The following is a 99,235-nucleotide window of genomic DNA, read 5'->3' on the forward strand; positions in this document are numbered from 1 at the left end:
GCTGGCGAAGCCTGCGTTCGGCTGCGCAGCAGTCGTGAGATCAGACAATGGGGTGTTACAGGAAAACCGCGTGCTCAGGTTTTACGACTGCTGCGCAGCCGAACGCAGGCTTCGCCAGCTGCTACACATGCTCTACAGATCAGCTTTGAATTTCCAGTGTGACGAGCGCCGCGAGGCGACTTAGTATGGCGTTTTTCAACCTTTGACGAAGGCACGTCCCCATGACGATCGAGATCCGCCCGGCGACCCCCAGCGATGCTCCGCAAATCCTCGGGTTCATCACTGAACTGGCCGACTACGAACGTGCCCGCCACGAAGTCATCGCCAGCGTCGCCGACATCGAGCGCAGCCTGTTCAGCGAAGGGGCCACCGCTCACGGCCTGATCTGCCTGCGCGACGGCCTGCCGATCGGCTTCGCGGTGTTCTTCTTCAGCTATTCCACGTGGCTTGGCAGCAACTGCCTGTACCTCGAAGACCTCTACATCACCCCCGAACAGCGCGGCGGCGGCGCGGGCAAAACCTTGCTGCGCCACCTGGCGAAAATCGCCTGCGCCAATGATTGCGGACGGTTTGAGTGGAGCGTGCTGGACTGGAACAAACCGGCGATCGAGTTTTATAAATCGCTGGGTGCGCAGCCGCAGGAGGAGTGGGTGCGGTATCGGATGGATGGGAAGGTATTGCGCGAGTTTGCCGAGGGCCATTGATCGTCAGCCTTGTCGGTTAAAAGGTCGCAGCCATGAGCTGCGATTTTTTTTTGCATGCATCCCAATATATGGGAGTGATATTTATATATTGAGATTATCCCACTTCCGGGTTTATAGTCCCGCTCACTCACTGCCAATAAACAAAACAGGTGAAGCGATGCTGGCGCAATTGATCGCGCTCGATTGGGGGACAACCTCATTACGTGCTTACAAACTCGCCGACGGTGGCCAGGTGCTCGAACAGCGTGCGCTGTCGTCGGGGATCATGCAGTTGCCCAACACGCCGCGAGTGATTGCCGGTCAGGTGTGCGCTGACGGTTTTGAACTGGCTTTCGATGAGGCCTGCGGTGACTGGCTCGATGCGCAGCCGGATTTGCCGGTGATTGCCTGTGGCATGGTCGGCAGCGCCCAGGGTTGGCTTGAAGCGGCTTATCGCGATACACCGGCGAACGTCGCCACTCTCGGAACTTCCCTACAAACAGTACGCAGTCTTCGCGGTGTCGATGTGCACATCGTGCCGGGTGTGATTCAGCGGTCGCGATTGCCGAACGTGATGCGCGGCGAAGAAACCCAGGTGCTGGGTGTTCTGCAAACCCTGTCGAGCGAGGCGGGCAACGATCTGTTGATCGGCCTGCCGGGCAGTCATTCGAAATGGGTGGAAGTGGCCGATGGCTGCATCGTGCATTTCGATACCTTCATGACCGGCGAAATCTTCGCCGTGCTCAGCGAACACAGCATTCTGGGGCGCACCCAGCAGCAAGGCGCGTCCTTAGATGGCCAGGCTTTTGATCGTGGGGTGCAAGTGGCGTTGTCGGCGGACGGCGAGATCGGCCCGCTGTCGACGGTGTTCAGTGCCCGCAGCCTCGGACTGACCGGCGAACTGAGCGCCACGGCCCAGGCGGATTATTTGTCGGGCTTGTTGATCGGTCATGAGCTGGCGGCGCTGGCGACGGCCCAGCGGCGTCGACGCAACAGCGTGCACCTGCCTTCGATCGTCCTCATCGGTAATGCCCAACTCTGTGCCCGCTACAGCCGGGCCCTCGACGCCTGCGGATTTGGCCGGGTGACGCTGGCCGAACAAGCCACCGAACGCGGATTGTGGCAACTGGCACTCGCCGCCGCACTGATCACTTCCAACCCATCCCGTTAAACCTGACTGGAGGTCTGACATGCTCAAACACGCCTTGGCGCAAAACGGCCTGATCGCGATCCTGCGCGGCCTGCGCCCCGAAGAAGCGGCGGCCATCGGCGAAGTCCTGTACGCCGCCGGATTTCGCGTCATCGAAGTGCCGCTCAATTCCCCTGAACCGTACGAAAGCATCCGCATCCTGCGCAGTACCTTGCCCGCCGATTGCCTGATCGGCGCGGGAACGGTGCTGACACCGGAGCAGGTCGAGCTGGTGAAAGCCGCTGGCGGCCAAGTGATCGTCATGCCGCACAGCGATCCGAAAGTGCTGCGCGCAGCGAAAGCGGCGGGGTTGTTTCTGTCGCCGGGTGTGGCGACACCGACCGAGGCGTTCGCCGCACTGGCCGAAGGCGCCGACGTGCTGAAGATGTTTCCCGCCGAGCAGATGGGGCCGGCCGTCGTCAAAGCCTGGCTCGCCGTATTGCCGGCCGGGACCATTCTGGCGCCGGTCGGCGGCATCACGCCGGACAACATGCAGGTGTTTATCGACGCGGGCGTCAAAGGTTTCGGTCTCGGTTCCGGCTTGTTCAAACCGGGAATGACCCCAGAGGACGTGGCGGTCAACGCCAAGGCCTACGTGGCTGCCTGGAAAGCCCTTCGCTAAGACTGTTTGGCGCTGTGAGCGCTGCCTCTAATAAGAGCTGCATCTACAAAAAGAGAGCACAAGATGAAAATCACCAAACTGACCACCTTCATCGTTCCGCCGCGCTGGTGCTTCCTCAAGGTTGAAACCGACGAGGGCGTGACCGGTTGGGGCGAGCCCGTGGTTGAAGGCCGTGCCCACACCGTGGCGGCTGCCGTTGAGGAGTTGTCCGACTACCTGATCGGCAAAGACCCACGCAACATCGAAGACATATGGACCGTGCTCTATCGCGGCGGCTTCTACCGGGGCGGCGCGATCCACATGAGCGCGCTGGCCGGTATCGATCAGGCGTTGTGGGACATCAAGGGCAAGGCCCTGGGCGTGTCGGTCAGCGATCTGCTCGGTGGCCAGGTGCGCGACAAGATTCGTGTGTATTCGTGGATCGGTGGCGACCGCCCGGCAGACACTGCGCGTGCGGCGAAAGAAGCGGTCTCCCGTGGTTTCACGGCGGTGAAAATGAACGGCACCGAAGAGCTGCAATTCCTCGATTCCTTCGAGAAAGTCGACCTCGCCCTGGCCAACGTCGCAGCCGTGCGTGATGCGGTCGGGCCGAACGTCGGCATCGGTGTGGACTTCCATGGCCGGGTGCACAAGCCCATGGCCAAGGTGCTGATGAAGGAGCTTGATCCGTACAAACTGATGTTCATCGAAGAACCGGTGCTCAGCGAAAACTATGAAGCGCTGAAAGAGCTCGCGCCGCTGACCAGCACCCCGATTGCCCTCGGCGAACGGTTGTTCTCGCGCTGGGATTTCAAGCGTGTGCTGAGCGAAGGTTACGTCGACATCATTCAGCCGGACGCCTCCCACGCCGGCGGCATCACCGAGACCCGCAAAATCGCCAACATGGCCGAAGCCTACGACGTGGCGCTGGCGCTGCATTGCCCGTTGGGGCCGATTGCGCTGGCGGCGTGCCTGCAACTGGACGCGGTTTGCTACAACGCGTTCATCCAGGAACAGAGCCTGGGCATCCATTACAACGAGAGCAATGACCTGCTCGACTACGTGAAAGATCCGCGGGTGTTCGACTACGACAAAGGCTTCGTGAAGATCCCTAATGGCCCGGGCCTGGGGATCGAGATCAACGAGGAATACGTGATCGAACGCGCAGCGGTCGGCCACCGCTGGCGCAATCCGATCTGGCGCCATGCCGATGGCAGTTTTGCCGAGTGGTGATTGATCCCTGACTCCACACCGCCCCTGTAGGAGCACGGCTTGCCTGCGATGGCGTCAGTACTGACGCCGCTGACCATCAGCTGGACCGTGTAAGGCCCAATCGCGGGCAAGCCTTGCTCCTACAGGGGTACGTTGCGCCCACTGACCTCAATAACCATAAGAAGAGGCACTCCTCATGCAACCGCAAACCCTCACCGGGCAAGCGTCGTTGGTGACGCCCAGTCGCAAGCGATTTTTCATCATGGTCCTGCTGTTCATCACCGTGGTGATCAACTACCTGGACCGCAGCAACCTGTCCATCGCGGCCCCGGCGCTGACCAGCGAATTGGGGATCGATCCGATCCACGTCGGGTTGATCTTCTCGGCGTTCGGCTGGACCTATGCCGCGATGCAAATCCCCGGCGGCTGGCTGGTGGACCGTGTGCCGCCGCGCATCCTCTACAGCGTCGCCTTGCTGCTGTGGTCGATCGCTACGGTGATGCTCGGTTTCGCTGCCAGTTTCATCGCGTTGTTCGTGTTGCGCATGGCGGTGGGTGCCCTGGAAGCACCGGCGTACCCGATCAACAGCCGCGTGGTCACCACCTGGTTTCCCGAGCGAGAACGCGCCACGGCCATCGGTTTCTATACCTCCGGGCAGTTCGTCGGCCTGGCGTTCCTGACGCCGGTATTGGCCTGGCTGCAACACGCCTACGGCTGGCACATGGTGTTCGTCAGCACCGGCGCAGTGGGGATTCTGTGGGCGGTGATCTGGTATGCGGTGTACCGCGAGCCCCGGGATTTCAAAGGCGCCAACGACGCTGAAATCGACTTGATTCGCGAGGGCGGCGGGTTGGTGGATATCCAGGCTGAACAAGCCAAAGTCAAAGCGAAATTCAGCTGGACGGACCTCGGGATTGTTCTGACCAAGCGCAAGCTGTGGGGCATCTACCTCGGGCAGTTCTGCCTCAACTCGACGTTGTGGTTTTTTCTGACGTGGTTCCCGACCTACCTGGTGAAATATCGCGGCATGGACTTCATCAAGTCCGGCCTGCTGGCGTCGCTGCCGTTTCTCGCGGCCTTCGTCGGCGTGCTGTGTTCGGGGTTTTTCTCGGATTTTCTGATTCGTCGTGGTTACACCGTAGGCTTCGCCCGCAAGCTGCCGATCATTGGTGGGCTGCTGATTTCCACCTCGATCATCGGCGCCAATTTCGTCGAGTCGACGCCGTTGGTAATTGCATTCCTGGCGTTGGCCTTTTTCGGCAACGGTCTGGCTTCGATCACTTGGTCGCTGGTATCGACCCTGGCCCCGGCACGGTTGCTGGGACTGACCGGCGGGGTGTTCAATTTCATCGGCAACCTGTCGGCGATTGCCACGCCCATTGTCATCGGCTTCCTGGCGACCGGTGATTCGTTTGCCCCGGCGATTACCTACATCTCGGTGCTGGCGTTGATGGGCGCGCTTTCCTACATCTTGCTGGTCGGCAAAGTCGAGCGTATCAAGTTGTAGTCGCAGGCATCGGGCGACCATAATGCCGCCCGTTCACTCGCTCAACGGTAAAGGCTGGATATGCAGGAAGACGCCCCAAAAATCGCCAAGGACGCCGCACCGACCGGCACCCAGACACTGCTTCGTGGTCTGGGTGTGGTTCAGGCCGTGGCCAGCGGCGCCCGCGATCTCAAGGAAATCGCCCGGCTGATCGGCACGACGCGCAGCACCACCCATCGTCTGGCCAGTTGCCTGGTGGACGAACGTTATCTGCGCGTGGTGCCGCAGGTCGGTTACCTGTTGGGGCCCAAGTTGATCGAACTGGGTTTCCAGGCGCGCGAAGAGTTGCCGTTGGTGACGCTGGCCGGGCCGTATCTGGATGAGCTGTCGGCGTTGACTGGCGACACCGTGCACCTGGCGATTCGTGAAGGTGACGAAGTGCTGTACCTGCATAAGAATCCGGGACGCAATGGCCCGGAAATGCGTTCGCGGGTCGGCCATCGCATGCCGTTGGCGCGCACCGGGATCGGTAAGGCGTTGATGCTCGATGACACGCAGCAAGAGTGGCAGCGGCTGTACGAAGTCAGCTTGCCGGCGGGTGGGAAAAATCAGTTCTGGCCGCTGCACCCGGAGCAGTCCTGGGAGCAGTTTCAGCAGCGCATGGTCGAGTACGTGGCGGGTGGTTACGCCTTTGACCTGGAAGACAACGAACCGTCGATCCGTTGCGTGGCGGCACCGATCCGCGATGCGAGCAAACGCATCGTCGCCGGTATCAGCATCGCCAGCACCGTGCCGTACATGCCGCTGGAAAAAATGGCCGAGCTGATTCCCCTGATCAAAGGGGTCACGGCCCGGCTGTCGGCGGAGCTTGGCCTGAAGGTTTAAACCTTGAGGGTCGCCATGTCGATCACGAAACGGTACTTGACGTCACCGGCGATCATACGGGTGTAGGCCTCGTTGATCTGGCGAATGTCGAGCATTTCGATGTCGCACGTGATGTTGTGCTCGGCGCAGAAATCCAGCACTTCCTGGGTTTCGGCAATGCCGCCAATCAACGAACCAGCCAGCATGCGACGGCCCAACACCAGTTTGGCGGCGTGCACGGGCGGGTCCACCGGTTCGATCAAGCCGACCAGAATGTGCACGCCGTCGAAGCGCAGGGTGTCGAGGTAGGGATTGAGGTCGTGCTGCACCGGAATGGTGTCCAGCAGGAAGTCGAAATAGCCAGCCGCTGTTTTCATCTGCTCGGCATCGGTGGACACGATCACATGGTCCGCGCCCTGACGCCGGGCTTCTTCAGCCTTGCTCGCCGAACGGGTGAACAACGTGACTTCGGCGCCCATCGCCTTGGCGAACTTGATGCCCATGTGGCCGAGGCCGCCCATGCCGAGAATCCCGACTTTGTCGCCAGGCTTCACGCCGTAGTGTTTGAGCGGCGAGTAGGTGGTGATGCCGGCGCACAGGATCGGCGCGGCGCTGGCCAGCGCAAGTTTTTCCGGGATGCGCACCACAAAGTGTTCGCTGACGACGATGCTGTCGGAGTAGCCGCCCATGGTGTTGCTGCCATCGACCCGGTCCGGGGTGGCGTAGGTCATCGTCGGGCCTTCCAGGCAATATTGCTCAAGGTTGGACTGACAGGCTTCGCAGCTGCGGCAGGAGTCGACCATGCAACCGACACCGACCAAATCGCCGACTTGGTGTTGGGTAACGTTCGCACCGATGGCGGTGACTTTGCCTACGATCTCGTGGCCGGGCATTAGCGGGTACACGGCAATGCCCCACTCGTTTCGCGCCTGGTGGATGTCGGAATGGCAGACGCCACAGTAGAGAATCTCGATGGCAACGTCGTCGGCGCGAGGGCTGCGGCGTTCGAATTTCATCGGGGCGAGGGGCGTGGAGGGCGACTGGGCGGCGTATCCGATGGCGGTGTACATGAGGAACCTCGCAAAAGCAGTGACAGGTGAAGCGGCGCATTTTGGGCGCCACGCCGATCACCGGCCATGGCGATTCCTCCGGGTGTCATGCCTATTCCTCCGGCATCAGCCTTTGACCGATCCCTTTGGTAACCAGACCTGCGATGATGCTTTCATCCCTTTTCTCGCGACTTTTTTGTGAAGAGCTTCCATGCAGTTGACCCGTCACCTCGATGCCAATGCCTCCCTGGTTTCGCTCATCGAGCCACTGTCCACCCGTGATGGCTTCGTGCCGACTGCATTGCCGGGCGTGCAGGTTTTACGCGCCAGTTGCGATGTCGCCCGTGGGCCACAGATCTATGAGCCGAGCCTGGTGATCATCGCCCAGGGCAGCAAACTGGCGTATCTGGGGCCGCGCACCCTTGAATATGGCGCCGGGCATTATCTGATTCAGGCGCTGCCGGTGCCGTTCGAGTGTGAAACCTTTGCGGCACCCGGCGGGCCGATGCTGGGGGTGTCGGTCGCGATCGACAGGGTGATGCTGGGCGAGTTGGTGCTGGCAATGGGGTTGGCGCCGGGGCGTCATATTGCAGCGCAAACGCCAGAGTCCATGACTTCGGCGGTGCTCGATGATGAGATGCGCGGATGTGTCGAGCGGCTGCTGCGTTGTCTGCACGATCCGCTGGAGAGCCGGATCATGGGCCCGGCGCGATTGCGTGAATTGTTGTTCGTGGCGCTGCGTGGACCTCAGGCCGACGTGTTGCGGGCGCTGGTGGAGCAACAGGGGCAATTCGCCCGGATTGCAGCATCACTCAGTCATCTGCATGCGCATTACACCGAACCGTTGAATGTCGAGACCCTGGCCAGTTGCGCGAACATGAGTGCGTCGACGTTCCACGAGCATTTCAAGCGCAGCACATTGTTGTCGCCGGTGCAGTATCTCAAGCGTTTGCGGCTGCTCAAGGCGCAGGCGTTGCTGATGTCGGAGGGGCTGGGCGTCGCGCAGGTGGCGCACCGTGTGGGGTATCAAAGCACGTCGCAATTCAGTCGCGAGTACAAGCGGTACTTCGAGCGTAATCCTGGGGAAGAACGCGCCGCCTGAGTTGGCAATGGATCCGCCTGTAGGAGCCGAGCTTGCTCGCGATAGCGGATTGTCATCCGACATCATTGTTGTCAGACACACCGCTATCGCGAGCAAGCTCGGCTCCTACAATATTAGCGGGCAACAAAAAGGCCCCCATTCGGGAGCCTTGATGTTCAGGCGTTCGGCTTACATATTCGGGTAAGTCGGGCCGCCAGCACCTTCCGGTGTGACCCAGGTGATGTTCTGTGCAGGGTCCTTGATGTCGCAGGTCTTGCAGTGAACGCAGTTCTGGGCGTTGATCTGGAAGCGCTTTTCGCCGTCTTCCTTGGTGATCACTTCGTACACGCCGGCCGGGCAATAACGTTGAGCGGGTTCATCGTACAGCGGCAGGTTTTTGCCGATCGGGATGCTCGCATCAGCCAGTTTCAAGTGGCACGGCTGCTCTTCTTCGTGGTTGGTACCGGAGATGAACACCGAGCTGAGTTTGTCGAAGCTGATCTTGCCGTCCGGTTTCGGGTAGTCGATCTTCTTGCAGTCGACCGCGAGCTTGAGGCAAGCGTAATCCGGCTTGGTATCGTGCAAGGTGAACGGCAGTTTGCCGCCGAAGATGTTCTGGTCCAGCCAGTTGAAACCACCGCCGACGATCGCGCCGAACTTGTGGATCGCCGGGCCGAAGTTACGGCTGGCGAACAGTTCGTCGTAGAGCCAGCTCTTCTTGAAGGCGTCGACGTAAGTGGTCAGCTCTTCGGTGCCGTCTTTCTCGGCGAACAGCGCTTGGGCCACGGATTCAGCGGCGAGCATGCCGGATTTCATCGCGGTGTGGCTGCCTTTGATCTTGGCGAAGTTCAGGGTGCCGAGGTCGCAGCCGATCAGCGCGCCGCCCTTGAAGACCATTTTCGGCAACGAGTTCAAGCCGCCTTTGCAGATAGCACGGGCGCCGTAGCTGATGCGCTTGCCGCCTTCCAGGTACTGCTTGAGCACCGGGTGATGCTTGAGGCGCTGGAACTCGTCGAACGGCGACAGGTAAGTGTTGCTGTAGGAGAGGTCGACGATCAGGCCGACGACCACCTGGTTGTTTTCCAGGTGATAAAGGAACGAGCCGCCGGTGTTCTCGGTGCCCATGATGTCCAGCGGCCAGCCAGCGGTGTGAACCACCAGGCCCGGCTGATGCTTGGCTGGATCGATTTCCCAGATCTCTTTCAGGCCGATGCCGTAATGCTGGGCATCGGCTTCGCTGTCGAGGTTGAAGCGCTTGATCAGTTGCTTGCCGATGTGGCCACGGCAGCCTTCGGCGAACAGCGTGTATTTGCCACGCAGTTCCATGCCAGGGGTGTACAGGCCTTCTTTCGGATTGCCTTCACGGTCAACACCCAGGTCGCCGGTGATGATCCCGCGAACCACGCCGTTCTCGTCGAACAGCGCTTCCTGAGCGGCGAAGCCCGGGTAGATTTCCACGCCCAGGTTCTCGGCTTGCTGGGCCAGCCAGCGGCACAGGTTACCCAGGGAGATGATGTAGTTGCCTTCGTTGTGCATGGTCTTGGGCACAAAGAGGTCTGGAACTTTTTGCGCGCTTTCAGCGTTCTTGAGAACGAAGATGTCATCGCGGGTGACCGGCGTGTTCAGTGGGGCGCCGAGTTCTTTCCAGTCCGGGAACAGTTCGTTCAGAGCCCGAGGTTCGAACACCGCGCCAGAAAGAATGTGTGCGCCGACTTCGGAGCCTTTTTCGACCACGCAGACGCTGATTTCCTTACCGGCTTCGGCGGCCTTCTGCTTCAAACGGCAGGCGGCGGAAAGACCAGCGGGGCCGGCACCGACGATGACCACGTCGAATTCCATGTATTCGCGTTCCACAGGTTATCTCCTACTCAAGGCTCAACAGTTTTTTTTCTAATTGGAGGTTTGGTGTCGCATCCATGAATCCCGGCACAATGCCAGGAGAGGATAATCGATGAGCCACCTTTCTCTCTGGGTGGCGCATTATATCTACACCACTCTCAGCGTCCAATACAAACGTTTGTTTGAATTGGCTCAAAGCCAGAGAAATCAAAGTCACGCGGCTTACGAACGGCCATTTTGCCGTATTGACCGGAATAGGCGTTCCGGTCAAGATACGGTCGGTTTTGCGCTCGCCGTAGGCTGGCTGTTGGTTTCAAGAGCACCTCTAAAGACAGGGCGAAGGCCGTACAAGGTGATGCGTAGCGCAGGTTTGGCGCGCAGTTTACACGCCGCGATAATGAATGACTCCTCAGTCACTACTGACGAACGGTCATCATCATCGTGAGCGAAGGTCACTTGACACGATTGCCGGCGTTTTTAGAGGTGCCCTTGCGCCCGATGAGCATCAACCGCCAGGTTCGCCTAGGCGACTTTCTTTTCACCGGAGAGTAACGAGGAATCCATGAAGGTTCTTGTAGCTGTCAAACGCGTTGTGGATTACAACGTCAAGGTTCGCGTCAAGGCGGACAATTCCGGCGTCGACCTCGCTAACGTGAAGATGTCGATGAACCCGTTCTGCGAAATCGCAGTGGAAGAAGCCGTACGCCTGAAAGAGAAAGGTGTTGCGACTGAAATCGTCGTCGTCTCCGTCGGCCCGTCCACCGCTCAAGAGCAACTGCGCACCGCGCTGGCTCTGGGTGCCGACCGCGCCATCCTCGTCGAGTCCGCCGAAGACCTGACTTCCCTGGCCGTTGCCAAACTGTTGAAAGCGGTTGTCGACAAGGAACAGCCTCAGCTGGTGATCCTTGGCAAACAAGCCATCGACAGCGACAACAACCAGACTGGCCAGATGCTCGCTGCATTGAGCGGCTACGGTCAGGGCACGTTCGCTTCGAAAGTCGAAATCAGCGGCGACAGTGTTGCCGTGACTCGCGAAGTCGACGGCGGCGCGCAGACAGTTTCCCTGAAACTGCCGGCGATCGTCACCACCGACCTGCGTTTGAACGAGCCGCGTTATGCGTCCCTGCCAAACATCATGAAAGCCAAGAAGAAGCCTCTCGAAGTGCTGACTCCGGATGCTTTGGGCGTTTCCACCGCCTCCACCAACAAGACCGTGAAAGTCGAAGCGCCAGCTGCACGCAGCGCGGGTATCAAGGTCAAGTCGGTGGCTGAACTGGTCGAGAAACTGAAAAACGAAGCGAAGGTAATCTAAATGACTATCTTGGTTATTGCTGAACACGACAACAAAGTGCTGGCCCCGGCCACGCTGAACACCGTTGCTGCTGCTGCCAAAATCGGTGGCGACATCCACATTCTGGTTGCAGGTCAGGGCGCTGGCGCCGTGGCTGAAGCCGCTGCGAAAGTCGCTGGCGTAGCTAAAGTGCTGCTGGCCGACAACGCCGCTTACGCTCACCAGTTGCCGGAAAACGTTGCTCCGCTGGTCGCTGAATTGGGCAAGGGCTACAGCCACATCCTGGCTGCCGCGACTTCCAACGGCAAAAACATCCTGCCGCGCGTTGCTGCCGCGCTGGACGTTGACCAGATCTCCGAGATCATCTCGGTTGAAAGCGCTGACACCTTCAAGCGCCCGATCTACGCCGGTAACGCTATCGCTACCGTTCAGTCGACCGCTTCGGTGAAAGTCATCACCGTGCGTGCTACCGGTTTCGACCCGGTGGCTGCTGAAGGTGGTTCGGCTGCTGTTGAAGCCGTTGCGGCTGCTCACGACGCTGGCACTTCGAGCTTCGTTGGCGAAGAACTGGCCAAGTCCGATCGTCCGGAACTGACCGCTGCCAAAATCGTCGTTTCCGGCGGTCGCGGCATGCAGAACGGCGACAACTTCAAACACCTGTACGCCCTGGCCGACAAGCTGGGCGCTGCTGTCGGAGCATCGCGCGCCGCGGTCGACGCAGGTTTTGTACCCAACGACATGCAGGTCGGTCAGACCGGCAAGATCGTTGCTCCACAGCTGTACATCGCCGTCGGTATCTCCGGCGCGATCCAGCACCTGGCCGGCATGAAAGACTCCAAAGTGATCGTTGCGATCAACAAGGACGAAGAAGCGCCGATCTTCCAGGTGGCCGATTACGGCCTGGTGGCGGACCTGTTCGAAGCCATCCCCGAGTTCGAGAAGCTGGTCTAATCCAGCGGCCTGACTTATAAAGAGCCCGACCTTTTGGTCGGGCTTTTTTTTGTTCTTCTGTAGGAGATGTCGAGTGAAACGAGGCTGCGATCTTTTGATCTTCCGCTTGGGATTCGAGTTGACCTCAAAATTAGCAGCCTCGTTTCACTCGACACATCCTACAGGCGATAACAGGGTTTTAGTGGAGAGTGTTGCCATGGATCTGCGCTGCGTAGTTGGCTGGTCATTACTGCTGGGCTTGACGGTGTTGCCGGCATTGTCCAGTGCAGCGGGCAAGTGCGAGCGGCTGGTGGTAACCGGAAGTCCGGATGCGCCGCCGTACCTGTGGCAAGACCCGCAAGATCCAAAGCACCTGATCGGTGCCAGTGCTGATCTGTTGCAGCACGTGGCGGGGGAATTGGGCATCAAAGTCGAGTTGCTCTACGCCGGCAAACGCTCCCAGGCGCTGGACGAAGTGCGCAGCGGGCGCATGGACCTGCTGGCGGACACGCCATTGACGGTCACTGAGCTGGAAACCCTCGATTACATTCATCCGCCCCTACTGGAAAACGACTACCTGGTCTGGACACGTAAAGACTCGAAACTGGTCTACAACAACGTGCAAGACCTTCACGGCCATCCCGGCGCATTGTCGGAAAAGTCTCGAATGACCCCGGCATTCAGCACTTTTGCCGAGCAGCAACTGACGCTCAGCCGCACGCCCAACCTGACCCAGGCGTTTCAGAAACTGCTCTTGGGTGAAGTGGAGTTTGTTCTCGCGGGCCGCTATTCAGGCATGGCGGCCGCGCAGGCATTGAGCATGGCCAACGACCTGATCGCCCATGCCGAACCCGTCGACAAACCCGGCCTGTTCCTCGCGGTGTCTCATAACTCCGCCTGCAACGATCCTTGGTTGCGCGGACAGCTGGCCAAAAAGATGACAGAATTGCCCGCCTCAGGACTGGCGGACACCGCATTGCAGCGCAATATCGAGCGTTGGAAAGCGCAGCAACAGCAGCAACCTGTCAGCGCCCCAAAACAGTAGGGATTTTTAGTGAGTATTCGACCTCTTTTCGCTGCCCTGGCCGTTCTGGCTCTGGCGGGTTGTGCAGCTGACCCTGCGCCGAATGAACAGAATCGCCTGACCGAACAGGCACTCGTACAAGCCAAAGCCGTGGGTGCCACCGCCGAAGACGTGCCGGAAATGAAGCTGGCCGAAGAAAAATTCGCCCGTGCCCAAGGCAACATGGCTGACCAGTCCTACAAACATGCGCGCATGCGGGCCGAGCAGGCCGAGCTGGACGCGCGTCTGGCTGAAGCCAAAGTGCTGACCCTCAAGAGCGAGGAGCAATTGAATGTGCTCAACACCCGCATCACTCGTTTGCGCAAGCAACTGGGAGATGCCCAATGAGCCTCAAGTCAACAGTTCTCGGCGGCTTGATCCTCGCCGGTTGTGCAAGCCTGTATGGGTGCGCCGGTCAACACAGTGAAGCCGCCTTGCAAGAGGCTGGCGCAGACTTCCAGAAGGTCAAGGAAGACTCCAATGTGCTGCGTATCGCGCCCAAAGACGTGATCCGCGCCGGTGAATCCCTGGCCCGCGCCGATCGTCTGTCCAGCTATTGGGGCAGTGGTTGGGACGTCGTGCATTACGCCTACTTGAGCCAGCGCTACAGCGAAATTGCGCGTGAGCACACCAATCAAGTGCTCAACGAAGAGCGCGCGGTGAAGCTCGAACTGGAGCGTCAGCGTCTGCAATTGGCTCTGCGTGAATCCAAACTGGTTAGCGTGCAACAGCAAGGCAAATGGCTCGAAGAACAGATCCTCGCATTGACCACTACTCAGACCGACCGCGGTCTGGTGATGACATTGGGCGATATGCTGTTCGATACGGGCGAGGCGGAGCTAAAGAACTCGGCCAACCGCGTGGTATTGAAGATCGTGCAGTTCCTGCAGCTCAACCCCAACCGCGTGGTGCGGATCGAGGGGTATACCGACAGCACCGGTGGCAAGCAGGACAATATCAAGCTGTCCCGTGACCGTGCACAGTCGGTAGCCGATGTGCTGATGGATCTGGGGATCGATGAAAAGCGCATTCATGTCGAAGGGTACGGGGATGAATACCCGGTGGACGTGAACGCCTCCGAGCGCGGTCGTGCGCAAAACCGCCGCGTGGAAATAGTTTTCTCCGACGAAAAAGGCCAATTGGGCGCTGCTCGCTAAGGGCTGCGTCATTGGAAAGCCCGGCCTGCCAGTCAGCGCCGGGTTTTTTTACGCCTGCAAACGGCTTCACGTTCTCCCAAAAAGCAGTACAGATTTTGCTGACACTGCACTGTATGGTCGACTATTGTGGCAACTGTCCCAGTACACTTCTAAACTGTTCCGGTATTGTTCCCCACAAGAATAAAATGCCCGTGAAATCGAGTGCTGCGTCATGACCAATCTTTTGCTCTACCAACGTATTGCTCAACAACTGGCCGAAGACATCCGCCGTGGTGTCTATCAACCGGGAGAGCGCGTGCCTTCGGTGCGCAAGATGAGTTCGCAGCTCAACGTCAGCCATGCGACGGTGTTGCAGGCGTATGCCAATCTTGAAGATCAGGGCCTGATCCGTGCCCGGCCGCAGTCGGGTTATTACGTTCACCAGACACCGGCCCTGACCGCGCCGACTCCCGACATTGCCCGGGTCGAGCGCCCAGGCCTGGTCACGCGCAGCAGCATCATTCAACAAGTGTTGGTCGAATCCCGCCGCGAAGGCGTTTTTCCGCTGGGCGCCGCGGTGCCCAGCGTCGATTACCTGCCGGTGCGGGCGCTGCATCAGCAATTGGCCAAAGTCACCCGATTCCATAGCCCGCGTGCCTTCAGCTACATGTTCAGCCCCGGCTTCGAACCGCTGCGCCGGCAGGTGGCGATCCGCATGCGCGATGCCGGTGTGGTGGTTGATCCCTCCGAAGTGGTCATCACCCACGGCTGCGTCGACGCATTGCAGATGTCATTGCGGGTACTGACTCGGCCCGGCGACCTGATCGCCGCCGAATCACCGACTTATTATGGTCTGCTGCAACTGGCCGACTTGCTCGGTCTCAAAGTGATCGAAATCCCCAGCGACCCCGCTACCGGCATGAGCCTGGAAGCCCTGCAACTGGCGGCCAATCAATGGTCGATCAAGGCGCTGGTGTTGACCACGCGTCTGAGCAATCCATTGGGCGGAACCATGCCCGAGGAACGCCAGAAACAATTGCTGCGCCTGGCGTCGGATTTCGACATCCAGATTGTCGAAGATGATATTTACGGCGAGCTGATGTTCGAGCAGGGGCGCACCAAATCGCTCAAGGCCTACGATCGGCTGGATCGGGTCATCTATTGTTCCAGCTTCTCCAAGACCTTGTCGCCGGGCGTGCGGATCGGCTGGATGATCGCTGGCAAGTACCAGCAGGAAATCCAGCGCTTGCAGACGTTCAGTACCCATTCGGCCTGCAGCGTCACGCAAATGGGCATTGCGGCTTATCTGGAAAACGGCGGTTACGACCGGCACTTGCGCTACATCCGTCAGGAATACCGCAAGAACCTCAGCGCCTTTCAGCTCGCAGTCCAGCAATACTTCCCGGAAGGCACGCAGATGACCCGGCCTACTGGCGGCTTCATTCTGTGGGTCAGTTTGCCGGGACGGGTAAACACACAGGAACTGCACGTACGGGCGTTGCAGCAGGGCATCAGCATCGCGCCGGGGCTGATCTTCAGTAACACCGAGCAGTTCAATCACTGCATTCGGCTGAACTGTGGCATCCCCTGGAATCGAGAAGCCGAACGTGCCTTGATGACCTTGGGGATGTTGGCGACGCAACTTTGCCAGGAGATGGCCGGCGGCTTCTAAGCCGTCGTGCGGTCGTTTTGCGCGGTGCTTGTCATGTGACGTGCAACAGGCGAGCATATGGCCCTCTGCCGTTAGCGCTGTTGGGTTCATGAAGCCGATTTTTCCTGCCGTCTGCCTGTCTTTTTGCCTGTTGATGACCGTTCAAGCCGAAGGCGTCATGGCGGCGGCTGGTCAGGAAAAACCGGCAGTCAGCGCAACGTCGAAAAAGCCGGCACCCGCCAAGAAAGCCGCGCCAGCCAAAAAGAATGCGGCTGTGGTGAAAAAGCGACCACCCATTGCCTCCAAGTCGAAACCGGCCAGTGAAGTGGTGAAAACCCAGCTTCCTTCCGCCAATCTTGATTTGAGACTGCCCCCGCAAATGGCAGAAGAATTCAAACCGCTCGGCACTGTGCCTTTGCCCAGGCACGATCCGTTGTTGCCGCCCATGTTTGGCGAAAAAAAGCCGGACAGCAGCCCTTTTCAATTGAACGGCCGTTTGCTCAGCAACGAAATGCAGTTGCAACTGCGCAATGAAGAGCGCCGGGAAGTCGAAGGGGCGGCGCTGGATTTCGAGTTCAAGCAGTAAATCATTCCCATCCGTGACCCGCAGGCCAGACGCTTTGTCGGAGACTGGTCAGTCACGTTGATTTGAACGAAAAAACCCCGGTTCAGGTAATTTTAAACAACTGTTTTAGCGGTTACTCTGTGCCCCGTCCTTTTACATATCACACCTCGTGAGGAGCTCGTCGTCATGAAATGCCGTGAAGGCTGTGGCGCCTGTTGCATTGCCCCTTCCATCAGTTCACCGATTCCCGGTATGCCCAATGGCAAAGCCGCGGGCGAACGTTGCGTACAACTTTCGGTCGATAACCTGTGCAGCATCTTCGGCAACCCGGAGCGCCCCGCGGTGTGTTCGGCATTTGAAGCCGACGTCGAAGTGTGCGGAAGCAGCAGTGACGAGGCGATCAAATTGCTGGGATGGTGGGAGCAAATGACCGCGGCGTGATGTGTTCAAACAACGGAACTTCAACAATAAGGAATAAGACTATGGGTTCGCTGCATCGTATTGCTGTTTTGTGTGGACTGACCGCCGCGTTGGCCACCACGGCCGTTCAGGCTGAAGACTGGAAAGTCGCCAAGAACGAGGACGGCATCAAGGTCTCCCTGAGTGAAGTGCCTGGCTCGGACTACAAGGCCTACCAGGGCGTCGTATTGATGAAGACCACTGTTGCCAAACTGCGCGCACTGCAGGAAGACGTGTCCGGTGCCTGTGCCTGGATTCACGAATGCAAAACCCAAAAGCTGCTCAAGCATGAAGGTGACCAGAGCTGGACCTACACCCAATTCAATACCCCATGGCCGGTTACCCCGCGTGACTCGGTGCTGCACGTCACCACCGTCGAAGGTGCCGATGGCAGCCTGACCCGCAAGCTCGAAGGCGTACCGAAATACGTCCCGGAAGAAAAAGGTTTCGTGCGCGTCACCAAGGTCGAAGGCTTCTGGAAGTTCGTACCCAAGGGTGACCAGGTTGAAGTGACCTATCAGGTTCACACCGAGCCAGGCGGCAGCGTGCCGTCGATGGTTGCCAACAAGTTTGTGGTCGATGCGCCGTTCGATACTTTGAAAGCCCTGAAACAACGCGCCGAGAAGTAATCACAGCGTTGTTCTACAAAACGCCCCGACTGGTTCGGGGCGTTTGCGTTTTAACGCAGGCCCCGGTTTTATTGTGTTTCCGGATATGCGTTGCACAAAATTTTCACAATGGCTCCAAGACAATCCGCCCGCACCCGCCAGTCAAACAGTAATCAATGGCAATGAGGCGGGTGATCGTGCAACATTTGCGCACCGCGCAAGCCCCGGGGCCAGGTATTGGCTAACAGAGGGCAGGGCGCCGCAGTATTTTTTGAAACTTCAACTTCCAATGGGTCCTAAAACGACATGGCAAACCCGGACGCCCTGAATCAGCAGCGAGCTTCTAGTCGCCTGCTGCAACCGACCGTCAAATCGCACCTGGCCTACACGCTGCTGTGCGCCTTGATCATGATGGTCATGTTCAGCCTGCTGCGTGTTGCGCTGCTGGTCTACAACCGCTCGATGATCCTCGACACACCGGCTTCCACTTTCCTTGAAGCATTCGCCAACGGTCTGCGTTTCGACCTGCGACTGGTGGTCTACCTTTGCGTTCCGCTGTTGCTGGCACTGTTCAGCGCGCGGGCCATGGCTGCGCGCGGCTTCTTCCGTTTCTGGCTGACCATCGCGTCGAGCATCGCGCTGTTCCTCGGCCTGATGGAGATGGACTTCTACCGCGAGTTCCACCAGCGCCTCAACGGTCTGGTCTTCCAGTACGTGAAGGAAGACCCGAAAACCGTGATGAGCATGCTCTGGTACGGTTTCCCGGTGGTTCGCTATCTGCTGGCCTGGGCCTTTGGCACATTGATTCTGACCCTGGCGTTCAAGGGCGCTGATCGTGCGACCCGTCCTCGCGGCCCGTTCAGCGGCGGCAGCATCGGCACTCGCCAGATCGCCCCGTGGTATGCGCGCATCGGCGTGTTCGTCGTTTGCCTGCTGATCTGCGTAGTGGCCGCTCGTGGCACTTTGCGTCAGGGCCCGCCGCTGCGCTGGGGTGACGTTTACACCACCGACTCGAACTTCGCCAACCAGTTGGGCCTCAACGGCACACTGTCGTTGATCGCGGCGGCCAAGAGCCGGATGTCCGAAGATCGCGACAACATCTGGAAAGCTACGCTGCCGCAGCCTCAGGCTCAGCAGACCGTGCGTGACATGCTGGTGATGAAAGACGAAAAACTGGTGGATGCCGACATCGCCGCCGTGCGTCGCGACTACACACCACCGGCCGACAAGACCCTGCCGATCAAGAACGTGGTGGTGATCCTGATGGAAAGCATGGCCGGTCACTCGGTCGGCGCGTTGGGCGGCCCGGGTAACATCACCCCCTACCTCGACAAACTGTCGAAGGAAGGCCTGTTGTTCGACCGCTTCTTCTCCAATGGCACCCACACCCACCAGGGCATGTTTGCCACCATGGCCTGCTTCCCGAACCTGCCGGGTTTCGAATACCTGATGCAAACCCCGGAAGGCAGCCACAAATTGTCCGGTCTGCCGCAGTTGCTCAGTGCCCGCGACTTCGACGACGTATACGTCTACAACGGCGATTTCGCCTGGGATAACCAGTCGGGTTTCTTCAGCAACCAGGGCATGACCAACTTCATCGGGCGTAACGACTACGTGAACCCGGTGTTCTCCGACCCTACTTGGGGCGTGTCTGACCAGGATATGTTCGACCGTGGCCTGGTAGAGCTCAAGGCTCGTGGAAATGGCAAGCCGTTCTATGCCTTGCTGCAGACGCTGTCGAACCACACGCCGTATGCCTTGCCGACGCCATTGCCGGTTGAACGCGTGACTGATCGCGGCAACCTGAACGAACACCTGACCGCCATGCGCTACTCCGACTGGGCGCTCGGGCAATTCTTCGAGAAGGCGCGTAAAGAGCCGTACTTCAAGGAAACCCTGTTCGTGATCGTGGGTGACCATGGTTTCGGCAACGAACAGCAAATCACCGAAATGGACCTGGGCCGCTTCAACGTTCCGATGCTGATGATCGCGCCGGGTATCCAGGAAAAGTTCGGCCAGCGTGACCACACCGTCGGCACTCAGATCGACATCGTGCCGACCATCATGGGCCGTATCGGTGGCGAAGTGCGCCATCAGTGCTGGGGGCGTGACCTGCTCAACCTGCCTGAAGGCGATGCCGGTTTTGGCGTGATCAAACCGTCGGGGAGCGAGCAGACTACCGCCATCCTTACGGCTGACCAGATCCTGGTGCTGCCAAAAGAAAAGGAAATGGAGCCGAAGGTGTACCGCTACGAACTGGGCGCCAACCCGCACGCCGAGATCGTTCCTAACGATCCGCGCACTGCCGAGTTGAAACTCAAGCTCGAGTCGTTCCTGCAAACGGCGACCAAAAGCCTGCTCGACAACACCGCCGGTGTGGTTGACGGCAAACCGGACTAAGTTTCCAGCGCATTAAAAAGAGGCCCTTTTCAAGGGCCTCTTTTTTTGCCTGTTAAACCGTTATATCCGGCCAAGCAAGAGCAAAATCAACAGCACCACCAATACCACGCCGATGATACCCGACGGGCCATAGCCCCAACTTCTGGAGTGCGGGAAGACCGGCAGACCACCGATCAGCAAGAGAATGAGAATAACGATCAAAATTGTGCCCATGTCTATTACCTTGTTGGAAGTGTTATGGAAAGACCTGACTTTTAACTGTCTGCTGGAAGGTTAAAATTTCAAGCTGCTTACAAAGTCCGACTGATGCGCGAGTCGGAAAATTCCATGTTTTTTTAATGTTTTTTGAAGACCCGGCTATTTCTTTTTCACAGGGTTAGTTGGAGCACACGCGCCCGCGGTTTGCTCGGGCCATTCAGCAATCTGATACAGCGTGGGTCGGGTTATGTCCTTCGCTACACTCAGCGCATCTTCCCCGGAACCACAAGGCTGTTTGCTATGCAAAATCGCATGATGATCACTGGCGCGGGCTCGGGCCTGGGTCGCGAAATCGCGCTGCGCTGGGCGCGTGAAGGCTGGCAACTGGCCTTGTCGGATGTCAGCGAGCCTGGCCTGCAAGAAACCCTCAAACTCGTTCGCGACGCCGGCGGTGATGGTTTTATCCAGCGTTGCGATGTACGCGACTACAGCCAACTGACGGCCTTCGCCCAGGCGTGCGAAGAGAAGCTCGGCGGCATCGATGTCATCGTCAACAATGCGGGCGTGGCGTCGGGCGGCTTCTTCAGCGAACTGTCCCTGGAGGATTGGGACTGGCAGATCGCGATCAACCTGATGGGTGTGGTCAAGGGCTGCAAGGCGTTCTTGCCGCTGCTGGAGAAAAGCAAAGGCAAGATCATCAACATCGCGTCGATGGCCGCCCTGATGCAAGGCCCGGCCATGAGCAACTACAACGTGGCCAAGGCCGGCGTTGTGGCGTTGTCGGAAAGCCTGTTGATCGAACTGGCACAACAGGAAGTAGGCGTGCATGTCGTATGCCCGTCGTTCTTCCAGACCAACTTGCTCGACTCTTTCCGCGGCCCGACCCCGGCGATGAAAGCCCAGGTCGGCAAATTGCTGGAAAGTTCGCCAATCACCGCCACCGACATTGCCGACTACATCTACAAACAGGTGGCCGCCGGCGAATTCATGATCCTGCCTCACGAACAAGGCCGCATGGCGTGGGCGATCAAACAGAAGAACCCGCAACTGCTCTACAACGAAATGACCGTCATGGCCGACAAAATGCGCGCCAAGGCCAAACAAAACGCTGACTGAACTTGCCCATGGGTGTCGGCGTCGTTAGGGTGGCCGCCATCGGCCATCCTCACGAGGCATCTGCATGCTCAATTACCTGTGGTTTTTCCTCGCGGCGCTGTTCGAAATCGCTGGCTGTTTCGCGTTCTGGATGTGGTTGCGCCAAGGCAAAAGTGTGTGGTGGGTCGTGCCGGCACTGCTCAGCCTGACCTTGTTCGCGCTGCTGCTGACCCGCGTCGAAGCCGCCTACGCCGGTCGCGCCTACGCGGCCTACGGTGGCATTTACATCATCGCTTCAATTGGCTGGCTGGCGGTCGTCGAGCGGATTCGTCCATTGAGTTCGGACTGGATCGGCGTGGCGTTGTGCGTGATCGGCGCGAGCGTCATTTTGTTCGGCCCGCGCTTCTCGGTTTCCTGAAGGATTGTTCCTGCGTCCGAACGATTTGTCGGATGTTTCCGTCAGTGGTGGTCGTCCGGTGCTGTAGGGTCGGACTGATTTGTCGTCATCGCATTGAAGCCCTTCGATGCGCCGGGCATCTTCAAGGACCGGTAATCCTGAAGGACCAATACCATGCTTGTACTCAGTCGTGTTGTGGGCGAGATGATTTCCATCGGTGACAACATTTCAGTGCGTATCCTCAACGTCAACGGCGCCAGTGTGCGCTTTGGCGTCGAAGCGCCGCAAAACGTCAATGTGCATCGCGCTGAAGTCTATGAGCGCATCCAGGCCAAGCGGGCAAAGGCCAAGGGCCGCTGAACCGTTCAGTCAAACAGATGCTTGGGCACATCGTGCTTGAGCATCAATTGGCACTGCTCGCTTTCCGGATCGAAGACAATCAGCGCCTGACCTTTGGTCAATGCCTGGCGAACCCGCAAAACGCGGGTTTCCAGCGGTGTATCGTCACCGTTGTCGGTGCCGTCACGGGTCACGAAGTCCTCGATCAGGCGGGTCAGGGTGTCGACTTCAAGTTGGTCGTGGGGAATCAGCATGGGCACCTCGGCTAAAACAATGTCGGGATGCTACGGCGAATGACCGCTTGCGACTAGTCTCGGCCTCATGCGTTCTGACCTACCGCCTTCGCGAGCAGGGGAATGCGATCAATTGTAGGAGCGAGCCTGCTCGCGAAGGGATTTACCTGACAACGAAGTACCCGGATCAGCCTTCAGACCGCTGCCCGACCAGACTGTCCACCGACGGCACCCGCGTATCACTTTCCATCTGTGTGTCATGTTCGATCTGATGACTGAACCGGTCCAGCGATCCCGTCGCCGGTTGCGCATCGCTGGCAAACACCGGCGGGCTCAGTAGGTAGGCACCGAGCAATCGACTGAGCGCCGCCAGACTGTCGATGTGGGTGCGTTCGTAGCCATGGGTCGCATCACAACCAAAGGCGAGCAGGGCAGTGCGAATGTCATGCCCGGCGGTCACCGCCGAGTGCGCATCGCTGAAGTAGTAACGGAACAGGTCGCGGCGCACGGGCAGTTCATTGTCACTGGCCAGTCGCAGCAAATGGCGCGACAAGTGATAGTCGTAAGGTCCGCCGGAATCCTGCATCGCCACACTGACGGCGTGTTCGCTGGAGTGCTGGCCGGGTGCAACGGGCGCAATGTCGATTCCGACGAATTCGCTGACGTCCCACGGCAACGCTGCCGCCGCGCCACTGCCGGTTTCCTCGGTAATGGTGAACAGCGGATGGCAATCGATCATCAACGCTTCACCACTGTCGACGATGGCCTTGAGCGCCGCGAGCAGTGCGGCGACACCGGCCTTGTCGTCGAGGTGGCGGGCACTGATGTGGCCGCTTTCAGTGAATTCCGGCAGCGGGTCGAAGGCCACGAAATCGCCCACGCTGATCCCCAGCGAATCGCAATCGGCGCGGGTGGCGCAGTAGGCATCCAGGCGCAGTTCGACGTGATCCCAGCTGATCGGCATTTCGTCCACGGCCGTGTTGAAAGCATGCCCGGATGCCATCAGCGGCAACACGCTGCCGCGAATCACCCCGTTATCGGTGAACAGGCTGACCCGGCTGCCCTCGGCAAAACGGCTGGACCAGCAACCGACCGGCGCCAAGGCCAGGCGACCGTTATCCTTCACGGCACGAACCGCCGCACCGATGGTATCCAGGTGAGCGCAAACCGCACGGTCGGGGCTGCTTTTTTTGCCTTTGAGGGTTGCACGGATGGTTCCGCGCCGGGTCATTTCGAATGGAATGCCCAACTCTTCCAGGCGTTCGGCGACGTAGCGCACGATGGTGTCGGTGAACCCGGTCGGGCTGGGAATGGCGAGCATTTCCAGCAGGACTTTTTGCAGGTAATCGAGATCCGGTTCAGGGATTTTGCTGATCATGGAAACTCCTAATGAGTAACGATCATGACGGGCGCTAGCCCGCCGGCTGACTGTGCGGAAATAACAAGTCCACAAACCGCTCAGCCGTCGGCTGCGGTTCATGGTTGGCCAGCCCGGCGCGTTCATTGGCCTCGATAAACACATACTCAGGCTGGTCGGCGGACAGCACCATCAGGTCGAGCCCGACCATCGGGATATCCAGCGCCCGTGCCGCCCGCACCGCGGCGTCCGCCAGGGTCGGATGCAGGATCGCCGTGACGTCCTCCAGAATTCCGCCTGTATGAAGATTCGCTGTCTTGCGTACGAACAGTTGCTCGCCCGCTGGCAGGACGCTGTTGTAGTCGTAACCCGCCGCATGCAACGTGCGCTGGGTTTCATGATCCAGCGGGATTTTGCTTTCACCACGGGTGGCGGCCTGCCGACGCCGGCTCTGGGCTTCGATCAATGCGCCGATGGCATGCTGACCATCGCCGATCACTTGCGCCGGGCGCCGAATCGCCGCCGCCACCACCTCAAACCCGATCACCACAATCCGCAGGTCCAGCCCTTCGTGGAAGCTTTCCAGCAGCACGCGACTGTCGAATTGGCGGGCGGCTTCGATGGCGTGCTGCACCTCTTCAATCGTGCGCAAATCCACGGCAACGCCCTGGCCTTGTTCGCCATCCAGTGGTTTGACCACCACGCGCTCGTGCTCATCGAGAAACGCCAGATTGTCATCGGCGTTACCGGCCAATTGTTGCGCAGGCAGGTTCAGCCCTGCGGCCTTGAGCACTTTGTGCGTCAGGCTTTTGTCCTGACACAAGCTCATGCTGATGGCGCTGGTCAGGTCGCTCAACGATTCGCGACAACGCACCCGGCGTCCACCATGGCTGAGGGTGAACAGGCCCGCATCGGCATCATCCACCTGTACGTCAATGCCGCGCCGATGGGCTTCTTCGACGATGATTCGCGCATATGGATTGAAATTGGCCTGCGGCCCCGGTCCGAGAAACAGCGGCTGATTGATGCCGTTCTTGCGCTTGATGGCGAAGGTCGAGAGGTTGCGAAACCCGAGTTTGGCGTAAAGGCTTTTCGCCTGTCGGTTGTCGTGCAAAACGGACAAGTCCAGGCAACTGAGCCCACGGCTCATGAAGTGCTCGATCAAGTGACGCACCAACACTTCGCCCACACCCGGTCGTGAACACTGCGGGTCGACCGCCAGGCACCACAGGCTGCTGCCGTTTTCCGGGTCGTTGAACGCCTTGTGGTGGTTGAGGCCCATGACACTGCCAATGATTGCGCCGCTGTCTTCGTCTTCGGCCAGCCAATACACCGGGCCGCCCAGATGCCGTGGGGTCAACAGACTTGCATCGATCGGCAGCATGCCGCGCGCCTGATACAGCTGGTTGATGGCCTGCCAGTCCGCCTCGCTTTGTGCCCGACGAATGCGGAAACCACGAAACACGCGAGTGGCCTGACGGTAATCGCTGAACCACAAACGCAAGGTGTCCGAGGGGTCGAGAAATAGCTGAGCCGGCTCCAGCCCCAGTATTTGCTGGGGTGCGGCGACGTAAAGGGCAATGTCGCGCTCGCCCGGCTGCTCGTTGAGCAACGCTTGGGCGAGGCTGGCCGGATCGGGGAAGGTGTGCCCGATCAGCAACCGGCCCCAGCCGCAATGCACGGCAATCGGCGCGGCGCTCAAGGCGCTGCCATCTTCGGCCAGACGCGCCTGCAAGCGTTCATAAGAAGGTGGCTGGCCGCGCAACAAGCGTTGGCTATAAGCCGTGGCGTGGGGTTTCATCGATCAGATTCCTTGCTCACTGAGCCACAGGTTCAGGGCCGCCAGTTGCCACAGCTTTGAGCCGCGCAACGGGGTCAATTGACCCTGCGGGTCCGTCAGCAAACGGTCGAGCATGGCCGGGTTGAACAGGCCGCGATCCTGGCTGGGGTCAAGCAACAGGTCGCGCACCCAGTTCAGCGTGTCACCTTGCAAATGCTTGAGGCCTGGCACCGGGAAGTAACCTTTCTTGCGGTCGATGACTTCACTCGGAATCACCGATCTCGCGGCTTCTTTCAAGACGTGTTTGCCACCGCCCGGCAGTTTGAATTTGCCCGGCACGCGGGCCGACAATTCCACCAGGCGATAGTCAAGAAACGGCGTGCGTGCCTCCAGCCCCCAGGCCATGGTCATGTTGTCGACGCGTTTGACCGGGTCGTCCACCAGCATCACCGTGCTGTCCAGACGCAAGGCCTTGTCCACTGCCGCCTCGGCACCGGGCTGTGCGAAATGTTCCTTCACGAAGTCACCGGCGGCGTCATTCGCCGTCAGCCATTTCGGCTGCACAGTGGCTGCGTACTCCTCATGGCTGCGGTCGAAGAACGCCTCGCGATAAGCCGTGTACGGATCGCTTGCGCCATCGACCTGCGGATACCAGTGATAACCGGCGAACAGCTCGTCCGCACCTTGGCCGCTTTGCACCACTTTGCAATGCTTGGCCACTTCGCGTGAGAGCAGATAGAAGGCGATGCAGTCATGACTGACCATCGGCTCGCTCATGGCGCGGAATGCCGCTGGCAATTGCTCGATGATCTCTTTTTCGTCGATGCGCAATTGATGATGCCGGGTGCCGTAGTGGGTGGCGATGAGGTCCGAATACTGGAACTCGTCGCCGCGTTCGCCGCCGGCATCCTCAAAACCAATGGAGAAGGTCGACAGGTTTTCCACGCCGACTTCACGCAACAGCCCGACCAGCAGGCTTGAGTCGACGCCGCCCGAGAGCAGAACGCCAACGTCGACCGCCGCCCGTTGGCGGATCGCCACGGCGTCGCGCGTGCTATCGAGGACACGGTCACGCCAGTCTTCGAGGGTCAGGTCGATTTCGTCGGCGCGTGGGCCATAGGACAGGGTCCACCAGGTTTTCTGTTCGGTGCTGCCGTCCGCTTCGATGCGCATCCAGGTCGCCGGTGGCAGTTTTTCAATGCCGGCCAGCAGGGTGCGCGGCGCCGGGACCACGGCGTGGAAGTTCAGGTAATGATTGAGCGCCACCGGGTCGAGAATCGGGTTGATGTCGCCACCCTTGAGCAACGCCGGCAACGCTGAGGCAAAGCGCAGGCGCTGGCCGGTTCGGGACAGGTACAGCGGCTTCACGCCGAGACGGTCGCGGGCGATGAACAATCGTTGGGCGTCGCGCTCCCAAATGGCGAACGCAAACATGCCGTTTAGCTTGGGCAGCAAGGCTTCACCCCAGGCGTGATAGCCCTTGAGCAGCACTTCGGTGTCCCCGCCGGAGTAGAACGCATAACCGAGGTTTTCGAGCTCGGTGCGCAACTCGGGGAAGTTATAGATCGCGCCGTTGAAGGCCAGGGACAGGCCCAGTTGAATGTCGATCATCGGCTGCGCCGAGCCGTCTGACAGGTCCATGATTTTCAAGCGCCGATGGCCCAGGGCAATCGGTCCTTGAGCATGAAAACCCCAGGCGTCAGGGCCACGAGGGGCTAAGTGATGGGTGATTCGTTCAACGGCCGCGAGGTCCGCAGGTTGATGATCGAAGCGTAATTCGCCAGCTAATCCGCACATAAAGTCCTTACCGGTTTTTCCGTTGGGGAGGGTCAATCGATACCCGGCCAAATCGGCGGGTACTCAGAAACTGACCCAGTGGGACTGTGGGAGTTTTAGATCGATAAGTAATAAGCCCGTGTGGTGGACGGGGCGGTCTTACCCGAAAAAAGGTGGGGGCGTGCGGTACATATTGCTGCCAAGCATTGAAAATGCTGCTGTATCAACCACTGAACAGACCAGATTTTCGTGCTGTTAATCGGTCATTGAACGAGCTGCTTCGGGGTCATTGACCCCGAATCAAACGCCGCAGCGCAAAACGGTTGGGATGACAGGCTTCGGCCACGGCCCTGGGCAGTGGCAGGGGTTCGTCATCGAGCCAGGCGGCAAGCAATTCGCCTGCTAACGGCGCGGTGATCAATCCCCGTGAACCATGGCCGCTGTTGACGTACAAGCCGTCCAGCCATGGGCAAGGGATGTCCGGCGTTTGCCGGGCATCCTTGCTCAGGGCGATGTAGGCGTCGGCGAAAGCCTGGTGATCGGCCAAGGGGCCGACAATCGGCAAGTAGTCCGGGCTGGTGCAGCGAAACGCCGCGCGACCTTCAAGTGCTTCAGGTTGCAGGGTGTGCGCGCCGAGCCGTTCGACCAGATCCGCCGAAATCTCTTCGAGCATGTTCAGGTTGCCGGCATGCTCGGCCGCCGTGGGTGTCAGGTCATCGCTGTTGAAATCGAAACTGGCGCCCAGCGTGTGTTCACCCAGCCGGGCTGGCGCGACATACCCTTCGGCGCAGACCACGGTGCTCAGGCTTTGGCTGTCAGGTGTCTGATGCAGACGAGTGATTTGTCCGCGAATGCGTTTGAGCGGCAGTTCGCTGCTGTAGGGGAGACGCTTGATCTCGGCGGCGCCGGCCAGCACCACGACCGGTGCGCTCGCCAGCAAGGTCTCGCCGTCCCAGGCTTGCCACTGATTATCCTGGCGACGCAGTTCCAGGACCTCGTGGTGCATCAGGAGCTTGATATTCGGTTGCCCGGCTTGCCATTGGCACAAGGCGGGCGGGTGCACCCAACCGCCTTCGGGATAAAACAGGCCGCCCGATTGCAGGCCGATGCCGGCACGGCTCTGGGCCTGCACTCGATCCAGTGTGTGCAATAAATCCTCGGGGAACGCCGCCGCCAGTTGCGCCTGACGCTGCGCCTCCTTGGCATTGAAGGCCAGTTGCAGGACGCCGCAATCGTCCCAGTCGAGGCCCCGCTGCAAATGTTCAAGCAGGCGTCGGGTGTAGCCAAAACCACTGACAATCAATTGCGACAGCGCCGTGCCATGGGCCGAAAGCTTGAGGTACAGCACGCCCTGTGGATTGCCCGAGGCTTCCTGCGCCAGCGCGTCGTGGCGCTCCAGCAGGCTCACCTGCCAACCCCGCGCCGCCAGGCTGGCAGCGCTTGCACAACCGGCCAGGCCGGCACCGATGACCAAGGCATGACGCTCGCCCGTCAACGGCGCCGGACGCGCAAACCAGGGTTTTACGGCAATGGGCGCAGCGGCGTCCTCGGGCCATCCGAGGAACACGCCCCGCAGGATTTCCCACTTGTGGCCGATGCCCGGCGTGCGCTTCATCTTGAACCCTGCGCCATTGAGCAAGCGTCGCACCCAACCGGTACTGGTGAACGTGCTGATGGTCGAGCCGGGCGCTGCCAGCCGTGCCAGTTCGGCAAACAGTTCGGCGGTCCACATGTCGGGGTTTTTTGCCGGGGCGAAACCGTCGAGAAACCAGGCGTCAATCTGTGCGTCCAGTTGCGGTAATTGTTCCAGTGCATCGCCAATCAACAGGGTCAGCGTCACGCGGCCGTTATCCAGAATCAGGCGCTGGAAGCCTTGATGAATGGCCACGTACTGGGCGAGCAATTGATCGGCGAACGGTTTGAGTTCTGGCCACAACGCCAGGGCTCGCTGCAGGTCGGGCAAGCTCAGAGGGTACTTTTCGACGCTGACGAAGTGCAGCCGTGCACCCGCCACGGCGTGCTGTTCGAACAATTGCCAGGCACACAGAAAATTCAATCCGGTGCCGAAGCCCGTCTCGCCAATCACCAGTCGGCCGCCGTCCGCCAACGTGCTGAAACGCTCACGCAGAGCGTTTTGCTCAAGGAACACGTAACGGGTTTCTTCGAGGCCCGACTTGTCGGAAAAATACACGTCGTCGAACACTCGCGAGTACGGACGACCCTGGTCATCCCAGTCGAGTTGGGCGTGAGGCAATACAGGTTTCATGGCAGGCTCGGCAACGGCAAGGCCGCCATTCTAGCCGATCGCCGGGACGCTGCCTGATCCATGGCAAGGTCCATGGCGGTCCCGACAGTGAAAATCGGATTTCTCCCCCGCTGGAGGAATCAATCCGCTAGTCTTGCTCACATCTGGAAGGGAGCCGCCCATGTTTGAGTCTGCTGAAATCGACCACGCCATTGACAAAGAAACCTATGACGCCGAAGTGCCGGCACTGCGCGAAGCCTTGCTCGAAGCTCAGTTTGAGCTAGGCCAGCAGAGCCGGTTTCCGGTGATCATTCTGATCAACGGCATCGAAGGTGCCGGCAAGGGCGAGACGGTCAAGTTGCTCAACGAATGGATGGACCCGCGCCTGATCGAGGTCCGCACGTTCGACCAGCAAACCGACGAAGAGCTGTCACGGCCACCGGCCTGGCGCTATTGGCGGATGCTTCCCGCCAAGGGACGCATGGGGATTTTCTTCGGAAACTGGTACAGCCAGATGCTACAAGGCCGGGTCCATGGCGAGTTCAAGGACCCTCGACTCGACCAGGCCATCAACGCGGCCGAGCGTCTGGAGAAAATGCTGTGCGATGAAGGCGCGTTGATCGTCAAGTTCTGGTTCCACCTCTCCAAGAAACAAATGAAGGCCCGCCTTAAAGCGTTGGCCGACGACCCGTTACATAGCTGGCGCATCAGCCCGCTGGATTGGCAGCAATCGCAAACGTATGACCGGTTCGTGAAGTTCGGCGAGCGGGTATTGCGTCGCACCAGTCGTGACTACGCGCCGTGGCATGTGATCGCCGGGATGGACGCGCGCTATCGCAGCCTGGTGGTGGGCAAGATTCTGCTCGATAGCCTGCACGGCGCGTTGAAGCGGCCGAAGATACACCCGGAAAAAGTCAGTGCCGCGCCCGTATTCCCCAGCGTCGATCAAGTGAACCTGCTCGACAGCCTCGACCTGACCCAGCAGCTGGACAAAGACGACTACGAAGAGCAGTTGGTAACTGAACAGGCGCGGTTTTCCGGGTTGATGCGTGACAAGCGCATGCGCCGACATGCGCTGGTGGCGGTGTTCGAAGGCAACGATGCGGCGGGCAAGGGCGGGGCGATTCGCCGGGTGGCGGCGGCGCTTGATCCGCGTCAGTACAGCATCGTGCCGATTGCCGCGCCCACCGAAGAAGAGCGGGCGCAGCCCTATTTGTGGCGTTTCTGGAGACACCTTCCGGCGCGGGGCAAGTTCACCGTGTTCGATCGTTCCTGGTACGGACGGGTGCTGGTAGAGCGCATCGAAGGATTCTGCAGCCCGGCGGACTGGCTGCGCGCCTACAGCGAAATCAACGATTTCGAAGAGCAGATCGCTGATGCCGGGGTGATCGTGGTCAAGTTCTGGCTGGCCATCGACAAACAGACGCAGCTGGAACGCTTCCAGGAGCGCGAACAGATCCCCTTCAAGCGGTTCAAGATTACGGAGGATGACTGGCGCAATCGCGACAAATGGGACGCGTACCGCGCCGCGGTCGGCGACATGGTTGACCGTACCAGCACGGAAATCTCTCCCTGGACCCTGGTCGAAGCCAATGACAAGCGCTGGGCGCGGGTCAAGGTGTTGCGCACCATTAATCTGGCGCTGGAAGAGGCGTTCGAAAAGTCCGACAAGAAGGCGAAGAAACACAAGGACTGAGTCGATGGTTGCGCATACGCGGGATGAATGATTGTCGCGGTCGGTTATGAGGTGGACATATGCTCGGTCCACTCTCAACCGATAACAACAATGAGGTATGCCATGCGTGAAGTGGTGATCGTCGACAGCGTGCGGACCGGCCTGGCCAAGTCCTTTCGCGGCAAGTTCAACCAGACCCGTCCGGACGACATGGCGGCGCATTGTGTCGACTCGTTGCTAGCGCGCAACGGCATCGACCCGGCCAGCGTCGAGGATTGCATCGTCGGTGCGGGCTCCAACGAAGGCGCGCAGGGCTACAACATCGGGCGCAATGTCGCCGTGCTCTCGCGCTTGGGCATTGGTACCGCCGGCATGACCCTCAACCGCTTTTGCTCCTCGGGCTTGCAGGCGATTGCCATTGCCGCCAACCAGATTGCTTCGGGGTGCAGCGACATCATCGTGGCCGGTGGCGTCGAATCCATCAGCCTGACCATGAAAAGCGTCAACACCGATAACCTGATCAACCCGCTGCTCAAGGAGCAGGTGCCGGGCATTTACTTCCCGATGGGGCAGACCGCCGAAATCGTCGCCCGTCGTTACAACGTCAGCCGCCAGGAGCAAGACCTGTACGCCTTGCAAAGCCAGCAGCGCACCGCCCAGGCGCAGGCCGCCGGTCTGTTCGATGATGAAATCGTGCCGATGGCGGTGAAGTACCGCGTGGAAGACAAGGCCACCGGTGCGATTCAAATCCTCGATGGCATCGTTGATCGCGATGACTGCAATCGGGCGGACACCACGCTGGAAAGCCTGGCGGGACTGAAGCCGGTGTTTGCTGAAGACGGCTCGGTGACGGCGGGCAACTCCTCGCAGCTGTCCGACGGTGCCTCGATGACGCTGGTGATGAGCCTGGAAAAAGCCCTGGAACTGGGGCTCAAGCCGAAGGCGTTTTTCCGTGGTTTCACGGTCGCCGGGTGCGAGCCGGATGAAATGGGCATCGGCCCGGTGTTCTCGGTGCCGAAGTTGCTCAAGGCCAAGGGCTTGCAGGTTGCCGACATTGATCTGTGGGAGCTCAACGAAGCGTTTGCCTCGCAGTGCCTGTACAGCCGAAATCGGCTGGAGATCGATAACGAGAAGTACAACGTCAATGGCGGTTCGATTTCCATCGGGCACCCGTTCGGCATGACCGGCTCGCGTCAGGTCGGGCATCTGGTGCGTGAGTTGCAGCGCCGCAATTTGCGCTACGGCATCGTTACCATGTGCGTGGGCGGCGGGATGGGCGCGACGGGGTTGTTTGAGGCGGTGCGTTAAATTCGCAAAGCTGTGTCGCCTGATCAACCGCTATCGCGGGCAAGCCCGCTCCCACATTGGAATGCGATCAACTGTGGGAGCGAGCCTGCTCGTGAAGGCAGCGCCTCAGTCTAAAGCTGGGCACTCGATGCCTGCATCCGCTCGATGTACGCCTGAATCTCGCGCTGCGCCGCCTCTGCATCATTAAACGGCCCCTCCAGCGTGTTTTCACGGGTACTGAAAAACAACTCCCCATTCACGCGACACAACCGGTCACTGCGAAAGTGTGTCGCGGGGGCTTTGTCCTGGGCGCGCATGCCGTACATGGCGATTCTCCTGAAAGTGATCCGATGAGCTTATGCACGAACCCCTTGGCACGCCTGAGCAACTGATCGACGGCCGATCGTCAATTAGTTGCTGCGACCTGCACAGTTTCATTTGCGCCTGCTCGCCAACTGTCCCTGTGTGCCAGGCCTCTCTGCGCCTAGAATGACGATTCTCGCCATCTGGCTGTTGGGGTTCGCATGCACATTTCATCCGGTCGCTGGGTTTACGGTCTGTTTCTGGCCCTGCTGACTGCGCTGCTGTGGGGAATCCTGCCGATCAAACTCAAGCAAGTGCTGCTGGTGATGGACCCGGTGACCGTCACCTGGTTTCGCTTGATCGTATCCGGCGGGTGCCTGTTCGTTTATCTGGCGGCGACCAAGCGCTTGCCGAGCCGTAAAGCCCTCGGTCCACGCGGTGGCTGGCTGGTGCTGATGGCGGTGCTCGGTCTGGTCGGTAACTACGTGTTGTACTTGATGGGTTTGAACTTGCTCAGCGCCGGCACCGCGCAATTGGTGGTGCAGATGGGCCCGATCATGTTGCTGATCGCCAGTCTGTTTGTGTTCAAGGAACGCTTCAGCGTGGGGCAGGGGATTGGGCTGCTGGTGCTGCTGGTCGGTTTCGCCCTGTTTTTCAATCAGCGCCTGGCCGAGTTACTCACTTCGTTGACCGAATACACCACCGGCGTGCTGCTGGTGTTGCTGGCGTCCACGGTCTGGACCTTCTACGCCTTGGGGCAGAAGCAACTGCTGACCGTGTGGAATTCGTTGCAGGTGATGATGGTGATCTACCTGTTCTGTGCGCTGTTGCTGACGCCGTGGGTGCACCCACTGGAAGCGCTGCAACTGAGCCCGCTGCAAGGCTGGCTGCTGCTGGCGTGCTGCATGAATACGCTGATTGCCTATGGCGCGTTTGCCGAAGCGTTGGCCCATTGGGAAGCTTCGCGGGTGAGTGCGACGCTGGCGATCACGCCGTTGGTGACGTTTGCCGCGGTGGCCGTGGCGGCATGGTTGTGGCCTGATTTTGTGCATGCCGAGACGATCAACGGTCTGGGCTATGGCGGCGCGGTGCTGGTGGTGCTGGGGTCGGCGCTGGTGGCGTTGGGGCCGTCGTTGATTGCCGGGCTCAAGGCCCGGAAGGTGCGGATGGCGGCCGGTTAAACCGCGTCATCGTTCATCGCGGGCAAGCCATGCTCCTACGGGTTTTGTGTCGATACCGGACATTTTGATCGACGCAAAACCCGTAGGAGCATGGCTTGCCCGCGATGGCTGACTGCTAGGCGCTACACATCTCAGCCCTTGGCCCCGGCCTCCAGCATGTTTTCCGGCCGCACCCACGCATCAAACTGTTCATCGGTCAGATAACCCAACTGCAACGCCGCCTCCCGCAACGTCAGCCCCTGCGCATACGCCTTCTTGGCAATCTCTGCCGATTTGTCATAGCCGATGTGCGGGTTCAACGCGGTCACCAGCATCAAGCCCCGCTCCAGATGTTCAGCCATTTTCTCTGCGTCCGGCTCAAGTCCGGCAATGCAGTGCTGCTGGAAGTTGCTGCAGCCATCGCCCAGCAGGCGGATAGATTGCAGCAGGTTGTGGATGATCACCGGTTTGAACACATTCAATTGCAGATGGCCCTGGCTCGCCGCAAACCCGATGGCGACGTCGTTGCCCAGGACCTGGCAAGCCAGCATCGATAGCGCTTCGCACTGCGTCGGATTGACCTTGCCCGGCATGATCGAGCTGCCCGGTTCGTTGGCCGGCAATTTCACTTCAGCAAAACCGGCTCGTGGCCCGGAGCCCAGCAGGCGCAAGTCGTTGGCGATTTTCATCAGGGTCACCGCCAGGGTTTTCAGTGCACCCGACAGGGTCGTCAGCGGCTCATGACCGGCCAGCGCGGCGAATTTGTTCGGCGCCGTGATGAAAGGCAGGCCGGAGAGGGCGGCCAGTTCGGCGGCAATCGCTTCGCCAAAACCGTGAGGCGAATTCAGCCCCGTGCCGACCGCGGTACCGCCCTGGGCCAGCTCACACACGGCTGGCAACGCGCTGCGGATCGCCCGTTCGGCGTAATCCAGTTGCGCAATAAACGCCGAAACTTCCTGGCCGAACGTGATCGGCGTGGCGTCCATCATGTGCGTTCGGCCGGTCTTGACCAGTTTCATGTGGCGCGCTGCCAGCTCGGCAAGGCCTCCCGACAATTCACTGATCGCCGGTAACAACTGCTGCTGAACGGCCTGCGCCGCGGCGATGTGCATGGCGGTGGGGAAACAGTCATTGGAGCTCTGGGAGCGATTGACGTGATCGTTGGGGTGCACCGGCGACTTGCCGCCGCGCGGGTTGCCGGCCAGCTCGTTGGCGCGGCCAGCGATCACTTCATTGACGTTCATATTGCTTTGGGTGCCGCTGCCGGTCTGCCAGACCACCAGCGGGAACTGGTCGTCATGGTTGCCATCGAGCACTTCGTCGGCCGCCTGTTCGATCAGCCGGGCGATGTCGGCGGGCACGTCGCCGTTACGGTCGTTGACTCGCGCCGCGGCTTTTTTGATCAGTGCCAGGGCATGCAGCACCGCCAGCGGCATTTTTTCGTTGCCGATGGCGAAGTTAATCAGCGAGCGTTGCGTCTGAGCGCCCCAGTAAGCTTCATCGGGGACTTCCACCTGGCCAAGGCTGTCGGTTTCGATACGGCTCATCATGCACACTCCTGTAGGTCTGATAGCGCAGTTTAGGCCTTGATCGTCGGCAGTGGTTCCATCTGACAGGTTTTTGAGCCTTCAACCCCTCTAATTCAGGCCCGACAAGGCTTGGGGTTGAGCGACACACTTTTTTAGGCGCAGAATGGAGGCCCTTGGGGTTTTACCTCGCCTGCTAGAAAAGGAAACTCGATGACTCGTCTTCGTGCCATCTGTACCGCGGTTGCACTGGTTTGCGCCAGCGGCCCTGTTTTTGCCGATACCGCCAGCCATAACGCCAGTGCCGAAGCTTTCCTGACCCTGGCGCACGCTGACAAATTGGGCACTCCGGTGTACATGCAAGTGCAGCAAATGTTCGCTCAGCGCTTTGAACAGACCAAAGCCCCTGAATCGAAAAAAGCGTTGCTGGAAACGTATCAGGCCAAAGCCAACGCTGCGCTTGACCAAGCCATTGGCTGGAACAAGCTGAAACCGGAAATGGTCAAGCTCTACACCGCCAACTTCAGCGAGTCCGAGCTCAAAGACCTGGTTGCGTTCTACCAGTCGCCACTGGGCAAGAAAGTCCTGGAAAAAATGCCACAGCTGACTCAGCAATCGGCCCAGATGACTCAAGCCAAGCTGGAAAGCGCAGTGCCTGTAGTCAACAAGCTGCTGGCTGACATGACGGCCGAGCTGGAGCCGAAAGGCGCCGCCGCTCCAGCCAAGAAAAAGCCTTAAGCGGAGTTCGGTATGACCATGCAACAACGCATCGAATCGACACTGGGCCTGTTACAGCCGCAACACCTGCAAGTGCTGGATGAAAGCCACATGCACAGCCGTGGGTTGCAGACTCACTTCAAGGCCGTGGTGGTCAGCCAGCAGTTCGAAGGGCTGAATCGCGTCAAGCGTCACCAGAAAGTCTACGGCACGCTCGGCGAGTTGATGGGCGAGTTCCATGCGTTGGCGCTGCATACCTACACGCCCGAGGAATGGGCACAGATCGACGCGGCCCCGGCCTCACCGACCTGTGCTGGCGGCAGCAAGCATTAAACCCGCGTTTTTTGCTAGAATCCGCAACGCGCCGCTCACCCGGCGCGTTTTTTTTGAATCCGGTTCACCCTTTGCGAGGGTAGCCACCTGGAGAAACACCCATGACACAACAGATTGTCGTGGCGGCACTGTATAAGTTCGTCACCCTGCAAGATTACGTCGCCCTGCGCGAGCCACTGCTGCAAGCCATGGTCGACAACGGCATCAAAGGCACGCTGCTGATCGCTGAAGAAGGCATCAACGGCACTGTGTCCGGTACCCGCGAAGGCATCGACGGACTGATGGCCTGGCTCAAGAACGACCCACGCATGGACGACATCGATCACAAAGAGTCGTACTGCGACGATCAGCCGTTCTATCGCACCAAAGTCAAACTCAAGAAAGAAATCGTCACCCTGGGTGTTGATGGCGTGGACCCGAACAAAAAGGTCGGCACCTACGTTGATCCGCAGGACTGGAATGCGTTGATCAACGATCCGGAAGTGCTGTTGATCGACACCCGCAACGATTACGAAGTATCGATTGGCACCTTCGAAGGCGCCATCGACCCGAAAACCACCAGTTTTCGCGAATTTCCCGACTACATCAAAGCCAACTTCGACCCCGCCGTGCACAAGAAGGTCGCGATGTTCTGCACCGGCGGCATCCGTTGCGAGAAAGCGTCGAGCTACATGCTCAGCGAAGGTTTCGATGAGGTCTACCACCTCAAGGGCGGTATCCTGAAGTACCTCGAAGAGGTGCCGCAGGAAGAAACCAAATGGCAGGGCGACTGCTTTGTGTTCGATAACCGTGTGACCGTTCGTCATGACCTCAGCGAAGGTGATTACGATCAGTGTCATGCCTGTCGTACGCCAGTCAGTGTTGAAGACCGCGCCTCAGAGCACTACGTGGCCGGCATCAGTTGCCCGCATTGCTGGGACACCTTGAGCGAAAAAACCCGGCGCAGCGCCATTGATCGGCAGAAGCAGATCGAACTGGCCAAGGCGCGCAACTTGCCTCACCCGATCGGCTACAACTACAAGCAAACTCCTTCCGAGGCTTGAACCATGTCAGCGCGCCGCCTGCTCTATGTGATGGATCCGATGTGTTCTTGGTGCTGGGGCTTTGCGCCAGTGGCTAACGCCTTGGTCGCGCAAGCACAGGCGGCGGGCGTCGACGTGCATTTGATCGTCGGTGGTTTGCGCACCGGCAGCGGGGCGGCGCTGGAGCCCACCACCCGGCGCTACATTCTTGAACATTGGCAAGCGGTCACCGAGGCCACCGGCCAACCGTTCAAGCTTGAGGGGGCGCTGCCCGACGGTTTTGTCTACGACACCGAGCCCGCGTGCCGGGCTCTGGTCACTGCGCGCAGCCTGGCGCCGGATTGCGCGTGGAAGCTGCTGGGCCTGATTCAGCACGCGTTCTACGCCGAAGGTCGCGACGTCACCCGCGCCAGCGTGCTGGTCGAACTCGCCGAGCAGGCCGGTTTGCCGCGCATTGAGTTTGCCGCCGCGTTCGACCGTGCCGATATGCACGCCGCCACGGCGGCCGACTTCACCTGGGTCCAGGACTTGGGCATCGCCGGTTTCCCAACCTTGCTGGCTGAGCGTAATGGTCAATTGGCGTTGCTGACCAACGGGTATCAGCCTCTGAGTGAACTGTCCCCGTTGCTCGGCCGCTGGCTGGAGCGTGCTGCCTGTGCATGATGTGCCCGATGACGTCCCGGCGCCCAAGCCTGTCGATCGATTGAGCTGGGCCGAAATCCGCCGACTGGCCTTGCACCATAAAAAATCCCTGTGGATCGCCAACGGCGTCGCCGTGCTGGCGACCTTGTGCAGCGTGCCGATTCCATTGCTGCTGCCGTTGCTGGTGGACGAAGTATTGCTGGGGCACGGTGACGCCGCGCTGAAGGTCATGAACCACGCCCTGCCCGAAGGCTGGCAGAAAGCGGCGGGCTACATTGGCCTGATGTTGCTCGTGACCTTGGTGTTGCGCTGCGGGGCCTTGTTGTTCAACGTCGTGCAGGCAAAGTTGTTCGCGGCGCAGGCCAAGGACATCGTCTATCGCATTCGCACCCGGCTGATCGAGCGGCTCAAGCGAATTTCCCTGGGCGAATACGAAAGCCTGGGCAGCGGCACCGTGACCACGCACCTGGTCACCGACCTGGACACGCTGGACAAATTCGTCGGCGAAACCCTCAGTCGTTTCCTCGTGGCGATGCTGACCCTGGTGGGTACCGCGAGCATTCTGATCTGGATGCACTGGAAGCTGGCGCTGCTGATCATGCTGTTTAACCCGTTGGTGATCTATGCCACGGTGCAGTTGGGCAAGCGGGTCAAACACCTGAAAAAACTCGAAAACGACAGCACCTCGCGCTTCACCCAGGCACTGACCGAAACCCTCGATTCAATTCAGGAAGTACGCGCCGGTAACCGCCAGGGGTTCTTCCTCGGGCGCCTTGGCCTGCGAGCCCGGGAGGTGCGCGATTACGCGGTGAACTCTCAGTGGAAAACCGATGCCTCGAACCGCGCCAGCGGCCTGTTGTTCCAGTTTGGCATCGATATTTTCCGTGCCGCGGCCATGCTCACCGTGCTGTTTTCCGACCTGTCCATCGGCCAGATGCTGGCGGTGTTCAGCTACCTGTGGTTCATGATCGGTCCGGTGGAACAACTGCTGAACTTGCAGTACGCCTATTACGCCGCCAGCGGCGCGTTGTCGCGGATTAACGAACTGCTGTCCCGGGCCGATGAGCCGCAGTACCCGGGTGGCGTCGACCCGTTTCAGGGCCGTGACACCGTGGGCATTGAAGTCCAGGGCCTGAGTTTCGGTTATGGCGACGAGTTGGTGTTGAACAAGATGGACCTGTCCATCGCCCCCGGGGAAAAAGTCGCCATCGTCGGTGCCAGTGGCGGCGGTAAAAGCACCTTGGTGCAGTTGCTGCTGGGTTTATACACGCCGCTGGCCGGGACCATTCGCTTCGGTGGTTCGACCCAGCAAGAGATCGGCCTGGAAACGGTCCGCGAAAACGTCGCTGTCGTCCTGCAACACCCCGCGCTGTTTAACGACACCATTCGCGCCAACCTGACGATGGGCCGTGAGCGCAGTGACGAAGCCTGCTGGCAAGCGCTGGAAATTGCGCAATTGCAGCACACGGTTCGAGAATTGCCTGACGGCCTCGACAGCATCGTCGGACGCTCCGGTGTGCGTTTGTCCGGCGGCCAGCGCCAACGCCTGGCGATTGCGCGGATGGTACTGGCCGAACCCAAAGTGGTGATCCTCGACGAGGCCACTTCCGCACTGGACGCTGCCACTGAATACAACCTGCACCAGGCGCTGGCACGGTTCCTGAGCAACCGCACTACGCTAATCATCGCGCACCGCTTGTCGGCGGTGAAACAGGCCGACCGGGTATTGGTGTTCGATGGCGGGCAGATTGCCGAGGATGGCGACCATCAGCAGTTGATTGCCGATGGTGGTTTGTACGCCAAGCTTTATGGGCATTTGCAGCAGTTGTAGCCACGTCGGATGTCTACTTCCATATCACGCCCAGCGCATCAGGGTTGCCGTCATAGCTGAATTGCTTCATGACGATCGCGCATGAATCGCAAGGTGCCATGGTGGTGGCGATCGTGATGGAATCCAGCTCTTTAGGGTCAGGGTATTTGTCTCGTATGGCGCTGATGAGCTTGCTCTCGGTGTCCAGTGAGGTAGGGCGCGACGTGAGCGCAGGTGTGTATGTTTCGATGTTGTCGATGGTGTGAGGGATCGCCCGTAGCTTGCCGGAATCGGAGACGCTAAGTGATGTCTGCGGGAAGTTGATGTCATGATCTATGTTGAAGTAACTGGTGCCGTCTACTTTCACTTCGTTTGTCTGTCTGCTTCTGGAAAACAGGGGCAGGAAATGGGTGTCCCCTTGATTGCCAGAAACACTGACATACACTTCACGCACCCCGGCCTTCGTCTTGATCTCGGCGAACGCAATGTTTCTGGAACTGTGTATCGGCCTATTCAGTTTTTTACTGATCTCTATTTGCAGTTGTCGCATCGTGTTATCGATTTTCAAGGCCTTGGGTGCGCCCCGAACCGACGACTCCACTGTGACAACCGTTTTGCAAAAGAGTGTATTGAAGATTTCAGCAGTGGTTTCACGAGCACTGTCCGGCGCCGTCCGGGACAGTGACCAAGTCGCAGCACCGTCGGTTGAATGACGCACGATCATTCTTGTCGAGTGATCGAACAACACGGCTTCCGCGGGGCTGGTATCCACGTTGAGATGTTTAAGGGTCTGGGGCGGATTGGTATGGCCACCGATCGGTATGGCAATGTCATCCATGGCTTTCAAGGCGCGCTCGACGCGGTTAATACCATAAATTCTGGCCATGTTATTGGCATTCAGCGAGCCGATATAAACCTTCTTCAACTCCTCTACCACATCGTGGGGCGATGTTTTTGCCTTGCGCAAAGTCAGGGGCGCGGTGAGGCTTTGCCCCGCAAAGCGCTCGGCGACGTAAAAATCGCCGGCGCCCAGTCGGGTGAAAATATAGTGTTTCGAACCGTCCAGTGCCGGGACAATGATAGCGCCGGTCTTGAAGGTATCAAATTGACTCCCGCGGCCGGAGATGTTCGCTTTGATTCTTCCGTAAATCCCTTTCTGATACTCGATCGTAGCCATGAGCCTGCCAGGATAATTCACGGTCTTCAGTAACGGAACGCGCCCCGTTATGGCTGAGGTATAGATACTGTCCCCGAACCATGGAGCCCAGCCTTTGGTTTCGTCGAATGTGCCGGCGGCCGGCGTCGGAGCGGGATCGCGCCATGCGTAACTGGTTTCGCAAACGGACCCTGGGGCGCGTCGTGGCCGACAAGGTATCGGCTTGAGCGTTTCCCGGGCATCCCGCAGGTCTGCGCGCCGTAGGGCGTCGCCGTCCAGTCGATACGGCACGTCGTCGATGAACAGCGTCGTTCGGCCGTCAATTTCAAGGACTTCGTTTACGCGAGTGTTTTCGGGGATATTGAACAGCAGTGCTTCGCTGTTTTCTCTGACGGTCGGATACATCGATGGCCCGATGGACAGTTCTTTTTCCGACACTTTCAATACAGGCCCATAGGGTTTGGCGGATAGGGGGTCGATCAAATAGTGTGCGGGCTTGGTGGTCGAGCCGATGTTGCGTACAGGGACATCGTCGAGTCCGCGAAAGGTCGCCAATTGATCGCTCTGTGTGAGGGGGCGCCAGCGGCCTGGATCATTGACCTGAGGCAAGCCTTCGATGAAGTTGTACGTGTTTGCTCTACCGAGTGCAGGCTTCAAGCTGTTGTAAGACTTTTTGGCTGCGAATTTAACGCCTGCATACAAACCTCTCAGAGTTCCGCGTGAGAGCCGTAGTGCCAGCGTCGGAAGGCCATAGAAAGGAATTGCGTTTTGTACGGATGAAATAAGCAGTTTTTCAGCCAGTGCGCCAAATCGCGGAAGTGCAGCGCGTACACCCGAGCGGACTGCAATGGAGGCCAGCTTCACTGAGCCCGATACGAATTTCCCCAAGGGAAGCGCGAACGAGGCCGCATCCACAATCAAACCAAAAATGGCCCATACCCTTTTTTTCGGGTCGCCTGAAAGCAGGTCTTCTATGCCTCCCCAAAACGGTATGAACCCTTTGACGGAGACCAGCCAATGAGGGCGCGCGGCGATACGCTCAATCTCGGTTTCGCCCTTGGCCGAAGCATGAAGCAGTTTTTCGTCATAGTAAAAAAAGTGGTCGGCAATGTAGTTTGAAAGTTCCGTTGCTCGGGAACTCGTTACGCTTGGGCGCGCCGATTGCTCATTCTCGATGCCAATGGAAGGGGCGGTAAATGTTTTACCAAACTGATCAATGATTGCCTCGCACCTTGCATTTTCTTTCGGAAAACTACCGGTTTCATGAGCTGACCAGTCAATCGGAACTCTTTGTTCACGTCGCACCGCTATGACTTCAGCATTCCCGAGGACCCCTTGGATTTGCTGGCTATTTACTGTTCCGTTGAGCATGGCAAATGAAAAATCCACACGCCGTCGAATAATTCCTGCACGTGGTAAACATTCGTAATAGGCAACCCGGTTCTTGTAAGAGATTTGCAAAATAAAGCCCATTCGAAGCCGAAGCGGTAGCGTGATGGCGGGTGTCTCGTCTTGTAGCTCTATCTCGTTGGTGGATTTTCTCAAGGTGTAGATCTTTACCTCGCCCAACTCTATGGCTTGGCGTTCATCATGGGGGAGTGATGTCAGCAGACTTTTCAGCAGTGTTTGATACGCGCTTTTACTCAAATCGAGATAGCTTTTGAATTCCGCCTCAAATAACTGCGTCGCATCTGGCAGGGGTTTTCGCTTCAGTGCGTCAGGAAAACTGGGATCATTGGAGTTAATTGTACGATCTGTGTTGAGGCTGATTCGATACGCGCTTTTGCGTGTTCCATCCTGCTGGGTGATGTGCCAGCTTCTGTTCAGCCTCCCTGACATGTAGACGTCTTGAAAGGTGTAGATTTTGTCCCGTAGCGGTGGTGTTCGTAAAAACCCACCTGCTTCACTGGATTCGAAGTCTTCAATTAACTTTCGCCCGTCAGAGATGAACGGAAAGTGGGTTCGGTTGCCAAAGACTTCTCTGAATCCTACAGGCGTCCAGCGTAAAGAGTCCCTGAAATACGTCCTCATCTCCCTCTCGGCGATAGAAGATCTTTTTGGGTAGTCGACGTCCAGTTGAATGATCGCTTTTCTCAAGGCGTCGGTGTGTTCGTCGAGTGACTTGATAGATTGAGTTTTTTCCTCAAGTGAGTAATCCGAGTCGATTCTCTCAGTAACAACACCATTGGTAATCGCCCATTCGAGAGTTGCAGGCATTCTGCACAGGGTGATGAGTTCCAGCTCTTGTGGACTGGCTTGCATAGACTGCCGAAGCGGAAAATCCACCAATTGCTGGAAGCTCATGCGCTGGATCAAGTCCGGCTCCATGGCTTCAGCGAGCGTGACTCCGTGAACGAAATTGACCCAGACGACGGAGCTTCTATAGGGCAGGCCGGGCGGGATGTCGCAGACTTGAAACTCTGTTGGAAATTCGGTTTGGAACAAGCGAGCGAGCAAGATGGCCTCAACCATTGAGGACGCTTGTTTGCTGTCGAATAGATGCTGCTCGAATTCCGCCCAGATGTTCTGGTAACTCTTTCCCCAGTTTGAGCGCTGTTGCCAAGGGTACCCGGAAATGTTTTCTGGCTTGTCGTTCCGTGATGTATTTGTCCAGAGCCGAATGGCTTTACTGATCAATTTGATTCGTACCCCGGTAGAGGCATCCTCACCCGGTTTGCCGCCGTACCAGTTCAATCCTTCCAGCAATAAACTCCCTAGTCGCTGGGACTCCGCAGAGCGTAGAATTTTTTCGAGAAAAACCATAGGCGTCGCGCGAACTTGCTCGATGGTCGGGCGAGGGGAGGTGTTTTTTTCGAAGTGGCTAAAGAGTGAAGTTTGTGATTTGGGGAGGAATCGCTTAACGATGTCGATAATGTCCCGATCCGTCAGTTGAGCGATCAGGCTATCGAGGGTCATGCCATCTTTCGGTGAGGCCTTCTGGATGGTTGCCAGGAGCTTAAGGTCTTTTTTGTCTGGGGTGCGATTGATCGCTTCGATATCAACACCACTGTCCAGTTGCAGCGAGTAGCGGGCGCGCTTTTCTTCCAGGGTGTGAATCGTCGCACGATGTTCAGCGGCGTTTCCCGGATCCCAGGGGGAGATGCCGTAATGGTTGATCATTTGTACAAGCTTGAGGGTGCCTGGTTCTTTATCTTGGGCGCGGAGGAGGGAAGTAGATTGGAGAACTATGAAGGTTTCCAGGTCTTTTGATGAGAAATCGGGCTTTCTCAGAGCGGCGATAAGTGTGTCGTAGTCGGACAACACACCTTGGTACTCCATGGCCGCGGAGAATGGTAGATGTTGTTCTTCTGATAAGTCACTCGGTGATGTTGTAGGTGACGGCATGTTCATGGGTGTCTCTCTATTATTGGCTGGACTCCTGTAAGGCGATGTTCAAGTTGTAAGCGCTTACAGAAAGACGACCAGTTTTACGCCGGCAAAAAATAATAGTGAGGTACATATATATCGCTCCAGATTTTCGGCATGAGGCCCCGACGAGAGCGGTTCATAGGTCGATATCCAGAGTGACTGTATTGGTTTGCGTGCATTGGCTTTTTAGTGTTTGAGAATGCATCCACATGCCTCTCAGGAAGCACGGAGGGTGAAATGTCGACTCTGGCTTGCCTGTAGGGGCAACGCACCCTAGTCTTGGAGGAGCGATCACATTGGGATGATGATCTGGCAGTGCTAAAACAAGGGACCTCATGAATCAAACCCGGACTCTCGGAACGCCGCGGCTATTGGGCATTGTCTGGCCATTTATTGCCGTCGTGCTGTTTCAGGCCCTGTTGGGTGGCGTCAGCCTTTACGTTCTGTCGGCAGTGCGCGGCTATGTGGCCGGTGAAAGTTTGTGGTCGAAGGGGCAAAAAGACGCCATCTATTACCTCAACCTTTACGCGGACAGTCGCGACGAGGCGATTTTTCTCAAATACCAGAAAGCCATTGCTGTACCTCAGGGTGGCCACGAGCTGCGCCTGGCGCTGGACCACCAGCCACCTGATATCGAAGCCGCGCGAGTGGCGATCCTCAAGGGAGGCAATCACCCGGACGACGTTTCCAGTCTGATCTGGCTCTACCTCAACTTCCGACACTTCAGTTACCTTGAAAAAGCCATCGACCGCTGGACGGTGGGGGACGCGTACCTGCTACAGCTCGATGAGGTTGCGCAAGAGATGCATCGGCGCGTGGCCGACAGTCAGGTCACATCTGCCGATATCAAACGCTGGAGAGACCAGATACTCGCCATCAACGATGCCGTGACGCCAGCCGCCAAAGCGTTCAGCGACGCATTGGGCGAGGGCTCTCGCTTGATTCTCCGGTTATTGCTGGTGACCAACCTCGCCACGGCGCTGGGCCTGATTGCCCTTGCGTTGCTGCGTACGCACAAGTTGCTCAAGCAGCGCCATGAGTTCGCCGAGGCGCTGCAACTGGAGAAAGACCGGGCTCAGATCACCTTGCAATCGATCGGCGACGGGGTGATCACCACGGATGTCGAAGGCGCTATCGCCTACATGAACCCCGCCGCCGAGGCCCTGACCCACTGGAAAGCCGAACAGGCGACGGGTTTGCCTCTGGCGGCGCTGTTCAACTTGCTGGACGAAAACGCCCAGGCTGACGGGTTCACCCTGATCGAACATATTCTGAGTGGTCAACTCAGTGGGGGCAGCGAACATTCCAAACTGATTCAGCGGCTCGATGGCAGCACGGTGTCGGTGACGCTGGTCGGTTCGCCGATTCGCAATGCGGGCAAGGTCAGCGGCACCGTTCTGGTGTTGCACGACATGACGCAGGAGCGCCAATACATTGCCAATCTGTCCTGGCAGGCGACACATGACGCCTTGACCGGGCTCGCCAACCGGCGTGAGTTCGAGTTCCGACTGGAGCAGGCACTGCACAACCTGACACGGCATTCCGGGCGCCATGCCCTGATGTTTCTCGATCTGGATCAATTCAAACTGGTCAACGACACCTGCGGCCACGCGGCGGGCGATGAGCTTCTGCGGCATATTTGTGCCTTGTTGCAATCCGGTTTGCGTGAAGGAGACACCCTGGCTCGGCTGGGGGGCGATGAGTTCGGTATCTTGCTGGAAAACTGCGCACCGGAAGCGGCCGAGAAGATTGCCGAAAGTTTGCGTCAGACCGTACAGAACCTGCATTTTGTCTGGAAGGGGCGACCCTTTGTCACCACGGTGAGTATCGGGCTGGTGCATGTCGCGCAACCGCCTACAACCCTGGAGGCTTCCTTGCGCGCCGCGGATATGGCGTGTTACATGGCCAAGGAAAAAGGGCGCAATCGGGTTCAGGTCTATCACGCCGATGACTCGGAACTGTCACTGCGTTTTGGCGAGATGGCGTGGGTGCAGCGCCTGCACATGGCGCTGGAAGAGAACCGGTTTTGCCTGTACTCCCAGGAAATCGCGCCGTTGGGGCATACCGAGCGCGGTGGCGGGCATATCGAGATTCTGTTGCGCCTGCATGATGAAGCCGGTCGTATGATCCTGCCGGACAGTTTTATTCCGGCGGCGGAGCGTTATGGACTGATGACCGCACTCGATCGCTGGGTGGTGGAGAATGTTTTCAAGATCATTGCCCAATGCAAAGCCGAAGAGCGCAAGGGGCCGTACGCGATGTGTGCGATTAATCTGTCAGGCACAACTATCGGAGATGAGGCGTTTCTGGACTTCCTGCGTGAACAGTTTGTTAATTATTCAATTCCGCCTGAAATGATTTGTTTTGAAATCACTGAAACAAGTGCAATTTCCAATTTGGGCAGTGCAATTAGATTTATCAATGAACTCAAAGGTTTAGGCTGTCACTTCTCGTTAGATGACTTTTGTGCCGGAATGTCCTCGTTCGCTTACTTGAAACATTTGCCTGTAGACTTCCTGAAGATCGATGGGAGTTTCGTAAAGGATATGTTGGACGACCCGATTAACCGCGCCATGGTCGAAGTGATCAACCACATCGGCCATGTCATGGGTAAGCGCACGATTGCCGAGTTTGTAGAGTCACCCCAGATTGAACAGGCATTGCTGGAGATCGGGGTCGATTTCGCTCAAGGGTATGTGATTGAACGCCCGCATCTGTTTACCTGCGATAGTTTGCAAAGTCGTCCTGCCAGGCCCCAGCCTCTGTTGTTCAAGGCCCCGGGCACGTTCCGTTGAAATCTCTTGTTGATCCGAACAATCACAATCAAAAGGAGCCCGACAGTGATCGACACATTCAACCGAACCGGACCACTCATGGAAGCTGCAAGTTATCCCGCCTGGGCGCAACAGCTCATCAAGGATTGCAGCGAGAGTAAGCGCCGGGTTGTCGAACACGAGCTGTATCAACGCATGCGAGACAACAAGCTCAGTGCAAAAACCATGCGCCAGTACCTTATCGGTGGCTGGCCGGTGGTTGAACAGTTCGCGTTATACATGGCACAAAACCTGACCAAGACCCGCTTTGCCCGCCATCCAGGTGAAGACATGGCGCGTCGTTGGCTGATGCGCAATATTCGCGTCGAGCTGAACCACGCCGATTACTGGGTGCATTGGAGCAGGGCTCATGGTGTCAGCCTGGAGGATCTGCAAGCGCAACAAGTCGCTCCCGAACTTCATGCCCTGAGCCATTGGTGCTGGCACACCAGTTCAGCAGACTCGTTGATCGTCGCCATCGCGGCCACCAACTACGCCATCGAAGGCGCCACTGGGGAGTGGTCGGCGCTGGTGTGCTCCAGTGGCATCTACGCCGCAGCGTTCCCTGAAGAAGATCGCAAACGGGCCATGAAGTGGTTGAAGATGCACGCTCAGTACGACGACGCGCATCCATGGGAAGCGCTGGAAATCATCTGCACCCTGGCGGGCATGAACCCGAGCGCATCCCTGCAAGTGGAATTGCGCCAGGCCGTCTGCAAGAGCTACGACTACATGCATCTGTTTCTGGAGCGCTGCATGCAACTGGAGCATTCAGAAAAAGCTGCGGTGGTGCGTGAGCGCATGGCGTTGGCGGAAAGTTGATCTGACGGTTGTGCACAAAAAAGGGGAGCCGATTGGCTCCCCTTTTTTGAGTTTTCAAAGGCTTAACCCGCCATCGCCAAACGGTTACGTCCTTCGCGCTTGGCGACATACAACGCACTGTCGGCGCGTCGCAACAGGCTTTCGGCAGACTCACCTGGCAACAGGGTCGAGCATCCAAGGCTGACGGTCAGTTCAACGGCATTGCCATCCGCCTGATAGTCCTGGGACTGGGCCGCAATCCGCAGTCGCTCGCCGACCATGGCTGCTGCTTCCCGAGTGGTGTTGGACAACAGGATCAGGAACTCTTCGCCCCCAAACCGAAACACCATGTCGACATTGCGCAGCTGGTTTTTGATTGCGCCGGCGACTGTCTTGAGCACTTCATCGCCAGCATTGTGACCGTAGCTGTCGTTGACGTTTTTAAAATGATCGATGTCCAGCATCAGCAACGACAAAGGCATCAAGTGGCGCCGCGACATCTCGATTTCGCGCTCGAGGGTCTGGTCCATGGCAATGCGGTTGCCGGTATCGGTCAAGGGGTCGCGTAATGCACTTTGGGTCGCCGCCCGGTACAGCAAGGCGTTGCGTATCGGAAAGAGCAATGCGGACAGCAGTGACTCCAGGTTGCCCTGATCAAGTTCACTGAAACGTTGATTACGACGGAATACCAAGTCACCAAGGGGCTCGCCTTCATGGCTGAGGCTGTAACTGACCGAGTGATGGCCGCGCTGGCCAAACTCCAGGCGCAGGTCACTGGCCTGATGCTCATATTTCAAGGCATCCAGCGGCACCAGGCGCTGAACTTCGCGAAAGAAAAGTCCGAGAATCCGTTGGGGCTCAAGACTGGTTTGCAGCTGCTGGCCCAGTTGCTGACGCAATTGCGCAAGGCTGACGGGCCGCTCCAGAAGGGGTGGCTGCTGACCAAGTCCCAGGCGTTGCAATTTCGCGCTATCGAAGTCAATTGCGTTGGTCTGGGGAGGTGATTTCATATGGCGTGAGCCCCTAAAGCAGTAAGACTGTCTTACAGGCTGGGTGAGAGCGGCTTTGGGCTGCGCGTCGTACTGGTCCATCAGTCCCGTAGGACATTTGGCGCAAGTTTAGTCTGCTTTGCCGAAGATTAGTAACCTATCGACTCAGACATCCCCCCGACTGCTTTCACACTGCGTGTTTGAGCAACGTTAGAGCGAAAGTTGTGCCATTCGGTTCATTCAGATAAAAGGCTATCAAATTCAGCAGGTTGGACTTTGCAGGGAAGACGGCTGGCAAAGTGGGTGGCGGTTGTTTGACAGCTGAGGGAGTGTTTACGACGCGCTTTAAGTGCCGCGACGGGAAGTCGGCGCGGCACGTAAAAGCGACGTGTGGTGATTACTGCGCGTTAAAAGCCTGACCATTGATGCCGGTACTGTCCGGGCCCATCAAGTAGAGATAGACCGGCATGATCTCCTCCGGGGTCGGATTGTTCAGCGGATTTTCCCCCGGATAGGCCTGGGCTCGCATGCTGGTGCGCGTGGCGCCCGGGTTGATGCTGTTGGAGCGAACGGGGGCCACGGTGTCTACTTCGTCCGCCAGGGTTTGCATCAAGCCTTCGGTGGCAAACTTGGACACGCCATAAGCGCCCCAATAGGCGCGCCCCTTACGGCCGACGCTGCTGGAGGTGAACACCACCGAGGCGTCCTGCGACAGCTTGAGCAGTGGCAGCAGGGTGCTGGTGAGCATGAACATGGCATTGACGTTGACTTGCATGACCCGCATGAAGTTTTCGCCGGACAGCTGTTCGAGCGGCGTGCGCGGACCAATGATCGACGCGTTGTGCAGCAACCCGTCGAGATGGCCGAATTCGGTCTCGATCATCGCCGCCAGTTCATCGTACTGGTGGGGCAGGGCGGTTTCCAGGTTGAACGGGATCACCGCTGGCTGTGGGTGCCCGGCCGCTTCGATTTCGTCATAAACCTGCGTCAGATTCGCTTCGGTCTTGCCCAGCAACAGTACGGTGGCACCATGGGCTGCGTAGGTTTTCGCAGCGGCCGCGCCGATGCCACGGCCTGCACCGGTAATCAGAATGACCCGGTCCTTGAGCAATTCGGGGCGGGCGGAATAATCAAACATAAGAAACCTCTACGAGAGTTAGATCGTTCCCACGCTCCGCGTGGGAATGCAGCCAGTGACGCTCTGCGTCGCCGCTCAGCAGCCACACAGCGCGCTATCGAGCACCTTGCGCAACTCCAGCGGATGATCGACCACTACATCCGCACCCCAATGCCGCGGGTTATCGTCCGGATGAATGTAGCCATAGGTCACGGCGGCCGTCTTGGTGCCGGCGTCGCGCCCCGACTCGATATCACGCAGGTCATCGCCGACAAACAACACGCTGGCCGGGTCCAGATCGAGCATCTTGCACGCGAGAATCAGCGGCTCCGGGTCGGGCTTGCTGTTCTTCACATGATCCGGGCAGATCAGCAGCGCGGAACGCTCGGCCAGCCCCAGCTGTTGCATGATCGGCTCGGCGAAACGCAGCGGCTTGTTAGTGACCACGCCCCAGATCAGGTTGCTCTTCTCGATGTCGGCCAGTAATTCGCCCATTCCGTCGAAGAGCTTGCTGTGAACCGCACAGCCGGCGAGATAGCGCTCCAGGAATTCCAGTCGCAGCTCTTCAAAGCCAGGCGATTCCGGGTCCATCGAAAAGGTCACGGCGACCATCGCCTTGGCGCCACCGGATATCTCGTCACGAATGTGCTTGTCATTCATGGGGGGCAAGCCACGGTCGGCGCGCATTGCCTGGCAGATGGCAATAAAGTCCGGCGCGGTGTCGAGCAGCGTGCCGTCCATGTCAAAAAGGACTGCTCTGATACGCATCGGCTTACTCCTCGCGCAGGGTCTGGATCATGTAGTTGACGTCCACGTCGGCCGCCAGTTTGTAGTGTTTGGTCAGCGGGTTGTAGGTCAGGCCGATGATGTCTTTGACGGTCAGGCCGGCCATGCGACTCCAGGCGCCGAGCTCGGAAGGGCGGATGAACTTCTTGAAATCATGGGTGCCGCGCGGCAGCAGTTTCATGATGTATTCCGCGCCGACGATAGCGAACATATACGCCTTCGGGTTGCGGTTGATGGTGGAGAAGAACACTTGGCCGCCGGGCTTGACCATGCGGAAGCAGGCGCGGATGACCGAAGAAGGATCGGGCACGTGCTCGAGCATTTCCAGGCACGTGACGACGTCGAACTGCTCGGGCATTTCTTCGGCGAGGCCTTCGGCGGTGATCTGGCGGTATTCGACATTCACGCCCGATTCCAGCTGATGCAGCTGGGCGACCGCGAGCGGTGCTTCGCCCATGTCGATGCCCATGACGGTGGCACCGCGCTGGGCCATGGCCTCGCTCAGGATGCCGCCGCCGCAACCGACGTCCAGAACCTTCTTGCCGGCCAGGTTGACCCGCTCGTCAATCCAGTTGACCCGCAGCGGGTTGATGTCGTGAAGCGGCTTGAACTCGCTTTCACGGTCCCACCAGCGATGGGCCAGGGCTTCGAATTTGGCGATTTCGGCGTAGTCGACGTTGCTCATGATTCAGTCCTCTAAAACTTGAAAAATCCTGTTGCCCCGGTTTTCGGTCCGGGGATCTTACGATTCGGTACGGCCACTGATGCGCTGGCCCCAGGCTTTGGCGGTGGCACAAAGCTGTTCTTCATCCAGGCGGGTCAGGCGTCGGTCATCGAGCAGTTGCTTGCCAGCGACCCACAGGTGTTTCACGCAATCGCGGCCGGTGGCGTAGATCAGTTGCGAAACCGGGTCGTAGACCGGTTGTTGCGCCAGGCCTGACAGGTCGAAGGCAACGATATCTGCCGCTTTGCCGACTTCCAGTGAACCGGTTTCAGACTCGATGCCCAGCGCGCGAGCGCCATTGAGCGTGGCCATGCGCAAGGCACGATGAGCATCCAGCGCAGTGGCGGAGCCGGCAACGGCCTTGGCCAGCAAGGCAGCGGTGCGGGTTTCGCCCAGCAGGTCGAGATCGTTGTTGCTGGCGGCGCCATCGGTGCCCACGGCCACATTGACGCCCGCCTGCCACAACCGCTCGACCGGGCAAAAACCACTGGCCAGCTTGAGGTTGGACTCCGGGCAATGAATCACACTGGTGTTGCTTTCTACCAGCATCACCAGGTCTTCATCGCTGATCTGGGTCATGTGAACGGCCTGGAAGCGTGGCCCGAGCAAACCCAGGCGCCCGAGTCGGGCCAAAGGACGTTCACCACGCTGCTCGAGGGACTGCTGCACTTCGAAAGCCGTCTCATGGACATGCATGTGGATCGAGGCGTCCAGCTCTTCGGCAATCACCCGGATTTTTTCCAGGTTTTCATCGCCCACGGTGTAGGGGGCATGGGGGCCAAAAGTGACTTTGATGCGTTCGTGATGCTTGAGATCGCCAAACAACTCCACGCCCTGACGAATGGCTTCGTCCGCCGTGCTGGCGCCCGGGATCGGGAAATCGAGGATCGGAATGGCGATTTGGGCGCGAATACCGCTGTTGTGCACGCGCTCGCTGGCAACCTTCGGGAAGAAATACATGTCAGAGAAGCAGGTGATGCCACCTTTGATCTGTTCGGCGATGGCCAGGTCCGTGCCGTCACGTACAAACGCTTCATCGACCCATTTGGCTTCTGCCGGCCAGATGTGGTTCTCCAGCCAGGTCATCAGCGGCAGATCATCGGCCAGGCCACGAAACAGCGTCATGGCGGCGTGGCCGTGGGCATTGATCAGGCCGGGGCTGAGTAGCACGTCTGGCAACTCGCGTACTTCAGTTGCGTTAAGCTTCAGCGCAGCCGAGCGTGGGCCGATAAACACGATGCGTCCGTCACGGATGCCCAGGCCATGCTCTTTGAGGACAACGCCAGCGGGTTCGACGGGTACCAGCCAGGTCGGCAGCAATAACAGGTCGAGCGCAGCGGCTGTGTTCGGCATCGAAGATCGGTTCCAGTGCTTTTGTAAAGGATGGCGAAGTATACCCGAGCGTCTTCGCGGGGGGATCGCTATAATCGGCGGCTTTTGTGCTTGAGTGCGGGGTGTGGGATGCGCGATCGACTGTTGGCTGCGGAGAAAGTGAAGGCCATCGATTGGCGTGATGGCGCCCTGTACCTGCTGGATCAGCGTATTTTGCCCTTCGAAGAGACCTGGATTGCCTACACCAGCGCAGCCGGTGTGGCCGAGGCCATTCGTTCGATGGTGGTGCGCGGTGCGCCGGCGATCGGTATCAGTGCGGCCTATGCCATGGTGCTTTCCGCCCGCGCCCGAATTGCCGAGGGCGGTGACTGGCAGGCCTCGTGGGAAGAGGATTACGCGTTGCTGGCCGATTCCCGTCCAACGGCGGTGAATCTGTTCTGGGCCTTGAGTCGCATGCGTGACCGCCTGGATCGCCTCAAGGAAGATGCTGATCCGCTGGCGGCACTGGAGGCGGAGGCTATCGCCATTCACGAAAGTGATCGCGAAGCTAACCTGACCATGGCCCAACTGGGTGTGGACCTGATCCGCAAACATCAGGGCAATGCCCAGGCAATCCTGACCCATTGCAATACCGGCGCACTGGCCACCGGCGGCTTCGGCACTGCTCTGGGTGTCATTCGCGGCGCTTTTATTGAAGGCATGGTCGAGCGCGTTTACGCCGATGAAACCCGTCCGTGGCTGCAAGGTTCGCGTCTGACGGCGTGGGAGCTGGCCAACGAGGGGATTCCGGTGACCCTGAATGCCGATTCAGCCGCTGCGCACATCATGAAAACCAAAGGCGTGACCTGGGTGATCGTCGGCGCCGACCGGATCACCGCCAATGGCGATGTCGCGAACAAGATCGGCACCTATCAGTTGGCGGTTAACGCCATGCACCACGGTGTGCGCTTCATGGTGGTGGCGCCGAGCTCGACCATCGACATGAACCTGGCCAGTGGCGATGAAATTCCTATCGAGGAACGTGACGGTCGCGAGTTGCTGGAAGTCGGTGGCAAGCGGGTCGGGGCGGACGTCGATGCGTTCAATCCGGTGTTCGACGTCACCCCGGCGGACCTGATTGATGCGATCGTTACTGAAAAAGGCATCGTCGAGCGTCCGGATACCGCGAAGATGGCGCAGTTGATGTGCCGCAAGCGCCTGCATTGACGCTTTGTGTTGTCGGATAAATTGCTGTCGCGAGCAAGCTTTGCTCTCACAGGTTTCACGTTCCGGTAGGAGCAAGGCTTGCCCGCGATGAACGATTACTCGGTCTGCCCCCGCATTTCGCCTGCAAATCCGGACTTGGGATAGCTCTGAGCCTCTCTCGTCTCCTTCAAGCCTGTCATCGGTCAACTAACTATGCTCCATGCGCATCTGGGGGATAGGTGCGTGGCGGCTCTTGTGATAACATCCGGCGTTTTCCGAGGCTGCCCCACGGGGTTGTCTTTACTGCGCAAATCCAGGGTTCAACTTGTTGATTTGTCGTAAGTCGGTGTATGGCACTCAGCCTGCAGCGGCGAGCTTCGTTCGTCCCATATGGATGTGACGAAGTTTCACCAGAAAAAGGAATCGAGCTTCTCATGGGCGAACTGGCCAAAGAAATCCTCCCGGTCAATATCGAAGACGAGCTGAAGCAGTCCTACCTCGACTACGCAATGAGCGTAATTGTCGGGCGGGCCTTGCCGGATGCGCGCGATGGCTTGAAGCCCGTGCACCGGCGTGTGCTGTTCGCGATGAGCGAGCTGGGCAACGACTTCAACAAGCCGTACAAGAAATCTGCCCGTGTTGTCGGCGACGTTATCGGTAAGTATCACCCGCACGGTGATACCGCGGTATACGACACGATCGTCCGGATGGCGCAGCCATTCTCGCTGCGCTACCTGCTGGTAGACGGTCAAGGCAACTTCGGTTCGGTGGACGGCGACAATGCCGCGGCCATGCGATACACCGAAGTGCGCATGACCAAGCTGGCGCACGAGCTGCTGGCTGACCTGCACAAGGAAACCGTGGACTGGGTGCCGAACTACGACGGCACCGAAATGATCCCGGCGGTCATGCCGACCCGTATTCCCAACCTGCTCGTCAACGGCTCCAGCGGTATCGCCGTGGGCATGGCGACCAACATTCCGCCGCACAACCTTGGTGAAGTCATCGACGGTTGCCTGGCACTCATCGACAACCCCGAGTTGACCATCGATGAGCTGATGCAATACATCCCTGGTCCGGACTTCCCGACGGCCGCGATCATCAACGGTCGCGCCGGCATCATCGAAGCCTATCGCACCGGCCGTGGCCGCATTTATATGCGCGCCCGCTCGACGATCGAAGACATCGACAAGGTCGGTGGCCGCCAGCAGATCGTCATCACCGAACTCCCTTACCAGCTCAACAAGGCGCGTCTGATCGAGAAGATCGCCGAGCTGGTGAAAGAGAAAAAACTTGAAGGCATCACCGAACTGCGCGACGAGTCCGACAAGGACGGTATGCGCGTCGTGATCGAGTTGCGCCGTGGCGAAGTGCCTGAGGTGATCCTCAACAACCTCTACGCCCAGACTCAGTTACAAGCCGTATTCGGTATCAACATTGTTGCGCTGATCGACGGCCGTCCGCGGATCCTGAACCTCAAGGACCTGCTGGAAGCCTTCGTTCGTCACCGTCGCGAAGTCGTTACCCGCCGTACCGTGTTCGAACTGCGTAAAGCCCGCGAACGTGGTCACATTCTGGAAGGTCAAGCGGTTGCCCTGTCGAACATCGACCCGGTCATCGCCCTGATCAAGGCCTCGCCAACGCCGTCGGAAGCCAAGGAAGCGCTGATCAGCACTGCCTGGGAATCCTCCGCCGTAGTGGCGATGGTCGAGCGAGCCGGTGCCGACTCTTGCCGTCCAGAGACCCTGGACCCGCAATACGGTCTGCGCGAAGGCAAGTACTTCCTGTCGCCAGAGCAGGCGCAAGCCATTCTGGAACTGCGTCTGCACCGCCTGACCGGTCTGGAACACGAAAAGCTGCTGGCCGAGTATCAAGAGATCCTCAACCAGATCGGCGAGCTGATCCGCATCCTCAGCAGCGCCACGCGCCTGATGGAAGTGATCCGCGAAGAGCTGGAAGTGATTCGCGCCGAATACGGCGATGTGCGCCGCACCGAGATTCTCGATGCCCGTCTCGACCTGACCCTGGGTGACATGATCCCGGAAGAAGAGCGCGTCGTGACCATTTCCCACGGTGGCTATGCCAAGACCCAGCCTTTGGCTGCGTACCAGGCTCAGCGTCGTGGCGGTAAAGGCAAGTCGGCGACTGGCGTCAAGGATGAGGACTACATCGCTCACCTGCTGGTCGCCAACAGCCACACCACGCTGCTGCTGTTCTCCAGCAAGGGCAAGGTGTACTGGCTGAAAACCTATGAAATTCCGGAAGCGTCCCGCGCTGCCCGTGGTCGTCCGCTGGTCAACCTGCTGCCGCTGGACAGTGATGAATACATCACCACCATGCTGCCGGTCGAGGAGTACACAGAAGGTCATTTCATCTTCATGGCCACTGCCAAAGGCACCGTGAAGAAGACCCCGCTGGAATCCTTCAGCCGTCAACGCAGCGTAGGTCTGATCGCGCTGGAGCTGGACGAAGGTGACGTGCTGATCTCTGCCGCGATTACCGATGGCGAGCGCGAAGTCATGCTGTTCTCCGACGGTGGCAAGGTCACTCGCTTCAAGGAAACCGACGTTCGCGCCATGGGCCGTACCGCTCGCGGTGTTCGCGGCATGCGCCTGCCGGAAGGTCAGAAGCTGATTTCCATGCTGATCCCGGAAGAAGGCAGCCAGATCCTCACCGCTTCGGCGCGTGGTTTCGGCAAGCGTACGGCGATCACCGAGTTCCCTGAGTACAAGCGTGGCGGCCAGGGCGTTATCGCCATGGTCAGCAACGACCGTAACGGTCGTCTGGTCGGTGCAGTCCAGGTGCTCGACGGCGAGGAAATCATGTTGATTTCCGACCAGGGTACTTTGGTTCGTACCCGTGTCGACGAAGTCTCCAGCCTGGGTCGAAACACCCAGGGCGTGACCCTCATCAAGCTGGCCAGCGATGAAACGCTGGTCGGTCTGGAGCGGGTTCAGGAGCCGTCGGAAGTCGAAGGTGAAGAACTGGAAGGTGAAGAGGGTGTTGAGCTGGAAGGAACCGTAATCGGTGCCGAACCGGACGATGCTGTCGACAACCTGCAGGCGGACGCCGCAGACGAAGAAGAGCCGCAAGACTAACCAAAATCGTAGCAGGGCAGAGTGTTTGCTCTGTCCGCTACCGTGATTGCATAGCGAGAGTGGATGTGAGCAAACGAGCCTATAACTTCTGCGCAGGTCCTGCTGCGCTTCCTGAAGCTGTCCTGTTGCGTGCCCAGTCCGAGTTGCTCGACTGGCATGGTAAAGGTCTGTCGGTCATGGAGATGAGCCATCGCAGCGATGAGTTCGTGTCCATTGCCACCAAGGCCGAGCAGGATCTGCGTGATCTGCTGAATATCCCCTCGAACTATAAAGTGCTGTTTCTGCAAGGTGGCGCCAGCCAGCAATTTGCTCAGATTCCTCTGAACCTGTTGCCGGAAAACGGCTCTGCCGACTATATCGACACCGGTATCTGGTCGCAGAAAGCTATCGAAGAGGCTTCGCGCTACGGCCACGTCAACGTTGCCGCTACCGCCAAGCCTTACGACTATTTCGCCATTCCTGGCCAGAACGAATGGAAGCTGTCGAAAGACGCGGCCTACGTTCACTACGCACCAAACGAAACCATCGGTGGCCTGGAATTCCAGTGGATCCCGGAAACCGGCGACGTTCCGCTGGTCGCCGACATGTCTTCGGACATTCTTTCGCGTCCGGTCGATGTTTCGCGTTTCGGCATGATCTACGCTGGCGCCCAGAAAAACATCGGTCCGAGCGGTATCGTGGTGAACATCGTTCGCGAGGACCTGTTGGGTCACGCCCGTTCCATTTGCCCGACCATGCTCAACTACAAGGTCGCCGCCGATAACGGCTCGATGTACAACACGCCTCCAACCCTGGCCTGGTACTTGTCTGGTCTGGTGTTCGAGTGGCTCAAGGAGCAAGGTGGCGTTGAAGCCATCGGCAAGCTCAACGAAGTGAAGCAGCGCACGCTGTACAACTTCATCGATGCCAGCGGCTTGTACAGCAACCCGATCAACACGCCTGACCGCTCGTGGATGAACGTGCCGTTCCGTTTGGCGGACGACCGTCTCGACAAGCCGTTCCTGGCCGGTGCCGACGAGCGTGGCTTGTTGAACCTCAAGGGCCACCGTTCCGTGGGTGGCATGCGCGCCTCCATCTATAACGCCGTCGATATCGTTGCGGTCAACGCATTGGTTTCGTACATGGCAGAGTTCGAGAAGGAACACGGCTGATGTCTGAGCAAGAACTCAAGGCACTGCGCCTGCGCATTGATGCCCTGGACGAAAAAGTCCTTGAGCTGATCAGTGAGCGCGCACGTTGCGCCCAGGAAGTTGCGCGAGTAAAGATGGCCTCGCTGGCCGAAGGCGAAGTGCCGGTGTTCTATCGTCCTGAGCGTGAAGCCCAGGTGCTCAAGCGCGTAATGGAGCGCAATCAGGGGCCGTTGGGCAACGAAGAGATGGCGCGGTTGTTCCGTGAAATCATGTCCTCGTGCCTGGCGCTCGAGCAGCCGCTGAAAGTGGCTTACCTCGGCCCTGAAGGCACGTTCACTCAAGCGGCGGCCATGAAGCACTTCGGCCACGCCGTGATCAGCAAGCCAATGGCGGCGATCGACGAAGTGTTCCGCGAAGTGGCGGCCGGTGCGGTGAATTTTGGCGTGGTGCCGGTGGAAAACTCCACGGAAGGTGCGGTCAACCACACCCTCGATAGTTTTCTGGAACACGACATGGTCATCTGTGGCGAAGTCGAGTTGCGGATTCACCACCACCTGTTGGTCGGTGAAAACACCAAGACTGACAGCATCAGCCGCATCTACTCCCATGCCCAGTCCCTGGCCCAGTGCCGCAAGTGGCTGGACGCGCACTACCCGAATGTCGAGCGCGTGGCGGTGTCCAGCAACGCCGAAGCGGCCAAGCGAGTAAAAGGTGAGTGGAACTCGGCGGCGATTGCCGGCGACATGGCTGCCGGCCTGTACGGGCTGACCCGCCTGGCCGAGAAAATCGAGGATCGCCCGGATAACTCCACGCGATTCCTGATGATCGGTAGCCAGGAAGTGCCGCCGACCGGCGACGACAAGACTTCGATCATCGTCTCCATGAGCAACAAGCCCGGTGCGCTTCACGAGTTGCTGGTGCCGTTCCACGACAACGGAATCGACCTGACGCGAATCGAAACGCGTCCATCGCGCAGCGGTAAATGGACCTACGTGTTCTTCATCGACTTCGTCGGCCACCACCGTGATCCATTGGTCAAAGGTGTGCTGGAAAAGATCAGTCAGGAAGCAGTGGCACTCAAAGTGCTGGGTTCCTACCCGAAAGCAGTTCTCTAAGGGGTAGCAAATGAGTGGTGACTTCCTCGCTCTGGCACAGCCGGGCGTGCAACAACTTTCGCCTTACGTTCCGGGCAAGCCTGTGGATGAGCTGGCACGCGAGCTGGACCTTGATCCGGCGAGCATCGTCAAGCTGGCCAGCAACGAAAACCCGTTGGGCGCTAGCCCCAAGGCGCTGGCCGCGATTCGTGATGCGCTGGCCGAGCTGACCCGCTATCCGGACGGCAACGGCTTTGCACTCAAGTCTCTGTTGGCCGAGCAGTGTCGCGTCGAACTGAGCCAGGTGACATTGGGCAATGGCTCCAATGACATTCTTGAGTTGGTCGCGCGTGCCTATCTGGCGCCGGGCCTCAATGCCGTGTTCAGCGAGCATGCGTTCGCGGTTTATCCGATCGCGACTCAGGCTGTCGGCGCGCAGGCCAAGGTGGTTCCGGCCAAGGATTGGGGGCATGACCTGCCTGCAATGCTGGCGGCCATCGATGCCAATACTCGTGTGGTGTTCATCGCCAACCCGAACAACCCGACCGGGACCTGGTTTGATACCGAGGCGCTGGACGAATTCCTGCAAGACGTGCCGGAGCACGTGCTGGTGGTGCTGGATGAGGCTTACATCGAGTACGCCGAAGGCAGTGATCTGCCGGATGGCCTGGATTTCCTCGCGGCTTACCCGAACCTGCTGGTTTCGCGCACGTTCTCCAAGGCCTATGGCCTGGCATCGCTGCGCGTTGGTTATGGCTTGTCCACTGCCGTCGTCGCTGATGTGCTGAACCGTGTCCGCCAGCCGTTCAACGTCAACAGCCTGGCCCTGGCCGCGGCGTGTGCTGCGTTGCAGGATGTCGAGTACCTGGCTGAAAGCCGTCGCCTGAACGAATCCGGTATGCAGCAACTGCAAGCGGGTTTTCGTGAACTGGGGTTGAGCTGGATTCCATCCAAGGGCAACTTCATCTGTGTCGATCTGGGTCAAGTGGCCGCGCCGGTGTTCCAGGGTTTGCTGCGTGAAGGTGTGATCGTGCGTCCTGTGGCCAATTACGGTATGCCGAACCATCTGCGCATCACCATCGGTTTGCCGGCTGAAAACAGTCGCTTCCTTGAGGCGCTGACCAAGGTTCTGGCTCGTGGTTGATGTCACTGCACTGCAATCTGCTGCACCTATGATCGGTCGCCTGGTGGTGGTCGGTCTGGGATTGATCGGTGGTTCGTTCGCCAAGGGTTTGCGTGAAAGTGGCCTGTGCCGCGAAGTGGTGGGGGTCGATCTCGACCCGCAGTCGCGCAAACTGGCGGTCGAGTTGGGCGTGGTGGATCGCTGCGAAGAAGACCTGGCTGTTGCGTGCCAGGGCGCTGACGTGATTCAGCTGGCCGTGCCGATCCTTGCCATGGAAAAAATGCTGGCGCGCCTGGCTGCAATGGATCTGGGTGCTGCGATTCTGACTGACGTCGGTAGTGCCAAAGGCAATGTGGTGCGTGCGGCAACTGAAGCTTTTGGCGGCATACCGTCGCGTTTCGTGCCGGGGCATCCGATTGCCGGTTCCGAGCAGAGCGGGGTGGAAGCCTCCAATGCCGAGCTGTTCCGTCGTCATAAAGTGATTCTGACGCCGCTGGATCAAACCGATCCGGCCGCGCTGGCAGTGGTCGACCGTTTGTGGCGCGAATTGGGCGCCGATGTCGAACACATGCAGGTCGAACGCCACGATGAAGTGTTGGCGGCGACCAGCCATTTGCCACACCTGTTGGCGTTCGGCTTGGTCGATTCGTTGGCCAAGCGCAATGAAAACCTTGAGATCTTCCGTTACGCTGCCGGCGGTTTCCGCGATTTCACAAGAATCGCGGGGAGCGACCCGGTCATGTGGCACGACATCTTCCTCGCCAACCGCGAAGCTGTCCTGCGCACACTCGATACATTTCGCAGCGACCTCGACGCCTTGCGCGACGCGGTCGATGCAGGGGATGGGCACCAATTGTTGGGCGTGTTCACGCGCGCCCGGGTTGCCCGCGAGCATTTCAGTAAAATCCTGGCCCGCCGGGCCTATGTGGACGCTATGAATTCCAACGATCTGATTTTCCTGGCTCAACCTGGTGGCCGCTTGTCCGGTCGGATTCGCGTACCAGGTGACAAATCGATTTCCCACCGTTCGATCATGCTCGGCTCCCTGGCTGAAGGCGTCACCGAAGTCGAAGGCTTCCTTGAGGGCGAAGACGCTCTGGCGACCCTGCAGGCCTTCCGTGACATGGGTGTTGTGATCGAAGGTCCGCACCATGGTCGCGTGACCATTCACGGCGTTGGCCTGCATGGCCTGAAACCTGCGCCAGGCCCGATCTATCTGGGTAACTCCGGTACGTCGATGCGCCTGCTGTCGGGCCTGCTGGCTGCGCAGAACTTCGACAGCACCCTGACGGGCGATGCTTCGCTGTCCAAGCGCCCAATGAATCGTGTGGCCAACCCGCTGCGTGAAATGGGGGCGGTGATCGAGACCGCTGCTGAAGGTCGCCCGCCGATGATCATCCGTGGCGGCAATAAGCTCAAAGGCCTGACCTACACCATGCCGATGGCTAGCGCTCAGGTGAAATCCTGCCTGTTGCTGGCCGGTTTGTATGCCGACGGCAAGACCACTGTTACCGAACCGGCACCGACTCGTGACCACACCGAGCGCATGCTGCGCGGCTTTGGCTACCCGGTCACCGTCAATGGCGCGACCGCATCGGTTGAATCCGGTCACAAACTCACTGCAACCCACATTGAAGTGCCGGGCGATATCTCTTCCTCCGCATTCTTCCTCGTGGCGGCGTCGATCGCTGAAGGTTCGGAGCTGGTACTTGAGCACGTTGGAATCAATCCGACGCGTACTGGCGTTATCGATATTCTGCGTCTGATGGGCGCCGATATCACGCTGGAAAACCAGCGTGAAGTCGGCGGCGAGCCCGTTGCAGATTTGCGCGTTCGTGCAGCTAAACTGAAAGGTATCGAGATTCCCGAAGCGCTGGTTCCACTGGCTATCGACGAATTCCCGGTGCTGTTCGTGGCTGCAGCCTGTGCCGAAGGGCGCACGGTGCTGCGAGGCGCTGAAGAGCTGCGGGTCAAAGAGTCGGACCGGATTCAGGTCATGGCTGATGGCTTGCTGGCGCTGGGCGTCAAATGCGAACCGACCCCGGATGGCATCATCATCGACGGCGGCCAGATCGGCGGCGGTGTGGTGCATGGTCATGGTGACCACCGGATCGCCATGGCATTCAGCGTTGCATCGCTGCGCGCGACTGCGCCGATCCGCATTCATGACTGCGCCAACGTTGCGACGTCGTTCCCGAACTTCCTCGCGTTGTGCGCACAGGTCGGTATCCGGGTTGCTGAAGAGGCTCAGTCGTGATCAACAAGTCGCCAGTCATTACCATCGATGGTCCGAGCGGTTCCGGTAAAGGCACCATCGCCGGGATATTGGCAAAGCGTCTGGGCTGGAATCTGCTGGATTCGGGCGCGTTGTACCGATTGCTGGCGTTCGCCGCGCACAATCATGGTGTTGATCTGACCAATGAAGAGTTGCTGAAAGCACTCGCCGCTCATCTGGACGTGCAATTTATCGCTGCGACCGACGGTCAGTTGCAGCGAATCATTCTGGAAGGCGATGAAGTCAGTGATGTGATTCGCACTGAAAGTGTCGGCGCCGGCGCATCCCAGGTTGCGGCGCTGCCCGCTGTGCGCGAGGCGCTGCTGCAGCGCCAGCGTGCATTCCAGGAAATGCCGGGCCTGGTCGCTGACGGCCGCGACATGGGCACGGTGGTTTTTCCGGACGCGCCCTTGAAGATTTTCCTCACCGCCAGTGCCGAGGAGCGTGCGCGCCGTCGATACTTGCAGTTGAAGGGCAAAGTCGATGGTGTTAGTCTGTCGAGTCTGCTAGATGAGATACGTGTTCGCGATGAGCGTGACACCCAGCGAGCGGTAGCCCCGCTCAAACCGGCGGCTGACGCCATACAGCTGGATTCCACGGAATTATCCATCGATCAGGTGCTGGAACGCATCATGAGCGAGATCGCCATTCGCGATATCGCCGGGTGACCAAGAAGGCCGCAGGGGACCAGTCATAGTCCTGCGGTGGCTTCTTTTAAATGAAACTAACCCATACCGTCTGGGGTGTGGAGATGGGCGTAGTCTTCGCCCTCATCAACAGGAATTAAAATGAGCGAAAGCTTTGCGGAACTCTTTGAAGAAAGCCTAAAAACCCTGAACCTTCAGGCAGGCTCCATCATCACCGGTGTTATCGTTGATATCGATTACCAAGCTCGCTGGGTAACCGTTCACGCTGGCCTGAAGTCTGAAGCACTCATCCCGCTTGAGCAGTTCTACAACGACGCTGGCGAACTGAACATCAACGTCGGTGACGAAGTTCACGTTGCTCTGGACTCGGTTGAAGACGGCTTTGGTGAAACCAAGCTGTCCCGTGAAAAAGCCAAGCGCGCTGAATGCTGGATTGTTCTGGAAGCAGCCTTCGCAGCCGAAGAAGTGGTCAAGGGCGTTATCAACGGTAAGGTTAAAGGCGGCTTCACTGTCGACGTTAACGGCATCCGTGCGTTCCTGCCAGGTTCTCTGGTTGACGTCCGTCCTGTGCGCGATACTACGCACCTGGAAGGCAAAGAGCTGGAATTCAAGGTCATCAAACTCGACCAGAAACGCAACAACGTTGTCGTTTCCCGTCGCAGCGTCCTCGAAGCCGAGAACTCCGCCGAGCGTGAAGCTCTGCTGGAATCCCTGCAGGAAGGTCAGCAAGTCAAAGGTATCGTCAAAAACCTCACCGATTACGGCGCATTCGTCGATCTGGGTGGCGTGGATGGCCTGCTGCACATTACCGACATGGCTTGGAAGCGTATCAAGCATCCTTCCGAAATCGTCAACGTTGGCGACGAGATCGATGTCAAGGTTCTGAAGTACGATCGCGAACGCAATCGTGTTTCCCTGGGCCTCAAGCAACTGGGCGAAGATCCATGGGTTGCTATCAAAGCCCGTTACCCAGAAAGCACTCGCGTTACCGCTCGTGTAACCAACCTGACCGACTACGGCTGCTTCGCTGAGCTGGAAGAAGGCGTTGAAGGTCTGGTACACGTTTCCGAAATGGACTGGACCAACAAGAACATCCACCCTTCGAAAGTCGTACAAGTCGGCGACGAAGTGGAAGTTATGGTTCTTGACATCGACGAAGAGCGTCGTCGTATCTCCCTGGGCATCAAGCAGTGCAAATCTAACCCATGGGAAGATTTCTCTGGCCAGTTCAACAAGGGCGATAAAATCTCCGGCACCATCAAGTCGATCACCGATTTCGGTATCTTCATTGGTCTGGACGGCGGCATCGACGGTCTGGTTCACCTGTCCGACATCTCCTGGAACGAAGTGGGCGAAGAAGCCGTTCGCCGCTTCAAGAAGGGCGACGAGCTGGACACCGTTATCCTGTCGGTTGACCCAGAGCGCGAGCGTATCTCCCTGGGTATCAAGCAACTGGAAAGCGATCCGTTCTCCGAGTACGTTCAAGAGAACGACAAAGGCGCAATCGTTAAAGGCATCGTGAAGGAAGTTGACGCTAAAGGCGCCATCATCACTCTGGCCGACGATATCGAAGCGACTCTGAAAGCCTCCGAAATCAGCCGTGACCGCGTTGAAGACGCGCGTAACGTTCTGAAAGAAGGCGAAGAAGTAGAAGCCAAGATCATCAGCGTTGACCGTAAGAGCCGTGTAATCCAGCTGTCGATCAAGTCGAAAGACGTTGAAGACGAGAAAGAAGCAATCCAGAGCTTGAAAGACAAGCCTGCTGCTGACGTCGCTGCTGGTCCTACCACTCTGGGCGACCTGTTGCGTGCACAAATGGAAAAACAGAACTAAGTTCTGTCAGACCATAGAAAAAGGGCGACTTCGGTCGCCCTTTTTTATGCCTGCGATTTGGTGAGATTGTCGATGTAGTTGGGTTGCGGCAACGTGATTGCTTGTGAAACCAGTATCTCCTATAAGCGGTCTCTTACTTTGGTCGGATCAAACCGTTTGTTTGCAGCTAACCTTTAGCCTGAAGTGAACGACAGCCGGGCAGAGCGTCCGGCATAAGGAAGTGAATGAACAAGCTCATTGTCGCAATAGCAGTACTGACATTGGCGGGTTGTACTACTAATGCCAAGACTCACGTCGTGCGCGGGGTTAGTGGTATCGAGATTGATTGTTCCGGGATGGGATCCGGATGGGAGAAGTGTCGCAAGCGAGCGGACAAGGAGTGCAAAAAACAGGGGTACAAGGTCCTGGCTCGATCCGATGACGTCAAGGATGAAGATGAATTCCCCTTTGGTTTCAACCCGGCGGGATACTTCACGCGGACCATGCTGGTAATTTGCCGGTGAGGCTGTGTGTCTTGAGGTGACTTGAAATTGAGCGGCTCAATTTTGATGGCGATATGTCAAGTCCTGGACTGTTCAAATTCCTCCGGGCATGCTAAAACCTCTGAAGCGATTTTCCTAGCTGCTTGAAAAAGAAGGGAAAAATATGACGAAGTCGGAGTTGATCGAACGAATTGTCACCCATCAAGGGCTGCTCTCATCCAAGGATGTGGAGTTGGCCATCAAGACCATGCTTGAGCAAATGTCCCAATGTCTGGCCACTGGAGATCGTATCGAGATCCGTGGTTTTGGCAGCTTCTCCCTGCACTACCGCGCACCGCGCGTAGGTCGCAATCCAAAAACCGGTCAGTCCGTCAGCCTCGACGGCAAGTTCGTTCCACATTTCAAACCAGGCAAAGAGCTGCGTGATCGTGTGAACGAGGATGAGGAGGAGGGGCTTTGACGGCTGCCGTAATCCAAGGAGCCACTTATGCGTAATCTCAAGCGTGTATTGCTCGCCTTGTTTGTGTTGTTGCTCGTATTGGTGATTCTGGCGTTTGTTTTAGAGAATCAACAATCGGTTTCCCTGCTATTTCTTGGCTGGGCAGGGCCGCAACTACCAGTGTCGCTGGTGGTGGTTCTTGCGTTGCTGGTCGGCATGGTCATCGGTCCGCTGCTTGGCTGGTTTCTGGGGCGCGCGGCCCGTGCTTCACGCAAGCGGCTGGTCTGATTTCGTCAGTCGCATGACGCACGTCGATTTTGCGCCACAGCTTGTCTATATCCATTAGTAAAACCTTCATTAAGCTGTAAAATGCTGCGCTTATCCGATAGTGGCATATTCCCATGTCGGTTCAGGTTGACTCTGTCAGAAGCCTCGGCGAACTTGATGGCTTTTGCATTTATGGATTAGACAGCGCTCGGTTGGCGGCCCTGTCAGCACCTCAAGGGTATGGTTTCGCGTGAAAATTCTAGTTACCGGCGGCGCCGGGTTTATCGGCTCGGCAGTCATCCGTCACATTATTTCCAACACTACCGACTCCGTTGTTAACGTCGATAAGTTGACTTATGCCGGTAACCTTGAGTCGTTGGCCGAGGTCAGCCAGAACTCACGTTATGTGTTCGAACGCGTCGACATCTGCGATCGCGATCAGATCGACCGCATCCTGCGTGAACATCAACCAGATGCGATCATGCACCTGGCCGCAGAGTCTCACGTCGATCGCTCGATTTCCGGTCCGTCCGAATTCATCCAGACCAACATTATTGGTACGTACACATTGCTGGAAGCTGCACGCCATTATTGGGCGGCGCTGGGTGATGAGCGCAAAGCCGATTTTCGCTTCCATCACATCTCGACCGACGAGGTTTATGGCGACCTCGAAGGCCCGGAAGACCTCTTCACAGAGACCACTCCATATCAGCCAAGCTCACCTTACTCCGCTAGTAAGGCGAGCTCTGATCACTTGGTTCGTGCCTGGGCCCGCACCTATGGCCTGCCGACCCTGGTAACCAATTGTTCGAACAACTACGGCCCGTGCCATTTCCCCGAGAAACTGATCCCGCTGATCATACTCAATGCATTGGAAGGCAAGTCGCTGCCAGTCTATGGTAAAGGTGATCAGGTTCGTGATTGGCTCTACGTCGAAGACCACGCCCGTGCGCTATATAAAGTCGTAACTGAAGGTGTAATCGGCGAGACCTACAACATTGGTGGTCATAACGAAAAGCAAAACATCGAGGTCGTGCATACCCTTTGCGCGCTGCTGGATGAACTGCGGCCGGAATCCTCTTATCGCCCACACTCTAGCCTCATCAGCTATGTCCAGGATCGCCCAGGGCATGATCAGCGCTACGCGATCGATGCTGGAAAAATCCAGCGTGAACTGGGTTGGACGCCACAAGAGACGTTCGAAACCGGAATACGCAAAACTGTCGAGTGGTACCTGAATAATACTGAGTGGGTCGCACATGTGAAGAGCGGCAGTTATCAGCAGTGGATCAATCAGAACTATTCGGATCGTTCGAGCAAGGCATGAAAATCCTTCTGTTAGGAAAAAATGGTCAGGTAGGTTGGGAGTTGCAACGCTCCCTTGCGCCGCTGGGGGCGTTGATAGCCCTGGATCGTCATGTCGTTGATGATTTGTGTGGTGACTTGTCTGACCTCGACTCATTGCGAGCGACGATTCGCAAGGTCAAACCTGATTTCATTGTAAATGCCGCTGCTTATACCGCAGTTGATAAAGCGGAAGGCGAGATTGAACTGGCTTACCGCTTGAACGGCGAGGCTTGCCGGGTCATGGCTGAAGAAGCTGTATCCCAGGGTGCCTGGTTAATTCATTATTCATCCGACTATGTGTTTAACGGGCAAGGTACTAAACCTTGGGAGGAGTCGGACACTGTTGCGCCGCTGAATCATTACGGTGCGAGCAAGGCGGCTGGTGAACAGGCGATTATCGACTCAGGCTGCAAGTACCTGATCTTCCGGACTAGCTGGTGCTATAGCGCTCGGGGCAGCAACTTTGCCAAGACCATGTTGAAACTTGCCAGAGAGCGCGAAACTCTTAGCGTAATCGCAGACCAGATCGGGGCTCCGACGGGTGCCGAACTGATCGCCGATGTAACGGCTCAGGCAATTCGTTGCGTTTTGCTGCGCCCTGAGCTTGCAGGTGTGTATCACTTGGCGGCGAGCGGCGAAGTGTCATGGCACCGCTATGCCGAGTATGTGATCGAGTTCGCTCGGGCTAATGGCGAACAACTCGCTGTGACGGCAATTAACCCGATGAAAGCCAGCGACTATCCAACGTCTGCCCGCCGTCCTTTGAATTCACGTTTGAATACCCAGAAACTGCGCGACAATTTTTCTCTACACTTGCCGGATTGGCAGAGTGGTGTAACCCGAATGCTTAGGGAAGTTCTGAATAAATGATCAAGTCAAACCGCAAGGGCATCATTCTCGCTGGCGGCTCGGGCACGCGTTTGCACCCGGTCACCCTGGGCGTTTCTAAACAGCTACTGCCGATCTACGATAAACCGATGATTTTCTATCCGTTGTCGGTGCTGATGTTGGCTGGCATGCGTGAAATCCTGATCATTTCCACTCCTGACGACTTGCCGAATTTCCGCAAACTGCTGGGCGATGGCAGTTCATATGGCATTGAGTTGAGCTACGCCGAACAGCCGAGTCCGGACGGTCTGGCTCAAGCTTTTATCATTGGCGAGGAATTCATTGGTGATGATCCGTGCTGTTTGATCCTGGGTGATAACATTTTCTACGGCCAGTATTTTACCGAGAATTTGCGTTCGGCCAGTGCACAACAGTCTGGAGCGACGGTGTTTGGCTATCACGTTTCTGACCCAGAGCGTTTCGGGGTGGTCGAGTTCGATGCAAAGGGGAACGCGCTCAGTATCGAAGAAAAACCTCTTAAGCCGAAATCGAACTACGCGGTTACTGGTTTGTATTTTTACGACAACCAGGTCGTTGAAATTGCCAAGAACATTAAACCGTCAGATCGAGGCGAGTTAGAGATTACCGATATTAACCGAGCCTATCTCGAGCAAAAGACGCTTAACGTCGAGATGCTGGGGCGTGGGTTTGCCTGGCTTGACACCGGTACTCATGACTCTTTGCTTGAAGCGGGTCATTTCGTTCATACCATCGAACACCGTCAAGGGCTGAAGGTCGCTTGTCTGGAAGAGATCGCGTATGGCAACGGTTGGATAACCGCAGAGCAGGTCCAGATTCAGGCTGAGAGCCTGAAGAAGACAGGCTATGGACAATATCTGCAGAAGTTGTTGGATCACCCCTCTAGGTAAGAACTGAGTTACCGGCGATTTGCGCATTATCATGGCGCAAACGGTTAGGTTGTTCCCCTTGGGCAGTGGTGAATAGAGTTACCGGGTTGCCGGGTTTTAAACCATAGCAGCGCTGTAGAATGGCTCGCATAATCGAGCAGTGTATTCGACGCATTGGACACCATTCGGACTCAGTCTGGTGGCCTTTGCTCAATGATTGGACATGGCGTTCTGTGGATCGCTGGTGCCAGAGGCTCTGCCGCCTGAAACGGGCGGGTGGGAGCGAGGATTTTGCACTCGGAACGGTGCAGGAACGAATAGAAACATAACTGAGCCCACTTTCCTGGCACTCATTCACAGGAAAGGGGATTAAGGATTTAGAGCATGGAACTGATTCCCGTAATTTTGTCTGGCGGAGTGGGTAGCCGGTTGTGGCCTGTTTCCCGTGAAGCCCATCCCAAGCCTTTCATGGACTTGCCGGATGGCCAGAATCTGATTCAGAAGACCTTCCTGCGTGCTGCACGTCTGGAGGGCGTTGTCGAAGTGCTCACGGTCACCAACCGTGAATTGCTGTTCAAGACTGAAGATGAGTACGGCGCTGTCAATGCTGCCAAACATGCCCAGGGTTTCATTCTCGAACCTTTCGGGCGTAATACTGCAGCGGCTGTGGCAGCGGCGGCACTTCAGTTGGAAGCGACCCACGGTCCTGATGCTCATATGCTCGTACTGGCTGCCGATCATCTGATCCAGGATGAAAAGGCCTTCGCGGCGGCAGTGGCCAATGCGGTTGCGCTGGCTTCTGAGGGCTGGCTGGTTACTTTTGGCATTCAGCCGACTTATCCAGAAACCGGCTTTGGCTACATCGAAGCGCAAAAGGACGCCCCGCTCAAGGGTGGGTTGAAAGTGGCGCGTTTCGTTGAGAAGCCAAATCTGGAGACTGCTCAAGGTTATATCAGTGCCGGCAACTACTACTGGAACTCCGGTATGTTCTGCTTCCGTGTGGGCACCGTCCTGGAAGAGCTGCGTCAGCACGCACCGGACGTTGTTGAAGCAGTGGCCAACACCATTGAAGCGTCCCGCGTGACCTCGTCCAACAAATATCGCTGCCTGGCGCTGGACAGCGAGACCTTCGCCCAGGTACCGGATATTTCCATCGACTATGCATTGATGGAGCGTTCGAAAAAGGTTGCGACCATCCCGTGTGATATCGGTTGGAGCGATATTGGTTCGTGGAACGCTGTGAGCGAATTGACGAAACCCGACGAAAACGGTAACCGTTTTGAGGGCGAAGTGCTGTCCCATGGCTCGCGTAACAACTACGTGAACAGCGAGGGACGCCTGACCGCTCTGGTAGGGGTGGAAGATCTGCTGGTTATTGATACGCCTGATGCCGTTATGATCGCCCACAAAGATCATGCGCAAGACGTCAAGCATATCGTCAATCAGCTGAAAGCCTGTAGTCATACGGTTCATCTGCTGCACCGCACGGTGCATCGTCCGTGGGGTACCTACACGACTCTGGAAAACGGCGAGCGGTTCAAGATCAAGCGTATCGTCGTCAAGCCAAAGGCCTCCCTGTCTTTGCAGATGCATCACCACCGCAGCGAGCATTGGATCGTCGTCAGCGGGATGGCAGTGGTCGTAAACGATCAGCGGGAGTTGATGCTTAATACCAACGAGTCGACCTTTATCCGTGCCGGTCATCAGCATCGTTTAATGAACCCTGGGGTTATTGACCTCGTGCTCATTGAAGTGCAAAGCGGCGACTATCTGGGTGAGGACGATATCGTCCGTTTTGAAGATAACTACGGCCGCGTCGACAAGTAAGAGCGTGCTGGTAGATATAAAAGCCTGGTCGGTGAGTGCTCATTCGATCAGGCTTTTTATTTTCTGCCATTGATATAAACCACTTTAATGATGCACAAGGGCAGCACCCAGTGCGTCGTTTCAGTTACTTAGGCAAGAAACAAAATGCATACCCCTATTAAAACCCGGTGCTTCAAGGCTTATGACATTCGCGGCCAAGTGCCGTCCGACCTCAATGAAGATGTTGCTTATCGGATAGGCCGTGCGATGGTCGCCGAACTGCGAGGCAAAAGTATCGTGTTGGGTCGGGATATGCGGCTTGAGAGCCCTATGCTCGCTGACGCGATGACCCGCGGCCTGCAAGACGCCGGTGCAGATGTCATCGATATTGGCTTGTGCGGCACCGAAGAAGTTTATTTCGCCACCAGCGCGTTTAATGCTGATGGTGGTGTGATGATCACTGCCAGCCACAATCCCAAGGGTTACAACGGGATGAAGCTGGTCAAGTCGCAATCACGTCCAATCAGCGGTGATACTGGGCTCAATGCAATCCGTGATCGTGTGGAAAGCGGTGATCTCGGAGCACTGGCGGCCAATCCTGGCGCTATCCGTATTGAACTCGATAAGAGCCGCTATATCGAGCATTTGCTCAGCTACGTCGATATTGCCGAATTGAAACCGCTGAAAGTACTTGCCGATCCTGGTAACGGCTCCGCGGGTCCCGTCTTACAGGCATTGACCGGTAAACTGCCTTTCGAGTGGGTGATTATCAACGCCGAACCGGACGGCAACTTCCCCAACGGCGTACCTAACCCGTTGCTGCCTGAGAACCGTGACCTGACCCGGCAGGCGCTGTTGGAGCATGGCTGCGATGTGGGGTTGGCATGGGATGGCGATTTTGACCGCTGCTTCTTTTTCGATGAAACAGGCCGGTTTATCGAAGGGTATTACCTTGTAGGCCTGTTGGCCGAGATGCTGCTCAAGCAGCACCCAGGCAGCAAGATCATTCATGATCCACGACTGACTTGGAATACCATCGATCAGGTTGAACAAGCAGGTGGTGTGCCGGTTCTCTGCAAAACCGGCCATGCCTTCATCAAGGAGCGTATGCGCCTTGAGGATGCGATCTATGGCGGCGAAATGAGCGCGCATCATTATTTTCGTGACTTTGCCTATTGCGACAGCGGGATGATTCCATGGCTGCTGGTCACGGCTTTGATGTCCACCAGCGGGAAGACACTGGCTCAGTTGGTTGATGAGCGCATCGAGGCTTACCCGTGCACGGGTGAGATTAACTACCGGGTTGAAGATGTGCCGGCGATGTTGCAAAAGGTTCTGGAGCATTATCTGCCGCTGAATCCTGAACTCGATAAAACTGACGGTATCAGCCTTTCTTTTGCTGATTGGCGCTTCAACCTGCGTGGCTCCAACACCGAGCCCCTGTTGCGACTCAACGTTGAAGCGAAAGGCGATCAAGCGTTGATGTGGGCGCGTTTGAAAGAGATAGAAGCACTGATTGAAGGGGTTTAAAACCTTGCTCGCTCGATCCTGTAGCGCTTGCCGCCAAGGAGGATGCCGCCAAGCGTCACTCTCAGTCTGTGGCCTGGGCTGAGACTGCTCTATTTGTCTTTGGCAGTGCGAAGCAGAAAGGGGGGGAGCGCCATGCGGTGGGCCAGAGGACTGGCTCACCGCAAGTTCGCTTTAAGCGATCGTGTTGGTGTTGAAAATGCTCAGCGGTTCTAATATTTCAGGCGTCCTGAGCAACTTAGGGCTTGCTGACCATTTGTCTATAATGGTCGCAAAATGATCGGCTGCCGAAATGATTACATTTGCTCGAAGTACGACAGGTATCGCCTGTTCCAGCCTGCGTGCGTAGTTTTCAGCGGTAAAAGTTTCACTTGCCCACGCTTGAGCCTGTTTACCGATGGTGGTAGTTGCAGATCGATTGCTTTGGAGTGAGAGGAGAGTTTTTTTCAAATCCTCTATCTCGTTGTCAACCGATACTTTCAGCACATACTGGTCAGGTAATTCTTTATAAAAGCCGACGTCTGTAACGATGGTGGCTTTTCCATAAAGCATTGCTTCAATAGCCGAAGCTGAAGCAGCTTCGAGGCTGGGCCAGCGCAAACAGCTGATTACGTCGGCGTTCCTGATAGCTTCGGAAAGGGTTGCGTCATCGACTTCATTTGAAATGATCAATTCGACGCCGCTGACAGTTGCCAGTTCACGAAGCTTCCTTTCCATACTTGGAAGAATGGCTCCGACAAGTCGATAGCTGACGTTCTTACGCAGTAGCGAGTTGCTTGAAATCGCCTCAATGCAGCTCTCAATCCGTTTGTTCGAATTGATGTGTCCGATCGTCAAGACCTTTAGTTTGCCATTAGACGTGGGCTCATTTTCGATGCCAACTGCGCCAGGTGCGTCGTAGGCAAGTGGGACGACGAACAGCGGTCCAGGGCAGGCTGACAAGACACAATCACAACCCCAGTTGCTATGGGTTATCACTCCGGTGGCCATGGAGCTGATCCATTCGGTCAACGGTGCCAAATCTTGTGTTTCTCGGATAAATGTTGCGCTGTCGCTGGCGCTGAAATAATCGGCGGTGATTTTTTTTCCGTACCACTGGGTCAGTACATCGTTCGCTTCGTCGCGTCTTTGCTGTGCCCAACCACGGAACAAGTGACCGAGAAAGAAGTCATGCAGGCACACGATGCCCGGAACCCTGGCTAGCCAGGCGACGCCACCTTCATGAAACTCGTAGTTGTCCCCAATCTGGTAGATGCAGCAGTCAGCTCCCGAAATTTCCTGTGCGGTTTCTGCCTCATTCGTCCAGGGTAGAATGCTGCAGCCGAAGTCGTGGGTTTCTTTGGCCAAAAGGTGCGGGCTTTCTGTGCGAATCACCACGACCTGATGCTGATGGGCCAATAGTGCCCGAACGACGAGTCGTGTCATTCGGCCGATGGCAGAGGATTTGATAGCCGGTGTAAATATTACAAGTTTCATTTGAGAAGCGCCTCTATGGTTTCGGGCCAATTGATGCCCAGACCGTTCCACAGTGCCTGCGCGCCCTCGCCATATTGTTTTGTTCGAGTCTTGCTCTCAAAAGCGGCATTCATTGCTTCTGCCAGGCTCTCTGCAGTGGGCTCAGCTCTCCAGCCGGTTTCCCCGGGCGTTACCAGACCAAGGATTCCACCGCTGTCTGTGGTCGTGATCAAGGCCTTACGAGCCGTTGCTGCTTCCATGGCTACATACCCCAACGAGTCCTCGTCGAACGGAATGTAGGCGACGGCTAGCGCACGATTTACGTAATCGACATAAGTGGCTCGTGGCAGGAAGCGCAAGTCGAGCTTTACACGATCTTGCAGGCTGAACTTTTCGATGATGACGTTCAGCTGCTGTGTGTCGGCAGGGGACTCGGGAGGCCCGGCGATAATCAGCTTGACTCGCTTGTCAGCTTTGGCCAGAGCTTCCAAAAGCATGTATTGGCGTTTCATGCCGTTTACACGGCCGCCCGCAAAAATATAGTCATCGAACTGACCGCCGATAAATGATTCGGGATCGTTGACTGGTGGAAGCAATACCTGAGAGTCAAAACCGTTGTGCTTGAGTAAGCGCTTTCTCGTGACTTCGGAGTTGGTGTAAATATGCCGGCTCTCAGCAAAACTTTCGTTGTCAGCATTAATAATGGCTTTGCGAATATCCGCGCCAGTCTGATCTGCAGGCAGGTTGGTTTGGCCTACATCGTACAAATCATAAGCCTGGCGATACTGATGTAGCAGCCACAACGATTTTCTGTGATGTCGGACGAGGTAGGCCGGAAATTTCAGGGCAATCACATGGTCGGTATTGAAGATTTCCAGAGTGCGCGTCAGCAACATCTGCGAGGGGATCGTTGATGCGGGTTCCCATTGAAATGGAATTCGCATAACTTCCGCATCATGTCCGGCGATGATCAGATTCTTTTGCAGGTTGACAGCCAGTTCTTCTGCGCCGCCCCAAATGAACGGGGCCATGTTATTCACGATTAAAACTTTCATGCCAATAGGCGCTCCAGCACATGCGACCAGGATATTTTCAAATCAACCAATCGCTGTTTGGCGTTCTTGCCCATGGCTTCGGTTGTGCTTCTTTCCCGGTATAGCTTGTCCATGGCTATGGCTAGCGATTCGGGAGTCGGCTCCGCGATGTATCCGTTGTAGCCGTCCTGGACCAGTTCAAGCACGCCGCCCGAATCCGTGGTGGTAAGAATCGGTTTCTCGGCATGACTGGCTTCCAGGCTTGGATAACCATAGGAATCTTCATCTACCGGCAGGTAAGCAGCAGCCAGACACGTCGACAGGCATTCCACTTTTTCTTCTTCTGTGATCCAGCGGTCATCCAGGATTACGCGATCCGCGACATTGCAGTAGTTGATTTTTTGTCGCAGGGCAATGCCGTAATCGGGTCCTGAGCCGGTTCCCAGCAGCCGGATGCGTACCGGGGTGGTGGTGAAACTCAATGCTTCGATCAACAAGTGCTGACGTTTGTGGTGCTCCAGACGGCATATATAAGCGATTTCGTCGTTGTATCCGGCGCAGAAAAAACGCTCTGATTCGAATACGGGCGGATACAGCACTTCGCTGTCGACGTCGTTATAGGTCTTGAGTCGTGCAGATACAACTTTTGAGTTGGTGAAAATTGCCTTTGCTTCGCTCAACGCGCGAGTATCCGCGTCGAATAAAGCTTCGCGGATTGCACAGTGCTTCGCATTATCTGCAAAGTCACGATAGGGGGTGTCCCACAAGTCATAGAACACCCGAATGTGGTGAATGAACCACAGTATTTTGTGCGGATGCGGAATCAAGTGAGCCTGGGGTCTGAAGCAGATGACCCGGTCAGCGGCTTGAAGGTCTACCCAGCGCAACGCCATCATCTGCTGAAACAGTAGGTCTGGAACGTCAAGCTCGGGCAGATAAACAACTTCGACCTGATGTCCCGCCTCCGTCAAGGTTGACGCAAGCCAGTCGACGATGTTTCTGCCGCCCCCCCTGATGAAGGGAACAAACGTTGAGCAAAGTGCAATTTTCATCAGGCTGCCAACACCTCACGCAAGCTGGCTGCGATTCTGATGATGTCTTCCTGAGTCAGGTCCTGGTGGGTCGGCAGGTTGATGCCACGGCCCGACCACAGATCTGCCACTGGATAGACGTTGTCTTCCTTATACGGAGGCAGAACATGCATTGGGTAGAATACTGGCCGTGTTTCGATGCCCATCGCGTCGAGTTTCTGCATGACCGCGTCGCGCTTATGCTCATCTCCGTCCGCGAGGAAAATGTTGTACATCCAGTAAACCTGTTTCGCCCATGAAGCCTGGGTCGGCATGACAATCTTGTCTTTAAGATCTGCAAGCGCTTCGTTATACCAGCCAGCCAGGCGTTCGCGATCAGTCAGTGCCGTTGCGATGCCTTCCATCTGGGCCAGCCCAATTGCCGCCTGGATGTTGGTCATGCGGTAGTTGTAACCGACTACCGGGAACCAGTACCGGCGATTCGGATCCATGCCCTGGCCGCGGAACAACCGCAGCTTGGCCGCGAGTTCGTCATCATTGGTGGTGATCATGCCGCCTTCACCGGTGGTAATGATCTTGTTGCCAAAGAAGCTGAAGGTTGCACACGTGCCAAGACCGCCCACTTTGCTGCCGTGAACTTCAGCTCCGTGAGCTTCGGCCGCATCCTCGACAACCCACAAGTTATGTTTGCGAGCGATCTCGTTGACAACGTCCATCTGCGCGGGATGACCGTAGAGGTGCACCGGGATAATGCCCTTGGTCTTTGCCGTGATTTTGCTTTCAATGGTCTGTGGATCAATATTCATCGTGTCGGCACAGACATCCACCAACACCGGCGTTGCACCGCAATAGCGCACTGCGTTTGCCGTTGCGATGTAGGTCACGGTGGGAATGATGACCTCGTCGCCAGGCTGCAGGTCCAACACGACCAGTGCCAGGTGCAGGGCGGTTGTGCCGTTATTGGTCGCGATTGCGTGTTTAACGCCGCAAAATGCCGCAAAGCTTTCTTCGAAGGCGCCGATGTATTTGCCGTTGGAAGAAATCCAGTTTGTGTCCAGGCAATCGAGCACGTATTTGCGTTCGTTTCCAGCAAGCTTCGGTTGTGCAATGGAAATACGTTTCATGTTTCTTCCTTCAAATTTTGTGTATTGCTTTGGCCGGTACACCCACAACCGTGGTTGATGACCCGACATTCGAGATTATGACGCTGCCAGCACCGACCATGACCGACTCACCAATTTGAATCTCAGGGACGATTTTGCTGCCGATGCCGACGAAGCTTAGGTTGCCGACATTCACATTGCCCGCCAGCGCGCACTGTGGGGCGATGTGTACTGCCAGTCCAATGACACAGTCGTGATCGATTGTGGCACCAGTGTTCACGATGCAAAGGTCGGAAATCGTCGCCTCTGCGTTGATAACGGCCCCGGCCATGATGGCGATTCCGACGCCCAGTCTGGCTGAGGGCGATACCATTGCCACAGGACTGATTGCGTTGACCAACTGGTAGCCCATTTCAGTGGCTTTCTTCGCCAGTTTGTTGCGCAATGGATTTGATCCGATGGCGATGAACACACGCTCGTAACCTTCCTTAAGCAATGCTGGAAGATGGTCGTCGCTTTTCAGCACCGGAATGCCCAGGCACTTGTCCGGACTGTCCGGATTACCAACGCAGTAGGCGACCTTGTCGCCTTGCGCCAGTAGTAGCTCTATGCATACCTTGGCATGTCCGCCGGCACCTACAACAATGACTTCACTCTTCATGCATTCACACCCCCTGCTAGCTGTGAACTGGACGATGAAAACAGCAAGTTGACGGAGGTTGACTTACTCAGTTGTTCGACTGACCAGTTTTCAAGATCCCCCGTCTGATCGTTGATGACGCTGTATACCAGCCCCAGATCCGTGAAATGCCCGAGCCACGCTTCGAGGCTGAGCGCATTTCTTTTCAGGTGGGATAGGCCGAGTTCAACGATTAGAAACATTTGCGGATTGGATTTCAGTAACTTTTGCGCGCCTTTGATGATATCGATTTCTGCGCCTTCTGCATCGAGTTTCAGCAGTTTGACGGTCAGGTTCTCGGGTAAGAAATCATCCAGCGCAATGGTAGTGACATCCACTGAAGTCGAGGCGTAAAACGCCGGATTTTCCAGCTCATAAAGGGAATGGTGTCCGCTGGTCATCCCTAGGTGCAGCTTGCGAGTTTCAGCTTTGTCCGAGAGGGCAAGGCACGAGATTTCGCTGATAGCTGAAAAACCATTCAACCAAAGGTTTTTCTCAAGAAGTTTACAGGTCTGCTCAAAAGGCTCAAAGGCGATAATCTTGCCCTGTCCCGCCATGGCGCGGGCGGCGGCAATGGAGTGCAAACCGATATTGGCTCCGACATCAATGAACACGTCGCCAGGCTGTACGATTCGTTCAATCACCTGCCGGGTGCCCGGTTCCAGTTCACCTGCCTGGAGAAGGCTCGTCAGCAGTGCATAGTCTTTTGCCGCACAGAGCACATATCCAACTGTGGCTTTGACCAACACTTCATCCAGGCCGGAATCAATTGCGACACGGTTGGCGTCCACCAAACTGTACTTCTCAATCCGGTCCAGTTGTTGTTCGATATCCTCCGGCGATAGCTGGCTGGAAAAAATCTTCTGCGACAACCGTGTTTGTAAGCCTGTCGCGTTCGACAGGCGTTCAAGCTCCTGCACGATGTGCTGATGGTGCTGATGCTGTTCGGTGTTGAGCCTTGCGAGCTCTCCCATCATTTCCTGGCGGATATCCGCCGTGAAATAGTTGCGCAGACGGAAAAGCAGCGGGCGCGTAATTGGCTTTATTAACCGGAAGACTCCGCGAGCGATACTCCGGATCACTTGCTTGATGCGGTGGCGTAGTCTTGGTTTCGTGCCCGAAAAGGAGGTAAGAAGAGCGTCCTCGAGTGAAATGGCGCCGGAACTTACATTTGTTTTGGTGTGCAGCCGGCTAGACGCGATGGAAAAGGCCGTCTCGATATCCACACCATTACGCTTAATGCTGTTCATTGGCCTTGGCTCCAAAGTAGGCAGCGGTGACCGTCTCCGGGTCGCCATCCATCTTTATCTTCCCATGCTCCAGCCAGAGCACCCGATTACAGGTGTGCATGACCATCTCGCGGGAGTGGCTGGCAATGACCAGGATGTTGGTCGACTCCACCAGTTCGTTCATGCGTATTTCGGCTTTGTGCTTGAAGCCTTCGTCGCCGACGGATAGCCATTCATCCATCAGCAGGATTTCCGGTTTTATCGTGGTTGAGACGGCGAAAGCCAATCGCAGGTGCATACCTGAGGAATAGGTACGAATCGGCATGTCGACAAAGTCGCCAAGTTCCGAAAACTCGATGATTTCGTCGAGCTTCTCTGCAATTTGAGCCTTGGTCAGTCCAAGGATGCCGCCGCGCAGAAAAATATTTTCCCTGCCGGTGGCCTCCGGGTCTGTGCCCAGGGATATGTCGATTAGAGAGCCGATTTCACCGTTAATTCGAGCGGTGCCGGATGAGGGCTCATAAACGCTGCTGAGCAGGCGCAGCAGGGTACTTTTGCCTGCGCCGTTATGTCCAAGCAGGCCAACGCGGTCGCCGTCGCGCAAGGTGAACGTCAGATCTTCCAGCGCTCTGACGATAACGCGACCCTGTTGGTCTGCACCCAGTTGGCCACCTGTGGCTACCTGGATCAAACGTTTTTTCAGGGAGCGCCCATTAGCGTTGTAGATAGGGAAATCTACACAAACATTTTTGAATTCGATCAAGGACATTAGGAGTTCTTCTTAGAGCCAGTAAGCGATGCGGCGCTTGTAACGGCCATAGACCACGAGTGCAACCAGCCAGCCTGCAGCGGCCATGCCCAAGGAAAACCACCAGTTGGTGGCGCTAGGCAGTTGCCCGATCAGGGGGGAGCGAACCACCGAAATAATGTGATAGGCCGGATTTAGGTCCAGCAGGAACATCCCGGCACGTTGTGGCAGCAGGCTGGGCAGCCACATGATCGGCGTGAGATAGAACACTATCTGCAACAGGCTGCCAATAATCTGCGGTAAGTCACGATAGCGCGCACACAGAATGGCCAGCAGCAATGCAATCCAGGTGAGGTTCAGCACGGCGAGAGCGAACCCCGGAATACTGAGGAGCGCGATCCAGGTCAACGGTTTGCCAACGGCGAGCAACACCAGCGGGAAAATCACGATGTTATGACCCAGAATCAATATGTTTCGCCAGATCATGCGAAGAATGTGGACGAACAAAGGGATCGGAAGCTGTTTGATTATGCCCTCGGCGGCAATGAAGCCGGTGCAGCCTTCGCTGACGACCGTCGATATGAATCCCCAAAAAATCATGCCGATCGCCAGGAACGGCAGGAACTCGCCCATCGGGGAGTTGAAGATCTGCCCAAAGACCACGCCGATGGTGCCGATCATTACGCCCATGCTGATAGTCAGCCAAAATGGGCCTAATGCCGATCTCCTGTAGCGCTGACGAACATCTTGCCAGCCTAGCATCCCTATCAAAGCGTATCGTCCTGTCGCTGCGATTATGTCCGACAGGGCGATACTTACTGAACCGTTGCGCATTAAAAGCACCAGATTGTTGGTAAAAAAACACGCCATTTTAGGCTGGGGTGCAGGGAGTGTCACTCTTTCTAAATTTTTTCTTTCACGCGAAAAACGCTCAGTCTCAGATGCCAGCGTTTTACCTTCCAGGTGCTTGATTTTTTTATGGAAAGAAAACTCTGGTCGGTGGGGTAGCGGTGGGGTTTTCACGCATTTTGGATGTCAAGTCGGGCGCCTGCCACATGATGCTGGCACAATAGGCCGCTGGATGCGTGTCGGGTGCCGCTTGGGTCTCGTCGTGCAGAGCTGCATTCTGTATGATCTGCAAGATTTTGCGGCTCTTTCGGCATGAGCCGATTGAACGTATACACAATAAGAGCCTGCTTAGGCGCTCAAATGGAGTTTAGAGGATTCGCATGAAAGCTATCGTTACTGGCATTACTGGGCAAGACGGCGCCTATCTGGCGGAACTGCTGCTGGAAAAGGGTTACACGGTGTACGGCACCTACCGTCGGACCAGTTCTGTCAATTTCTGGCGTCTTGAGGAGCTCGGCGTAAGCCAGCACCCCAACCTGCATCTGGTTGAATATGATTTGACCGATCTCTCGGCCAGCATTCGCCTGCTGCAAACCACGGAAGCAACTGAGGTTTATAACCTTGCGGCCCAGAGTTTCGTAGGCGTGTCTTTCGATCAGCCTCTGACCACTGCTGAAATTACTGGTTTGGGTTGTGTGAATCTTCTTGAAGCAATCCGTATCGTCAACCCGAAAGCTCGCTTTTACCAGGCTTCGACTTCAGAGATGTTTGGCAAGGTTCAGGCGATCCCTCAGGTCGAGAGCACGCCGTTCTATCCGCGCAGCCCTTACGGTGTCGCCAAGCTGTATGCCCACTGGATGACCATCAACTACCGTGAGTCTTATGGCATCTTCGCCACCAGCGGGATCCTGTTCAACCACGAATCGCCACTGCGCGGTCGTGAATTCGTGACCCGCAAAATCACTGATTCGGTTGCCAAAATCAAACTGGGTCTGCTCGACAAGATGGAACTGGGCAACCTTGACGCCAAGCGCGACTGGGGTTTTGCCAAAGAGTACGTCGAAGGCATGTGGCGCATGCTGCAAGCTGACGAGCCAGACACCTTCGTATTGGCGACCAACCGTACCGAAACCGTGCGTGATTTCGTGACCATGGCGTTCAAAGCCGCCGGGATCGATCTTGCCTGGAGCGGTGTTGCGGAAGACGAGCAGGGTACTGATACGACCACTGGCAAAGTGCTTGTGACTATCAATCCGAAGTTCTACCGTCCTACCGAAGTCGAACTGTTGATTGGTGATCCGGCCAAAGCCAAGGCTGTATTGGGCTGGGAGCCAAAAACTACGTTGGAAGAGCTGTGCCGTATGATGGTTGAAGCCGACCTTCGTCGAAATGAGCAAGGATTTTCGTTCTGATGAGTATTGCCGGTAAACGAGCGCTGATTACAGGAATTCAAGGTTTCACCGGGCGGTACATGGCTGCCGAGCTTCAAGCTGGCGGCTATGAGGTGATAGGTCTCGGCTCTCAGCCTTCAACCGAACCTGGGTATTTTCAGGTCGATCTGGCTGATGGGCCTGCTCTGCGCAAGTTACTGGCAACTATTCAACCTGACGTGGTGATACATCTGGCGGCGCTGGCCTTCGTTGGGCATGGCGCCGCAGATACCTTTTATCGGGTCAATCTTATTGGCACCCGTCATTTGCTCGAGGCGATTGCCGCCTGTGGCAAAGTGCCGGACTGTGTTTTGCTTGCCAGCAGTGCCAATGTTTATGGCAATGCTTCTGCCGGGTTGTTGAGTGAAACCACACCGCCGGCACCTGCCAATGATTATGCAGTGAGCAAGTTAGCCATGGAGTACATGGCCAATCTTTGGCACGACCGATTGCCTATCGTAATGACTCGACCGTTTAATTACACCGGTGTCGGCCAGGCTGACAGCTTTCTGTTGCCTAAAATTGTTACGCATTTTCGCCAGCGTGCCGTCAAGATTCAGCTTGGCAATCTAGATGTCTCCCGGGATTTCAGTGATGTCAGGGCGGTAGTCAGGGCTTACCGGGGGCTGATCGAAGCCAGGCCTCTTGGTCAGACGGTGAATGTGAGTTCGGGCAAAAGCCATTCACTTCGCGAAGTGATCGCGATGTGCTCCGCCATTACCGGTCATCAGCTTGAAGTCGAGGTCAATCCTGCATTTGTCCGCGCCAACGAAGTAAAAATTCTGTGCGGTGACAACACTCGTCTTTGCGAGCTGGTCAAAGGCTGGAAAACACCCGATTTGGAAGAAACTCTGAGCTGGATGCTTTCGGCGGAATAAATGAAACTAGTTCTATCTGTTGAGCCTATCCGCTTTCCGCTGACTGGCATCGGTCGCTATACCTATGAACTTGCGCGAAGACTTCAGCAAAGTCCCGATATTACGGATCTGCAGTTTTTTGCGGGTCGAAGCTTTTTGCCTGAATTGCCAACGGCTGCCAACGAGTCCGGCAGTAGTTATGGTTTAAAGCGCGCAGTACAGAAAAACTTTCTTGCTGTGGAAGCCTATCGTCTGCTGATGCCAATGCTGCGTAAAGCAGCTCTGAAAGGACATGGCGATTTCCTGTATCACAGTCCCAATTACTATTTGCCGCCCTTTGCGGGGCGAAGCGTAGCGACGTTCCATGATCTTTCGCCCTTTACCTGGGCTCATTGTCATGCCCCGCAATTGGTTCGATACCTGCAAAAAGAATTGAAAGCGACGTTGGTCCGGGCTGATGCGCTGATTACAGATTCGGAGTTTACTCGCCAAGAACTGGCGAGCTATTTTTCTTGGCCGGTTGAGCGAATCTACACCGTACCGCTCGCAAGTTCTCCGGAGTTCTACCCAAGGCCTCCCGAAGAACTAAAGGCTACGTTGGCGCGCCATGGACTGGAGGCAAACAGTTACACCCTATTCGTCGGTACTATCGAACCACGCAAGAATATCGAAACGTTACTCACGGCCTATAGCCAGCTCCCTATGGCAGTTCGCACGCGTTGGCCGTTGATTCTCACCGGCTATCACGGCTGGCGTAACGATGTGATCCATCAAAAGCTCGAAAGCGCCAGGCGCGAAGGTTGGGCCCACTATTTGGGGTTTGTTCCGAGCGAAGATTTGCCTTTGCTTTTTGCTGGGGCGCGCCTGTTTGCCTTTCCATCGCTCTACGAAGGATTCGGCTTGCCGGTGCTCGAAGCCATGAGTTCCGGTGTCCCGGTGGTGTGCTCCAACAGTTCGTCCCTGCCAGAGGTCGCCGGTGAGGCCGCACTGATGTGCGCACCGATGGATGTTGATGAGCTGACCCGGCTGCTTGAGCGCGGGCTCACCGACGAATTATGGCGTGAGACCGCAGTACTCAAGGGAATGAAACACGCACGAGGTTTTTCCTGGGAACGATGCGCTCAAGAAACCCTGCAGGTCTATCAAAGAGTAGTCAACGGAAAATGATCAAGGTTCTGCATTTCTTCAAAACCTACTACCCGGAAACCATGGGTGGTATCGAGCAAGTCATTTTCCAGATCGCGCAAGGCGGTGCCGAACACGGCTTTTCCTCTGAGGTGCTCTACCTCAGTGAACGCGGTGCGGCTCGCAATGAGCGCGTCGGCAACCATGTCACCCACCGTTCGAAACTGGATTTACATGTTGCTTCGACAGGATTCTCGCTGTCGGCAATCAAGGATTTTTCGCAGTTGGCGAAAGAAGCTGACGTGGTTCATTACCATTTCCCGTGGCCATATATGGATCTGGTTCATTTTGCGACCCGTCACGGTAAGCCATCTGTCGTCAGCTATCACTCCGATATCGTCAAGCAAAAGACGCTGCTGAAGCTTTATCAGCCATTGATGAACCGTTTCCTGTCCAGCGTGGATTGTATTGTTGCGTCCTCGCCTAATTACGCACAAAGCAGTCCGGTACTAACCCGATTCAGGGATAAGGTCGAGATCATTCCGTATGGGTTGGACAGGACTACTTACCCCGTTGTATCTGAGGAAAAACTTGCTTATTGGCGCAATAAAGTCGGTAGTAAGTTTTTTCTTTTTGTAGGCGCACTGCGTTACTACAAGGGGCTCAACTATTTGCTTGACGCGGCAAAAATAACCGGGTTGTCGGTGGTGATACTTGGGCGAGGGCATCAAGAGGACGAACTCAAGGAGCAAGCTTCACGTCTTGGCCTTTCCAACGTGCAATTTCTTGGTGGCCTTGGTGACGAGGACAAGGCTGCACTGCTGACGCTGTGTCATGCGTTTGTGTTTCCGTCACATCTGCGTTCGGAGTCGTTTGGTATCTCCTTGCTTGAAGCGGCCATGTATGGGAAACCTCTGATTTCCTGTGAAATCGGGTCGGGGACCACTTATATCAACATCGCCAATGAAACAGGGCTGGTTGTTCCACCTCAGGATGTGGGAGCGCTTGCCAGTGCGATGAAGATGCTGGCGGAGGACACTACGCTTGCTCAGCGAATGGGTAAGCGAGCTCTGCAGCGGTATCAGGATGTGTTTTCTGCCGACTCAATGGCTGCTGCATACGCAGCTATTTACCGTAAATTGGTGCAGTAGCATTTAAGACAGTGCGGCTTTCCTGAAAAACCAAATCTATGGCTCGTAGAATCCCTTGCATTAACGTATGCGATCCATAAATCCCACCTACCGTATGGCCGCGGTATGAAGTCAGATATCCGAGTCGGATACATGCTCCACTTAAGTTCTTACCCCAAACAACCGGTCGGCTATCTGCCGACCTCGCTCCAACCCTTCAGCCGTCAACCAAATCGATTTGTTCTTGTTCACCGGATTACTGATGAAACCATGTTCATGTAATCGGTTCATGGTCTCGAAGTCGAACCCTTTCCAAGCATTGCCGTTATCAAAGCTGAAGGTTGCCAACAGGGCAAGCACGGCTTCTTCAATCAGTTTATCGTCGTATTCCATGATCGTTGCTCCGTTCGTACTCTTTAAGCTCACCGTAAACCCCGCCAGCCATCAAGATAAATAGCGCGTTTAACTACGCGATACCGGCGAGCAGTTCCAGGGCAGTAAAGCTTCGTAATCCTCAACCGAAGAAGCCGTCGGCAGGCGCTCAAGTGCGTGGCGCAGCCACGCATAGGGCTCTTGGCCGTTGGCTTTGGCTGTCTCGACCAGGCTGTAAAGTTGGGCACTGGCCGTCGCGCCTTTGGACGTGTCGCTGAACAACCAGTTCTTCCTTCCGATCACGAAGGGCCTGATGGCGCGTTCGGCAGGGTTGTTGTCGATCGGCAAGTAGCCTTCCTCGACATACCGCGCAAGTTTGTTCCAGTTGTTGGCCAGATAACTGATGGCTTTGCCCAGGGCGTTCTGAGCTGTGACCTGAGGCTGTGTCTTTTCCATCCAGTTTTTCAACTGAGCCAGCACCGGCAGGCTGTGCGCGTGACGACCGGTTTTACGCTCGCCGTCGTTGCCGGCCTGTAGATCGCGTTCGATGCCATAAAGCTTGTTGATCAGGTTCAGCGCGATGTCGGCACGTCCCGTCTTGCCTTTGGGCTGCACTTTTTGCGCTTCGACGAATTTGCGCCGTGCATGCGCCCAGCAACCTAGACGTTCAACCCCGTCCTGCGCGCCCAGCGCGTTGTAACCGGCGCAATCATCGGTCATCACATATCCGCGATAGCCATCAAGCAGGCGCGTCGGCACCTCCTGCGCCCGGCTGGTGGAGTAGTCGAAAAGGATCACTGGCTTGTCGGGCGGGCCACCGGTTTGCACCCACATCCAGGACTGGCTGCTGGGTTCCCGATCCTGCTCTTTCAACACCTGCACGCGGGTTTCATCGCAGTGGATGATTCGGCTTTCCAGCAACTGGTCGCGCATTAAATTCAGCAGTGGCTGCAAGTGTTCGCCGCACTGGATAACCCAGCGGGCCAGGGTCTGGCGCGGGATATCGATGCCATGGCGGCCCAGCACTTTTTCGAAACGGTGAAGCGGTAAACCGTCCACGTATTTGGTGGTCAGCAGCATCGCCAGCACGCTTGGGCTGGCCATACTTTTTTCAATCAACTGAGCGGGCTTGTCCGCAGTGACCGGTGCCGTTTCACAGGCACGGCAACCGTAAACCTTACGGACGTGTTTGATCACGCGGATTTGCATCGGCACGATTTCAAGCTGCTCGCTGACCTCCTCGCCGATGGCGTGTTTGCGGCAGCCGCAGGCACAAGTCAGTTCACGCTCGGGCAGTTCGTGGATGATTTCGATACGGGGGAGATCGGCCGGCAGCGGCTTGCGCTTGCCACGCCGCTGGGTCGGCGCAACAGCCTCTTCTTCTGCGGCTTCATCAATGGGTTCGACGACGCTTTCCACCTCATTGAACAGGGCCAACTGCGGCGTTGCCGGATCAGCCGTTTGCTCGGACTTGCGTCCGAACAGGCGCTGACGTAACAGCGCATTTTCTTCTTCGAGGAAACCGACTCTGGACTGCATCTTCGCAAGCATCTGCTTGAGCAATTCAGGATCATCGGGGAGGTTTTCGGGCATGGAAATCATGCCCTGGATTATACCGAATCAGGCCACGTATCGAGGCGTCAAAACCTGATGAGGACGGTTGCGCCACAGATCAAAACCATCAAGTAGCCAGTTCAGTTCCTGGACAGTCAGGATGATCGCTTCATCGTTGGCATCGGGCGATGTTTTAAATCGTTCGGATTCGAGGCGCTTGAGCCAAAGGCAGAAGCCGTTGCGTTCCCAATACAAAATCTTCACGCGGTTGCGTGGCTTGTTGAGGAAGACGAAAAGCACAGGGTCGAATACAGCGACTTTGATATCCAGTTCGACCAGCGCGGCAAGGCCATCAATGGATTTTCGAAAGTCCACGGGTTTGGGGTAGAGATAGACTTTTTCGACTTTGGCATCGGGTCGCATCATGGCGGGCTGGCTCCTGAGGGAATCGGGAGCAAAGCATCCGGGATCAACTAAGCGCTTTGAATGTGGGGTTCATGGAGCGCTTACCTTTGATATCGTCGTATGCTGGGAGTAATAGGTGGTCTTGCTTGTGAAGTCAACGAGCCTGGATTCGTTGACTTCACAAGAAATTTAGTATTCGGCCGAGGCTTGACTGGTATTGCTCCGCCTTTATGGGTGCATCTCCAGATCTTTAAGAATGACGTCGGTCAGTGCTGTTTTAGCGACGTAGACCGATGCTATGGAAGTCAAGTGTGTTGCGTCGAAGGTCACCAGCCCGCTCTTACGATCATTCCCTAAATAGGTAATGCAACCGTCTGTATTACAAAATAGATCGGTCATTGAGAAGTACTCAAAGCCGCCTTGGCCGCTGCCATACTTTGCTTTAAGTGAGGCGTCCACTTCAAATGCGGAACGATCCAAGTCGTTAATTATTCGCCTTGGCGTGAACGGCCAATACTTTCTTGTAATGATCTGATAGAGACTAGCCTGATATTTTGGAACAGGGCCTGCGATTACGATATGAGGCACGCCATAACTTTTTATCAATTTTGTAATCTCTTTGTAGTCATTTACAGTGTCATGTCCTGTTATTTGCGCAATAACGACTACATCGGGAACTTCCTTCTTTATAACCTCGAGCGCTGTTTGGTTAGAGACCCGGCAGTACTCTGCTTCAGTTGAAGATTTATCGGAAAGATTCGGAAAGCATCCCGAGCTGGCAATTTGAAGAATAGAAACGCTGTCGGGTAGGGTCTGCTGAAGGCCATAGTTAAGTTGTTGGACGTGCGAGTCACCCCATAAAAGTATTTTTTTGTTAGACGTTGGTGTGTAACAGCTTGGGTCTATACTTTTTGCGGGAATATTTGTGGCATGCCCTTTAAAAAAGCTCTTTGTATCGTAAAAATCGCAGTCCATGCGGAAGCGAGCAGCTGTCTGGTTGTTTGTAAAATAATTCCAGTCAGGAGCCGAATTAGAGAATGACTGCGCAAACTCTTCACGGTCTTTTTGTCGAAAGGGAAATCCTTCATTTACGACAGTTAATATCGCAACAGAAACGAATATGACGGCTGTCACTAATAATGCGTTAAAAGTAATCGTCGGGTTTGATTTTGCTCTAAACGGTTTTTCTACAAAAAGGTAGGTGGCCCACGCAAGTCCTACGCTTGCCATAATAGCCACTATTCTAGTTTGTGGGCTTGGTACTTCAGATTCGATAATTCGGGAGAATGTAAGTATCGGCCAGTGCCACAGGTACAGTGGGTAGCTAATAAGGCCGATCCAAACAGCAACTCGGTTACTAAAAAGATATTTATTGACTACTGCCTTCGGGCCGGCAGCTATGACTAGCACCGATCCCAATACTGGGGGAATTGCCCAATACCCTGGAAACTGCAAATTTTTATTGATAAATATAATGGAAGCCGCCAGCAGCCCAAGACCGAGAAGGGAGACTACGTGGGGAATCATCAAAGATGGGGGCGCTGATTTCTTTGTCATGTCGATGTAGGCTAGCGCACTACCACATAAAAGCTCCCAGAAGCGGTATTGTGGTAGGAAAAATGTGGCAGAGGTGTTATTTGAAACTTCGATGATGTTGAGGGATAGGGAGGTCAATAGCATTAGCACAATAACTATCAGTGCGTTTTGATTCCAGCGCCAGATGCACAAAGCGATAATTGGAAAGGCTAGATAAAATTGCTCCTCCACGCCAAGTGACCATAAGTGCGTAAGGGGTTTTAGCTCCGAGCTGATGTCAAAATAGCCGGACTCTTGAAACAAAATGATGTTCTGTACAAAAGCCAATCCCGCGGCTATGTGTTTGTTTAGCTGTTGGAACTCAGTTGCCAGCAGTGTTATCCAGCCAAACGTGAATGTTGCAGCTAGTACGAGAAGTAACGCAGGAAATATTCGTCGTACACGACGTCTGTAAAAATCATAGAAACTGAACGTGCCACTTTCCAAGTTTCGGAAGATAATACTTGAGATTAGATAGCCGGAGATGACAAAAAAAACATCGACTCCTACAAATCCACCTGGAACCAGGGTAGAGAAGGCATGAAAGATAACTACGGCAAGGATCGCAAAAGCCCTTAAGCCATCGATATCGGGGCGGTAGACCGGATGATAGCTCAAGTTTGTTGATCTAGGGACGGCGGAGTTTTTGTCTATGCGCAACATTTGAAAATATGATCCCTTGGGTGTCCATGCTTCATCGTGGCGGTGAGGTGCCTGAGTAAACTCATTTTTCGGGGACTATCGCATGTGCGTGAAACACTGAATCCCAATCAAGCCGGCATCTTAAGGGGCGGGACGCCAGTCGACAATTGATTTTTCCTTAGAATAAATCCTACCAGCGGTCGATGCGGTCGATGCGGTCAACACGTCCTTGCGGGCACCAGCTTTCAATTTGGTGTGAAGCAAACCTGACAGTGATCGGCAAGGCTTGTAGAATTCCTGCTGTCGTAACGGCTCCCTCGGTCATCGGTCCTCAACTCCATAATATGCGGTCAAGAAATGGCTAACAGAATCACGGGTAGAATCGTTTTTCTCGATGTTATGCGGATATTTGCATTCATCAGTGTGCTCATTGCTCACAAAATGTATGACTCACTTGCTTTTGCCTCCACTAATGAGGCGCTCCATATAACTGTCAGGTATTTCGCACAGTCCCTCCTTCCGTTGTGCTATGGCGGTGCTGCTGGTGTTGTGGTGTTTTTTCTGACGTCTGGATACATCATCACTCACGTCCTTCAGTCAGAATCTACGCTTGAATTTTTGCTAAAAAGAGTGTTCAGGATTTATCCCCTCTTTATAGTAGCAGTAGTGATGGAGGCATTACTCGATCATTATCTGAAGGCAATTGCATTCCCCCCTCTTTCGGTGTGGGTGCCAAGGCTTCTTTTGATTGGTGATTTCTTCGGTACTCCTTTGGCTCTAGGAGGGGTTGAGTGGACGCTTAGACTGGAGATTGCTTTCTACATAGTCATGGCAGTTCTCAAGGCCTTAGGTTTATTCAACCACCCAAAATACGTGCCTCTTGTTTTCATAGCCATTGCTGGTGGAGTCTTTCTACTTCCGCCTTTTCCTAGCACTGGAGGTCTCCCCCTGGCGTATCAATCAATTTATGCATCATTTCTGTTTATGGGCGCCTGCATTTATCTTTGGGAAGCCGGGAAGTCTGATAAAAATCTATGCATCGCTACCATTTTTATTCTTTTTTGCTGTTTTCTTTGGATGGTTGCTAAATATCAACCGCACTGGAAAGAGTTTAATTATGGACTTTATGCCACTGTCATCTTCCTCTTGGGTTGGAGCTTGCGAGACCGAATTCAAGATGGGCCTTTGATACGACTGGTTTCCAATCTGACATTCTCTGTCTACCTATTTCATAATTGGTTATGGGGGTATATTTCCTCTTTCATCGATTATTGCGGGCTGACATTCATTCCTGAAAAATTCCAAATACTGGCAGTGTTGTTTTCAGTATGCTTCGCTTTACATAAGAGTGTAGAGAAGTACGGCCTGCGTGCAGGTCGAATGTTTTTGAGGACGTACAGTAATTTTTCGTTACGAAAGACCACCTTGGAAACATCCGAACGGTTGGACGAGAGTAGGGCAAGCTATGGCGAAGGCAGACTGTCGTAAAGATGGAATAGCCTTAGCTATGGTGACCACTCAATGAGGCCCATATTCAAAAGCGCCCCTGAGGTCTGATGCCGGGCTCCAAAAAAACACCCAACGAAAACGTGGCCCCCGCAGGGTGTGGGGGCAGGGCGCTGCGAGCAACAGCCTGCCAGTGTTGGCTCAGTTGAAAAGCTGGCCGGAAAAGACGCAACCTCAAGTGACAACGCAAAGTGCCTTGGGCAAAGCGGTCGGCGACCTGGCAAGCAACTGGACCAAACTTGAACAGTGCGTCGAGGCCGACTACTTGCCAATCAACAATAACCGTAAGCGCGCCACCTAATCAAAATAGGCGGTGCGCTTAGCGAGGCGATGCGGGTGAGCAATTCCAAGGCAGCAAAGCTTCGAAATCTTCAACCGAAGTAGCTTGTGGCAGGCGTTCAAGTGCGTGGTTGCCGCAAGCCGCGACAGTAGAGGACTTCGAGGCTTTGCTGCCGTGGAACGGTACGCCAGAGATGCCACGGTGTTGGCGCTGATTGAAAACTGACCCACCCTGCCGATTGAAAATTGACCCAGGGCGGATTGCTGATTTTTGCATCAACAACTGTGGATAAGCTTAGCAGCAGTGCCCTGCTGACATAGGCACTAAGCCCCACCGCATATAGGCATGCGGCAGGGTATTCCCGGTGTTGATCAAAACGGTTCATCGTCCTCTGTACCGTCATCGTCCTTGCGCTTTCGCTCACGTGATTTGATCTTTGTCTGGTCGACCAAGCTGCTGTGTTGTAGGCGGTAGGACTCGTTGCCCGTTTCGACGATGTGGCAGTGGTGTGTCAGCCGATCCAACAACGCTGTGGTCATCTTGGCGTCGCCAAACACGCTCGACCATTCCGAGAAGCTGAGGTTGGTCGTGATGATCACGCTGGTGTGCTCGTATAGCTTGGACAACAGGTGAAATAACAGGGCGCCACCGCTTTGGCTGAAGGGCAAATACCCCAGTTCATCGAGTATCACCAGGTCTGTGCGAAGCAGCCCTTGAGCGATTCGGCCTGCCTTACCCTCGTATTTTTCGCGCTCCAGCAAATTGACCAGATCCACCGTGGAGTAGAAGCGCACGCGTTTGTGATGCGTCGTGATCCCGGACACGGCCAAGGCGGTGGCCAGATGCGTTTTACCTGTTCCAGGCCCGCCGATGAACACGACATTCTGCGCGGTATCGGTGAACTCCAGGCTGGACAGATCCCTGACCAAGCGGGCGTCTGCGCTGGAAGCGCTGAAGTCGAAGCCTGCCAAATCACGATGCATGGGGAGTTTGGCCATGTTCATCTGATGATTCACAGAGCGTACGGCGCGATCTGCATGTTCCTGTTGAAGCAGATGTTCGAGCAGCCATTTCGACGAGGTCGTTGAGGATTCTCCTTGCGAGGCCAGCTCTTCCCAGGCGCTGGCCATGCCATGCAGTCGCAGTTCTTTGAGTTCCGCCATAAGATCACGCATTGCGAGTCTCCTCATCGGTGGTACGGAGCCGGTCGTAGCGTGCCGTATTGGCGACAGGCGCTATCTTGAGTTGAAGGCTGGTTTCGGCGGACGGAGGGGCGGCTGTCGATGTCAGTCGAGCCAGGACATTCAGGATGTGTTCGGCGCTCAAGCTGCCTGATTCAAGTACTAACTCCACAGCCACCAACACGGCATCGAGCCCGGCGATGGGAACAGCAGCCAGTACCTGCGTCATGACTCGATCACCGTTGGTGTGACGCCTTAGACCGCGCTTTAGCAGTTGCAACGGCTTCGGCAGATCAGCAAAAGGAGCACCATTGCGCAGTGCGCCCGGCTTGCGCTCGACGCACAGCTTCATGTGGGAGACCTGGATGCGTCGAAACAGGCCGCCGATCAGCAGACCTTTTTCGCTCCAGTCGAACTGAAAGGCCTCGCCGAGTGCGAACGTCAACGGTACAAAGGCCCGTAAGGATTTGCCTTGCTCACCGCGCCACGAACGTATGAAGGCGGTGAGCTGGCTATAGCCGCCGTCGTAACCCTCGGACTTGATCTGCTCGAAGAGCGCTTTGGCGCTCCTGCGGTTGTGCTTTGCCCGAAACGAATCGGCTTTGAGCGCTTGCTCCAGCGTCTGGTGAAACGGACTGAGTTTGTTGGAGGCTGCGCACCGCAGGTACGCCGGTTGAGTGGCTTCGGGGGCTCTGACCCATTTTCGGATGGTGTTTCTCGACAGCCCGGTACGCTTGGCTATCTGATGCAGCGACAGCTTGTCGCGAAAATACATGCGCCGAATTTTGCCCATCATTTCCATGCTGATCACCCTGGGTTCTCCTGCTCAAAAATTGAGCAGAAACAGTTGAACACCTGGGTCAGTTTTCAGTCGGCAGAACAGCCTTTACTGGGTCAGTTTTCGGTCAGCGGCAACAAATGTGGGGTTCATGGAGAGCTTACACAGTTAGTGCATCGATCCGACTTGGCCTAGTCAGGTGCGCTTTGGGGCAGTAGTTCAGGTTCTCTGCGACTCAAGTGAGTTGTCCAGAGCCATGTTTAGCACTGGTGAAAAATCGTCAGAAACTTGACTTTCGCAGGAGGGAATGCGGGAGTTACTGCCGGGTAATTACCATGTGCATCTCCAAGCAAAACAATGCTCATGGCAGGTTTAGGTCTAGCGAGAGATGGGCAATTCGGCGGCTGCCTTTGTAAGGGATAACTGATAGTATTCAGGAAATTTTGGGGGGAACATGATGCCATTGGCCGTTGAAAGATTTGGAGCAATCCCTGCATTGACAGGGCTAAGGTTCTTTGCTGCATTGATGGTGTTTTTTTCTCATTACCCTATCCCTGGGTCAAGCGGTAAAGCGGCGATGATTCAAAACTCGGGGTATGCGGGTGTTACATTTTTCTTTGTTCTTTCTGGATTCATAATTGCTTATAATTATTTGGATAAGTTTGAGAGTGACGTTCGATCATCTACCGTTCCATATCTCATCGCCAGGTTCTCTAGAGTTTATCCGCTGTATATTTTCTGCATCCTCTATGCATGGTTAAATACTGGCGCCAATACTCCACTTTTAGTCTACTTGTCGGCCACCCAGGCATGGAGTGATGATGTCTATGTGGCCATGGGGTTAAATGGGCCTGCGTGGAGTATTAGTGTTGAGGTATTTTTATACTCGCTTTTTCCGCTGATTATCCCACTGCTAAAATACATTGGGGTGCTGGCATCAAAAAACCGTCTATTAATTTTTATGGCAGTTATTGTTGCTGCGCAGTTTTTTCTTGCTCTCTATTTTTCATTGTCCGGAAAAGGCCTTCTTGAATCAGTAGATCCTGGTTCGGCCCATAGGTGGTTATACCGAGCACCCATCAATAGAGTACTAGACTTTTGTCTTGGTATTTCAGCTGCGATTTATTATCGGAGGTATATGCGGATCACTGCGATGTCATCGCGAGCGTGGGAAGTAATTACCTATGTAGCGATTGGGGTCATTTTTTTTCTTATGACGTGGTCGTTGAATTATTACTCTTCATTTAGTTGGGATGCGTCATATGCATTGCCATTTACACTCGTAATTCTTAGCTTGGTGGTAGCTCGGCAGTCGGTAATTAGCCGTATTCTTTCGTCTCCTAAAGTTGTGTTATTGGGAGAGGCGTCCTTTGCGTTCTATTTAATTCATACACTGGTTAGAGGCTTATATGTGGTCCAGCCAAATGTATCGCTGGCTCAGTCCCTATTTCACGAGGCTTTTTTCCTAGTGATTCTGACTGCTCTTTCAATTGGACTCCATATTGCTATAGAGAAACCGGCCCAGAAATTTATTAGAGCACTGAGCAGGACAAGGAGTGCTGCAGTGGTCTCCCTTGGAGAGCCATCAGCGACAACGGTGGCACCTATTGTTGCAGGGCAGGGGGCACCGACCAATCGGGAGCGGCCAGAGTTAGGTTAACCCGATACATCGAACACCGTACAGCTCCCATTTTTTGAGTGAGGCAGTGTTAGCATCTGTGATGGCGTCAGGACCGACCGCATCTTGCCGCGAGGCAGTGGCAAGTGTCGGTTGTATCAGTAAAACATCTCGTGGGGAGTATTCGCAGCTTTGATCTCTTTCGTGCTCGGTTGACACGGTATTGAAGCTGCGAACACCCCAGTTAGATCGTAACCGCTCCATAAACCCCGCATTCAAAGTCACCGCCAGCATCCCCGATGCTGTACTCCCGATTCCTTTCCGGAGCCAGCACCTGATGATGCGCCCTGACGCAAAAGTCGAAAAGGTCTATCTCTACCCTAGGCCCGTCGACTTCCGAAAATCCATCAATGTCCCGGCTGCTCCAGTTTCACATCAACCATCGCCTGCTGAGGTATTGGTCGTGAATCAGGCCGCGCAGGCAGTGATGATGGTGTAGGCTTCTCAGTCCATGCGCCCTTGTTCATGGTATTCCAACTTAGCAATGCCACTAATGACGAAGCCTTAAAGGCGAAGGCGTTGCAGGCCTATTACCGAGGCCTGCAGGCAGTTGATATCAGTGTTGTATCTCCAAATTGGCCAGTGCTATCGGCTTAACGATAAGTCGCAATCTCTAAGCAGATATTACGGCTATTGGCTTACCAGAAAGCATTTTCTTTATTGTTGCCTGTAATGGTTTTTCAATGGCCATGTGAAGACCTATTGAAATGCAGGAAACAATTACAAGGAAAATTGCAAGATGCGCTAGCTGGTGCATAAGCGAGGCTGTTGGCAACTCGGTGTAAAGGGGGCGTAAAATTGCATGTATTAGATAGAATGCAAATGATGACTCTCCCAAGAGAATCATTCTTGGCCCCGATAAGGCTTTGGCTATTCTTGAATTCTGATTAATGGCTATGCCAAGTATCATTATCGCGAACAGCGCAGCGTAAGAAGCATCCCAGCTAAATGCTGATAAGAAGTTTTTTTCCCAGCCCATGAGCGCCACGATCAAAATTAATGATACAGCAACGGCTGCGCTCCATGATTGCTGTTGTTTTTGGGATGGGATGAAATGACGTTTGTAATAGATAGCTGCCGCGATACCTAAGCAGAAGTCAAAAAACCGCGTCGCCGGCATGCGATAAAGCCATCTGTGTGCTGAGTCTGGGCTAATCGACGTCAGTTCGACTCGTCCCGGCATGGAGAAGTAGGCGGCAAGGCAAAGCTGAGCGGCAAAAGCAGACGCTGCGAAAATTAATAGTTTGCTGTGTGAGTTAATAACATTGAGCTTGCTCAATACAGGTATGAGCAATGGGAATGTCAGGTAAAGGAATATTTCTACACTAATGCTCCATGCTGGCCCATTAATGCCAAACGCAAAGTAAACGTCATCGCTCCATGCTTGAATCCCTGTGAGATATGGGAGTATAGGTGTATCTAGTCCTGAGTTTACCCAAGGGTAAATTATACAGAGTGCGTAAAGCGGGTAGATCCTGGCAAATCTAGAAATAAGGTACGGGAGAGTGCTTCCTATTGGTTCTGATTCGAATTTTTCCAGATAGTTATAAGCAATAATAAATCCAGAAAGAACAAAGAAAAACGTTACGCCGCTATATCCTGATCCTTGGACTCGTAAAGCCCAGCCGCCTAGTCCCGGAATATTGTAGTGTGAAAAAAACACCATAAGAGCTGCAGCAAACCGAAGTCCGGTTAATGCTGGAATCGCTCCCGATTTATTGGATGCTATAGTCATCATGCCCTCCTAAATTTCGCGGGATTCTACAGCAATCTGGATTTAACAGAGCGGAGAACCGCGTGCCCATCACAGCGCAGCAGTTGCTGCAGATCCTCCTGAACTCCGGCAGCCAAGCCGGCGTTTTTGTTCCTGTCCTAAATACCGCCATGGGCGCGTACCAGATCATCATCAAGCAGCGGATCGCTGCCTTTCTGGCGCAGGTTGGGCATGAGTCGCGGCAGTTGACCCCGCTGGTCGAGAACCTGAACTACGGCGCACCTGGACTGATGGCGAATTGGCCGAGTCGGTTCCCGGCGGCGCTGGCCGCACTAGTCGCCTGACAGCCGCAGCAGATCGCGAACATCGCCGATGCCTCGCGCGCGGGTAATGGTGATGCATCTTCCGGTGATGGCTGGAATTATCGTGGTCGCGGCCTGATCGTATGCGATCCATAAACCCCACCTACCCCAAAGTGAGGTGACTGTTTACCGTGGGATCTCTGGCGAGCAGTTCCACGGCAGCAAGGCTTCGTAGTCTTCCACCGACGAGGCGTGCGGTAACCGCTCCAGTACGTGGCGTAGCCACGTATAGGGTTCCAGGCCGTTGACCTTGGCGGTTTCGACCAGGCTGTAGATCTGGCCGCTGCGCCCTTGGGGGTGTCGCTGAACAACCAGTTCTTGCGCCCGATGACAAACGGCTTTATCGCTCTTCGGCGGCGTTGTTGTCGATGGGTAAAAAACCGGCTTCCACGTAGTCCAGCCGGCTCCAGTTGTTCGCCAGATACTGCCCCGCCTTACCCAGAGCACTTTGGGCCGGAACCTGCGGCTGGTTATATCCAGCCAGTTCTTCAACTGAGCCAGGATTGGCAGGCTCTTTTCCTGACGAGCCGCGAAGCGTTGTTCATCACTGGCGTCCTTGAGTTGCTGTTCGATGCGGCACAGCTTGTTGATCATCGTCAGCGCGATATCAGCGCGGCCCGTCTGACCCTTGGACTGCACTTTTTGGGCGTCCACGAACGTGCGTCGATGGGCCATGCACGCTAGCCGCTCCACGCTCGGCTGCAGTGCCAAGGCGTTGTAGCCCGCGTAATCATCGGTCATCACGTAGCCGAGATAACTTTCAGGCAGGCGCAACGGTACTTCCTGCTCACGGCTGGTGGTGTAGTCGAACAACACAATTTTATGGTCTGGCGGGCCGCAGGCCTGCCCTCACATCCAGGGCTGACTGGTCGGATCGCGATCCGGTTCTTTAAGGACCTGGACGCGGATTTCGTCGCAGTGGATCACCGGACTTGCCAGTAAGCGGTCGCGCAGCAGCTTGATTTGTTCTTTCAGGTCGACAATGTGACCTTCATGGGCTTGCAGCACTTCGGCTGTTTTAGCCTGACGAGCCAGCACCTCAAGCAACAACTGCTTGAGCAAAACAGGATCATCAGGACGGTCGTCGGGCAGGGAAAACATGGCTCGGATTATAACGGCTCAGGCTACAAATCGCGGCGTCAAAACCTGATGCGGACGGTTGCGCCACAGATCAAAACCGTCGAGTAACCAGTTGAGTTCCTGAACACTTAACACAATGGCTTCGTCCGTGAGATAGGGGGAGGTTTTAAAGCGCTCGGACTCGAGGCGCTTGAGCCAAAGGCAGAAGCCGTTGCGCTCCCAGTGCAGGATCTTCACTCGGTTACGGGGTTTGTTGAGGCACACGAAAAGCACCGGTTCGAAGTATGCGATCCATAAACCCCACCTACCGTATGGCCGCGGTATGAAGTCAGATATCCGAGTCGGATACATGCTCCACTT

The 99,235-nt window shown here is 56.5% G+C and carries 85 protein-coding genes and 3 pseudogenes; 54 read left to right on the forward strand and 34 right to left on the reverse strand.

The features are described 5' to 3' along the window. Positions 1-221 precede the first annotated feature (221 nt). The 6 genes from AC1D2P_RS02320 (at position 222) to AC1D2P_RS02345 (ending at position 6,056) form a co-directional block, all read left to right on the forward strand. Positions 222-704, forward strand: a complete 483-nt coding sequence (locus AC1D2P_RS02320; RefSeq protein WP_109785221.1) for a GNAT family N-acetyltransferase — start codon at positions 222-224, stop codon at positions 702-704. Positions 705-861: 157 nt separating this feature from the next. Beyond that, positions 862-1,854 carry a 2-dehydro-3-deoxygalactonokinase gene (locus AC1D2P_RS02325; RefSeq protein WP_477757794.1) on the forward strand — a complete coding sequence of 331 codons (993 nt, stop codon included), beginning with the start codon at positions 862-864 and terminating at the stop codon, positions 1,852-1,854. Between the two features lie 19 nt (positions 1,855-1,873). Next, positions 1,874-2,494 (forward strand): 2-dehydro-3-deoxy-6-phosphogalactonate aldolase, encoded by a 621-nt coding sequence (locus AC1D2P_RS02330; protein WP_046031710.1) that lies wholly within the window; start codon positions 1,874-1,876, stop codon positions 2,492-2,494. 63 nt (positions 2,495-2,557) lie between these two features. Continuing rightward, positions 2,558-3,706, forward strand: a complete 1,149-nt coding sequence (gene dgoD, locus AC1D2P_RS02335) for a galactonate dehydratase (protein WP_007903915.1) — start codon at positions 2,558-2,560, stop codon at positions 3,704-3,706. Positions 3,707-3,881: 175 nt separating this feature from the next. After that, positions 3,882-5,192 carry an MFS transporter gene (locus AC1D2P_RS02340; RefSeq protein WP_046031711.1) on the forward strand — a complete coding sequence of 437 codons (1,311 nt, stop codon included), beginning with the start codon at positions 3,882-3,884 and terminating at the stop codon, positions 5,190-5,192. Positions 5,193-5,252: 60 nt separating this feature from the next. Continuing rightward, positions 5,253-6,056, forward strand: a complete 804-nt coding sequence (locus AC1D2P_RS02345) for an IclR family transcriptional regulator (protein ID WP_046031712.1) — start codon at positions 5,253-5,255, stop codon at positions 6,054-6,056. On the opposite strand, the gene AC1D2P_RS02350 is transcribed toward AC1D2P_RS02345, so the two are convergent. Next, positions 6,053-7,105: an NAD(P)-dependent alcohol dehydrogenase gene (locus AC1D2P_RS02350; protein ID WP_223522268.1), complete on the reverse strand. Its 1,053-nt coding sequence runs from the start codon at positions 7,103-7,105 to the stop codon at positions 6,053-6,055. The genes AC1D2P_RS02345 and AC1D2P_RS02350 overlap by 4 nt on opposite strands. Before the next feature lie 190 nt (positions 7,106-7,295). On the opposite strand from AC1D2P_RS02350, the gene AC1D2P_RS02355 reads away from it, so the two are divergent. Continuing rightward, on the forward strand, positions 7,296-8,186 hold the full coding sequence (locus AC1D2P_RS02355; protein WP_109785223.1) for an AraC family transcriptional regulator: 891 nt from the start codon (positions 7,296-7,298) through the stop codon (positions 8,184-8,186). Between the two features lie 168 nt (positions 8,187-8,354). On the opposite strand, the gene AC1D2P_RS02360 is transcribed toward AC1D2P_RS02355, so the two are convergent. Next, entirely contained in the window at positions 8,355-10,019 is a 1,665-nt protein-coding gene (locus tag AC1D2P_RS02360) for an electron transfer flavoprotein-ubiquinone oxidoreductase (RefSeq protein ID WP_046031715.1), read from the reverse strand. Positions 10,020-10,566: 547 nt separating this feature from the next. Here AC1D2P_RS02360 and AC1D2P_RS02365 point away from each other — a divergent pair. The 10 genes from AC1D2P_RS02365 (at position 10,567) to AC1D2P_RS02410 (ending at position 20,107) form a co-directional block, all read left to right on the forward strand. Continuing rightward, positions 10,567-11,316, forward strand: a complete 750-nt coding sequence (locus AC1D2P_RS02365; protein WP_007945693.1) for an electron transfer flavoprotein subunit beta/FixA family protein — start codon at positions 10,567-10,569, stop codon at positions 11,314-11,316. Then, complete coding sequence (locus tag AC1D2P_RS02370; protein WP_477757793.1) at positions 11,317-12,246, forward strand: electron transfer flavoprotein subunit alpha/FixB family protein; 930 nt, start codon at positions 11,317-11,319, stop codon at positions 12,244-12,246. Between the two features lie 196 nt (positions 12,247-12,442). Continuing rightward, positions 12,443-13,270: a substrate-binding periplasmic protein gene (locus AC1D2P_RS02375; RefSeq protein ID WP_046031717.1), complete on the forward strand. Its 828-nt coding sequence runs from the start codon at positions 12,443-12,445 to the stop codon at positions 13,268-13,270. A 9-nt stretch (positions 13,271-13,279) separates the two neighbouring features. After that, positions 13,280-13,636, forward strand: coding sequence for a DUF4398 domain-containing protein (locus AC1D2P_RS02380; protein WP_477757792.1), 357 nt, complete (start codon positions 13,280-13,282; stop codon positions 13,634-13,636). Then, complete coding sequence (locus AC1D2P_RS02385) at positions 13,633-14,445, forward strand: OmpA family protein (RefSeq protein ID WP_109785227.1); 813 nt, start codon at positions 13,633-13,635, stop codon at positions 14,443-14,445. Before AC1D2P_RS02380 ends, AC1D2P_RS02385 begins: the two co-directional genes overlap by 4 nt. A 211-nt stretch (positions 14,446-14,656) precedes the next feature. After that, a complete protein-coding gene (locus AC1D2P_RS02390) occupies positions 14,657-16,096 on the forward strand; it encodes an aminotransferase-like domain-containing protein (protein ID WP_046031720.1) in 1,440 nt (479 codons plus the stop codon). Between the two features lie 88 nt (positions 16,097-16,184). Continuing rightward, positions 16,185-16,661, forward strand: a complete 477-nt coding sequence (locus AC1D2P_RS02395) for a hypothetical protein (protein ID WP_046031721.1) — start codon at positions 16,185-16,187, stop codon at positions 16,659-16,661. Between the two features lie 165 nt (positions 16,662-16,826). Continuing rightward, a complete protein-coding gene (locus AC1D2P_RS02400) occupies positions 16,827-17,081 on the forward strand; it encodes a YkgJ family cysteine cluster protein (protein WP_046031722.1) in 255 nt (84 codons plus the stop codon). A gap of 41 nt (positions 17,082-17,122) precedes the next feature. Next, a complete protein-coding gene (locus tag AC1D2P_RS02405) occupies positions 17,123-17,728 on the forward strand; it encodes an START domain-containing protein (protein ID WP_477757791.1) in 606 nt (201 codons plus the stop codon). 285 nt (positions 17,729-18,013) lie between these two features. Further along, complete coding sequence (locus AC1D2P_RS02410; protein WP_477757790.1) at positions 18,014-20,107, forward strand: LTA synthase family protein; 2,094 nt, start codon at positions 18,014-18,016, stop codon at positions 20,105-20,107. Between the two features lie 60 nt (positions 20,108-20,167). On the opposite strand, the gene AC1D2P_RS02415 is transcribed toward AC1D2P_RS02410, so the two are convergent. Further along, on the reverse strand, positions 20,168-20,326 hold the full coding sequence (locus AC1D2P_RS02415; protein WP_172825980.1) for a DUF3309 family protein: 159 nt from the start codon (positions 20,324-20,326) through the stop codon (positions 20,168-20,170). A 279-nt stretch (positions 20,327-20,605) separates the two neighbouring features. Here AC1D2P_RS02415 and AC1D2P_RS02420 point away from each other — a divergent pair, with 279 nt between their 5' ends. The 3 genes from AC1D2P_RS02420 (at position 20,606) to csrA (ending at position 22,157) form a co-directional block, all read left to right on the forward strand. Further along, positions 20,606-21,421: an SDR family oxidoreductase gene (locus AC1D2P_RS02420; RefSeq protein ID WP_046031725.1), complete on the forward strand. Its 816-nt coding sequence runs from the start codon at positions 20,606-20,608 to the stop codon at positions 21,419-21,421. A 64-nt stretch (positions 21,422-21,485) separates the two neighbouring features. Continuing rightward, positions 21,486-21,818, forward strand: coding sequence for a YnfA family protein (locus AC1D2P_RS02425; protein WP_077431565.1), 333 nt, complete (start codon positions 21,486-21,488; stop codon positions 21,816-21,818). 153 nt (positions 21,819-21,971) lie between these two features. Beyond that, positions 21,972-22,157, forward strand: a complete 186-nt coding sequence (csrA, locus tag AC1D2P_RS02430) for a carbon storage regulator CsrA (protein ID WP_046031727.1) — start codon at positions 21,972-21,974, stop codon at positions 22,155-22,157. Positions 22,158-22,162: 5 nt separating this feature from the next. Here the strand turns inward: csrA and AC1D2P_RS02435 are convergent, their stop codons facing one another. The 5 genes from AC1D2P_RS02435 to mnmC all read right to left on the reverse strand — a co-directional run bounded on the left by AC1D2P_RS02435 (position 22,163) and on the right by mnmC (position 29,548). Further along, positions 22,163-22,390 (reverse strand): YheU family protein, encoded by a 228-nt coding sequence (locus AC1D2P_RS02435; protein WP_003199186.1) that lies wholly within the window; start codon positions 22,388-22,390, stop codon positions 22,163-22,165. Between the two features lie 166 nt (positions 22,391-22,556). Continuing rightward, positions 22,557-23,747, reverse strand: coding sequence for an osmoprotectant NAGGN system M42 family peptidase (locus AC1D2P_RS02440; protein WP_109785230.1), 1,191 nt, complete (start codon positions 23,745-23,747; stop codon positions 22,557-22,559). Positions 23,748-23,781: 34 nt separating this feature from the next. Beyond that, a complete protein-coding gene (gene ngg / locus AC1D2P_RS02445; protein ID WP_109785231.1) occupies positions 23,782-25,527 on the reverse strand; it encodes an N-acetylglutaminylglutamine synthetase in 1,746 nt (581 codons plus the stop codon). A 3-nt stretch (positions 25,528-25,530) separates the two neighbouring features. Next, positions 25,531-27,303, reverse strand: coding sequence for an N-acetylglutaminylglutamine amidotransferase (locus AC1D2P_RS02450; RefSeq protein ID WP_477757789.1), 1,773 nt, complete (start codon positions 27,301-27,303; stop codon positions 25,531-25,533). 265 nt (positions 27,304-27,568) lie between these two features. Beyond that, the gene (gene mnmC / locus AC1D2P_RS02455) at positions 27,569-29,548 is read right to left on the reverse strand and encodes a bifunctional tRNA (5-methylaminomethyl-2-thiouridine)(34)-methyltransferase MnmC2/FAD-dependent 5-carboxymethylaminomethyl-2-thiouridine(34) oxidoreductase MnmC1 (RefSeq protein ID WP_477757788.1); all 1,980 of its coding nucleotides are present in this window, start codon (positions 29,546-29,548) and stop codon (positions 27,569-27,571) included. 160 nt (positions 29,549-29,708) lie between these two features. Between mnmC and pap the strand changes: the two genes are divergently transcribed. Together pap and AC1D2P_RS02465 are read left to right on the forward strand one after the other, a co-directional pair. Then, a complete protein-coding gene (gene pap / locus AC1D2P_RS02460; protein WP_046031732.1) occupies positions 29,709-31,223 on the forward strand; it encodes a polyphosphate:AMP phosphotransferase in 1,515 nt (504 codons plus the stop codon). A gap of 102 nt (positions 31,224-31,325) precedes the next feature. After that, the gene (locus AC1D2P_RS02465; RefSeq protein WP_046031733.1) at positions 31,326-32,510 is read left to right on the forward strand and encodes a thiolase family protein; all 1,185 of its coding nucleotides are present in this window, start codon (positions 31,326-31,328) and stop codon (positions 32,508-32,510) included. A 110-nt stretch (positions 32,511-32,620) separates the two neighbouring features. Here the strand turns inward: AC1D2P_RS02465 and AC1D2P_RS02470 are convergent, their stop codons facing one another. Continuing rightward, the gene (locus AC1D2P_RS02470; protein ID WP_477757787.1) at positions 32,621-32,815 is read right to left on the reverse strand and encodes a DUF6316 family protein; all 195 of its coding nucleotides are present in this window, start codon (positions 32,813-32,815) and stop codon (positions 32,621-32,623) included. Between the two features lie 198 nt (positions 32,816-33,013). Between AC1D2P_RS02470 and AC1D2P_RS02475 the strand changes: the two genes are divergently transcribed. Beyond that, positions 33,014-33,973, forward strand: a complete 960-nt coding sequence (locus AC1D2P_RS02475) for a DMT family transporter (RefSeq protein WP_477757786.1) — start codon at positions 33,014-33,016, stop codon at positions 33,971-33,973. 131 nt (positions 33,974-34,104) lie between these two features. Here AC1D2P_RS02475 and AC1D2P_RS02480 read toward each other — a convergent pair whose 3' ends face one another. After that, positions 34,105-35,499, reverse strand: a complete 1,395-nt coding sequence (locus tag AC1D2P_RS02480; protein ID WP_109785236.1) for a class II fumarate hydratase — start codon at positions 35,497-35,499, stop codon at positions 34,105-34,107. Positions 35,500-35,691: 192 nt separating this feature from the next. On the opposite strand from AC1D2P_RS02480, the gene AC1D2P_RS02485 reads away from it, so the two are divergent. The 5 genes from AC1D2P_RS02485 (at position 35,692) to AC1D2P_RS02505 (ending at position 40,023) form a co-directional block, all read left to right on the forward strand. Continuing rightward, positions 35,692-36,216 carry a DUF2059 domain-containing protein gene (locus AC1D2P_RS02485; protein WP_046031737.1) on the forward strand — a complete coding sequence of 175 codons (525 nt, stop codon included), beginning with the start codon at positions 35,692-35,694 and terminating at the stop codon, positions 36,214-36,216. Positions 36,217-36,228: 12 nt separating this feature from the next. Further along, the gene (locus tag AC1D2P_RS02490) at positions 36,229-36,528 is read left to right on the forward strand and encodes a BolA family protein (protein ID WP_008151216.1); all 300 of its coding nucleotides are present in this window, start codon (positions 36,229-36,231) and stop codon (positions 36,526-36,528) included. Between the two features lie 101 nt (positions 36,529-36,629). Next, positions 36,630-37,571: an oxygen-dependent tRNA uridine(34) hydroxylase TrhO gene (gene trhO, locus AC1D2P_RS02495; RefSeq protein WP_046031738.1), complete on the forward strand. Its 942-nt coding sequence runs from the start codon at positions 36,630-36,632 to the stop codon at positions 37,569-37,571. A 39-nt stretch (positions 37,572-37,610) separates the two neighbouring features. Then, a complete protein-coding gene (locus tag AC1D2P_RS02500) occupies positions 37,611-38,213 on the forward strand; it encodes a DsbA family protein (RefSeq protein ID WP_175649043.1) in 603 nt (200 codons plus the stop codon). Beyond that, on the forward strand, positions 38,206-40,023 hold the full coding sequence (locus AC1D2P_RS02505; RefSeq protein ID WP_223522291.1) for an ABC transporter ATP-binding protein: 1,818 nt from the start codon (positions 38,206-38,208) through the stop codon (positions 40,021-40,023). The genes AC1D2P_RS02500 and AC1D2P_RS02505 overlap by 8 nt, the downstream gene beginning before the upstream one ends. 13 nt (positions 40,024-40,036) lie before the next feature. Here AC1D2P_RS02505 and AC1D2P_RS02510 read toward each other — a convergent pair whose 3' ends face one another. Beyond that, positions 40,037-44,509 carry a hypothetical protein gene (locus AC1D2P_RS02510; RefSeq protein ID WP_477757785.1) on the reverse strand — a complete coding sequence of 1,491 codons (4,473 nt, stop codon included), beginning with the start codon at positions 44,507-44,509 and terminating at the stop codon, positions 40,037-40,039. 353 nt (positions 44,510-44,862) lie between these two features. Here AC1D2P_RS02510 and AC1D2P_RS02515 point away from each other — a divergent pair, with 353 nt between their 5' ends. Beyond that, positions 44,863-47,322, forward strand: a complete 2,460-nt coding sequence (locus AC1D2P_RS02515; RefSeq protein WP_046031741.1) for an EAL domain-containing protein — start codon at positions 44,863-44,865, stop codon at positions 47,320-47,322. A gap of 78 nt (positions 47,323-47,400) precedes the next feature. Beyond that, positions 47,401-48,162, forward strand: a complete 762-nt coding sequence (locus AC1D2P_RS02520; protein ID WP_263295453.1) for an iron-containing redox enzyme family protein — start codon at positions 47,401-47,403, stop codon at positions 48,160-48,162. 62 nt (positions 48,163-48,224) lie between these two features. On the opposite strand, the gene AC1D2P_RS02525 is transcribed toward AC1D2P_RS02520, so the two are convergent. From AC1D2P_RS02525 to AC1D2P_RS02545, 5 genes are all read right to left on the reverse strand, one after another. Next, on the reverse strand, positions 48,225-49,151 hold the full coding sequence (locus AC1D2P_RS02525) for a GGDEF domain-containing protein (RefSeq protein WP_046031743.1): 927 nt from the start codon (positions 49,149-49,151) through the stop codon (positions 48,225-48,227). Positions 49,152-49,527: 376 nt separating this feature from the next. After that, complete coding sequence (locus tag AC1D2P_RS02530; RefSeq protein WP_046031744.1) at positions 49,528-50,268, reverse strand: YciK family oxidoreductase; 741 nt, start codon at positions 50,266-50,268, stop codon at positions 49,528-49,530. A gap of 75 nt (positions 50,269-50,343) precedes the next feature. Then, positions 50,344-51,015 (reverse strand): N-acetylmuramic acid 6-phosphate phosphatase MupP, encoded by a 672-nt coding sequence (mupP, locus tag AC1D2P_RS02535; RefSeq protein ID WP_046031745.1) that lies wholly within the window; start codon positions 51,013-51,015, stop codon positions 50,344-50,346. Positions 51,016-51,019: 4 nt separating this feature from the next. Beyond that, complete coding sequence (gene ubiG / locus AC1D2P_RS02540) at positions 51,020-51,718, reverse strand: bifunctional 2-polyprenyl-6-hydroxyphenol methylase/3-demethylubiquinol 3-O-methyltransferase UbiG (RefSeq protein ID WP_046031746.1); 699 nt, start codon at positions 51,716-51,718, stop codon at positions 51,020-51,022. Positions 51,719-51,775: 57 nt separating this feature from the next. Beyond that, positions 51,776-53,110 carry a TRZ/ATZ family hydrolase gene (locus tag AC1D2P_RS02545; RefSeq protein WP_109785240.1) on the reverse strand — a complete coding sequence of 445 codons (1,335 nt, stop codon included), beginning with the start codon at positions 53,108-53,110 and terminating at the stop codon, positions 51,776-51,778. A gap of 108 nt (positions 53,111-53,218) precedes the next feature. Here AC1D2P_RS02545 and mtnA point away from each other — a divergent pair, with 108 nt between their 5' ends. The 16 genes from mtnA (at position 53,219) to AC1D2P_RS02625 (ending at position 73,081) form a co-directional block, all read left to right on the forward strand. Continuing rightward, positions 53,219-54,295 carry an S-methyl-5-thioribose-1-phosphate isomerase gene (mtnA, locus tag AC1D2P_RS02550; RefSeq protein WP_046031748.1) on the forward strand — a complete coding sequence of 359 codons (1,077 nt, stop codon included), beginning with the start codon at positions 53,219-53,221 and terminating at the stop codon, positions 54,293-54,295. Between the two features lie 413 nt (positions 54,296-54,708). Next, a complete protein-coding gene (gene gyrA, locus AC1D2P_RS02555) occupies positions 54,709-57,372 on the forward strand; it encodes a DNA gyrase subunit A (protein WP_046031749.1) in 2,664 nt (887 codons plus the stop codon). A gap of 65 nt (positions 57,373-57,437) precedes the next feature. After that, positions 57,438-58,523 (forward strand): 3-phosphoserine/phosphohydroxythreonine transaminase, encoded by a 1,086-nt coding sequence (serC, locus tag AC1D2P_RS02560; protein WP_477757784.1) that lies wholly within the window; start codon positions 57,438-57,440, stop codon positions 58,521-58,523. Further along, a complete protein-coding gene (pheA, locus tag AC1D2P_RS02565; protein ID WP_007899727.1) occupies positions 58,523-59,617 on the forward strand; it encodes a prephenate dehydratase in 1,095 nt (364 codons plus the stop codon). Before serC ends, pheA begins: the two co-directional genes overlap by 1 nt. Positions 59,618-59,627: 10 nt before the next feature. Further along, positions 59,628-60,740 (forward strand): histidinol-phosphate transaminase, encoded by a 1,113-nt coding sequence (gene hisC, locus AC1D2P_RS02570; protein WP_109785241.1) that lies wholly within the window; start codon positions 59,628-59,630, stop codon positions 60,738-60,740. 28 nt (positions 60,741-60,768) lie between these two features. After that, positions 60,769-62,976 carry a bifunctional prephenate dehydrogenase/3-phosphoshikimate 1-carboxyvinyltransferase gene (locus AC1D2P_RS02575; RefSeq protein ID WP_477757839.1) on the forward strand — a complete coding sequence of 736 codons (2,208 nt, stop codon included), beginning with the start codon at positions 60,769-60,771 and terminating at the stop codon, positions 62,974-62,976. Beyond that, positions 62,973-63,662 (forward strand): (d)CMP kinase, encoded by a 690-nt coding sequence (gene cmk, locus AC1D2P_RS02580; protein ID WP_027924112.1) that lies wholly within the window; start codon positions 62,973-62,975, stop codon positions 63,660-63,662. Before AC1D2P_RS02575 ends, cmk begins: the two co-directional genes overlap by 4 nt. Before the next feature lie 120 nt (positions 63,663-63,782). Next, on the forward strand, positions 63,783-65,474 hold the full coding sequence (gene rpsA / locus AC1D2P_RS02585) for a 30S ribosomal protein S1 (RefSeq protein WP_046031753.1): 1,692 nt from the start codon (positions 63,783-63,785) through the stop codon (positions 65,472-65,474). Positions 65,475-65,698: 224 nt separating this feature from the next. Beyond that, positions 65,699-65,977, forward strand: a complete 279-nt coding sequence (locus tag AC1D2P_RS02590; RefSeq protein WP_109785243.1) for a hypothetical protein — start codon at positions 65,699-65,701, stop codon at positions 65,975-65,977. Positions 65,978-66,119: 142 nt separating this feature from the next. Then, on the forward strand, positions 66,120-66,416 hold the full coding sequence (gene ihfB / locus AC1D2P_RS02595; RefSeq protein WP_003369729.1) for an integration host factor subunit beta: 297 nt from the start codon (positions 66,120-66,122) through the stop codon (positions 66,414-66,416). 27 nt (positions 66,417-66,443) lie between these two features. Beyond that, positions 66,444-66,683 carry a lipopolysaccharide assembly protein LapA domain-containing protein gene (locus AC1D2P_RS02600; RefSeq protein ID WP_223522279.1) on the forward strand — a complete coding sequence of 80 codons (240 nt, stop codon included), beginning with the start codon at positions 66,444-66,446 and terminating at the stop codon, positions 66,681-66,683. A 229-nt stretch (positions 66,684-66,912) separates the two neighbouring features. Next, complete coding sequence (rfbB, locus tag AC1D2P_RS02605; protein WP_109785245.1) at positions 66,913-67,989, forward strand: dTDP-glucose 4,6-dehydratase; 1,077 nt, start codon at positions 66,913-66,915, stop codon at positions 67,987-67,989. After that, the gene (gene rfbD / locus AC1D2P_RS02610) at positions 67,986-68,879 is read left to right on the forward strand and encodes a dTDP-4-dehydrorhamnose reductase (protein ID WP_477757783.1); all 894 of its coding nucleotides are present in this window, start codon (positions 67,986-67,988) and stop codon (positions 68,877-68,879) included. The genes rfbB and rfbD overlap by 4 nt, the downstream gene beginning before the upstream one ends. Continuing rightward, positions 68,876-69,766: a glucose-1-phosphate thymidylyltransferase RfbA gene (rfbA, locus tag AC1D2P_RS02615; protein ID WP_109785247.1), complete on the forward strand. Its 891-nt coding sequence runs from the start codon at positions 68,876-68,878 to the stop codon at positions 69,764-69,766. Before rfbD ends, rfbA begins: the two co-directional genes overlap by 4 nt. Positions 69,767-70,129: 363 nt before the next feature. Continuing rightward, the gene (locus AC1D2P_RS02620) at positions 70,130-71,572 is read left to right on the forward strand and encodes a mannose-1-phosphate guanylyltransferase/mannose-6-phosphate isomerase (protein ID WP_109785248.1); all 1,443 of its coding nucleotides are present in this window, start codon (positions 70,130-70,132) and stop codon (positions 71,570-71,572) included. A 144-nt stretch (positions 71,573-71,716) separates the two neighbouring features. Continuing rightward, positions 71,717-73,081, forward strand: a complete 1,365-nt coding sequence (locus AC1D2P_RS02625) for a phosphohexomutase domain-containing protein (RefSeq protein WP_477757782.1) — start codon at positions 71,717-71,719, stop codon at positions 73,079-73,081. Positions 73,082-73,252: 171 nt separating this feature from the next. On the opposite strand, the gene AC1D2P_RS02630 is transcribed toward AC1D2P_RS02625, so the two are convergent. Genes AC1D2P_RS02630 through AC1D2P_RS02665 form a run of 8 tightly spaced genes read right to left on the reverse strand, consistent with a single transcriptional unit; the run spans position 73,253 to position 81,380 of the window. After that, the gene (locus AC1D2P_RS02630) at positions 73,253-74,554 is read right to left on the reverse strand and encodes a glycosyltransferase (RefSeq protein ID WP_477757781.1); all 1,302 of its coding nucleotides are present in this window, start codon (positions 74,552-74,554) and stop codon (positions 73,253-73,255) included. After that, positions 74,551-75,588: a glycosyltransferase family 4 protein gene (locus AC1D2P_RS02635; protein WP_477757780.1), complete on the reverse strand. Its 1,038-nt coding sequence runs from the start codon at positions 75,586-75,588 to the stop codon at positions 74,551-74,553. The genes AC1D2P_RS02630 and AC1D2P_RS02635 overlap by 4 nt, the downstream gene beginning before the upstream one ends. Further along, complete coding sequence (locus AC1D2P_RS02640) at positions 75,585-76,619, reverse strand: glycosyltransferase family 4 protein (RefSeq protein ID WP_477757779.1); 1,035 nt, start codon at positions 76,617-76,619, stop codon at positions 75,585-75,587. Before AC1D2P_RS02640 ends, AC1D2P_RS02635 begins: the two co-directional genes overlap by 4 nt. Then, positions 76,619-77,722 (reverse strand): DegT/DnrJ/EryC1/StrS family aminotransferase, encoded by a 1,104-nt coding sequence (locus tag AC1D2P_RS02645; RefSeq protein ID WP_109785253.1) that lies wholly within the window; start codon positions 77,720-77,722, stop codon positions 76,619-76,621. The genes AC1D2P_RS02640 and AC1D2P_RS02645 overlap by 1 nt, the downstream gene beginning before the upstream one ends. 10 nt (positions 77,723-77,732) lie before the next feature. Further along, the gene (locus tag AC1D2P_RS02650) at positions 77,733-78,362 is read right to left on the reverse strand and encodes an acetyltransferase (protein ID WP_477757778.1); all 630 of its coding nucleotides are present in this window, start codon (positions 78,360-78,362) and stop codon (positions 77,733-77,735) included. Further along, positions 78,359-79,630 (reverse strand): FkbM family methyltransferase, encoded by a 1,272-nt coding sequence (locus tag AC1D2P_RS02655; RefSeq protein ID WP_477757777.1) that lies wholly within the window; start codon positions 79,628-79,630, stop codon positions 78,359-78,361. The genes AC1D2P_RS02650 and AC1D2P_RS02655 overlap by 4 nt, the downstream gene beginning before the upstream one ends. Continuing rightward, the gene (locus tag AC1D2P_RS02660; RefSeq protein ID WP_477757776.1) at positions 79,617-80,378 is read right to left on the reverse strand and encodes an ABC transporter ATP-binding protein; all 762 of its coding nucleotides are present in this window, start codon (positions 80,376-80,378) and stop codon (positions 79,617-79,619) included. The genes AC1D2P_RS02655 and AC1D2P_RS02660 overlap by 14 nt, the downstream gene beginning before the upstream one ends. Positions 80,379-80,390: 12 nt before the next feature. Beyond that, on the reverse strand, positions 80,391-81,380 hold the full coding sequence (locus tag AC1D2P_RS02665; RefSeq protein ID WP_256594751.1) for an ABC transporter permease: 990 nt from the start codon (positions 81,378-81,380) through the stop codon (positions 80,391-80,393). A gap of 206 nt (positions 81,381-81,586) precedes the next feature. Between AC1D2P_RS02665 and gmd the strand changes: the two genes are divergently transcribed. The 4 genes from gmd to AC1D2P_RS02685 are packed head-to-tail and all read left to right on the forward strand — an operon-like array spanning position 81,587 to position 85,769. Continuing rightward, positions 81,587-82,618, forward strand: coding sequence for a GDP-mannose 4,6-dehydratase (gene gmd / locus AC1D2P_RS02670; protein WP_477757775.1), 1,032 nt, complete (start codon positions 81,587-81,589; stop codon positions 82,616-82,618). Further along, on the forward strand, positions 82,618-83,514 hold the full coding sequence (locus AC1D2P_RS02675) for a GDP-mannose 4,6-dehydratase (protein ID WP_477757774.1): 897 nt from the start codon (positions 82,618-82,620) through the stop codon (positions 83,512-83,514). Before gmd ends, AC1D2P_RS02675 begins: the two co-directional genes overlap by 1 nt. Next, on the forward strand, positions 83,515-84,660 hold the full coding sequence (locus AC1D2P_RS02680; protein WP_477757773.1) for a glycosyltransferase family 4 protein: 1,146 nt from the start codon (positions 83,515-83,517) through the stop codon (positions 84,658-84,660). Further along, a complete protein-coding gene (locus tag AC1D2P_RS02685) occupies positions 84,657-85,769 on the forward strand; it encodes a glycosyltransferase family 4 protein (RefSeq protein ID WP_477757772.1) in 1,113 nt (370 codons plus the stop codon). Before AC1D2P_RS02680 ends, AC1D2P_RS02685 begins: the two co-directional genes overlap by 4 nt. A gap of 141 nt (positions 85,770-85,910) precedes the next feature. Here the strand turns inward: AC1D2P_RS02685 and AC1D2P_RS02690 are convergent, their stop codons facing one another. The 4 genes from AC1D2P_RS02690 to AC1D2P_RS02705 all read right to left on the reverse strand — a co-directional run bounded on the left by AC1D2P_RS02690 (position 85,911) and on the right by AC1D2P_RS02705 (position 90,317). Then, a complete protein-coding gene (locus AC1D2P_RS02690; RefSeq protein WP_477758597.1) occupies positions 85,911-86,141 on the reverse strand; it encodes a DUF6429 family protein in 231 nt (76 codons plus the stop codon). A 69-nt stretch (positions 86,142-86,210) separates the two neighbouring features. Continuing rightward, positions 86,211-87,722, reverse strand: a complete 1,512-nt coding sequence (gene tnpC, locus AC1D2P_RS02695) for an IS66 family transposase (RefSeq protein WP_477811296.1) — start codon at positions 87,720-87,722, stop codon at positions 86,211-86,213. Between the two features lie 18 nt (positions 87,723-87,740). Continuing rightward, entirely contained in the window at positions 87,741-88,100 is a 360-nt protein-coding gene (gene tnpB, locus AC1D2P_RS02700) for an IS66 family insertion sequence element accessory protein TnpB (protein WP_052966798.1), read from the reverse strand. A gap of 207 nt (positions 88,101-88,307) precedes the next feature. After that, a complete protein-coding gene (locus tag AC1D2P_RS02705; RefSeq protein ID WP_477758594.1) occupies positions 88,308-90,317 on the reverse strand; it encodes an acyltransferase family protein in 2,010 nt (669 codons plus the stop codon). 336 nt (positions 90,318-90,653) lie between these two features. On the opposite strand from AC1D2P_RS02705, the gene AC1D2P_RS02710 reads away from it, so the two are divergent. Next, the gene (locus AC1D2P_RS02710; RefSeq protein WP_477758593.1) at positions 90,654-91,784 is read left to right on the forward strand and encodes an acyltransferase family protein; all 1,131 of its coding nucleotides are present in this window, start codon (positions 90,654-90,656) and stop codon (positions 91,782-91,784) included. 142 nt (positions 91,785-91,926) lie between these two features. Continuing rightward, positions 91,927-92,095 (forward strand): annotated as a pseudogene (locus tag AC1D2P_RS02715) (IS66 family transposase); the annotation flags it as partial. Between the two features lie 358 nt (positions 92,096-92,453). Here the strand turns inward: AC1D2P_RS02715 and istB are convergent. Together istB and AC1D2P_RS02725 are read right to left on the reverse strand one after the other, a co-directional pair. Further along, a complete protein-coding gene (istB, locus tag AC1D2P_RS02720) occupies positions 92,454-93,257 on the reverse strand; it encodes an IS21-like element helper ATPase IstB (RefSeq protein ID WP_477758592.1) in 804 nt (267 codons plus the stop codon). Further along, positions 93,250-94,065 carry an IS21 family transposase gene (locus AC1D2P_RS02725; protein WP_477811298.1) on the reverse strand — a complete coding sequence of 272 codons (816 nt, stop codon included), beginning with the start codon at positions 94,063-94,065 and terminating at the stop codon, positions 93,250-93,252. The genes istB and AC1D2P_RS02725 overlap by 8 nt, the downstream gene beginning before the upstream one ends. Before the next feature lie 430 nt (positions 94,066-94,495). Here AC1D2P_RS02725 and AC1D2P_RS02730 point away from each other — a divergent pair, with 430 nt between their 5' ends. Next, a complete protein-coding gene (locus AC1D2P_RS02730) occupies positions 94,496-95,701 on the forward strand; it encodes an acyltransferase family protein (protein ID WP_477758605.1) in 1,206 nt (401 codons plus the stop codon). Positions 95,702-96,332: 631 nt separating this feature from the next. Here AC1D2P_RS02730 and AC1D2P_RS02735 read toward each other — a convergent pair. Further along, positions 96,333-97,454, reverse strand: coding sequence for an acyltransferase family protein (locus AC1D2P_RS02735; RefSeq protein WP_477758604.1), 1,122 nt, complete (start codon positions 97,452-97,454; stop codon positions 96,333-96,335). Between the two features lie 62 nt (positions 97,455-97,516). On the opposite strand from AC1D2P_RS02735, the pseudogene AC1D2P_RS02740 reads away from it, so the two are divergent. Then, positions 97,517-97,876, forward strand: a pseudogene (locus AC1D2P_RS02740) (glycoside hydrolase family 19 protein); the annotation flags it as partial. A 45-nt stretch (positions 97,877-97,921) separates the two neighbouring features. On the opposite strand, the gene AC1D2P_RS02745 reads toward AC1D2P_RS02740, so the two are convergent. From AC1D2P_RS02745 to tnpB (AC1D2P_RS02755), 3 genes and pseudogenes are all read right to left on the reverse strand, one after another. After that, a complete protein-coding gene (locus tag AC1D2P_RS02745) occupies positions 97,922-98,242 on the reverse strand; it encodes a transposase domain-containing protein (RefSeq protein WP_442963228.1) in 321 nt (106 codons plus the stop codon). Positions 98,243-98,254: 12 nt separating this feature from the next. Next, a pseudogene (locus AC1D2P_RS02750) lies at positions 98,255-98,896 on the reverse strand (IS66 family transposase); the annotation flags it as partial. An 18-nt stretch (positions 98,897-98,914) separates the two neighbouring features. Further along, the coding region (gene tnpB, locus AC1D2P_RS02755; protein WP_477811297.1) for an IS66 family insertion sequence element accessory protein TnpB at positions 98,915-99,235 on the reverse strand (321 nt) is incomplete at its 5' end.

It is taken from the genome of Pseudomonas sp. P1_F1_2 (genome assembly GCF_056405815.1).

Excerpts from the sequence above, each read along its gene's own strand:
- AC1D2P_RS02320 (WP_109785221.1), top strand. The coding sequence starts at position 222 with ATGACGATCGAGATCCGCCCGGCGACCCCCAGCGATGCTCCGCAAATC.
- AC1D2P_RS02325 (WP_477757794.1), top strand. The coding sequence starts at position 862 with ATGCTGGCGCAATTGATCGCGCTCGATTGGGGGACAACCTCATTACGT.
- AC1D2P_RS02330 (WP_046031710.1), top strand. The coding sequence starts at position 1,874 with ATGCTCAAACACGCCTTGGCGCAAAACGGCCTGATCGCGATCCTGCGC.
- dgoD (WP_007903915.1), top strand. The coding sequence starts at position 2,558 with ATGAAAATCACCAAACTGACCACCTTCATCGTTCCGCCGCGCTGGTGC.
- AC1D2P_RS02340 (WP_046031711.1), top strand. The coding sequence starts at position 3,882 with ATGCAACCGCAAACCCTCACCGGGCAAGCGTCGTTGGTGACGCCCAGT.
- AC1D2P_RS02345 (WP_046031712.1), top strand. The coding sequence starts at position 5,253 with ATGCAGGAAGACGCCCCAAAAATCGCCAAGGACGCCGCACCGACCGGC.
- AC1D2P_RS02350 (WP_223522268.1), bottom strand. The coding sequence starts at position 7,105 with ATGTACACCGCCATCGGATACGCCGCCCAGTCGCCCTCCACGCCCCTC.
- AC1D2P_RS02355 (WP_109785223.1), top strand. The coding sequence starts at position 7,296 with ATGCAGTTGACCCGTCACCTCGATGCCAATGCCTCCCTGGTTTCGCTC.
- AC1D2P_RS02365 (WP_007945693.1), top strand. The coding sequence starts at position 10,567 with ATGAAGGTTCTTGTAGCTGTCAAACGCGTTGTGGATTACAACGTCAAG.
- AC1D2P_RS02370 (WP_477757793.1), top strand. The coding sequence starts at position 11,317 with ATGACTATCTTGGTTATTGCTGAACACGACAACAAAGTGCTGGCCCCG.
- AC1D2P_RS02375 (WP_046031717.1), top strand. The coding sequence starts at position 12,443 with ATGGATCTGCGCTGCGTAGTTGGCTGGTCATTACTGCTGGGCTTGACG.
- AC1D2P_RS02385 (WP_109785227.1), top strand. The coding sequence starts at position 13,633 with ATGAGCCTCAAGTCAACAGTTCTCGGCGGCTTGATCCTCGCCGGTTGT.
- AC1D2P_RS02390 (WP_046031720.1), top strand. The coding sequence starts at position 14,657 with ATGACCAATCTTTTGCTCTACCAACGTATTGCTCAACAACTGGCCGAA.
- AC1D2P_RS02395 (WP_046031721.1), top strand. The coding sequence starts at position 16,185 with ATGAAGCCGATTTTTCCTGCCGTCTGCCTGTCTTTTTGCCTGTTGATG.
- AC1D2P_RS02400 (WP_046031722.1), top strand. The coding sequence starts at position 16,827 with ATGAAATGCCGTGAAGGCTGTGGCGCCTGTTGCATTGCCCCTTCCATC.
- AC1D2P_RS02405 (WP_477757791.1), top strand. The coding sequence starts at position 17,123 with ATGGGTTCGCTGCATCGTATTGCTGTTTTGTGTGGACTGACCGCCGCG.
- AC1D2P_RS02410 (WP_477757790.1), top strand. The coding sequence starts at position 18,014 with ATGGCAAACCCGGACGCCCTGAATCAGCAGCGAGCTTCTAGTCGCCTG.
- AC1D2P_RS02420 (WP_046031725.1), top strand. The coding sequence starts at position 20,606 with ATGCAAAATCGCATGATGATCACTGGCGCGGGCTCGGGCCTGGGTCGC.
- AC1D2P_RS02425 (WP_077431565.1), top strand. The coding sequence starts at position 21,486 with ATGCTCAATTACCTGTGGTTTTTCCTCGCGGCGCTGTTCGAAATCGCT.
- csrA (WP_046031727.1), top strand. The coding sequence starts at position 21,972 with ATGCTTGTACTCAGTCGTGTTGTGGGCGAGATGATTTCCATCGGTGAC.
- AC1D2P_RS02435 (WP_003199186.1), bottom strand. The coding sequence starts at position 22,390 with ATGCTGATTCCCCACGACCAACTTGAAGTCGACACCCTGACCCGCCTG.
- AC1D2P_RS02440 (WP_109785230.1), bottom strand. The coding sequence starts at position 23,747 with ATGATCAGCAAAATCCCTGAACCGGATCTCGATTACCTGCAAAAAGTC.
- ngg (WP_109785231.1), bottom strand. The coding sequence starts at position 25,527 with ATGAAACCCCACGCCACGGCTTATAGCCAACGCTTGTTGCGCGGCCAG.
- AC1D2P_RS02450 (WP_477757789.1), bottom strand. The coding sequence starts at position 27,303 with ATGTGCGGATTAGCTGGCGAATTACGCTTCGATCATCAACCTGCGGAC.
- mnmC (WP_477757788.1), bottom strand. The coding sequence starts at position 29,548 with ATGAAACCTGTATTGCCTCACGCCCAACTCGACTGGGATGACCAGGGT.
- pap (WP_046031732.1), top strand. The coding sequence starts at position 29,709 with ATGTTTGAGTCTGCTGAAATCGACCACGCCATTGACAAAGAAACCTAT.
- AC1D2P_RS02465 (WP_046031733.1), top strand. The coding sequence starts at position 31,326 with ATGCGTGAAGTGGTGATCGTCGACAGCGTGCGGACCGGCCTGGCCAAG.
- AC1D2P_RS02470 (WP_477757787.1), bottom strand. The coding sequence starts at position 32,815 with ATGTACGGCATGCGCGCCCAGGACAAAGCCCCCGCGACACACTTTCGC.
- AC1D2P_RS02475 (WP_477757786.1), top strand. The coding sequence starts at position 33,014 with ATGCACATTTCATCCGGTCGCTGGGTTTACGGTCTGTTTCTGGCCCTG.
- AC1D2P_RS02480 (WP_109785236.1), bottom strand. The coding sequence starts at position 35,499 with ATGAGCCGTATCGAAACCGACAGCCTTGGCCAGGTGGAAGTCCCCGAT.
- AC1D2P_RS02485 (WP_046031737.1), top strand. The coding sequence starts at position 35,692 with ATGACTCGTCTTCGTGCCATCTGTACCGCGGTTGCACTGGTTTGCGCC.
- AC1D2P_RS02490 (WP_008151216.1), top strand. The coding sequence starts at position 36,229 with ATGACCATGCAACAACGCATCGAATCGACACTGGGCCTGTTACAGCCG.
- trhO (WP_046031738.1), top strand. The coding sequence starts at position 36,630 with ATGACACAACAGATTGTCGTGGCGGCACTGTATAAGTTCGTCACCCTG.
- AC1D2P_RS02500 (WP_175649043.1), top strand. The coding sequence starts at position 37,611 with ATGTGTTCTTGGTGCTGGGGCTTTGCGCCAGTGGCTAACGCCTTGGTC.
- AC1D2P_RS02510 (WP_477757785.1), bottom strand. The coding sequence starts at position 44,509 with ATGAACATGCCGTCACCTACAACATCACCGAGTGACTTATCAGAAGAA.
- AC1D2P_RS02515 (WP_046031741.1), top strand. The coding sequence starts at position 44,863 with ATGAATCAAACCCGGACTCTCGGAACGCCGCGGCTATTGGGCATTGTC.
- AC1D2P_RS02520 (WP_263295453.1), top strand. The coding sequence starts at position 47,401 with ATGGAAGCTGCAAGTTATCCCGCCTGGGCGCAACAGCTCATCAAGGAT.
- AC1D2P_RS02525 (WP_046031743.1), bottom strand. The coding sequence starts at position 49,151 with ATGAAATCACCTCCCCAGACCAACGCAATTGACTTCGATAGCGCGAAA.
- AC1D2P_RS02530 (WP_046031744.1), bottom strand. The coding sequence starts at position 50,268 with ATGTTTGATTATTCCGCCCGCCCCGAATTGCTCAAGGACCGGGTCATT.
- mupP (WP_046031745.1), bottom strand. The coding sequence starts at position 51,015 with ATGCGTATCAGAGCAGTCCTTTTTGACATGGACGGCACGCTGCTCGAC.
- ubiG (WP_046031746.1), bottom strand. The coding sequence starts at position 51,718 with ATGAGCAACGTCGACTACGCCGAAATCGCCAAATTCGAAGCCCTGGCC.
- AC1D2P_RS02545 (WP_109785240.1), bottom strand. The coding sequence starts at position 53,110 with ATGCCGAACACAGCCGCTGCGCTCGACCTGTTATTGCTGCCGACCTGG.
- mtnA (WP_046031748.1), top strand. The coding sequence starts at position 53,219 with ATGCGCGATCGACTGTTGGCTGCGGAGAAAGTGAAGGCCATCGATTGG.
- gyrA (WP_046031749.1), top strand. The coding sequence starts at position 54,709 with ATGGGCGAACTGGCCAAAGAAATCCTCCCGGTCAATATCGAAGACGAG.
- pheA (WP_007899727.1), top strand. The coding sequence starts at position 58,523 with ATGTCTGAGCAAGAACTCAAGGCACTGCGCCTGCGCATTGATGCCCTG.
- hisC (WP_109785241.1), top strand. The coding sequence starts at position 59,628 with ATGAGTGGTGACTTCCTCGCTCTGGCACAGCCGGGCGTGCAACAACTT.
- AC1D2P_RS02575 (WP_477757839.1), top strand. The coding sequence starts at position 60,769 with ATGATCGGTCGCCTGGTGGTGGTCGGTCTGGGATTGATCGGTGGTTCG.
- rpsA (WP_046031753.1), top strand. The coding sequence starts at position 63,783 with ATGAGCGAAAGCTTTGCGGAACTCTTTGAAGAAAGCCTAAAAACCCTG.
- AC1D2P_RS02590 (WP_109785243.1), top strand. The coding sequence starts at position 65,699 with ATGAACAAGCTCATTGTCGCAATAGCAGTACTGACATTGGCGGGTTGT.
- ihfB (WP_003369729.1), top strand. The coding sequence starts at position 66,120 with ATGACGAAGTCGGAGTTGATCGAACGAATTGTCACCCATCAAGGGCTG.
- AC1D2P_RS02600 (WP_223522279.1), top strand. The coding sequence starts at position 66,444 with ATGCGTAATCTCAAGCGTGTATTGCTCGCCTTGTTTGTGTTGTTGCTC.
- rfbD (WP_477757783.1), top strand. The coding sequence starts at position 67,986 with ATGAAAATCCTTCTGTTAGGAAAAAATGGTCAGGTAGGTTGGGAGTTG.
- rfbA (WP_109785247.1), top strand. The coding sequence starts at position 68,876 with ATGATCAAGTCAAACCGCAAGGGCATCATTCTCGCTGGCGGCTCGGGC.
- AC1D2P_RS02620 (WP_109785248.1), top strand. The coding sequence starts at position 70,130 with ATGGAACTGATTCCCGTAATTTTGTCTGGCGGAGTGGGTAGCCGGTTG.
- AC1D2P_RS02625 (WP_477757782.1), top strand. The coding sequence starts at position 71,717 with ATGCATACCCCTATTAAAACCCGGTGCTTCAAGGCTTATGACATTCGC.
- AC1D2P_RS02630 (WP_477757781.1), bottom strand. The coding sequence starts at position 74,554 with ATGAAACTTGTAATATTTACACCGGCTATCAAATCCTCTGCCATCGGC.
- AC1D2P_RS02635 (WP_477757780.1), bottom strand. The coding sequence starts at position 75,588 with ATGAAAGTTTTAATCGTGAATAACATGGCCCCGTTCATTTGGGGCGGC.
- AC1D2P_RS02640 (WP_477757779.1), bottom strand. The coding sequence starts at position 76,619 with ATGAAAATTGCACTTTGCTCAACGTTTGTTCCCTTCATCAGGGGGGGC.
- AC1D2P_RS02645 (WP_109785253.1), bottom strand. The coding sequence starts at position 77,722 with ATGAAACGTATTTCCATTGCACAACCGAAGCTTGCTGGAAACGAACGC.
- AC1D2P_RS02650 (WP_477757778.1), bottom strand. The coding sequence starts at position 78,362 with ATGAAGAGTGAAGTCATTGTTGTAGGTGCCGGCGGACATGCCAAGGTA.
- AC1D2P_RS02655 (WP_477757777.1), bottom strand. The coding sequence starts at position 79,630 with ATGAACAGCATTAAGCGTAATGGTGTGGATATCGAGACGGCCTTTTCC.
- AC1D2P_RS02660 (WP_477757776.1), bottom strand. The coding sequence starts at position 80,378 with ATGTCCTTGATCGAATTCAAAAATGTTTGTGTAGATTTCCCTATCTAC.
- gmd (WP_477757775.1), top strand. The coding sequence starts at position 81,587 with ATGAAAGCTATCGTTACTGGCATTACTGGGCAAGACGGCGCCTATCTG.
- AC1D2P_RS02675 (WP_477757774.1), top strand. The coding sequence starts at position 82,618 with ATGAGTATTGCCGGTAAACGAGCGCTGATTACAGGAATTCAAGGTTTC.
- AC1D2P_RS02680 (WP_477757773.1), top strand. The coding sequence starts at position 83,515 with ATGAAACTAGTTCTATCTGTTGAGCCTATCCGCTTTCCGCTGACTGGC.
- AC1D2P_RS02685 (WP_477757772.1), top strand. The coding sequence starts at position 84,657 with ATGATCAAGGTTCTGCATTTCTTCAAAACCTACTACCCGGAAACCATG.
- AC1D2P_RS02690 (WP_477758597.1), bottom strand. The coding sequence starts at position 86,141 with ATGGAATACGACGATAAACTGATTGAAGAAGCCGTGCTTGCCCTGTTG.
- tnpC (WP_477811296.1), bottom strand. The coding sequence starts at position 87,722 with ATGATTTCCATGCCCGAAAACCTCCCCGATGATCCTGAATTGCTCAAG.
- tnpB (WP_052966798.1), bottom strand. The coding sequence starts at position 88,100 with ATGATGCGACCCGATGCCAAAGTCGAAAAAGTCTATCTCTACCCCAAA.
- AC1D2P_RS02705 (WP_477758594.1), bottom strand. The coding sequence starts at position 90,317 with ATGTTGCGCATAGACAAAAACTCCGCCGTCCCTAGATCAACAAACTTG.
- AC1D2P_RS02710 (WP_477758593.1), top strand. The coding sequence starts at position 90,654 with ATGGCTAACAGAATCACGGGTAGAATCGTTTTTCTCGATGTTATGCGG.
- istB (WP_477758592.1), bottom strand. The coding sequence starts at position 93,257 with ATGCGTGATCTTATGGCGGAACTCAAAGAACTGCGACTGCATGGCATG.
- AC1D2P_RS02725 (WP_477811298.1), bottom strand. The coding sequence starts at position 94,065 with ATGGAAATGATGGGCAAAATTCGGCGCATGTATTTTCGCGACAAGCTG.
- AC1D2P_RS02730 (WP_477758605.1), top strand. The coding sequence starts at position 94,496 with ATGATGCCATTGGCCGTTGAAAGATTTGGAGCAATCCCTGCATTGACA.
- AC1D2P_RS02735 (WP_477758604.1), bottom strand. The coding sequence starts at position 97,454 with ATGACTATAGCATCCAATAAATCGGGAGCGATTCCAGCATTAACCGGA.